The following is a 113,558-nucleotide window of genomic DNA, read 5'->3' on the forward strand; positions in this document are numbered from 1 at the left end:
AAGCGGCCATAGGCCAGGATCATGAAGATGATCACGGCAAGACCGGCAATGATCGAGGCGATCTCGCCGGCGGCGATGGAATCGGCGCCAAGCCCCGGTCCGATGGAGCGCTCCTCAATGACCGTCAACTGGGCCGGAAGCGCCCCGGCACGGAGCAGCACCGCCAGGTCATTGGCACTTTGAACCGTGAAACTGCCGGAAATCTGCCCAGAGCCGCCTGTGATCGGTTCCCGGATGACGGGCGCGGAAATCACTTCATCGTCGAGCACGATGGCAAAGGGCCGGTTGACATTCTGCTGGGTGACTTGCGCGAATGTGCGCGCACCGGACTGATTGAACCGGAAATTGACAACGGGCTCATTGTTTCTCTGGTCAAAGCTGACCTGGGCATCGACCAGATCCTTGCCTTCCAGAAGCGGCTTTTCCTCCAGAAGATACGGGATCGGCGGGTCGTCCACCGAGTAGACCACCACAGTGCCGACCGGCGGGCGGCTCTGCAACGCCTGCTGGCCCGACATGGACGTATCCACCAGATGGAATGTCAGCTGCGCGGTCGTGCCAATGACTTCCTTGAGGCGTTCCGGGTCATCTTCACCTGGGGCTTCCACAAGAATGCGGTCCGCCCCCTGGCGTTGAATGCTCGGCTCTGTCGTGCCGAGTTCGTCCACGCGGCGGCGGATCACCTCGATGGACTGCTGCACGATATTCGTCATGCGGTCCTCAAGCCCCCGTTCGCTGTAGGTGAAACGGATCAGACCGTCGTCGCCCACCGTCATTTCGAACTCGTTGACCTGCTGTCCGCCAAACAGGCTGGAAACCAGCGGATTGACGAGCGGCTGAAGGCGTTCGCGGGCTTCATCCAGACGGGTCAGGTCCCGGATACGGACCTGGGCCGATTCGCCGCTGTGTTCCCCAAGGCCGGTATATCCGATCCGCGGATCCTGACGCAGCGTGTCTCGGATGTCGCTGACCAGACCTTTCAGGCGCTTGGTCATGTAATCCTTCTTGTCCACCTCATAAAGAAGGTAGGCCCCCCCTCTGAGATCCAGGCCCAGAACCATCTGGTTCTTAGGCAGGAAATCGGGCCAGCTCTCCAGCTGTTTGGCGGTGAAGAAATTCGGCAGCGTCGTCAGGATGCCGGCGGCGATCACAAGAACGATCAGCGCGATTTTCCAACGGGCGAAATGAAGCATGATGAAGCCTTAAAAACAGCCAGGCCGACATTGAGCCGGCCCGGCACATAGATCACTGCGCAAATAGGCGCCTTCCCAAGGGATCAGGATGTCTCTTTGGCCGGTTCGGTCTTGGAGCGGACTTCCTGAACCATGGACCGGACAAGACGGACTTTCACGCCTTCCGACAATTCCACCTGCAATTCGCTGTCATCAACCACTTTGGAAACCTTACCGATGAGGCCGCCCGTGGTCACAACTGTATCCCCACGGCGCAAATTGGCCACCATTTGCTGATGCTGTTTCATGCGCTGGCGCTGTGGCCGGATGATCAGGAAATACATGATCGCAAAGATGGCGACGAAGGGCAGGATCTGAATCAGGAAATTCGGACCAGCGACTCCGGCCGTCTGCGCGTAGGCTGGGGTGATAAACATTCAACTCTCCTAAGGGGCGTTTTATCTCTCCCTCAGGAAATACACCCAAGGGTAAAACGCGCTGAATTCTAGTGGCGCGGACTATAACTGCGGCGCGCCTCATTTCAAGCTTTGGAAGCGATTTCCAGCGTACCGCTATGGGAATAATTGGCGTTTTCGAGTGACCTGCCCCATGTTAAAGCTCGCGCAACACGCTTTAGGGTCACACATGGGCCTTTTCGACAGGGGTTGCAAGAATGATGACCGCGCAAAACGACCTTGCAGCGTTGAACGCAAAACTCGATTCTCTGATCGAGTTGATCGGCCGGGCCGTGCCTCAGCGCCCAAACCTTCCAGACTGGTCCGCCGCGGATGCCTTTGTCTGGGTCCCTGACCCGGGAGACCTGCATCCGGTCGCTTCGGTGAACCGGGTCGACATCACTCTCTTGTGTGCGGTCTCCCATGTCCGCGATCTGCTGCTGGACAATACCAGACGCTTTGCGCAAGGCCTTCCGGCCAACAATGCTCTTTTGTGGGGCGCCAGAGGCATGGGCAAGTCGTCCCTCGTCAAGGCGGCCCATGCGGCGGTCAACCGGGAGCGCGGTACGGACAGCCTGAAGCTGATCGAGATCCACCGGGAAGATATTGAAAGCCTGCCAAAGCTGATGGCGCAGATCCGGCCTGCCCCCTTCCGCTTCCTTCTCTTTTGCGACGATCTCAGCTTTGATCATGACGATACGTCCTACAAATCGCTGAAAGCGGTTCTGGACGGCGGCATTGAAGGCCGGCCGGACAATGTCATCTTCTATGCCACCTCGAACCGGCGCCATCTCCTGCCCCGGGACATGATCGAGAACGAACGCTCCACCGCGATCAATCCGGCAGAGGCCGTTGAAGAGAAGGTCTCTCTCTCCGACCGGTTCGGACTGTGGCTCGGGTTCCACAAATGCAGTCAGGATGATTATCTCGATATGGTTCGCGGCTACGCCGCTCATTATGGCCTCACAATCGAAGATGCTGATCTCAAGGCCCGGGCCCTGGAATGGTCCACCACACGCGGCAGCCGCTCCGGTCGGGTGGCCTTTCAGTTTATTCAGGATCTGGCGGGGCGGCTGGGCGTCCCCATGTCCTGAAAGAGCTCAGCTGTTTGGCCCAGCCCCGAACCAAAGTGTGCACGTATAGAAAAGTCTAAACCTTACCCCTTGGTCCAACAGGTCTTTCTGGGTTTGGAGACGCATTAAAAGTTAGAATTGAATATGAAACTGCGACGTCCCCGGCCCTTCGGCGGCATGAACGTAATTCGCCCGCTTCGCGCCCGCAATTTGGTTATTCACCAGCGCTTATCCTGCAAACCGCCGTTCGTTGCACGGCAAGCGAAAACTTAAAAAGGGCGGGAAGTGTGAAGTCGCTGTGCCGACTATCAATGTCGGCAGTGCGGACAAAGCGAACATTTGAATTCTAGACTTTTCGCCAAACCGAAATGTGTTTGGTACTCATTCGATCATAAGGCGAGCGATCCCAGTTTGACCATCTCTTCTCAAGTTCCAATCCCGCCATCTTTGCCATCAGATCAAGCTCTGCTGGCCAAGCGTAACGGAAGGGAATAGACAAATAAATGTGTTGTCCATCTTTCATCCAAACATGGCTAGAAGTAAAGGACTGGGAAGCGACATCAAACTCGTCGATTCCGAAGTGTTCCTTGCTGTTTGCAAAAGCAAGTCTCGTCCCGCCGAACGGTATTTTCTGGATTGGCGGCACCAGAGTTTCGACAAGAAACCGGCCCTTTGGCTCGAGGTGGCGCGCGGCATTCTGAAAGCACGATACTTGGGATTCTTGTGAAGTCAGATTGTTGATAGTGTTGAAAACAAGGAAAACTAGCGCAAACTCACCGTTGACTTGAGCGGTGGCCATGTCCCCAATTGTAACCTCAATTGGTGCACCGTTTTCCTTTTCTCGGAGCTTCTTAAGCATGGCATTTGAGAGCTCGATGCCTTTTACTTTGGCACCTCTCTCGACTAACGGCAATGCGATCCGTCCTGTTCCGATGGCGAACTCAAGAATGCTGCCTCCATTGGATAAATCGACTAAGCAATCTACCGTTTGCTTGATAAGTAAAGGATCGGTTCCGCCGTGATCTTGATCGTATGTTTTTGCCACTTCTTCGTCGAAATATCCATCGCCAAGCATTATGCTGATTCCTAACAATATTCGCCGGACATCTCGACTGCCTGAATCTAAAGTAAGCTCATTGTGTGAAATTCATGCAACGGTCACGTGGGGCTCCAAGCTGGCATTAGTTCTTAGTCACCTTCTTGCTTTGGATGGCTGCGAGAACACCTCACAGATGCCCCATCCAATGAATCCAAAATCGTCTCGCAATCCTCCAGATCTTTGAAAAGACCATCCGCAAGGTTCTGACTTTCTCCCAGAAGGTCTGCCATTTTCCAAAAACTATAGTGTTTACAGCGCATCTATCTGCGCCAGATTCAAAGGATGCGTTTGTAAAGTCAGTTTTACAGCAACCAATTTTGTCATCGGGCGCATGTTGGGTAGCATCCATCATCATCCGCAAGCGGTCTCGTATGCGGACTTTTCTGCCAGCGACTGCGCCTGAACAAAGGTTCGTTTGTCTATCAGGCTGTTGAAAAAGGGCTCGTTTCGAAGGCCTTGCCGTGATTCATTGTTCCCGAAGATGATTTTTGGAAGGTGATGGATGCGTGGCGGAGACGAGCAGACGGGCGAGCTTTTCAGCTATGTCGATCTTGAGGCGAGGGTTCGGCGGGATCATCCGCTCCGTTCGATCCGAGAGATCGTGAGCGCGGCCCTGACTATTCTGGAGCCGGAGTTCTCTGCTCTGTATTCGCCGATTGGGCGCCCGTCGATCCCGCCGGAGAAGCTTTTGCGGGCGATGCTGCTGCAGGCGTTCTATTCGATCCGGTCGGAGCGGCTTCTGATGGAGCGGCTGGAGTACGATCTTCTGTTCCGCTGGTTCGTCGGCATTGGCGTTGATGATCCAGCGTGGGACCACTCGACCTTCTCAAAGAACCGCGACCGGCTTCTGGAAGGTGACATTGCCGCGAAATTCCTGGCGGCAGTGCTGGCCCAGCCCAGGGTGAAGAAGCTTCTGTCCACCGATCACTTCTCGGTCGACGGCACGCTGATCGAAGCCTGGGCGTCGATGAAGAGCGTCAGGCCGAAAGAGGCCCCCAAAGACGGTTCGGGTGAACCACCGGCTGCTGGCGGCGGGCGCAACACCGAGGCTGATTTCCACGGCCAGAAGCGGTCGAACGATACGCATGCCTCGACCACCGACCCGCAAGCAAGGCTCTACAAGAAGGGCAAAGGCAAGGAGGCGAAGCTCTGCTTCCTCGGGCATGGGCTGATGGAGAACCGCAACGGCCTTTTGGTCGATGCCTGCCTGACATTGGCCGACGGTCATGGCGAACGCGTGGCCGCCTTGCACATGATCGAACCCCGCGCCGACCGGCCGCGAGCAGTCACGCTGGGGGCTGACAAGGCCTACGACACACAGGACTTCGTCAATGAATTGCGCGCGATGAAGGTAACGCCGCACGTGGCGCAGAACATGAGTGGGCGCCGTTCGGCAATCGACGGGCGCACGACGCGCCATGACGGCTATGCTGTCAGCCAACGCATCCGCAAGCGCATTGAGGAGGTGTTCGGCTGGATCAAGACGGTCGCCGGGCAGGACAAGACGAAGTTCCGTGGCCGCGACCGTGTCGGATGGGCCTTCACCTTCGCCGCAGCCGCCTACAATCTGGTGCGGCTGCCGAAACTGCTGGCGGTGCCGGCATGAGCCTTTTGGGCAAATGGCGCATCGTAGCCATGCCGGACTATGTCGAGGACTATCCGGACATGCTGGAACGTGCCTACATCCTGTTTGAGGACAAGGGCGCTGGCGAATTCGTCTTTGGGTGTGTTACCGGCCAAATCTTTGCCGGCGGCGCAGGCCGAGCCGTGGAATTCTCCTGGCAGGGCAATGACGAAATGGACGAGGTGCAAGGCCAAGGTTGGGCCGAACTCCAGTCCGACGGCTCCCTCAACGGCGCAGTCTGCTTCCAAGGCGGAGATGAAGCCAAATTCTCCGCTCGCCGATGGACTTCTTCAACAGCCTGCTAGGGCCATCGCAAGGCCGCTTTCCTTTTGCTCGTGACCGTCATAGGCATGGCTATCAAATAGTGACGGGATCATTGCGACAAGGTGGAAGACTATGCGGAAGGTTTTGGTAACTGGTTCATCGGGTCGGATTGGGCAAGTATTTGTCGCCGAATATCAAGAGCGCTATGAGTTTGTGTTGACCGATTTGAGGGAACCTTCGGACCCCATCATCGGCCGACATCGCTTCGAGCAATCTGATTTATCTGATGCAAGTGCGGCAGACACTTTATGCAAAGGCGTAGACGCCGTTGTGCATCTGGCCGGTGTACCTGACCCAGATGCAGAATTTGATGACGTGCTGCCAGCTAACATATTGGCTACAACCTATCTGATTGAGGCTGCCCGTAAGGCCGGGTGTCGCCGTTTCGTTTTCGCCAGCAGTGCCCAAACCATCGAAGGATACCCTGTAGACCGGCAAGTCGTGCCGGGGATGGCCGTCGCACCGGCAAATATCTATGGCGTCTCTAAGTGCTATGGAGAAGCCTTGTGCTCGCTCTACGCGACACAGCATGGCATGTCCTGCGTCTCTTTGCGCATCGGGGCGTTCGAGCCTGCTGACGGCCCACCCCTTGAGACCTTACGCGACCTTAGCGCATGGCTTAGTCATCGCGATGCAACGCACCTAATTGATCGTGCGATCCAAGCTGAGATCAACGGGAGCTTTGTCGCGCACGGTATCTCCAACAATCGATTTAAGCGCTTTGACTTGACTGAAACATGCAGAGTTTTGGGATACGCACCTCAGGATGATGCGTTTTCAACTTTTCCGATACCCTCCTCATAAACCCGACATTCGTTCACATCGCAACATCGATCAAAATGGGTTCTCTCCGGCCAACTGTTGCACTCTGCGCCAACGGCAGCCTTGGGCTGGAAGCCACGTCGAGCCTGCCAGGCGCGAATGGCTGTTTCGCCAAATGCCGGAGCCTAAACCTGCATGGCAACAAATAGCTGCCCTGGATCAATGCTCTCGCTTTTTCAAAAGGCACGAGAGCCGATCTGCTTGTGAGCGCATTCAGGGTATGGGCCCGGCCGTTTGGCCGGGCTTTCTGTTTTTAAAAAGATGCTTCAGCGTTGCGGCAGATGCTGCAGCGGATCGACGGGCTTGTTGCCCTTGCGCAGCTCGAAATGCACTTGCGGCTGGCTCACGGATCCGGTCGCCCCAGCCAGACTGATCACATCCCCACGGCGGATCTTGTCGCCGCGCTTGACCTTCAGCTCGCTGTTATGGGCATAGGCGGACACCCAGCCATCGCTGTGGCGCAGCAGAACCAGATTGCCATAGCCCTTCAGCTCGTTGCCGGAATAGATAACCGTGCCATCTCCGGCCGCCTTCACCGGCGTCCCCTCTGGCACCGCCAGGTTTACGCCTTCGTTCTTGCCACCGCCCGGCTTCGTGCCGAAATCGGAAATGATGCGCCCGCGCACCGGCCAGCGGAACATCTCGGTCGACACATCCGCATCCCGTTGGATGCTGGCCACAACCGGTGTCTTGATCGGCTCGGTCGGTTTGGCTTCCTTGGTCACAGCAGGGGCCGGCAGGGCTGCCTTTTTCACCGGCTGAGACGGAGCTGCAACGGGCGCACTGGACTTAGCGGATGTCTTGGCCGGGGTCACAGTCGCGATCGACGCAGTGGTCACAGGCCGGGTATCATAGGCAGGTTTGCGCTTGGGAAGGGCACTCACCTTCAGAACCGCAGGCTCAGCGGCAACCGTCTTTGTTGTGCTGATCTGCGCAAAGGTTGGCTGACGTGCAGGTTTACGCTCCGGATAGGGAGCGATCCCGGTCGTTTTCGTGATGGTTCCCGTGACAACCTGCTCATTGCGGGCAACTGCAGGAAGTTTCACCTTGCCGGTTTCGCCTTCCGTCGTGCTGGCGAGCCCGTTCCGGTCCGAATAGACATAGGTCGGGACGACGAGCGATTGCCCTGCCCGAACCTGATTCGGATCGCTGATACCATTTACGGATGCGAGCGCCTGGACAGGAACACCATAGCGGCGGGCAATAGAATTCAGATTATCGCCCTGGCGGGCCTGGACCCGAGTCCCCCCAGTGGCCGTCCAGCCTTTCCAGTCTTTCCCAGGTGCGGTGGCAGCCACTTCAGGTGCAGGCTGTGCGGCAACGGGCGCTGCGGCAGGTGTTGACTTGGCGATCACAGGCGCTGGCAGAGGCGCTGACTGGATACTCGCGGAGGAGCTGGAGATGGAGCCCGTCGTTACCGGCCCCGACCCGGCCGGTGGCAACCCGGCACTGGTTCCACCGGGCCCGTTGGCAATATCCTGGTAACTCGGCTGATCGGGTGCCTTGCCGGCCAATATTTCGCGTTGATTGTCCGTATTGCCCGTATAGAAGGGCGGCTCACCGAACCGCTCAACGGAGCCGGAGCATCCTGCAAGAAAGGCCGCAACCAGAGAAACTGTTGCCGCTTTACCAAGTAGATCCCCGCGGAGGGTACGCATCCGCTTCATCATCGCCTTACTCATACCGCTAACAATGGCTGTTATGGTTAAGAGTAAACGCCAGTAAGGTTTATAAAGACTGAAGAGCGGACATGTTTGCCGCAAAAACCTGCCTGATTTCAGTCCTTTTCACCTCAAGCAACCGGAAAAAGGCTGGCTTCATAGTAAACAAGGCCGCAAATGGCCGGAGCGCGATTCATTTTTTTGGTCTCGATTCGCCCACCGGTAGTCTCTTGAAAAGAAGACCCGTCACAGGGTCTTGGCAAGTCCGCTCTGGAGCATGACCGTCCGCAACGGAAGCAGGGTTTCCGCTGTCATGACATTTTCGGATTTTGTGAACCGGATCAAGGATTGCAGCTGGTTTTTCTTGCCCACGGGCGCAACAAGCAAACCGCCGGGTTTGAGCTGCTGCACCCAGGTATCAGGAATGCTGTCTACCGCAGCCGTTACCACGATCCGGTCAAAAGGGCCTTTCTGTTTCAGGCCTTCGAACCCGTCCGCCTGAAGCGGCGTGACATTGCCCAGCTTCAAGGCAGCGAAACGGCGTTTTGCCAGGTCGCTCAAGGTGCCATAGCGGTCGATCGTGTACACCTGCCCGGCCAGATGCGCCATCACGGCAGCCTGATAGCCGGAGCCCGTCCCGATTTCGAGCACGGTTTGGCCGGGGTCAATCTTCAGCGCCTGCACGGTCTGGGCCACCATGGAGGGAGATGCCATGGTCTGACCGCATTCAATCGGCAACGCCGCATCCTCATAGGCAAGGCCGTGATGGCGGGCGGACAGGAACAGGCGTCTTGGCACCCGTTCAATGGCGGCAAGCACGTTGCGGGCCCCAATGCCCCGCCGCCGCAAGGCCAGAACCAGGGCGGCACGGGTCTCCGCCTCATCCGGCAAAGCGTTTGAGAGCGGTGTCCGGTGCGTGCCGGGCGGAAGGCCGGCCATATGGAACTCTCCTGTCCTAGGACTGGGTCAACGCATCCGTAAGGTTCGTGACCAGATCATGTGCCGTCAAATCTATGCGTAACGGCGAAACGGAGACATATCCATCCGCAATTGCCTGAAGGTCAGAATTATCAAACACAGATTTGCCGCGCTCCCGGAAGCGCAGCCAGTAGTAAGGATAGCCGCGTCCGTCCTGGCGCTCGTCCAGCAACAGGCCGCTTTGTTCGTAGTGGCCTTGAACGGTCACTTTCACACCTTTGACCGCCTTCGGCGCGCAGGCAGGAAAGTTGACATTGAGAAGGCTGTAAGGCGGCAAGTCAAACTCAACGAGCTTTCTGAACAGGTCCGGCGCATGGGTCTCGGCCACTGCGAAATTCGGTTCCGCCTTCACGTCCCAGTCATAGGACTGGGAGACGGCAATTGAGCGGATGCCGAGAATCGCCCCTTCCATCGCTCCGGCCACCGTGCCTGAGTAAGTTACGTCTTCAGCCAGGTTCTGCCCACGGTTGATGCCGGACAGAACCAGATCCGGGCGCCCAGGCAAAACCTTGTGCAGCCCCATGATCACACAGTCCGTCGGTGTGCCCTTGACTGCAAAATGCCGGTCATCAAGGGACCTGAGCCGAAGGGGATCACCAAGGGTCAGGGAATGGGCCACCCCGCTCTGGTCGGTTTCAGGCGCCACAACCCAAACATCGTCGGACAGGGTCCGGGCGATCCTTTCCAGCGCGTCGAGACCGGGGGAATGGATACCGTCATCATTCGTAATCAGAATACGCATGGCTGAGCTGTCCTGGAAGCTGAACATACTGCGCCCAACCGGCGCAGCAGAAAGAGTTCGAAAAGCGGCGGGTATCCCCCCGCCGCCTCGGAAGTCGCCCGGACGGGCTTAGCCGATCCTGTCCAGCCCGCTCATATAGGGCCGTAGAACGCCGGGAACCGTAACCGACCCGTCGCCATTCTGGTAATTCTCCAGAACCGCGATCAAGGCCCGGCCAACGGCAATCCCGGACCCGTTGAGCGTGTGCACATGCACCGTCTGCTTGCTGCCGGCGGGCCGGTAGCGGGCATTCATGCGACGGGCCTGGAAGTCCCCACAGACCGAACATGAGGAGATCTCCCGGTAGGTGTCCTGCCCCGGCAGCCAGACCTCAATGTCATAGGTCTTGCGCGCGCCAAAGCCCATGTCTCCGGTGCAAAGCGTCATAACCCGGTAATGCAGACCGAGTTTTTGAAGCACGGTCTCCGCACATCCGAGCATACGATCCAGTTCGCTCAAAGAGTCCTCCGGCCGTGTGACCGAGACCAGCTCGCATTTCTGGAACTGGTGCTGGCGCAGCATGCCCCGCGTGTCTCTGCCGGCAGACCCGGCTTCGGAGCGGAAACAATAGGTCAGCGCGCTCACGCGGAGCGGCAAGGCCTCTTCGGCAAGGATCTCTCCGGCCACCAGATTGGTCAGCGGCACTTCGGCGGTCGGAATCAGATAGTGATCCGTCGTAGCCTTGAAGAGGTCTTCCTCGAATTTCGGCAGCTGGCCGGTGCCAAAAAGCGGGTCGGCATGCACCAGCAGCGGCGGCGAAACTTCCGTATAGCCGTTTTCCTGGGTGTGCAGGTCGATCATGAACTGGCCAAGCGCCCGTTCCAGCCGGGCGATCTGCCCTTTCAGAACGACAAAGCGCGATCCGGAGAGTTTGGCCGCCGTCGCAAAATCCATGGCTCCAAGCGACTCGCCAAGCTCGAAATGCTCCTTCGGCTTTTCGTTGAACGTGAAGACGGGCTTTTCCCCATGGGTCTTCAAAAGCACGTTGCCCGCTTCATCCGCCCCCTCCGGCACATCGTCATGGGGAAGATTGGGGATCACGGCCATGGCCGCCTCCAAGGCGGCATTGAGCGCGCGCTCCTCCTCCTCGCCTTCCTGGATGAACGCCTTGATCTTGGCGACTTCGTCGATCAGTTCCTGGGCACGGGAATCGTCGCCAGTCCCTTTCGCCTTGCCGATTTCTTTCGAAGCGGCGTTGCGGCGCTCTTGCGCATCCTGGAGCTTGGTGATGTGTGACCGGCGGGAATCGTCCAGAGCAATCAGTTTGGCGGCAGAAGCTTCATAGCCCCGTTTTGCCAAGGCTTCGTCAAATGCGTCTGGGTTTTCCCGAATCCATCTAATATCAAACATCTTCGCTTTCCGAACGACGGTAGTTGTCAACACATCCGTCCGCCCGGCTGGCGTTCCCGCATGAGATGCAGCCTATTGGGATCAGGCGGCTGCGTCTTCCGCCTCACGCTCTGCTTCCCGCTGCGCGCGCTGGCGCTCCACAAACCTGACGGACAGGATGGAGACTTCGTAGAGAAGCAGTGTCGGGAGTGCAAGGCCGATCTGAGAGATCGGGTCCGGCGGTGTCAGAATTGCGGCGGCGGCAAAGGCGCCGACAATGGCATATTTGCGCTTCTTCTTCAGATCTTCTGACGACACCAGCCCCGCGCGTCCCAGAAGCGTGAGAACCACCGGCAGCTGAAATACAAGACCAAAAGCAAAGATCAGCAGCATGATCAGGCCAAGATATTCGCTGACCTTGGCCAGATGCTGAATGGCGACCTGTCCATCCGTTGCCAGCTGTTCCTGAGACAGAAAAAAGCCCATTGCCATGGGCATGACCAGAAAATAGACGAGGCTGGCACCAATCAGGAAGAGGATCGGCGTTGCGACCAGAAACGGCAGAAAAGCGCCTCTCTCATGCTTGTAGAGCCCGGGAGCCACAAACATGTAGATCTGGCTGGCGATCACTGGGAAAGCCAGAAACAGCGCGCCAAACAGCGCCAGTTTGAGCTGGGTGAAAAACCATTCTTGGGGGGCGGTGAAGATCATTTCCACCGGATGCCCTTCCCCGACAGCGCGCAGATAGGGAAGTGTCAGAATGTTGTAGATGTCTGTGGCGAAATAGAAGCAGATGACGAACATCACCAAAATCGCCGCAATGGACCAGATCAGCCGCTGGCGCAGTTCGATCAGATGTTCGATCAGGGGCGCCTTTGAGGCGTCGATGTCATCCTGGCTCATGCCTTAACGTCTTCCGTCACCGGCGGCTGGGCCGGACTGTCCATTGATGCAGGGGGCGGCGCTGGCTCCGGCGATGTTGCGGCCACCTGAACAGGGCCATCAGCTGCCGCATCTGAGCCGTCTGCTGCAGGAGAAGCGGCGCTCCCGCCGACAGTCGGATTGCCGGTTGCGGACGCCGGTTTGCTTGTCATTGGCCGGGAAGCCTTTTGCGCGGCGTCTCCCTCAATGGATTTCTTCAGATCTCCCAGAGGATTGAAATTCGCGGCATCCTCGACCTGTTTTTTCATGTCGGCAATGTCGGCCTGCTGCTCCGCCTCGCGCAAAGCATCATTGAACGTGGACTGGAACTCCCGCGACATGCGCCGCATCTTTCCAACCGTCTGTCCAAGAGTGCGCAACATGCGCGGCAGGTCTTTCGGACCTACGACGATGATCGCCACACAGGCAATCACCATGAGTTCGGTCCAGCCGATATCAAACATGAGAACCTTCGTCCCTTAGGGAGACGCGATGCAGATCAGGATCAGCTCGCTTTGGTCTGATCTTCGGCTTTCGCAGACGGAGCTGTGTCAGCGGCCTGATGATCGATTGTCTTCGGCGCTTCAGCAGTGTCGTCTTCGGCCATTCCTTTTTTGAAGCTTTTGATTCCCTTCGCGACATCGCCCATCAATTCGGAAATCTTGCCACGTCCAAACAGCAAAACCACCACAACCGCGATGATCAAGATCTGCCAGATACTAATGCCCATACGCCAAACTCCTGATAATTGGCTTTAAAGCCCTTCGGCCCTTGTACAAAAACGGATGAGACCGCGCAACATACACTCGAACAACATTTTTCGCCGTCAGACAAAGTGATGATGGTCCCGGCAATCCGTTTGCCAGCCTTGCGTGCAATCACCTTACCACACAACACTCAGTACCTGTTTCGACACCGGTCATCTGTCCGGGTTCTGGCCCGGGCCAGGCCGTGCCGCGTGGACTAGACTTGGGGCTCCTGACGGGAAAAAACAAGCACGTCCTTGGGGTCGGCCTCAACAGAAACATCCATTCCTGGCTCCCAGGGACAGCCTGCCTTGACCCGCGCCTTGAGGGATTGATCCAGCCCTTCAACAGCAACAGACAATAGGTCCACCTCACCAACGAAACGTTTTGAGGTGATGCGGCCTCTCGTTCCCGGCTGCGTGGCCCCGCTCAGGCACAGGCCCTGCGGCCGGATGCAAACGTCAACAGCCACTCCCGGGTCAAGATCCTTCGCAGGCATCACCCCCAGCACTGTTTCGACACCTTCTGAGGTTGCCCGGCCCTCAATCTGGTTCAATTCGGAAAAGAACCGCGCCGCGAAAAGATCCACCGGGTTGTTATAGAGTTCAGCGGCGGAGCCATGCTGCACAAGGCGCCCTCGGCGCATCAGGGCAATCCTGTCGCCCATACGCATTGCCTCTTCCGGATCATGTGTCACGATGATGCAGGTGGCCCGGGTTTCGCGGATCACGGTCAGAGTTTCTTCGCGCACACTGTCACGCAGGCGTTTGTCCAGACCGGAAAAAGGCTCGTCCATGAGCAGTATCCCGGGCCGGGGAGCCAACGCACGGGCAAGCGCCACACGCTGCTGTTCGCCACCAGACAACGCATGGGGATAATCGGGTGCATAGTCCACCAGCCCGACCCGGCCAAGGGCTGCCAGCGCCGCTGCGCGTGCCTCCTGTTTCGGCAGCTTCGAAAGCCCAAATGTGACATTGTCCAGGATGCTCATATGGGGAAACAGGGCATAATCCTGAAACATCAGGCCGACGCCGCGTCTTTCCGGCGGCAGAAACACCGTTTCCCCGGCGATCTCCCGGCCATTTATGATCACCTTGCCCCGGGTTTGACGCTCAACCCCAGCTGCAATCCGCATCAAGGTGGTCTTGCCGCAGCCTGAATGGCCTAATAGGCACAGAATCTCCCCCGGCGCGACCGACAGGCTTACGTCGTGGATCGAAGGAATGCCGTCATAATCATGAGAAATCGCGTCAAAGACCAGCCCTGCCGCGATGGTAGCGCCCGCGGTTCCAGGCGCCCCCCAACTCAGTGTATGTCCATTGCCATTGGAATATGGCGCCTTGTTTTCCTGTGGCATCAGGCCCCGGCAGTTTCATCAGCTGTCTCGTCAAACAGAGATCCGTCTTCTAATGGATCTTCGTCTTCCGTCAAAGTGACTTCGTCACTTGGCGAGGGCACGACGAAGGAGGCCGGCACGGCGCTGTCCAGCAGCCCCGCGCCTTTGAGTTCCTCCAGACCCGGCAGATCCTTGACAGTTTCCAGCCCGAAGTGGACCAGAAACTGCTCCGTCGTGCCATAGGTGACCGGACGGCCGGGTGTCCGCCGCCGTCCACGCATGCGGATCCAGGTGGTTTCCAGCAGCACGTCGAGCGTGCCTTTGGAGGTCGAGACGCCCCGGATTTCTTCGATTTCAGCGCGGGTGACCGGCTGGTGATAAGCGATAATGGCCAATGTCTCCAGCGCCGCGCGTGACAGTTTCCGCTGTTCTTCGACATTGCGGTGCATCAGATAGGCCAGATCTTCGGCCGTGCGGAAACACCATTTTCCGGCGACCTTGACCAGATTGACCCCGCGCGGAGCGTAAAGTTTCTGCAGCTTGCCAAGAAGGCCGAGTACATCCGTTCCTTCCGGAACGCGCAAAGTCAGTTCTTCAAGCGACAAAGGTTCATTGGAGGCAAAAAGCAGCGCCTCGATCATCCGCTGGCCGCTCAGGTCGGCTTTAGAGGAGACCTTGCTGCCTTTTTCCGAGGCCAGGTCGAGTTCCCGGTTGTCAGCCATCCGTGTCCGCCTCCCCGTTGATGGAGCGGATATAGACAGGTGAAAACGGCTCTCCCTGGCGGATTTCTACCTGCCCTTCCCTCACCATTTCCAGGCTGGCGGAAAAGGTGCTGGCAACAATCGTGGCCCAGTCCTTGTTGTCGTAAAGATAGTCGCGGAGATAGGCATTCAGGGGAGCCCATTCGCTGACCCGTCCGACCAGTTTGGTCAGAAGGTCCCGCGCTTCCTGAAGCGACCAGACGTTTCTTTTGAGCACCCGTACAGAGGTGACCGATTGTCTTTGCCTCTGGGTCGCATAGGCCGACAGAAGATCGTAGATCGACGCATCCCAGATGCTCTTGTGCTGAACGGACATGGTCTCCGGGGCGCCGCGGTGAAAAACATCCCGCCCCTGCCGGCTGCGGTTCATGAGCTTTTCCGACGTCTCGCGCATCGCTTCCAGGCGGCGCAGACGGAAGGCAAGGGCCGCGGCCAGTTCTTCGCCGGTTGGCTCGTCCTCATCCTTTTGCTCCGGAAGCAACAATTTCGATTTCAAAAACGCCAGCCAGGCGGCCATCACCAGGTAATCGGCGGCGAGTTCCAGACGCATCCGGCGGGCCTCGGTGACAAAGTCCAAATATTGTTCCACAAGCTGCAGGATCGAGATCCGGGCCAGATCCACCTTCTGGGTCCGGGCTAGCCCCAGCAAAAGATCAAGCGGACCTTCAAATCCGTCCACATCGACCACAAGCTGCGGATCGGACAGGGCCCGGTCCTCCGCCGCGCTGACATTGGTCAGCAAATCGAAGGAACCGTCTTCCGGCAAAGAGGTCTGGGTATCCGCGTCGGCCATTCAAGCTCCGGTTAAGCGCCCTGCCACCCGGTCAGGGCGGTAAACGCGTCCCGGGCTGCATTCCTGTCAAATCCGGCGGCCGGTTCCCTCCAGCCTGCCAGGGCTTCGCGGCAGCGCCGTTCGGAAGCCCCTTCAAGAGCCGGCACTGCATCGGCCACGGCGGCCATCTCGCTCATATCACCGTTGCAATGCAGCACAATGTCACAACCCGCCGCGATGATTTTTTGCGACCGGTCGAACAGATTTCCGCCCAGAGCTTTCATCGAAATATCATCGCTCATCAAACAGCCCTCAAAACCGATGTGGGAGCGGATGATCTCCTGAACAATCCTGCTGCTTTGCGTGCCCGCTATTCCCGGATCTATCTCTTCATAGACAATATGGGCTGTCATGCCCAAAGACACGCTGGAAAGTGCCTTGAACGGTACGAAATCCACGGCTTTCAGCGTATCAGAATCCGCTGACACCCTTGGCAGCTCCAGATGGCTGTCGACGGTGGCCCGCCCGTGCCCAGGAATGTGCTTGATCACCGGCAATACGCCTCCGGCAAGCGCCCCTTCCACCATGGCTGCTCCAAGGGTGGCCACGACGTCCGGGTCATCCGACAAGGACCGGTCGCCGATGGCATCAACGGTCTGCGGAAAACGCACATCCAAGCAGGGCAGGCAATCAACTGTGATGCCGATGTCATAAAGATCTCTGGCGATCAGCTGCGCTCCCAGGCGGGCGGCTTGCAGGCCCCGCGCCTGGTCCTGGGCATAAAGATCCCCATAAAGTTTGGGGGCCGGATATCTCATCCAGTGCGGCGCTTTGAGACGCTGCACCCTGCCGCCTTCCTGATCCACCAGAACCGGAGCGTCTTTGCGGCCCACGGCCTGCCTGAAGTCAGCGGTCAGTGCCGCCACCTGGGCAGGGGTCTCGATATTGCGGGCAAACAGAATCAGGCCCCACGGGTCGGCTTGCCGGAAGAAGGCGGTTTCAGTTTCGGAAAGCGACGTTCCGGCGCAGCCGGAAATAAAGGCTTTGGTCATGCTTCTTCGATTACCCGGCTGCCCCTGCCCCGTCAAGAAACCGGGCGGCAGCCCTTGCGCCGATGCGCTGATCTTGCAATCTAAAGCGCCGCCCGTGGTCAAGTTCAGTCCGTTTTCCTTTTGCGTTGACACTTCTCAGGTCAAACAGCGACAGGCCCCTCCGACGGAATGCGATTTGCGCGAAAGGCACACTCGCACCCCCCTATGAATGGAGCCTTCCATGCGCGCCCGCCTCGACATCCCCTCCGGAACGCTGCACCGCTTCTCCCACCGCTCGGAGATCCTTGGCCAAAACCGTCTGGGGGATACGGCCACAAGGGAAATCGTTGTCTATACGCCCCATGGCCATGACGGTAGCGGCCTGCCGCTTCTGGTGGATCTCGTCGGTTTCACCGCCGGTGGCCCGGCCCATGTGAATTGGAAGAATTTTGGCGAGAATGTTCCCGAGCGGCTCGATCGGCTGATTCATGACGGCGCGCTGCCGCCGGTCACGGTTGCCTTTCCAGATTGTTTCACCCGCCTGGGCGGCAACCAATATATCGACAGCCTGTCCATTGGCCCCTGGGCAACCTGGCTGACAACGGAAATGCTGGAAGATGTTGAAGGTCGCTTCAGATGCGGCGGCCCCGGAAGACGCGGGCTGTTCGGAAAGTCCTCTGGCGGCTACGGCTCCCTCCTTCATGCAATGAAACATGCAGACGTCTGGTCCGCTGCGGCCTGCCATTCCGGAGATATGGCGTTTGACCTGTGCTATCTGCCGGAAATGCCGAATGTGCTGCGCACCCTGGCCAAGGCAGGCTCGATTGAGGCGTTTGTCACCGAGTTTGAAAAAGGGCCCAAATATGCAGGCAGCGCCATGCATGATCTGATGACCTTGGCCATGGCAGCCACCTATGACCCTGATCCGGATCCGGAGGTTTTTTGCGGCATTCGCCTGCCTGTGGATCTGGAAACGTGTGAACTGATAAAGGACCGCTGGCAGGCTTGGCTGGCCTGGGATCCGGTCGAGATCGCCGGCCAGCATATCAACGCGCTCAAATCCCTAAAAGGGCTCTGGATCGATTGCGGCTCTGTCGATCAGTACAATCTCGTCTATGGCGCCCGCCGCTTGAACAGGAAGCTGGAGGCCGCCGGGGTTCGTCATGTCTATCAGGAGTTCGACGACAATCACTCCTCCATCGACTATCGGCTTGATGAAAGTCTGCCCTTTCTGACCAAGGCGCTTCTTGATGGCTGATGGCGGCATTTCTGCGCCAGACTGTCTGCCGCAGCCCGGTACCGGCCCTCAGGACGCTGTGGACTGCTTTTTCGCCGCAAAGGGCAAGGTCAGGACCAGTCCGCCAAGGATGATCAGACCGGCGCCTGCTGCGGCCAGCGGAGCCGGTATCTCACCCCAGACGGCAAATGCGAACAGGGCCGACAGGACCACAGTCCCGTAATAGACTGGAGCCAGCGTGGCAGCACCGGCCCTGCGGTAAGCGGAAACATTGAGCGACTGGCCTAAGATCGCGACAGGCCCGAGCCAAACAAAGGCCAGAAGACTTGTCGAGGATATCGGCTGCGTCACGATAAGCCACACGGCGGGGCCAGTCAGAAGGAGGCTTGCGAACACGTTCACATAGGCAAGGATCGTAACCGTGTCTTCCCGCTGGGCCAGATAGCGCATGATCAAGGCTTCACTAGCCATGAACACCGCCGCCATCAGCGCTGCAACCACCCCGTCAAAGGCAAAAGCGCTCATACCGTTCCCCTGACTGGTGGACCGGACTACAAGATAGGCGCCAAGCGCGCAAAGTCCGGCGGCGATCCAGTGGCGGCCCGTAATCACTTCCTTCAGGATGATCCCGGCAAGCACGATCGCAATGATGCCCTTGGTGAGACCGATCGCAGTCGCATCGGCCAGCGGCAGCACACTGGCCGCATAGATCGAGCACCCCAAGCCACCGACCCCGCAGACGGACCGCAGCAAATGCAGTTTCCAGAGCGGGCTGACCGACATGGCCAAAGGAACGCGCAGCACCGTCCCGACCGAAAGAATCGTGACAGCGCCTCCCAGAAACCGGAGCCAAACCAGAACAGCCACCGGCAAAAGCCCATCGGCAATCTTTCCGGCCGCAAAAACAGGTGTGAAGGCCGCCATGCCTGCGACCGCCAGCAGAACCGCAAGACCCGTATTTTCCTGTCGCAAATAGTCGCTATTGGGCGCCATGGCCGTCTCCATTGGGTGAGTCCGGCATCTCTACCGGGTCAAACGGTAGGTTGGAACTCCTCAATTGCCCATGCCAGCCATGCATATTCACATGCTATTGCCCGAATTTTTGCACTTCTGTATAGATGTCTTATGAATTGGGATGATCTGAAACTCATTGATGCAGCCGCCCGCATGCGCTCCCTGTCCGGCGCCGCAAAGGCGCTGGATCTCAGCCAGCCGCAGCTGAGCCGGCGCCTGAAAGCCTTCGAAGACCGTATCGGCGCCCGTCTCTTCGACAGGACCCCAACGGGCCTCAAGCCGACGGAAGCCGGAGTGCGCCTGATCCCCCTTGCCGCCCAGATGCGCAAGAGCGCAGAAGCTGCCTCCCGTGTGCTGCCGGACCTGTCCGGAGCCTCCTTGAAGGTTGTGCGCGTTGCGGTGGACGAAGTCCGTGCCAGGGTGCTCACGGATCGTTTCGCAGCATTGTCAGCCCTTCTTGACGGGATCGAACTTGAACTGATCTCCAGCCACCGGAATGTTGACCATCAGACCCGAAGCATCGAATTGCAAATCCGCCACTGCCTTCCCGAAACAGATACGCTGATTGCCCGGAAGGTCGGCGATCTGGCCTATGGCATTTTTGGCGCACGATCCTATGTGGCCTCACATCCTGAAGCCTTGACCGATGACAGGTTCGCCGCCTGCGACTGGCTTGGATTTGCGCCTGATGACCTTTGGTATCCAGCCCATATGCGCTGGATGGAAGACCACAAGGTCCTCCGCCCGCGTCTGCGAACGAACACGATCACCACACTCTTGAACATGACCGTATCCGGCGCTGGACTTTCCCTGCTACCCGTTTTCATGGGCAATGCCCATCCGGATCTCGTTCCGCTTTCTGGGCCCCTGGCGGAGCTGACCTATCCGGAACACATCATCGTTCATCGGGATGTGCGCCGGGAACCGGCCGTCCGCAAGGCCATGGATGCCATCGCGAAAGTCTACCGGGATCTGTCCGCCGATCTCACAGGAAGGCTGACCGAAACCCGAATAGAAGCTGCCGAATAGAAGCTGCCGAATAAAAATCCCGACGACCAGCCTTTTGATGGGAGCTGGCCGCGTTCAGCCAGAACCAGATTTATGTCCGCCAAGTCGCGTGGTTTTGGTTCAACCAGACCTGTCAGGGCTGACGGCGCACAAAACAGTCCCCGCCCGCCCCTTTCAGGCTTTCACACAGCGTAACCGCCTCTTCGCGGGAACTCTTCGGTATCCGGGCCCGGTAGAACACACCCCGATCGCCCAGATCAGCTGCAACAATGACAGCCTCCTGGTTTCCAAGAACGCCCGGGAAGCGCCGCTGAAGCGCTGTGTAGGCACCGCTGGCCGCATCTGCAGTGCGTTGTGAGGTCACCTGAACGATATAGGTGCCGGGCGGGATCGTCCCGACTTGCCCAGACGCACTCACCGCACCGGCAGCCGGGGCCTGGCTCGGCGCCGCATTTGCGAGGTTAAGCGGGCCGCTGCTCTGCGCCGTAGCAGCAGGTGCGGTTTGCCCACCGGAAAAGCCTTGCGGAACAGCCGGCTTTTTCCGGGGCAGAACGGAAGGAGCAGGTCCAGACGCCCCATTTTCTTCGCTCTCAACAGCAGCAGCTGGCGCAGCGGAGGCAACAATGGCAGGCGTACTGGGCACCGGAGACGGTGCTGAGACCGCAGGAACCTGCTCGCTTGGCAGACCTGTGCCAATTGCGGGCGCCTCACTCGTGACCCCGCGCACAGGCGCAGTCGGTGTGACCGGTGCAGAGGCAGCTGGCACTTGAGGGGGCGCGGTGGCAGCCGATGCTGAAGCGCCATCGTCACCGGAAATGATCGTCCCGTCCGGACGGAACGTCAAAGTCCGTACCTGTTTCGGGGCGCCGGGCGCGAGATCCGCCCCATTTTCAGAAGGCCCGGGGGCCGGAGGCAGGTTGGCCGGTTCGGTTGTTTCAGGAAGAACCAGCCGTGACGGTGCTGTTGCCTCAGCTTCGTTCACCCTGTCATAGATCAGCTTGGACGCCTGCCCGTTGGGTTCCGGCTGGCTTTGATCCGGCATGATTTTCAAGGGCTTTTCAAGCCCCGCAATCACCGGGGGCGGCCCATCGGGCACCTGGACGCTGTCGCCATCCATCATCATGAACGCACCGCCGCCAAGCGCAGCGATCCCGACTATGCCGAGAATGACATAAAGGCCTTTGCGCGACCTCTCCTCTACGCCGGGCACTGCGGCCGCTTCGGCCGCCGGGTGTGGTGGCAAGACACCGGCTCCGCTCAGGCTCGGGTCGCTTTCCTGCATGGCCCGGGCCACCGCATCGAGATCGTAGCCTCCCGGTGGCGGAGGGGTTTCGTCCTCCTCGGCCTGAGGCACAGCCTGAGCCGCAGCAGGCCAAGCCATATCGTCAATACTGTCGGCAGCATCGGCAGCATCTGCACTGGCCAAGGCCGCTTTCAAAGACGGTTCTGAGGCGGCCTCCGGCAAGCGTGCCTCCAAAGCAGGCTCTTTGGTCTTGCGGTCCACGGGATCTGGAAAATCAAGATCCGCAAACAGTGCATCAATCCCGGCCGGACTGTCATCCAGATCGGACTTCACAGGAGGCGAAACCGGTGCGGGCGGACGCTCTGCCGGGCTCAGGGCTGCCAGGAAGTCGCTCTCGTTAATCGCCGGACGGCGCGCTTCAGGAGCTCTTGCACCGGGCGTGACCGGTTCAGCGGAGTTTTTTTCAGGTTCAACGGACTTTTCAGGCTCCGTGGTCTGCTGCGGCGCTAGCATGGAAAGATCGGGCTCAAATTTCCGGGTCTGGGACGAGCCCGGTTCCGGACGGGCATGACCGGCGGTGACTTGGGATGCCAGATAGTCGGGCGTGGTGTTCGCCCCGCCAACACGCGGAGAGACCTCCCGCGCGGCCAGACCCGGATCAGCGGGCTGAAGAGATGTAATCCTGTCTCGTGCACCCGAGTCCGGGTGCGGAGCTACGGTCACCGGTTCCGTGAGGTCCTGAAACGGATCCGAATACCCGCCAGATGTGCTGGAAAGATGAGAAGCGCCGGGAAAGGCAGACGAGCCAGGCGTGACAGATTGTGCAGCCGGTTCGTCCCCAACCGATTGCCGCAAGGCGCCAATCAGTTCGTCTTCAAGCTCAGCGGACAAATTCTGCTCAAGATCGATGGACACTGTGGACGGACGCCCCGTTTCCTGCGCTTGCGTCTCGACCGGCGAAGAGCGTCTCTGGAACGGTGAAGCGGTCGCGCGTCCGATCTGATACCCCTGGGGCTGGGCGGGCTGAATGCTTGGCTCGGTCGCCGGCGGCACAGGATCTGGCTCGGCAGGCGGTGAAGAGAGCGGACTATAAAGGCGTGGCTCGTCTAAAGGTGGCTCCGGCGCCAAGACCGGTTCCTGAGAAGGAACCTCCGGCATTTCAACCTGCTCTTTTTCCCGCCCGTCTTCGGCAATCGGTGCTTGTGGCCAAAGCGGTGAAACCGGTCCACGGGATTCGGACGCAGGCGGCACCGGATCATGTGTGCCAGGCATCCGCACTGTTCCGCCCGGTGCAAGGGAGGCCGGGGGAATGGGGCTCGCAGTGTCATCGAGGTTCTGCCGGGCGAAGAACTGTTCCCGCAACTGTCCAACGAGAGGCGCCACGGGCTCCTGGGCGCCCGGAGTGTGCGGGGGCTGGGTTGTCTCCGGAGCTTTGGCGACCGGGGGCGGCGGTGCCGGGGATTCCGCAACGGGCTGCGACGGAACCGGGGAGACAGGCATATCTATCTGCGGCTGCGGGTCGGGCGCTTTGTCATCGGCATCAGATGTAAAGTCATCCAAACCTGCGAAATAGTCCGTATTGCCTACCCGGCCGCCACTCACATTTGCCCCCAATTGCGTATTCTTCTGGACGATCCGCGCCAATTCAAGAAGCGGGTCGTCGACGGCTGGCTTGTCCGTGCCAGCCTCACCGGCGGGGCGGTTCAGATCGTCTTTGTTATTTTCGTAATCATTTGCCATGAGCTATACGAAAACCGGTCCCGTTTCACCATTGCACCCAGATGTCGACGCGCTGGTTGATAGTCTACTCTTTAACGCATTTCTTCAGGTGCATTCACGCCGAGAATCGAAAGACCTGATGCCAGCACCAAAGATATAGCACGAACCAGAGCAAGACGTGCTAGGGTTAATTTCGGGTTACCAGCGTCAATAAAACGTAATTGCGGCATTTCCTTGCCTCTATTCCAGTGGCCATGGAGAGAACTCGCCAGTTCATGTAGATAAAAGGCGATTCTATGCGGCTCATGTGTTTCGGCCGCCGCATTCACCACTTTCGGCCATTCGGCCATCTTGGCGATCAACTCCAGCTCGCCCTTGTCATCGAGTTGTGAGAAGTCCGCCTGCCTCAGGTCAATGTCGCCCTTGGCCAGATGCGGCAGCTCTTCAGCCGCCTGCCGCAGGACCGAGCAGCACCGGGCGTGACCATACTGCACGTAAAAGACCGGATTGTCTTTCGATTGTTCCGTGACCTTCTTGAAGTCGAAATCGAGTGGTGCATCATTCTTGCGGAACAGCATCATGAAACGCACCGGATCAGGCCCAACCTCGTCGACGACCTCCCGTAGGGTGATGAAGTCGCCGGAGCGCTTCGACATTTTCACAGGCTCGCCGTCTCGCATCAGCTTGACCAGCTGGCAGAACCTGACAATCACATCCGTCTCACCACCCGAAACAGCCTTGCCGACCGCCTGAAGCCGTTTGGCATAACCACCGTGATCCGCCCCGAGAACGTAGATGGTTTGCGCAAAGCCGCGCTCGAACTTGTCCTGGAAATAGGCGACATCGGCCGCAAAATAAGTATATGAACCGTCTGATTTTTTCAGCGCCCGGTCCGTATCATCGCCAAAATCAGTCGCCCGGAACAGGGTCTGCTCCCGGTCTTCCCAATCCTCCGGAACCTTGCCTTTGGGCGGGGGAAGCGTGCCTTCATAAACAAGGCCCTTATCCCGTAACCCGTCCAGCATCCGGTCGATCAGGGAGCCGTTGGTGCCGCTGCGCATATGCAACGTCTTTTCTGAGTAAAAGACCTCATGCTCCACACCGAGCGCCGCCAGATCTTCGCGAATCAGCTCCAGCATTGCGGAAATGGAGGTTTCCTTGACCAGCGGGAGCCACTCCTCTTCTGCTTTGTCCAGCAGCCCGGCGCCATAGGCCTGCTTGAGTGCTTCTCCCACCGGCTTCAGATAGTCTCCCGGGTAAAGACCGGACGGGATCTCGCCGATCTCCTCTCCAAGGGCTTCGCGGTAACGCAGAAAAGCGCTTCGGCCCAGCGTTTCGATCTGGGAGCCTGCATCGTTGATATAATATTCCTTGACGACCGAATTGCCCGCAAAAGCCAGAAGATTGGCCAGAGCATCGCCAACCACCGCGCCGCGGATATGGCCCACATGCATTGGCCCTGTCGGATTGGCAGACACATATTCCACATTCACCTTCGGCGGATCGGCAAGTGTTATTGCCCCAAACCGCGCGCCCTCGTCGAGCACACTCGCCAGAACCCGCTGCCACACGGTGGAGGCAACGCGCAGATTGATGAAGCCGGGTCCGGCGATCGAGGTTTCCGTGATTTCAGGGTCGTCGGCCAGTTTAGCCACGAGTTTTTCGGCAAGGTCGCGCGGTTTCATGCCGAGCTGCTTTGCCAGCACCATGGCGGCATTTGTCGCCAGATCCCCATGATCGGGATCGCGCGGAGATTCAACAACGACGCGCGCAAGATCCGGAGGTGAGTCATTTACACCTTTTAAATCAAGATCTTGTAGCGCGTTTTTAACACGCAGCGTGAAGTCTTCAAAGATATTCATCGAACACCGGTCTTGTCTGGATCTTCCATACCTGGAACCCCGCACGCAACAACAATCCGTAATGCCGGTGCGACAGGGCCCAAAGAGTTGACCGAGCGCCTACCCCAATTCCGGAGTGTCGTCAAACAATCTGCGGTGTTCTTCAATAGCATACCGGTCTGTCATGCCGGCGATATAGTCACAGATGCGGCGCGCAATTTCTGTTTCGCTCAAACCTTCAAGATCCCGGTTCCAGGGAGACGGCATCAAGACAGGGTCCGACTGGAACTTCGAAAACAGGTCCTTCACAACCCGGGCCACCAGCTTGCGCACGGCGAGCACGTCCTTGTGCCGGTAAACCCGGGCAAAAAGAAAGCGTTTCACCTCTTTTTCCGCGCGCACCATTTCGGGGGAAAACCCGATCATCATTTTTCCGGCCAGACGGATATCTTCCGCGCTTTGCGGCTTGAGCGCTTCTATGTTGCGCAAGCCCTCTCCGATGACGTCTTCCACCATACGGGTGATGGATCTGCGCACGATCTCATGAATACGCCGCCCCTCTTCCAGGCCGGGATATTTTGCATCCACTTCACGCAGAATATCAGCGAGAAACGGAACATCGCGCATATCTTCGATCGCAAAGAGACCGGCCCGCAAGCCGTCATCCAGATCATGGGCGTCATAGGCGATGTCATCGGCGATGGCAGCGGCTTGCGCCTCTCCGCCCGGCCAGGTGTCCAGGCGAAGATCCTGTTTCAGCGCATATTCGCGGATCGCAAACGGGAGGTCGCTGTCCTTGAACTTGCCAAGGGGCAACCCGTCCGGGCCGACCAGCGGGCCGTTGTGTTTCACCAGCCCTTCCAGGGTTTCCCAGGCAAGGTTGAGTCCATCGAATTCCGCGTAACGCTGTTCCAAATGGGTTACAACGCGCAGGGACTGAGCATTGTGGTCGAATCCGCCAAACGGGGCCATACAGTCGTGCATGACATCCTCGCCTTCATGGCCGAATGGAGTGTGGCCAAGGTCATGGGACAGGGCCAGGCATTCCGCCAGATCCTCATCCAAACGCAAGGCCCGGGCCAGGGACCGGGCAATTTGCGACACTTCAATCGTATGGGTCAGCCGTGTGCGGAAGTGATCGCCCTCGTGATAGACAAAGACCTGTGTCTTGTGCTTCAGCCGCCGGAAGGCGGAGGAATGAATGATCCTGTCCCGGTCGCGCTGAAAGGGTGTTCTGGTCGGACTTTCCGGTTCCGGGCACAAACGGCCCTGGCTTTTCAGAGGATTTTCCGCAAAGGCCGCCCGGGATTGTGCGCCGAACCCAATATCCGTTTTCATATCTGGCCTGTCATCTTTCACAAAAACTTCCCGGGTCCTGCCGGACGGCGCCGATTGACGCGGGCGGCTTCAAACCATACTTATCTCTAAACATCTGGTTTCACACTCTTGCGGACAGCAAGAGCCTAGCGAGTCGGTAAACCATGACCGAAACACTTGAAAATCGAGTAACAGTCAGCGAGCGCGCTGCCAAGCGCATTGCCCGGATATTGTCGAAAGAACCGGCCGGCAGCATGCTGCGGGTCAGTGTGGAAGGCGGCGGCTGCTCCGGGCTGCAGTATAAATATGACGTTGTTGCCACCACGGAAGACGACGATCTCGTGATCGAAAACCCCGGCGCCACCGTGCTGATCGATGCCGTCTCCCTGCAATATATGGGCGGATCCGAGATCGATTTTGTTGACGATCTGATCGGACAATCGTTTCAGATCAATAATCCCAACGCGACCGCCGGCTGCGGCTGCGGGACCAGTTTCACGATTTGACGCCCCAAAACACGGACCTGGCCGGAGCTCCGGCTCTCGCGGTCAAGGAGCTCCCCGGCCAATGAAGATTGCCACCTGGAACATCAATGGCGTGAAGGCACGCATCGACACTGTTCTGGAATGGCTGAAAGAAGCCACCCCAGAGATCGCCTGCCTGCAGGAGATCAAATCGGTTGATGAAAATTTTCCACGCCAGCCCTTTGAGGATCTGGGATATCACGTTGAAACCGTCGGCCAGAAAGGGTTCAACGGTGTGGCCCTCTTCTCCAGACGCCCGCTGGAAAACGTGATGCGCCGTCTTCCCGGGGATGACAGTGACGAGCAGGCCCGCTTCATTGAAGGTTCAGTATCAACCGACAAGGGGCCTGTGCGGCTCGGATGCCTCTATCTGCCCAATGGCAATCCGCTCGGAACCGAGAAATTTCCCTATAAACTTGCCTGGATGGACCGGCTGATATCCCATGCGGAAAAGCGCCTTCAGGAAGAAGGCGCCTATCTGCTTCTCGGCGACTATAATGTGATTCCGGACCCGATTGACGCCAGGACCCCGGAAAACTGGCTGGGAGATGCGCTGTTTCAGCCTGAAAGCCGCCAGAGGTTCCGGGAACTTGTCAATCTTGGCTTCACAGAGGCGGTCCGCGCCTGCACGGATGCAAGCGAAACTTATACATTCTGGGATTATCAGGCAGGCGCCTGGCAGAAGAACAACGGTATCCGGATTGATCACATCCTGATGTCGCCCCAGGCCTGCGACCGTATGACGGGCTGCGGGATCGACAAACATGTCCGGGGCTGGGAAAAGCCCTCTGACCATGTTCCGGTCTGGGTCGACTTGGCGGCTTGACCTTTCGGAGACATCGCGTTTTACATATGGTCCTTTCGCCGTCTGAAGTCTGAGACTTTCAGGCAAAAGACAAAGCGGTTTCAATCCAAATGACCGCAGCGCGCGAAAGAGAGCTTCCCCGCCCTCTCCCGGGGCCGTGCCCCGTTAGGAGAGGCCTGACTAAGGCAAAACTTGCAGCGTTCCGCCTTTCTGGTACTCTTTTGCCATGATGGGATGACCGAACGCCGCTTTCCGTCCGCTCCGGCACCACGCGGACAAACTTTTTTCCCGGTTACAGGCACCGGCGCCGGTCTTTTTGGCCATTGTCTCAGATCCAATCCACTCAAAGGTTTGAGACCAGGCCTTTGTCTCTTACTGTTTCTTGTCGGAAGCGTGGCCAGTGCGCAGTCTGTGTCCTGCACGTGCCGCTACAATGGCGAGGACTACGGTCTCGGAGAGTCAATCTGCCTGAAAAGTCCCGATGGCATGCGTATGGCGACCTGCTCCATGGTGCTCAACAACACATCCTGGACAATGAGCAATGCCCCCTGCCCGTTCTCAGCCCTTGCCCCCGGCCTGCGCCCGGAGCTGACTGCGCCGCCCGGGACGGCCCCCCTCCTTGACCAGCAAGAGGCTCTTCCCAGCAAGCCAGGCTGACACATTGAGCCAGCAGGACGGCAGTGCTTGAGGAGCGGCAGGCGATGACTTGACTTGAAGCGCTAGCGAATCCGCGTCCGGCTGGAAGTCTGCCGGACGGAAGGACGTATGCGGTGCTTTACTGAGCGCCAATCTGCTGAGCGGCAACCATGTCCGGGCGGTTCTGGGCGATCCAGGCATCTGCAAGTTTCCGGGCCCGCTGGCGCACAGCTTCGGACGAGACAGCGAAATACTGCTCATGCAGGGCGTTGATCCAGCCGGCATCCGTGCCACTGGCCTGTTCGCGGGCAACAGTCATCCACATCAGGCCGCGGACCTTTTTCTTGTCCGAAGACCCCGTAGCATAAAGTGTTTCGCCAAGCCGCGCCTGTGCACCCACATGCCCCTTCAGGGCGGCCAGATTGTACCAGCGCACGGCCATGCGGGCATTGCTGTCCTGATAGATCCGGCCCAGCTCATACTGCGCTTCCGCATCTCCGAAATAGGAGGCCGCGTGGGTAAAAATCTGACGGGCCTGATTTTCGCTTTTGGGAACGCTGCCCTCAATCCCGTTCAGATAATAGGTCCCAAGGGCCACAAGGGCGCTGGCTACAAACGGAGCATCGGGCGAGTTCGGACCGTCATCCCCGTGATCGCGGATGATCTGGCTGTAATACTGAAAGGCCTTGAGATCGTCTTCTACAACACCGTCGCCCTTGGCATACATTTCGCCAAGCTTCCACGCCGCCATGGATTGCCCGTTTTCAGCAGCATATTGCAGTGAATTGAGTGCCCCGGCCTTGTCTCCGGAATAATACTGCCGGGCACCAGCACGCAGCGCTTCGCGCGGCGACAGGTCTTCCGGTCCGATCGTATCCAGCTGGGTCGGCTGACCGTCAAAGGCGGCCGTCTGGCTGCCAAGCGTCAGGAATGTCAGGGCGACGAGCACAGCAAACCGGCGCCCCCTGCCGGGCTGCAGCGCCTCAGCATTCAATTGGCCTGTCACAAGATGAGCCAGCGACCGCGCAATATCGCTGAGCCGACCATCTCTAACGGCCCTTATTTTTGTTCGCGCCTCGCGCATTTTTTTTCTCTTCTGACCGCCTGTCTGCCATCCGGCGGTTCTTTTTCCTGCAAGGGCCAAGCTGGCCTATCAATTCGGCTTAAGTTGGACCATTCTGCGTCCAACCACGGCCTTTTGCGGGATTTACGTCCCTGTCTTCAGCAGACTGCACAGTTTGTCCAAGCCGCTTAGCAACCCGAACTTAGCGCAAGGGTTGTCTGCTAAACATGGCTGAACAGCGGCAATTCACCCAATCCTGCGCCTCAGGACCAACTCTGTTGCCGAGTGTTGCCGAATTGGCACATTTCGGCCACCTGCCCTGCCCATTCCCTTTGCATGCCCATTAGATCACAGTCTGGTTGATGATCTGTTTCCCACCGGGAATGAAGGGTCTGCCTGTTGAAAACGGGCGCATTCCGGCAATTTCCTTTGCCGTTCTTCATTTGTCCTTCAAACTTGTCCGTGATTCGGTGTAGGTAACGGCGCTGGACCCTGGCAACCACAGCTTCGAACCTTTCAGGCAATATGGAATGAGCGCAAAAAACGATCTCTTTGCTGGCAATGCGGCGGTCTCGTCTTCTGAACGAGACGAGGCTGTAAAGCCTGCTCCAAAAAAAGCTCCCCCGCCGCCACACGTGCCTGTGCCGGACGACTACTCGGCGGCAGATATTGAGGTTCTTGAAGGGCTCGAGCCGGTCCGGCGGCGTCCGGGCATGTATATTGGCGGCACCGATGAAAAGGCGCTGCATCACCTGTTTGCCGAAGTGATCGACAACTCCATGGACGAGGCGGTCGCCGGACACGCAACATGGATTGATGTGTCGCTTGCCGAGGACGGCTCCCTGGCCATTGTCGACAATGGCCGAGGCATTCCCGTCGATCCGCACCCCAAATTCAAGGACAAGTCCGCGCTGGAAGTGATCATGACCACCCTGCATGCGGGCGGCAAATTCGACAGCAAGGTTTATGAAACCTCCGGAGGCTTGCACGGGGTCGGGGTCTCTGTGGTCAATGCCCTGTCGTCTGAACTTGTTGTTGAAGTGGCGCGCAGCCGCAAACTGTACCGCCAGACCTTCCACAGGGGACACCCGCAAGGCCCGCTTGAGATGGTTGGCGATACCCAGAACCGGCGGGGTACTCTGGTCCGTTTCACGCCGGATGAGCAGATTTTCGGCAAAGGGGCCAAATTTCAGCCCGCCCGGCTACTCAAAATGGCGCGGTCCAAGGCCTATCTGTTCGGCGGCGTCGAGATTAGGTGGCATTGTGCACCGGACCTTCTGTCCGAGAAGGACCCGACCCCGGCGGAGGCTGTGTTCCATTTCCCCGGCGGGCTGAAGGACTTTCTCAGCGAACGGCTTGAAAAGGAACGCCGGGTCGTTGACGAGATTTTCGCAGGCCGCACCGACAAAACCGGCAAGCATGGCTCTGTCGAATGGGCCGTGAACTGGTTTGCCGGCGACGGCTTCGTCAATTCCTACTGCAACACGGTGCCCACCCCGGAGGGCGGCACACACGAGGCCGGGTTCCGCTACGCTCTGATGCGTGGTCTGAAAGCCTATGGGGAACTGACAAACAACAAGAAAGCCAGCATCATCAGCGGTGACGACGTGATGACTTCGGCCGGGGGCATGCTGTCTGTGTTCATCCGGGAGCCGGAATTTGTCGGCCAGACCAAAGACAAGCTCGCCACCAACGAAGCCACCCGGATTACGGAAATGGCCGTGCGCGATGCGTTCGACCATTGGCTCACCGCCTCTCCGAATCAGGCCAACAAGCTGCTGGAATGGGTCATCGACCGGGCTGAGGAGCGTTTGCGCCGTCGGCAAGAAAAGGATGTAGCCCGCAAGACAGCTGTCCGCAAACTGCGCCTGCCCGGCAAGCTAGCCGACTGTTCTGCCAATCAGGCCGACGGCACCGAGCTTTTCATCGTGGAGGGAGATTCCGCTGGCGGCTCCGCCAAACAGGCCCGTAACCGGTCCAACCAGGCCGTACTGCCTCTGCGCGGCAAGATCCTTAACGTTGCCAATGCGGGGCGCGACAAGCTTGTTGCGAACCAGCAACTGGCCGATCTTATTCAGGCTCTAGGCTGCGGCACACGCTCCCAGTACCGGGACAGCGACCTGCGCTACGAAAAAATCGTGATCATGACCGATGCGGACGTGGATGGTGCCCATATTGCCTCCCTCCTGATCACTTTCTTCTACCGGGAGATGCCGGAGCTTATCCGCAGCGGCCATCTCTATCTGGCCGTCCCCCCGCTTTACCGCCTCAGTCAGGGCGGCAAGACCCTCTATGCCCGCGACGATGCCCACAAGGATGAGTTGCTCGAAACGGCCTTCAAGGGAAAATCAAAAGTCGAAATCGGCCGGTTTAAGGGACTCGGTGAGATGCTGCCGGCCCAGCTCAAGGAAACCACCATGGATCCTGCCAAACGATCCATGTTGAAGGTGGATGTGGTGGAAGCCGATATCGGCACGACCAATGACACGGTTGAACGCCTGATGGGCAACAAGCCCGAAGCACGGTTCCGCTTTATTCAGGAAAATGCCGAATTTGCCGACGATCTCGACATCTGAGTCCGGCCAAGGTCGGGGCACAGGGCAATTGTTGCGCCCCTCAAGCGCAGCAGGGTGTCCGGTAAGACAAACGGAATACCTTTTGTTTGCTTGGCGCTGCCAGCAGCAACTTTACGGGATCTGTTTCGGTCAGCATGCCAGGCACCGGGACGCAGTATTCGTGCGCTGGATATGTTTCATTTGGCCGACTGTTTCCGGACTGACACGGTTTCACGGTCCTGAAGCCACGCTTCCATAAGCGATAACCCTGAACCTTTGCGGCAAAATGACCTGTTCTTTAGAGTCGATACTGCTGCGCGCATCGACTTGAAAAGAAAATTTTAGATGGCAATTGAGCGACACTATTAACTGAGTTGGCAAATCATGCCCGCAAATGCTCGATTTTCTTGGTGTTTCGCCACCCAGGCGCATTGACACTGCAGCGCATGACTGTAGTGTGTGCGCACGATGGCACAAACGGTCTCCTAAGTGCCATTTTCCTACAATCACAACATCCGGGCAAAACGCTCCATGTCATTTGATACTCTCGGTCTTAGCGAGAAGGTGCTCGCTGCAGTCGATGCAGCCGGTTATAAGGACCCTACCGCCATTCAGGCTGGCGCGATCCCTCAAGTCCTTGAGCGGCGCGACATTCTCGGCATCGCCCAGACCGGGACAGGAAAGACGGCAAGTTTCACCTTGCCCATGCTGACGCTTCTGGAAAAGGGCCGCGCCCGCGCAAGAATGCCGCGCACGCTTATTCTGGAACCGACACGCGAACTTGCCGCCCAGGTTGAAGAGAACTTCGAAAAATACGGCACCAATCACAAGCTCAATGTTGCGCTTTTGATCGGCGGCGTTTCTTTTGCCGAGCAGGACCGCAAACTGGACCGTGGCACCGACGTTCTGATCGCAACCCCGGGCCGCCTGCTGGATCATTTCGAGCGCGGCAAACTTCTGTTGCAAGGCGTTGAAATCCTTGTGATTGACGAGGCCGACCGGATGCTCGACATGGGCTTCATTCCCGATATTGAACGTATCTGCAAACTGATCCCGTTCACCCGGCAGACCCTGTTCTTCTCGGCCACCATGCCACCGGAAATCCAGCGACTGACCGACTCCTTTCTTCAGAACCCGGCCAAGATTGAGGTGGCTCCCACCTCATCTACATCTGACAATGTTACGCAGCGCCTGAAATCCTCGCCGTCGAAGGAATATGAGAAGCGCGCCGCTTTGAGGGAACTGCTCGAAGAGGCTGAAGACCTGAAAAACGCGATCGTGTTCTGCAACCGCAAGCGCGACGTGTCGACCCTGTTCCGGTCACTGGAACGTCATGAATATAATGTTGGCGCGCTCCACGGTGACATGGACCAGCGCACGCGTATGATGATGCTGGACAATTTCCGTAAAGGAAACATCAAGTTGCTGGTGGCCAGTGATGTCGCCGCCCGGGGCCTCGATATTCCCGAAGTCAGCCACGTGTTTAACTATGATGTGCCGAGCAACGCGGAAGACTATGTTCACCGCATCGGACGCACGGGCCGGGCCGGCCGCAGCGGAGCCGCCTTTACACTGGTGACGGGCGAAGACAAGAAATATCTCGACGCCATTGAAAGCCTGATCAAACAGTCCATTGAATGGCTTGGAGATCCGATGGACTTTGAAGCTGCTGCCAAGGAACGCAAAGCCCGGCGCAAAGGTGGCAAGGCCAGTAGCAAGGCCGCCGCTGAATCCAGCAATGACAACGAGGCTCAAGCAAAGCCCACAGGCCGCCGCCGCAAGCAGCGGGAGCCGGAAGTGGTGACTGAAGCCGAGGCACCTGAAGCGGGTCAGAGTGCGACCGTGTCTCCCCTGCCCCGCAAACCTGCCGGAAAGAAACCTAAGTCCGGCAAGCAGGAACCGGCCTTCAGCGCAGGTGTGCATATCCCTGCTTTCCTTTTGCGGGAGCCACGGCCCAAAAAAGCATCCTAACGTCACTTTTAATGTTGGTTCGGCCTTAAGCTTAACCGGTCCTTAAACCTTCCGGCAGAATTTGGACATAGCTCTTGCGCCCGTGTGGGGCGGATGCGCAGGACTAAGTCGAGAGAACCTTTATGTCGGAAGAAGACGACCACAAGCGGACGATCACTTATGGTGAGTCTGCAATAGATTATATCAAGAAAAACACGCTGCCTGCCTATCCGCGTTCTTATGAGCTCTGGTACACGTATTCTGCCGGATACAATCAGGGCCTGAACAGGGCTGTCAACGAGACAATTCAAAAAGAAGGCCGTATCAACTCGGACGAGATGCTTGATCTCTATGCGCGGTTTCTGTCGCCAACGCGCCTTGGCGACCGGCTTGACGAAGTTGGCACAAAAGTTTCCAGAGAAGTTGAAGATCTGATCGATTCGCTGAAACTCAGCGCGGACGTGACCTCTGATTATGGCGCGGCTCTTGAACAGGCCGGGCGCAAGATCCAGGAGCTCACCGACCCGGAAAAGCTGCAGATCTATGTCACCCATCTGGTCAAGTCGACCCAGAATGCGGTGGTCTCCAACCGGAAGCTGGAAAGCCAGCTGCTTGAATCCAAAAAACATATCGAGACCCTTCAGTCATCCCTCGAAGCGATCCGCTACGAGTCGCTGACAGATGAGCTGACGACCCTCAACAACAGAAAACACTTCGAAGTCTCCATCGAGAAGATCATCGAACACGCCAAAGAAAGCGGACGAAGCTTTGCGCTTCTGATGACGGATATCGATCACTTCAAGCAGTTCAACGATACCTATGGCCACCAGACCGGTGATCAGGTGCTGCGTCTTGTGGCGCTGGCCGTGAAGCAGAATGTCAAAAGCCAGGACGTTGCCTGCCGCTATGGCGGCGAGGAATTCGCGATCCTTCTTCCGCAGTCCGAACTGGACCATGCTGCGGAGATTGGCGAGAGCATCCGGGCCGCCGTTCAATCCAAGGAGCTCGTCAAACGTTCCACTGGCGAGAACCTGGGCCGGGTGACCATTTCGGTCGGCATCGCCATCTTTGATGCGATGGATACAGCGCATTCGATTGTGGCCCGGGCCGATGAAGCCCTCTATGCGGCCAAAAATGCGGGCCGGAACATGGTGAAGACAGAACACGATCTGAGCGCGCACAAATTCGCTGGTTTTGGTGCCTGAGCCTGAAGATGCCGACAGGCTCGAGAGATCGAGCGCACATCACGTTTCATCGGAGGGTGCCAAATCCAAATGAACGTGACACGCATGAAACTGGCGGTCAGATCAGGGCCTTCCCTGATCTGACGCTGATCAAGATGATGTGTTGAGCCCCATCTGCCAGAAGTCACTTTCCAGACGGCACGCTTTTTCGAAAGTCGACAGGGTCCGGGGATAACGGCCTTCGGTCAAACTCGTTTGGGCGGTCGCCTCAAACCAGTCTTCGAATCCCTTGGCCAGAGCCTGATAGTCGGCGCCAGCATATTCTGCGATCCAACGGTGATAGGGATTGTCGGGGTGGCTGCAGCCGCTCTCGTGAAGACGTTTCCCAATCTCCGCATACCCCATCACACAGGGGGCCAGGGCTGCCTGCAGGTCCAGCAGATCGCCGGCCATGCCTGCATCCAGAACAAAGCGCGTATACGCCATTGTGGGCGTGTCTTCAGGCGCTTTTTCAATGTCGTCCCGTTGCATGCCCCAACCGGCGCAAAGCTCCAGATGCAGCTCCAGCTCTACATCCAAAATCGCCTTCACCCCTTCCAGGGACTGGCGCATATCGTCCACGCTATGGCTTTTATAGACCCCAAGCGCATAAGCGCGCGCAAACTGGATCAGGAAGAGATAGTCCTGTACCATATAGTGTCTGAAGCACTCCAGAGGCAGGGTTCCGTTGCCAAGCTGCTGCACAAAGGCATGATCGGTGTAATCCGCCCATTGCCGGACGGCGTCGGTCTTCAGACGCTCAAACAGTCTCATGAAAGTCTCTTATCAGAAAAGCCAGGCCGGTCCGGCCCTGTTTCCCCGGCTCAACGGGCCAGAGTGGTCATGTCGGCGGCCTGTAGCGACACCGATTCGCCGCACCCGCAGGCCGACACTTCATTCGGGTTCTTGAACACAAAGCCTGCGCGGAACTTGGTCACTTCGAAGTCCATTTCCGTACCGAGCAGAAACAGAACGGCAGACGGATCGACAAACAGACGGGCGCCCTTGTCTTCGATCTGATCATCCCCGGGCTTGGCCTCTTCCACCAGTTCCATGGTGTATTCCATACCGGCACAGCCGCCCTTCTTGATCCCGACCCGCAGGCCGACAACCTCCTTGTCGGAGGTTTCGACAAGTTCCTTCACCCGGTCAGCGGCGGCGTCAGTCAGGCTCATGACCTTGAATTTTCCGGCGGCAGCCATTGTGTCCTCATTCTTCCTTGAAAGGAGCAGGTCTTCATATGGGAAGCCAGCTTAGCGAAAAAAAGGGCCTGACTTCAATACCAGTTGAGCGCGACCTTGGCTTCGTCCGACATCCGGTCGGGTGTCCAGGGGGGATCGAAGACCATGTCCACATTCACGGGACCTACCCCTGGCACTGAAGACACCGCATTTTCCACCCAGCCAGGCATTTCCCCAGCGACCGGACAGCCCGGAGCCGTGAGGGTCATATCGATATTGATCGACCGGTCATCTTCGATATCAACCTTGTAGATCAGGCCCAGCTCGTAAATATCGCAAGGAATTTCCGGGTCGTAGACCGTCTTCAAGGCCCCGACAATGTCCGTGGTCAAGCGGTCAAGCTCTTCCATCGGAATGGCGCTGTTGCTTGTCACGTCCGCCTGAAGTTCTTCGCCATTTGCGGCTGTGTCTAGGGTCGTTGCATCTTCCATACTGGCTCGTCCTTACCCGAAAAAGCTCTGAGCCTTGAGCAGGGATTCATACAAGGCATCCACTTCGGCCCGCGTGTTATAGAGGCCAAAGCTTGCCCGACATGTAGAGGTTACACCATATCTTGCCAAGAGCGGCTGGGCACAATGGGTCCCGGCTCTGACCGCCACCCCAGCCCGGTCAATGATGGTTGCCACATCGTGGGCATGGGCACCGGCCATTTCAAAGGAAATGATCGCACCTTTGCCCGGCGCCTCGCCAAAAATGCGCAAAGAATTGATTTCCTTGAGCCGCTGATGGGCATAGTCCTTCAGATCAGCTTCGTGGCGGGCGATGTTTTCCCGGCCAAGCGTGTCCATATAGTCCAGTGCTGCGCCCAGACCGATGGCCTGAACAATCGGCGGCGTCCCGGCTTCAAACCGGTGCGGCGGATCGTTATAGGTCACCTTGTCCTCGGTGACGTCGAGGATCATTTCTCCGCCGCCGTTGAACGGACGCAACGCCTTCAGGCGCTCAGATTTGCCCCACAAAACACCAATGCCGGACGGTCCGTAAACCTTGTGGCCGGTAAAGACATAATAATCGCAGTCAATGTCCTGAACGTCGACCGGCATATGAACCGCAGCCTGGCTGCCATCCACAAGCACGGGAATACCCCGTTCATGGGCAATCCGGCAGATGTCCTTGACCGGCACCACCGTGCCCAGAACATTGGACATCTGGGTCACCGCAACCAGTTTGGTGCGCTCACTCAACGCATCGCAAAAGGCGTCCAGGTCAAAAGAACCGTCTTCGCGGACATAGACCCATTTCAGGGCCGCCCCATGGCGCTCCCGGTGGAAGTGCCAAGGAACGATATTGGAATGGTGCTCCATGATCGACAGAACGATCTCATCGCCCGGCCCGAAATACTCCGGTCCCAGGCCATAGGAAACCAGATTGATTGCTTCGGTCGTGGAGCGGGTGAACACCACCTCCTCCACGGAGCCGGCATTCAGGAACGCGCGCACCTTGTCCCGCGCCGCCTCGTAATTGTCCGTGGCCGTGTTGGAGAGGAAATGCAGGCCGCGGTGCACATTGGCATATTCTTCCGAATAGGCCTTGGACACAGCATCTATTACCGCTGCCGGTTTCTGGGCCGACGCGCCATTGTCGAGATAGACCAATGGTTTGCCATAAACCTCGCGGGAGAGGATCGGGAAGTCCCTGCGGACGGCCTCAACATCATATCCCGTGGCCTCATCGGCCCTGTGTGCGGTCGCGACCGTCATGCGGCGCTGCTCCTTGTTCTCACAATGCCAGACGCGGTCTGGAGCTGAAAAAGCAGCCCAGCCATTCCGGTTGAAGTTCGGTCCCTCCAGAGCATTTCCCTGTCACAAGGGACAATGAAATGCTCCGAAGTGTCTTGGTACACGCCCAAGCTCAAAAGTCGGCGGCTCCTTGCCGGACTTGCTTTAGTGGCTGGCAAGCCAGTTACGCACCCGGTTTTCCAGAACGCCGGTCACGTCGTCTTCCTCATATTCTTCAATAGCTTCGGACAGAAATGCAAGCACCAGCAGCGTTCTGGCTTCGGCTTCCGGAATACCCCTGGCCTGCAAATAGAACAGAAGATCCTCATCAATCTGACCGCTGGTTGCCCCATGGGCGCAAATGACGTCGTCCGCGAAGATTTCCAGTTCCGGCTTGTTCGCCATTTCCGCGTCTTCAGACAGCAGCAAGGCCTGGGTCATCATCTCGCCATCGGTCTTCTGAGCATGCTGGGCCACGTTGATGCGGCCTTGATAAACACCCTTGGCCCTGCCGTCGAGAACAGACTTGAAGAACTCGCGGCTGTTGCAATGAGGAACCGCATGATCAACGATCAAGGTCTGGTCCGCCAGATCGTCTCCGCCAGCCATGGTGACCCCATAGATTTTGGCTTCCGAATGCTCGCCGGTAAACTCCACGAACTGCTGATTGCGCACAAAACGCGGCCCGGCCAGGAAGCCAAGGGTCTTCAGCTCCGCTTCCGCGCCCAGCGATGCGATCGTCGTGATGAGGTGTGCGGCCTCGCAGACACCAACGACCAGACGTGTGCTGGCCAGGAACGCCTTGTCGGCGACCTCATATTCAAAGACCGCGTTGCGTTCGCCAGAACCAGTTTGCCCAATGAATGTTTCCAGAAGACGCAGCTTGGCCCCCTGTGCCACGCTCACCTTGATGCGAGTGACCTGCGCGCCTTCAGACGTCGCCACATGCACCAGTTCCACAGGTTTGGAAATATCGGCCCCGTCTGCAACTGAAATGACCACCCCACCTTGAACAAAGGCGGTGTTCAGCGTCAGAACGCCATCGCCTGCGGCCGATTTCGGCTCGCTCAGGAGCTGCGCGCCCTCCTCTCCGGCAAGGGCGTCTGCAAGGCATGTCACAGTAACCTTTTCAGCGGCAAGGCCCACGTGATCGGAAAGCTCCGGCTGATACGTGCCATTGGCAATCACAATCCGGTACCGCTCCAGATCACCGTAAGCGTCTTCACCGGCCAGCAGCTTTTCCGCGGAGGCCTTGTCCGCAGGACCTGCCAGCGGCGATGCCGTTTTCAGAAAGGCGCGCAGGTCGGAATATTTATATTCCTCGACCCGGCGGTGCGGCAGCCCCTTGTCCCGGATCCGGCTGATCGCCCCTTCCCTCAAGGCGCTGACGGCAACAGACCCGGCCAGGGCGGTCCTGGCAGTCTCAAACCGGTCAAACAGCTCGCTTTCGGCCTGGGTATGTTTGATGGGCAGAGTTGCGTTCATGTCGCGTTGCTCCCTCAGGCGGCCGTTTCGATGTAGTCGGCATATCCGTTTTTCTCCAGCTCAAGCGCCAGATCCTTGTCACCGGTCTTGACGATCCGGCCCTTGGACAGGACATGCACCACATCCGGCACGATGTGATCAAGAAGACGCTGATAGTGAGTGATCACTACCATTGCGCGCTCCGGAGACCGCAGCTTGTTAACCCCGTCGGAGACGATCCGCAGCGCGTCGATATCAAGTCCGGAATCGGTTTCATCGAGCACACAGAGCGTCGGCTCCAGCAAAGACATCTGCAGGATTTCGGCGCGCTTTTTTTCACCGCCGGAAAAGCCCACATTGAGCGGCCGTTTCAGCATGTCCATGGACACGTTTAAGTGGCTGGCGGCTTCCTTGACCCGCTTCATGAAATCCGGGATCGACAGCGTGTCTTCCCCGCGCGCCTTGCGCTGCGCATTCATGGCGGTTTTCAGGAATTCCATGGTGGCAACACCCGGAATTTCAATCGGATACTGGAAGGCCAGGAACATGCCGGCGGCGGCACGTTCATCCGGTTCCATCTCCAGCATATTCTCGCCGTTGAACAGAATTTCGCCCTCGGTCACCTCGTAGTCGTCCTTGCCGGCGAGAATGTAGGACAGGGTCGATTTTCCGGAACCGTTCGGGCCCATGATCGCATGGACCTCACCCGGTTTCACGGTCAGATCGATGCCGCGCAGGATTTCGGTTTCGTCTTCCGCGATGCGGGCGTGAAGGTTTTTGATCTCAAGCATGAGACTATCCTTGCTTCTGTAGCGGGCGTGTCGCCCAAGTCATTTTCGTCTAGCAGGCCGGCAATCAGCCCACGGATCCTTCCAGGCTGATCGAGATCAGCTTTTGTGCCTCAACCGCAAATTCCATCGGCAGCTGCTGAATTACGTCCTTCACGAAGCCGTTGACGATCAGCGCAACCGCTTCTTCCTCAGAAAGACCCCGCGCCAGGCAATAGAACATCTGATCGTCCGAGATCTTCGAGGTGGTCGCCTCGTGCTCGAACTGCGCCGATGCATTCTTGCTTTCGATATAGGGCACCGTATGGGCGCCGCAGTCCTGACCGATCAGGAGCGAGTCGCACTGGGTGAAATTGCGCGCATTCGAGGCCTTGCGATGGGCGGAGACCAGTCCGCGATAGGTGTTCTGGGATTTACCTGCGGAAATGCCCTTGGAAATGATCCGGCTGGAGGAGTTTTTGCCCAGATGGATCATCTTGGTGCCGCTGTCGATCTGCTGATAGCCGTTCGACACCGCGATGGAGTAGAACTCGCCCCGGGAATTTTCACCGCGCAGGATGCAGGACGGGTATTTCCAGGTGATTGCTGACCCGGTCTCAACCTGAGTCCAGGAAATTTTGGAATTCTTGCCGCGGCAGTCGCCGCGCTTGGTGACGAAATTATAGATCCCGCCTTTGCCGTCCTTGTCGCCCGGGAACCAGTTCTGGACCGTGGAATATTTGATTTCCGCGTCATCCAGAGCCACCAATTCCACGACGGCCGCATGCAGCTGGTTTTCATCGCGCTGAGGTGCCGTGCACCCCTCCAGATAGGACACATATGCGCCCTTGTCAGCAATGATCAGAGTGCGCTCAAACTGGCCTGTGTTCTGCTCATTGATGCGGAAATAGGTCGACAGTTCCATCGGGCAGCGCACACCTTCCGGCACATAGACGAAGGAGCCGTCGGAGAAGACCGCCGAATTCAGGGTGGCGTAGTAATTGTCCGTCACCGGAACAACCGAACCGAGATATTTTTTCACCAGATCCGGATACTCGCGCAGAGCTTCGGAAATGGAGCAAAAAATTACGCCGGCTTTTTTCAATTCTTCCTTGAAGGTGGTGACGACGGACACTGAATCGAACACCGCATCCACGGCCACCCGGTTTTTGGGCTCTACGCCCGCCAGGATTTCCTGTTCGGCAAGCGGAATGCCGAGCTTTTCATAGGTCGCCAGAAGCTCCGGATCGACCTCGTCCAAGCTCTTCGGCCCTTCAACGGATTTCGGCGCCGCCCAGTAATATAAGTCGTCAAAATCGATCTTCGGATAGGAGACACGCGCCCAATCCGGCTCATCCATCTGCTGGAACCGGCGCAAGGCGTCGAGGCGCCATTCGGTCATCCATTCCGGCTCGTTCTTCTTGGCCGACAGAAAACGAATGGTCTCTTCAGAGAGACCCTTGGCCCCTTTTTCCGACTCAATGTCGGTGACGAAGCCGTATTTATACTGGTCGACATCGATAGCTTTCACCTGATCGATGGTTTCCTGTACAGCTGGCATCCCTTGCCTCCATTAGACGGGCCTGCGGCCCGCTCCTTGACGATTGCTGCACAGGACAGTTCCTGTCCTGTGCGATTTTCTGGCGGTTTCCCGCCGGTTTTCTTCCCTTAAGCAGCCCTGTGCCGGGCGCCCGGGTTGAGCCGGTCCACAATGGCCGGCCAGAGTTCAAGCACCGCGCTGATATCCGCCTGGGTAGTGTTCCAGCCCATGCTCACCCGCAATGCACAGCGCGCCACGTCTTCATCCACTCCCATGGCGGTCAGCACGTGGGAGACGGACACTTTGCCGGACGAGCAGGCGGATCCGGACGAAACGGATACGCGCTCGAGATCAAAAGCGATCAATGCGGTTTCTGCGGAAATACCGGGCACGGCGAAACAGCTTGTATTTGCAAGGCGGTCAGTGCCCTCGCCGAAGATGACGGTCGAGGGGCAAATGGTCCGAAGGCCTGTTTCGAGCTGGGTCTTCAATGCACTCACATGGCCCATGCCGCGCGTTTCTTCAAGGGCCTCCAGGGCCGCGACACCGAAGCCGCTGATCGCAGCCACATTTTCCGTCCCGCCCCGGCGCCAGTTTTCCTGACCTCCGCCAACCATCAGCGGCGACGGCACCCGAGCGGTGGAGCGGAAAACCACAGCGCCGATCCCCTGAGGCCCGCCGAACTTGTGCGCGGACAAGGTCACCGCATCGGCTTGCCAGCTGTCCAGATCTACCGGTATCCGCCCGGCTGCCTGCACCGCATCCACATGAAAAAAATGGCCATGGGCCTGCGCGATCCGGCCAATGTCGCCAAGCGGCTGGATGACGCCGGTCTCATTGTTCGCGGCCATGACCGAAACAAGGCTCGGTCCGGCCTGAGACACAGCTTCTTCGAACCGGTCCAGCTTGAGACGGCCGTTCGAATCAACCTCCAGCACCACCTGATCCGAGACAGCGAACCGGCCGCCGGCCGCAACAGAGGGATGTTCGACCGCGCTGCGGAACAGCTTGTCAAGATAGACCGGAGCGCCCTGGTCCTGCCAGGACGCAGACAAGGCCGTCTGATTTGCCTCCGTTCCGCCGGAGGTAAAAGTCACCGCTCGGGTCTTCGCGCCACACAGACGCGCTACGTCTTCGCGCGCCGTCTCGATCCTGCCCCGGGCGCGGCGGCCATCCGCATGGACCGAAGACGCATTGCCCGTGTCGTTCAACACTTCGATCATACGCTCACGCGCACCGGCCCGCAGAGGCGCTCCGGCATTGTGATCGAGATAGATCGGGTCAGAACGTCGTGGCATGACACTCCAGTCGATGATTTCACAGGTTAAACGCCATCGAAAATTTGCTTAATCGCCAAGCACATGTTCGAAAAACTTGAAATTTTTCTCTGTGATGACGATAACAGCCCCAACCGGTCGAACCGAGTGTTGCCGCCGCAAGGGGGTTATGCAAACTTTCGAACAATTCTAAACAGGGTTCTAGAAACTTGGAGGCTAAGAGTCAAGTTTAGACTTACGGGAAACCACGTAGTTCAGAACCCCACTTCCCGCGCCTTGCCTTTTTCCGGCGCAACAAGACGACAAGGACATAGCGCTTCATGCCTGAGGTGATCTTCAACGGTCCCGCGGGCCGGCTCGAGGGCCGGTTCCATCCCGCCAAAAAACGCAACGCACCGATCGCACTGGTTCTGCATCTGCACCCGCAATTTGGCGGCACGATGAACAATCAGATCGTCTATCAGATGTATTACATGTTCGCCCGGCGCGGTTTTGCGGTTCTTCGGTTCAATTTCCGTGGTGTCGGCCGCTCGCAGGGTGCCTTTGACCACGGTCAGGGTGAATTGTCCGACGCGGCTGCAGCGCTTGACTGGGTCCAGACCGTGCACCCGGACGCGCGGGCATGCTGGATTGGCGGCTTCTCCTTCGGCGCCTGGATCGGCATGCAGCTTCTGATGCGCCGTCCGGAAGTGGAAGGTTTCATCTCAGTCGCCCCTCCTGCAAACCTGCACGACTTCTCTTTCCTGGCGCCCTGCCCCTCTTCCGGCCTGATTATCCACGGCGATCAGGACAAGGTGGTGCCCCAGAAAGACGTTCAGACCCTTGTGGACAAGCTGAAGACCCAAAAGGGCATCGTGATCGATCACGAAACCATTCCGGGCGCCAACCACTTCTTTGAAAACGATATGGATGAACTTCTGGAGCGCTGCGGCACCTATGTGGACGGCCGCCTCGGCCTGACCCCGGAAGACTATGTCGAAATCGACTGATAATTAAGGAAAAAAGCCCGCCGCTCAGGCGGGCTTTTTGTTGCCATGTGTGACACGGTTTTCATCCGCCCTGCCGAAGCAGCCGACCTTGCAGGCGTTCTCCTGCTTTATGACGACCTCAATCCGCAAGACCTGACTGCGTCACCGCAGGCCCGCGAAAACGTTTTCCTGCAAATGCTCCAACACCCAGGACTTACACTGCTGCTTGGGGTGGAGGACAGCAGGCCTGTCGCGTGTCTCACCCTCGTCATTATCCCAAATCTGACGAGAGGCTGCTCTCCTTATGCGCTGATTGAAAATGTCGTCACAGCAGCGGAGAATCGCAACAAGGGCATCGGCAAACGCCTGATGACTGAAGCGATTGAAAGATGCTGGTCCGCAGGCTGTTTCAAGATCATGCTCATGTCCGGCGCCGCAAATACCAAAGCCCATGGCTTTTACGAAAGCCTCGGCTTTACCCGTGGCAAAACAGCCTTTGAATTGCGGCGGCCAGGTTTTCCCGCCCGCAAGATCAATTGAGGTCTTGCGTCGGCTTGCGCAAAGGAATACCCGGACCTTTGGCAACACCGTCATCCGGGCCTGCGAGCGGGTCTTCGTCCTCCGGAACGACCCCTGTTATCGGCGGGCCGGAATAATCCTCCGGCGGCGGAACCTTGGAAGCCAGCTTGCAGCCGGTCAGCCAGATATCGTAGACGGGATGCTCGACAGCATGCAGGCCGGGACTGGCGGCATACATCCAACCGGAAAAAATCCGTCTGACTTCGTTGTTCAAGGTAATTTCATCCACCTGGACAAAGCCTGTTGTCAGCGGCGATTCCGTCTGGGGCCGCGTATGGCAAACCCTCGGCGTGACTTGCAGCGCACCAAATTGAACGGTTTCTCCGATATAAACATCAAACGAAATGATACGGCCGGTGATCTTGTCGAGACCCGAAAAGACGGCCACCGGATTGTCGATCTTTTCCGCCCTGACCGCATCCGTCTGGGCAACAACGGAGACAAGAACCGCACAGGCAGAGAATGCCGCGCTCTTGAGGATCCGCCTTGCTGTCTGCTTTGTCTTCAACACGTGTGCCATTGGAGTTGTGAGTCGCTGATGCTTAAGGTAGTGGCTTTCGTCTGTGTGGCGCTAGCACCGAATTGCGGCCCGGAAAAGACACGGTGCTTTTCCGGGCTGGCCACGTCATCAGCCGATTTCCGCAAGCCGGTTCAAGGCCACCTGAACCTTGTCCAGTTTTTCCTTGGCCTCGGCCACCTTCTCCCGCTCGCCAGCGACCACGTCATCGGGCGCCTTTTCGACAAATTTTGGGTTGGCGAGTTTCTTCTCGACCTTGGAGATCTCGCCCTCCAGTTTGCCTGCCTCTTTTTCCAGGCGGGCCTTTTCAGCAGCCAGATCGATGATCCCGGCCAGCGGCATGCACACCGTTGCCTCTCCAACAATGATCTGGGCCGCGCCAGCGGGGGCAACTTCAGCCAGAGCAATGCTCTCTGCCCGCGCGAGACGGAAAAGTGCCGCTTCATGGGTCTTGAGACGCTCCCGGGTCGCTGCAGAGGCGCCGGTGACGACCAGAGCCACCTTGGCCCCGGCCGGAACATTCATTTCCGCCCGAACCGAGCGGATCTCCGAAATCACGGACACCAGCCAGTTGATTTCCTCTGCGACTTGTTCGTCGGCCAGTTGAACCTTTGGCCAGTCGCTCAGCATCAAGAGCGCGCCGGCCTTTGCCCCTTCATGCCCCAAACGCTCCCACAATTCCTCGGTCAGGAACGGCATGAACGGGTGCAGAACCTTGAGGATCTCGTCAATCGCCCAGGCCGTGGTTGCCCGAGTTTCCGCCTTAGCGGCCTCATCGTCCCCGTTGAAGATGGGTTTTGCCAGTTCCAGGAACCAGTCGCAGAAGGTGTTCCAGGTAAAGCGGTAAACCGCTCCGGCCGCATCGTTGAACCGGTACTCCTCAAGAGCCGCCGTCACATCGGAAATGCATCGGCCCATTTCCGTTGCAATCCAGCGGTTCAGGCTTTGCTGAGCGGTGGCCGGATCAAAGCCCGCCACCCGTGCGCAACCGTTCATTTCCGCAAAACGTGCCGCATTCCAGAGCTTTGTGGCAAAGCGCTGGCCGCCTTCGGCGGCCTGATCCGACATGCGCAGCATTCTGCGCGCCTGAACTTCCTGGCTGGCCAGGGCAAAGCGGGTTGCATCAGCTCCAAACCGGTCAATCAGATCCAGCGGATCAATGACATTCCCAGTCGACTTGGACATTTTCTTGCCCTTGCCATCGACCACAATCGAATTGAAATAGACCGTGTGGAACGGCACTTCGTCCATGAAGTGAAGCCCCTGCATCATCATCCGGGCCACCCAGAAGAAGATGATGTCGAGGCCGGTGATCAGAACGTCGGTCTTGTAATAGCGTTCAAGTTCCGGGGTCTTGTTCGGCCACCCAAGCGTGGAAAACGGCCAGAGCGCGGACGAAAACCAGGTGTCGAGCACGTCTTCATCCCGCGTCAGGGCCTTGCCCCCAGCCATCTCAACGGCTTCTTCTTCGGAATGGGCGCAGTATTCGGTTCCGTCTTCATCATACCAGACCGGTATCTGGTGCCCCCACCAGAGCTGGCGGGAGATACACCAGGGCTGAATGTCGTCCAGCCAGTTGTAGTAGATCTTGTCCGCATTGCCCGGAATCAGCTTTGTGGTGCCATTCCTGACTGCCTCCAACGCCGGGGCAGCCAATGTCTTTGCATCGACAAACCACTGATCCGTCAGCATCGGTTCGATGACCACTTTGGAGCGGTCCCCAAACGGCTGCATGATCTTTTTGGCTTCGATCATTGGCAGCTGGACAGGCGCTTCCGCCCCCTCATCAAGCGGACGCAAAACCGCCCGGCCTTGAGGATGCCAGTCCGGGGCCTGGCCCTTCATCCAGGCCACCTCCGGATGGTCGGCCGGAACCATGACCGCCAGACCTTCGGCCGTGATTTGTTCAATGACTTTCTTGCGGGCCTCATAACGGTCGAGACCGCGCAGCTCGTCCGGAACGATGTTGATGAGATCGACTTCGTTGACGGTCATTTGCGCGCCGTCAATGATCGCCTGCGCCTTGGCCGCTTCTTCCGCGTAGGGCGCGCCGTCGGCCCGCATGGCGCCGGTCGTGTCCATCAGCCGGTACATGGGAATCTTGTTGCGCTGCGCAACGCCATAATCGTTGAAGTCATGCGCACCGGTTATCTTCACCGCACCGGAGCCGAAATCCGGGTCCGGATAATCATCCGTGATGATCGGGATCAGGCGGCGGTGTTCCTTGGGTCCAACCGGAATTTCACAGAGTTTTCCGACAATCGGCGCATAACGCTCATCGGACGGATGAACGGCAACAGCGCCGTCCCCAAGCATGGTTTCCGGTCGGGTCGTGGCAATCGAGATATAGTCGCGGGTCTCGCGCAGCGTGACGTTGCCGTCCTCATCCTTCTCGACATACTCATAGGTTTCACCGTCGGCCAGCGGGTATTTGAAATGCCACATATGGCCGTCGGTCTCGACATTCTCGACCTCAAGATCAGAGATCGCAGTCTCGAATTTCGGGTCCCAGTTCACCAGCCGTTTGGACTTGTAGATCAGGCCTTCCCTGTAAAGGGAGACAAACACCTTCAGAACCGCATCCGACAGGTTCGGCGACATGGTGAATTCTGTCCGGCTCCAATCGCAGGACGCACCGAGACGCTTGAGCTGCCCGAGGATCGTGCCCTCAGACTTGCGCTTCTGCTCCCAGACCCGCTCGACAAAGGCCTCGCGGCCCATTTCACGGCGGCCAGGCTGCTGACTCTCCATCAATTCCCGTTCCACGACCATCTGCGTCGCGATGCCCGCATGGTCCGTGCCCGGCTGCCAGAGAACATCAAACCCTTGCATCCGCTTCCATCGGATCAAAATGTCCTGAAGCGTGTTGTTGAGCGCGTGGCCCATATGCAGGGACCCGGTCACATTGGGCGGCGGAATTACGATGGAAAAGGCCGGGGCGCCATCCTTGGCACCTGCCCCGGCCTTGAAGGCCTCAGCCTTTTCCCAGGTTTCGTAAATCCGCGGCTCAACGCTGGCCGCATCGTAGGTCTTATCCAGCATCAGGGTCACTCAATGGGAGAGTTTGATCAAAATCGTGAGTCCCCGTGTAAATCGGAAGCGCAGGTGCAAGTCAACCTGTTAAACCGCACTGTTCCGCCCGCCACACGGCCATGCCCTGCGAAATGCCCGGCAATCCGCCTGGCCTCTTGGGATGAGGACATTTTGCTGGCATAAGGACTTGATGATTGTTTCACTCCGCCCCCATCATCTCCTGTGCATGCTCACCTATCTTGGCAAAGGCTATACGCCGGATTTTGTGCGCACCTATGATCGGGTGATGGCCCGGCTGAATGCCGGGGCGAGCGTCGAGATTGTCTCAGGACCTGACGACATATGCCAGGGCTGGCTGTTGGATGACGGCTGCCACTGCCACAATGACAGCGTTTTGAACCGGGACGCTGCCGCAGCCGAGGACATCGGCAGGCTTTTGCAAACCGATATAGCCCCCGGCCAGACCCTGCGTCTCGGGCCGGAGCATATTGCCACATTAAGAGGTGCTTTCGCCAAGGGGCAGATCCGAACAGCCTGTAGAGGCTGTGAATGGCAAGCCATGTGCTCTGCCATTGCAACCCGGGGCTTTAAAGGCTGTCACCTGTCCCCAGGCGCCTGAACCGCCGCACCGGATACGCCGTGGGGGCTAAGTCAGCGCCGGCGGGTGACCCTTTGAATTTCCTTTTGAACCATTTGCTCCACCATTCCGGGCAAATTCTGGTCCAGCCATGCTTTCAGCATGGGACGGAGCATTTCCTTGACCAATTCTTCCACCGTCTGGGCCTGGGTGCCGACAAACATATTGGCCAGATTGTCGAAAGCCGCATGGACGGCTTCGCCGGTGTTGTTGGAGGTCAGCGGGTCATCGTCGGCAACATTTGGAAGGTTGTCGGGAACCGGCAAGGTATCCATGGTCGAGGCCGGAATTGGTTCGGGCGCCGCTTCCGGCATCATCTCCGGGCTGTCGTCTTCGGCGAAGGACAAGTCGCCAGCCGGACTGTCGAAATCCTCCGCGAGGCCTTCAACCATTTCCATATCGTCTTCGGGAACGGCGAGCTCTTCCGTCAGTTCCAGAATATCGTCTTCTGGCTCCTCGGCGACGACTTCATCTTCTGCAGCATCAGCCTCCATGGCAGCTGCCATTTCATCGACCTCTTCGGCAGGAGCTGCATCGTCTCCTCCGCTGTCCTCCATGTCGAACAGCTTGTCGAGGTCGTCCTGGGACATTTCAGAGGCGTCGCCCATATCATCAACCGATTCTTCTACTGGAGTTTCAGCTTCACCCGTTTCGGCCTCGGCACCCTGGGCGTCTTCGTCGGATATGATCCGGCGTATCGATGCGAGGATCTCCTCCATCGACGGCTCTTCAGCCTTTTTCGCCTCTGCCATGACTTCCCCCGTAACTGTGGGCCACGCTGCGAACCGCCCAGCCCTTTCCGGGTGATTCGTTAACGGAAATTATGCGGATCAACACCATAGCAGCAAAGCGACCGGGCCCCGTGCCATGGTCTTATCCCCTCTTAAGTCCCGAATGAGACCATTCATGTGGACCCGGACACGGCCCATATCCTGATCCTGGACCAGCGTGACGGCTCTGAACCGGGTCCAGACCAGCAGGCACATTTCCGAATAAAGCCAAAAAAAACCGGCCGAAACAACCGTTTCAGCCGGTTTCTTTTCCTGGATCATCCAGATCGCTCTAGCGTCCGTCTGGCGTTGTCCAGCCGTACCACTTGTTGCGGACAGCGTTGTAGTGCTGCTTCGGATCGTAGTGGCGCACTTTCAGGCCGATATTGCTTGCATCCAGCCGCCCCACAGCAGAAACGAGCTGATACCCGCTCACGATCCGGTTGCGCTGAGCCGTCACAAGGCTTGATTGCTGGCTGACCAGTTCCCGCTGCGCGTCCAGAACATCCAATGTGGTGCGCTGACCAACGCGCTGCTCTTCAATCACACCTTCCAGGGCAAGTTTTTGAGCTTCCACAGCGGCCTGAGCCGCGACGATTGACGCTTCTGCAGCCTGAAAATTGCCCCAGGCTGAAATCACGTTGGCGCGAACCTGATCCCGCGTCACATCCAGCTGAAGACGGGTCTGGCCAAGCGACTCCTTGGCCGCACGGATGCTGGATGAGACGCTGCCAGCCTGATAGATCGGAATGCTGACCGTACCGGAAACAGAAGCGGCATCTGTCGCAAATGAATCGCTCGACCAGCTGCGAGACACGCTTCCGGACAAGGAGACCGTCGGCAGCAGCTGTCCTTCGACCGCCTTCACATTAAATATCGCGGAATCGACCAGATGCTGCGCCTGCAAAATGAGCGGCTGACTGCTCTCACTTGTCTTTAGCGCATCATCCAGAGAGGTCGGTACGTATTTGCTAATCCTTGTGTCAGCGGACAGGTTGCGGGCCTCGATGCCGATCTGCTGCCGGTAAACGGCGCGGCTGGCATTCAGGTTGGCCAAGGCGGAGTTCAGGCTCGCCTGGGCTTCGGCAGCACGGGCTTCCGCCTGGCTGACATCGGTCCGGGTGCCCTCGCCTACATCAAACCGGTCCCGCGCTGCCCTGACCTGCTCCTGAAGGAATTCAAGATCGCTGCGCTGCAATGACACGAGCGCGGTATCACGAATCACATCCACATACGCAGTCGCCGCAGAAAGAAGCGTGTCCTGCTCGGTGGACGAAACGCTTTCGCGCTGCGCGCGCACAATCGCCTCGGCCTGACGGACGGAATTGATCGTTTGAAAGCCCTTGAACAAGGTCTGGCTGATCGACAAGGAGATCGAAGCGTTGTTGCGGACAGACCCGGTGCTGCCCGTTTCGGAAAAATTCCGCCCCGCATTCGCGCTTGCGGAGACCGACGGGCGCCAGCCCGACAAAGCCTGCGGCACACCTTCATCGGTGCTGCGCAACCCCGCCCTGGCGGCATTGAGGCTCGGGTTGTTTTCATAAGCGAGAGCAAGCGCTTGCCAAATCGTTTCAGCGTTCGCTGGTGAAACCGCAGCACCAGCCAACGCAGCGGCTGTTACACCCGCCATCAGCGCGAGCCTGACAGACACCGCCTTTTTTGTTGAACGACAAAACACTCAACGCTCCTTCCGGATCACAACACATCAGTGTGTTGAGTAAACTGAAGGATTTTATACTTCAACCGTTTACGGTCCATAAAATCGGAATTTCTACGAGTGCGGCTTTCGGGCAACAAGCCAGAAGAATCATTAAAATATTGCTCAATTTAAGGAAATCCGCCGCCCCCGGCAAAATTTCAGCCTCTTGCGTCTGCCTGTGTCTTAAAAGACAAACTCTTCAGCCTTGGAAAACCCGGGCAGCACACCGACAGAAGCGTTGAAGCCGAATCGGGCACTGACCGCATCTCCAGATTTCTGATACAGGCGGGCTTCCCCAGCGCCTCCAAGCCCTTCCACGACGGCAAGGCAGCCTTCCGGCTTCAACTGCTCCGTCAACGCGTTGGGCAGAACTTCCACGGCACCATCAACAAAGATCGCATCATATGGCCCTTCCGACGGATATCCCTCCGCCAGCGGGCCTTCTACGACAACGGCATTTTCAATGCCCAGATCGACAAGAAGGTCAGAGGCCGTTTTTGCAAGATCCGCGTCTTCCTCAAGGGCCACAACCGAGGCGGCCAGCTTGGACAGAACAGCCGCGCTGTAGCCGGTTGCGGTGCCCACAATCAGGACCACCTGGTCTGCGCGAATATTGGCCAGTTGCACCAGTTTTCCGAAAATATGCGGCTTCATCAGAACGCGGCCACTGTCGCCGGACCCGACTGGCAGGTCTTCATCAATATAGGCGATCGCTTTTTTCGAGGCAGGCACGAACCGCTCACGCGGAATGGCTTCCATGGCATCCAGAATCCGGTGATCGGTCACGTCATTTGTGCGCAACTGGTTGTCCACCATCTTGCGCCGGGACTGAACAAAGTCCGTCATTTCGGCCCTCACCTGGTTCTGCCGGTTTCCCAGCGCCTCGTGCCGTTGATCCTTACCGCTGCGGACGCGGCCTGACAAGCCTTCCGACCTCCGACGCCTCGTTCTCTGTGGCACATCGCCGCCGTTCTTGTGCCCCTTGGCCTTTCGGTCCCACTATGAGATCCGGTGGAAATATCAAAGCACGCAATTTCAGCACTTGACCGGAGCGCCCAACTGATTGATAAGGCGCGGCACACCACCCGGCGGCCCTGTGGCGGAGTGGTGACGCAGCGGATTGCAAATCCGTGTACACCGGTTCGATTCCGGTCGGGGCCTCCACCTTTTCCTGTAAAATTTGTTTCACTCCCTCTTTCCGGGGACTGCCGGTGGCGTTCCATGGGCGTTTGCGTGAAATGTCTCGCGGTCACCCGTCACAACAAAGGCGAATTCGTCGATCTCCGAAATCACTGCGTCAGCAGAACGGGACAGGCCTGACTTTGGCCGCATGGCCCGTTGCGCGGCCACCAGTTCCCGGCGCGCCTCGGCCAGAACGGTCAACAAGCGCACCCGGTCAAATGACTTCGGCACCGGGCTCCGCCGTTCGGTGGACATGGAGCTTCCTTTCAATTTGTTCTTTCTTTGTTCTTATTTCCTGAATACAGATCCCGTCAATTTGCATTTCTGACAAGGGGCGGGTGTTTCCGGCACTGACCAAACGCTCCAAATCGGCTAAGTCATTGGCAACGCGCCTGCCCCTCTCACGCAAGACAGGGCGGACACAGCACGACAGGAAGGACTTGATTTTGGAACATGGCGGCGATCTGTCTCAGGCGGCAGAGCGGTTCGGAGGCGCGGCCAGTGACTGGCTGGATCTATCGACCGGCATCAATCCGCACAGTTACCCCCTGCCAGACCTCTCCCCTGAAGCCTGGACCGGGCTCCCCAGACGCGCGGAAACGGAACAACTGACAGCCGCCGCGCGCAAGGCCTATCGGGTGCGCGGCCATTTGGGGCTTGCGGCCGCGCCTGGCACCCAGATCCTTCTCTCCCTGCTGCCCTCCCTTCTCCCGGACGGGCCTGTTGCCCTGGCCGCCCCCACCTATTCCAGCCACAAGACCGTCTGGCAGCGGGAAGGACGGTGCCCTGTTGAACTGTCCAGCGTCTATGCCCTGCCCTCTGATGCGAAGATCGTGCTGCTGGTCAATCCGAACAATCCGGACGGCCGTCTGGTGGACGTGAAAAGTCTGCTTGACATCGCCCGGACCCTGACGGCCCGGGGCGGGTTTCTGGTGCTTGATGAAGCCTTCGCCGATGCGGTGCCCGGTGCCAGCGTGCTGCCCCATCTGGGCGAAGAAAATGTGGCCGTGCTGCGCTCTTTCGGGAAGTTCTTTGGTCTGGCCGGGCTCAGGCTTGGCTTTCTGGCAGGACCGCATTCACTGATCAACGCACTGAACGCGCGTCTGGAAAGCTGGAGCGTCAGCGGCCCGGCCCTGGAAATCGGCGTCAAAGCCCTGCGCGACCTGGACTGGCAGGAAGCCACCTTGCGGCGTCTGGCGGATGACATGGCGGATCTGACCCTCGCCCTGTCCGAGCAGCATTTGAGCGTCTTCGGTGGCACTCCGCTTTATGCACTCGCCGGACACCGGCAGGCCGCAGCCTTGCATGCAGCCCTGGCCCGACGGCATATCTGGACACGCATTTTCGATTATGCCCCAACCTGGATCCGCTTCGGCCTGCCGGGCAGCGCGGAAAATCTTGCACGGCTCAAGACTGCCCTTGCAGAGGCCCAACAGGAGATCTAACGAGAGCTCATGTTGATGGATTGTTCCGCGCTCTGGCTGCTTCTGGCGGCGCTTTGCCTGGACGCTCTTTTGGGCGATCCGGACTGGCTGTGGCGCCGCCTGCCCCATCCAGTTGTCTGGATCGGCAAAGGCATTTCCGTGTTGGACACAGCCCTCAACCGTCCGGAGTTCAGCGCCCAACAACGCCGGTTGGGCGGATCTGTCACGCTGATTGGACTGGTGGCCGGGGCCTTTGTCCTGGGCTGGGCCATTCAAACGGCCGCGCGCGACATCCCCTTTGGAGATGGTCTGATCATTCTCATCGCCGCAGTGTTTCTGGCCCAGAACAGCCTTTATCAGCATGTGGCCGCCGTCCGCGACGGGCTCCAGCAAAGCGGCCTTTCCGGCGGCCGCAAGGCGGTCGCCATGATTGTCGGACGTGATCCGGACGCCCTTGATGAAGCCGGCGTTTCCCGTGCCGCAATTGAATCCTGCGCCGAGAATTTTTCCGACGGGGTCGTGGCCCCGGCTCTTTGGTTCGCCATACTCGGGCTACCTGGGCTGCTGGCCTACAAGGCGGTCAACACGGCCGACAGCATGATCGGCCACAAAAATAAGACCTATCTCGACTTCGGCTGGGCCTGCGCCCGGTTCGATGACCTGATCAATCTGCCCGCCTCCCGGCTTTCCGGGCTGTTTATCGCCCTTGCGGCACCGCTTGCCGGAGGCACCTTTCAAAAGAGCCTGCGCTCTGTCTTTGAGGACGCGCCCAAGCACCGCTCCCCCAATGCGGGCTGGCCGGAGGCGGCCATGGCGGGCGCGCTTGATGTCGCGCTTGCCGGGCCGAGGATCTATCCGGGCTACCGGGTGGAGGACCCTTATCTCAACGGCACCGGCCGCCGGAATACGGATGCAGAAGATATTGACCGGTCCTTGCGGATTTTGATTGCCGCTTGTGGCTGTCAGGCCTTGCTGGTTGCGCTTCTGGCGCTGGTCGTGAGTTTCCCCGCAGCCTGACAAGAGCCGGAGGGCACCAGATCAGCGTGCCCGCGCCACCTTGAGCACCTCCTCGGTGTGCATAGAGAGCCGCAAATGCTCTGCCAGCTCATCCAGAACCTCATCAATGCGCTGGTCGTAGGCGATGTCCGAGGCGGCCCCGAAACGATGCAGCCAGGCGGACCGGAACGCATCCTGGGTAAAAAGGCCGTGCACATAGGTGCCGTGAACCTGTCCATCCGGAGACTTGGCCCCATCGGGACGCCCGCCGTCCAGATGAACCGTGGGCCGAGCGCAGTCAGGTCCTGACGTCCTGCCGATGTGAATTTCATAACCGGATATCTCCGCGCCGGTGTCCACATGAACGCCCCTAGCCGGGTCGGTGGACTTGTGCGGAGTGAGTTCGGTGGCCACGTCCAGAAAGCCAAGCCCTTCCACCGTTCCCGGGGGCCCTTCGATACCTTGCGGATCAGAGATGGTTTTGCCCAGCATCTGATAGCCACCGCAGATCCCTAAAATATGCCCGCCCCGGCGGTGATGGGCGGCAAGGTCGATGTCCCAGCCCTGTTTGCGGAAAAAGGCCAGGTCGCCAATGGTGGATTTGGACCCCGGCAAGAGCACGAGATCCACATCCCCCGGAAGTGCCTTGCCAGGCGGAACAAGCTCAAGCGTGACGCCCGGCTCCAGCCGCAAGGGATCGAGATCATCAAAATTGGCGATCCGGGAGATCACAGGCACCGCGATTTTGAGATCTCCCTGGCCGAAGCCGCTTTCCAGGCCAAGCGCATCTTCAGCCGGAAGCTTTCCTGCGTCCTGAAACCAGGGCACAACGCCCAGCCCGTGCCAGCCGGTCCGTGCTTCAATCTCACGCAAGCCATCGTCAAAAAGGCTCGGATCGCCCCGAAACCGGTTGATGAAAAAGCCCTGGACGCGCCTTTGCTCCTCCGCGGTCAGCACCTGACAGGTGCCAACCACGGAGGCGATCACCCCGCCCCGGTCAATATCCGCGCACAGGAGCACCGGCAGATCCGCCGCCTCTGCAAAGCCCATATTGGCGATATCCCCGGCGCGCAGATTAATTTCTGCCGGGCTGCCCGCCCCTTCCACGATCACGAGATCCGCATGCGCGGCCGTCTTTGCAAAACTTTCCAGAACCTTTGGCAGAAGCGCTGCTTTGTGCTGGCCATAGTCACGCGCACGCATGGTGCCAAAGCGCTTGCCCTGAACAATCACCTGCGCGCCGGTCTCGGTCTCCGGTTTTAGAAGAACCGGGTTCATGTGCACGGACAAGGGCACTCGGCAGGCCATGGCCTGAAGCGCCTGGGCGCGGCCAATTTCGCCGCCATCTGCAGTCACCGCCGCATTGTTGGACATGTTTTGGGGCTTGAACGGACGGACCGAGAGGCCTTGATTGGCATAGAGTCGGCAGAGACCGGCAACGATCAGGCTCTTGCCCACGTTGGACCCGGTGCCCTGGACCATGACCGCCGGGGGTCCTGGCTTTGGTGGTGTGACCGTCATGCGCCCGGTTCTTGGTCAACAGGCGCGGCCCCATAGGGCCGGAATTCGGCCGGCACCGGCAGATTGGCGAGCTTCAGTTCCAGCAACAGACGGATGGATGGGCGCACGCCAAACAGCACAGACCCGATAAGGAACAGCCACGTTCCGGCATAGATCAGACCGGGATAGAAAAAGAAGACGCTGCCAACCACAAAGGTCAGCGCCGCCAGAAATTCTACCAGGGTTCTATACAGCTCGTATTTGCGGACCAGCTCGGCGTGCTCAAAAGTGGCATCCCGGCTTGTTGTGTCGAAAAGTCTGGTCATGGCTGAAGCTCTTTCTCAAAAAACAGGGGGCCCGGCGCATCCGTCCCGGCGACCGGACGATAGCCCATCGACCGGTAAAAGCGCTCTGCCGTGCGCGTGCTCTGAAGATGCACCTTCATCTGCCCCCTGGCAGAAAAATAGTCTTCAAGCGCAGTGACAATCGCCTTGCTGACGCCTTTGAACCGGGCGTCCGGATACACATAGTTCAGAACAATTTCAGCGTCAGGCAGCCCCATTCCAACTCCTTGCAGAGTGTCTTCGTTCCATGGACTGCCAGCAACCAGCAACACTCCGGGCCCCGCCATCCAGGCCAGCGCGGTGTCTGCGGTCTTGTTGGCAAGCCAGCCATCCAGCCTGCCCGGCGCCCCTTCATAATCCGCTCGGCACAGCTCGGTGATGGACCGGCGCTGCAAAGACGCGATCTGAGGTGCATCCGGCCTTTCAGCGGACCTGATTATGAAAGCCGGCTCTGTCACGGCCCCCCTTAAAACTCGATCCCTTCCTGGGGTTTCACCCCGGAGCGGAACGGATGTTTGACCTGGGTCATGTCGGTGACAAGGTCGGCAATGTCAATCAGCTCGTCCTTGGCGTTGCGGCCTGTGATGACCACATGCACATCATCCGGTTTTTGGGTCTTCAGAAAATTGACCACATCGGCGATGTCCAGATAATCGTAACGCAGCACGATGTTGAGTTCGTCGCATAGAACCAGACGGTACTCGCCGGACAGGATCATCTCCTTCGCCGCGTCCCACGCCTGGTTTGCCGCCTCAATGTCCCGCTGCCGGTCCTGGGTTTCCCAGGTAAAGCCCTCACCCATGCGCTTGATGGTCACGAGGTCGGAAAACCGGTCCAGAGCCATGCGCTCCCCGGTTTCGATCCGGCCCTTGACGAACTGCACCACGCCGACCTTGTGTCCATGGCCGAGGGAGCGGAACACCATGCCGAAACCGGCGGTCGACTTGCCCTTGCCCTTGCCGGTGTGAACGATCAAAAGCCCCTTTTCGATGGTCTTGGTCGCCATGATCTTGTCGCGCGCTGCCTTTTTCTTGCGCATCTTTTCCGCATGGCGGGCGTTGAGGTCCTCTTCACTAAGGTCTGGCTTGTCACTTTCAGCAGTCACGGGGTGGCAGGTCCTTCCAGCCTGGATTTCAAATCAGTCAGCACAGAATGGGTCGAATTGCGCCTTGGCGTCCAGAGGCTTCGCTCAAGCGCTTCCAAAAACCGCGCCAGCATCTCGCCATAACCGGACGGATTGGCCTCTTCCAGAAACCGGCGGACTGTGTTGTCCGCGATATAAGCGTCAAAGAGCTGATCGAAATGATGGTTCTGCACCGCCCGGGTGGTCGCTGCAAAAGCAAACAGGTAATCCAGCGTTGCCACCATTTCAAACGCGCCCTTGTAACCATGGCGCATGACCCCTGCGATCCATTTCGGATTGGCCGCCCGGCCGCGCACAACCCGGCCGATTTCCTCAGACAGGGACCGGACGACCGGACGCTCGGGCCGGGAATGGTCATTGTGAAAGACCTTCGGTGCCGAGCCTTTGAGCTGTTCGACCGTTGCCGCAAGCCCTCCCTCGAACTGGTAATAGTCGTCACTGTCGAGAAGGTCATGCTCGCGGTTGTCCTGGTTGTGCAGAACCGCATCGACGGAGCGGAGCCGGGTTTCCAGTTCAGCGCGCGCGCCCTGGCCCGCCGTCCCGCCGCCATAGGCATACCCGCCCCAGCTGAGGAACGCATCGGCGAAGTCGCCGCGCTCGTCCCAGATCCCTTCGTCAATCAGGGCCTGCAGCCCGGCGCCATAGGCACCGGGCTTGGAGCCGAACACCCGGAACCCGGCCCGGTGAGCCGCCTCTTCAGCACTGAGACCACCAGCCCGCAGCCGCCCCGCCTCGTTGTTCATGCGGGCGGCCACAGGATTGGCCTCTTCTGGTTCCTCAAGCACGCCCACAGCACGCACCGCGCTGTCAAATAGATCCATCTGATGGGGAAAGGCGTCGCGGAAAAAGCCGGACACTCTCAGGGTCACGTCGATCCGGGGCCGCCCCAGCTCAGACAGTTTCAGAAGCTCAAAACCGGTCACCCGGCCTGATCCCCTCTCCCAGACGGGCCTGGCGCCGATCAACGCCAAAGCCTGGGCAATGTCATCGCCGCCCGTGCGCATATTCGCTGTGCCCCAGCAGGTCAGCACCAGCGATTTGGGCCATTCGCCTTCTTCTTGAAAATACCGTTCCGCGACCAGCCCGGCCGATTGCCAGCCAAGGCGCCAGGCGGTTTCAGTTGGCACGGCGCGCACATCAACCGAATAGAAATTCTTGCCCGTTGGCAGAACATCCGGCCGCCCCCGGGAGGGCGCGCCAGAAGGGCCCGGCGCGACAAACCCGCCCCCCAGAGCCGTCAGAACGGCAGCGCGTTCCGCCTGCCCGGAGCCAGTCACGGCCGGGCGCAGGCGGGTCTCGATGCTCTCCAGCACCGCTTTCGTGCGTGCCCAGGCCTCGCGCGGCTTTTGATCGCCTGCGACAAGATCGCGGCTCAGCAGCTCGATCCGCTCAACCGTATCCCCCGCAGAGCGCCACGGCGCGTCTGAAAGATCCGCAAGATCACTCGGTTTTTTACCTGTCCAGGTTTGAGAAAAGTCACAGTCGAGCGGGTCAAAATCGCCCAGCAGAAGATCGTGTGCGATGGCTCGTTGCAGGCTTTCCTCATCCGCAGCTTCACCTCTTGGCACCCGGACCAGAGCACATAGCAGGTCCGTCAGCTGCTCCCCATCCGGGCTTTCTCCCAGAATATGCAGGCCATCCCGGATCTGCAGCTCTTTCAGATCGCATAAGTGGGCATCGAGCCGGGCAAGGCGGGTCTCCTGATCCTGGTGCTCGTCCAGACCGATATCCTTGTCGAGCCCGTGGCGCGTGGCCACGTCCAGAATGTCCCGTGTCAGGGCCTTCAAACGGCGCGGATCAACCCCGGCGGCGAGGTAATATTCATCCAGCAAGGTTTCCAGCTCTTCTCCAACCCCATAGCTTTCCGCCCGCGTTAAGGGCGGTGTCAGATGGTCGACAATAACGGCCGAGGTCCTGCGCTTGGCCTGTGCCCCCTCGCCCGGATCATTGACGATAAAGGGATAGATATTCGGCACCGGACCCAGCACGGTTTCGGGAAAACAGTTTTCCGACAACGCCAGCGCCTTGCCGGGCAGCCATTCCAGATTGCCGTGTTTGCCAAGATGAACCACGGCATCGGCGCCAAAGACCTCCCGCAGCCAGATGTAAAATGCGAAATAGTGGTGCGGTGGCACCAGATCCGGATCGTGATAGGTCTCTTTCGGATCAATATTGTAGCCCCGTGCGGGCTGAATGCCGACAATCTGGTTGCCAAACCGGTGCAATGCCAGACGGAACGCGCCCTCCACCACATGAGGATCGTCGTCCGGCGCGCCCCAGCGCGCAACAACGGCGGACCTGACCGGATCGGTCAGTTTGGCGAACGCCCGGTGATAGTCCGCCAGCGGCAACGCCTCATGCGCCTTTCGGTCAGAGCGTCCATCAAGCGCATTGGTCACGCCGGACGTCAGCACGGCCATCAGATCTGTGGCTGTTTCCGGTGCGTCTCCAACCTCGTAGCCTGCCGCCTTCATGGCCTTCAAAAGACCTGTGCAGGAGGCGGGCGTATCCAGCCCCACCCCGTTGGCCAGCCGTCCATCCCTATTCGGATAATTGGCCAGGATCAAAGCGGTTTTTTTGGCGCCCGCAGGCGTCTTGCCGAGCCGGGCCCAGTTGGCGGCCAGCGCAGCCACGAACCGTATCCTGTCCGGCACCGGCGTGAAACGGACCGGGACCGACTGGGTTTCGGGGTCGAATATGCCTTCTTCCTTGAACGAGACGGCGCGGGTCAGAAGCCTGCCATCGACCTCCGGCAGGACCACATGCATGGCAAGATCGCGGATCGACAAGCCCTGATCGCTGTCCTGCCAGCCCTCTTTTGATGAGGAGGAGAACACCAACTGCAGCACAGGCTTGCCGGTCCGGTCCAGCGGCGTCGGCGTGTGGGCAAGGCCCGCCTTGGAAACGGCAAAGGCGGTCGCGTTCAGCACCACATCGGGGGCGGCCTGATCAAACAGGTGCTCCAGCACGGCAACGGCTTCCGCATCCTTCAAGCTGGAGACAAAAACCGGCAACACATTGAGGCCTTCCGCCTCGAGCGCTGTGACAAGCGCATCAACCGGCGCGGTCTGCGCACCTTGCACCAGCGCCCGGTAGAAGGTGATGGCCGCCACCTGGCTCCCCGGATCACGCCAGAGCGCCTTGATAGCAGCCAGATCCGGAGCAGACTGGCCTTTGAGATAGAGACCGGCCCGGGGCAGCGGCACGGGCTGGGGCGGCTCCTCCCCAGCCCCGATAAGGTGGGCCGCATAGGCCAGCGCATTGGCGTAGTTGGCAGCGCCCCCTTCCACACAATAGCGCCAGATCCGGCGGGCCTCTTCCACAGGCCGGGTGGAGCGGGCCGCCAGATCCGCATCCCACTTGTCGTCCCCCGGCAGGACAATGAGATCCAGCGCGGCGGCCCGGGCTTCTTCCTCAAACCGTTCCAGTCCGTAGCGCCAGTATTCAATGCCGCCCAGAAGCCTCAAAATCACCAGTTTGGAGCCGCGCACCGTCTGTTCGGCATAAAGATCTGCCGAATAGGGGTGGGTCAACGCCATCAGATTGGCCAGGCGCAAACTGGCGCGGTCTCTTCCAAGTCCCGCATGGGCCGCGGCAAGGCCGCCAAGTTCCGTATCTGCAGCCGACAGGAACAGAATATCGGCCGGCGCCTGCCCCAGATCGACAGCATCGCCGCCGTCATCGATCCGGCGTGTCTGGCTGGCAAGAATATGCATGGGCGGGTGGAGCTTTCTTCAGGGTCAACCGGGGCGCCCGCTTCAAGCAGAGCGCCCCAAAACGGGGCCATGTGGCAAGGCTTTTAAGAGCGCCGCTCAAGCGGCTTCGCGGACGCGGCCCAAAAGGCCGCGCACGGCGTCAAGGTCAAAGCCTTTCAGGCCGATGACCACCAGACGGCCTGCGCTTTCCGCCCCCGCTGCAAACCAGGTCTCCACCCGGGGGCCCACCGCCTGCACCATAGCGGGCGCTGCCTTGCCATGGATCCGGACCGCACCCTTGATCCTGAAGACACCTTTCAAGGCCATGGCCTCCAGCACCCTGGCTTCAAGAGAGGCGAGACTGTCAAATTCCGGGCAGTCGAACACATGGCTTTCAAAATCATCATGGTGGTGATGGTCATGTTGGTGATCATGGTGATGATCATCCCCGCCATGGGACGGCGCATCGTCATGGTGATGATGGTGATGCTCATGGCGGGCGCCCATATCGTCTTCGGCAGCGGACTGACGCCCGAGCAGGACCTCGATCGGCAAGGTGCCCTTTTCCGAGGCAATCACCTGAACCGCCGGGCGGATATCTGCCCCAATCCGGCTTTCAACCGCTTTCAGCGCCGCGTCCGCAACAAGATCCGCCTTGTTCAGAACCACCAGATCGGCGCAGCGCAGCTGGTCGTGAAACAGTTCTTCCACCGGGCTGTCATGGTCCAGCGCCTCATCCGCCGCGCGCTGCGCCTCAAGCGCGGCTTCATCCAGCGCAATCCGGCCCTCGGCCAGCGCAGCGGCGTCCAGCACCGTCACGACGCCGTCGACCGTCACTCTTGTTTTGACACTTGGCCAGGAAAAGGCGCGCACAAGCGGCTGTGGCAGCGCCAGCCCGGACGTTTCAATGACAATATGCTCCGGCGGAGTATCCCGGCCGAGCAGCATTTCCATGGTCGGCAGGAAGTCATCGGCCACCGTGCAGCAAATGCAACCATTGGTCAGCTCGACCACCTCTTCCGCCGCGCAGTCCGGATCAGCGCAGCCATTCACAAGCGACCCGTCAAAGCCCATATCCCCGAACTCATTGACAATCAGCGCGATTTTCTTGCCGTTGGCATTTTGCAGGAGATTGCGGATCAAGGTGGTTTTGCCCGCCCCCAGAAAGCCCGTCACAATTGTCGCCGGGATCTTCTGCCCCGGTGTTTGAAGGGTCTGTGTCATATTGCTCTGTGTCATAGGGTAATGTCCGGTTGGTTGGCGGGTTTCAGCAAAAGGGGCAGTCCGGCCGCCACCAGCACGACCTGGGCACAGACCCTGGCCATGTCCTGATTGAGCCGTCCTTGCGCATCCCGGAACGCTCTGGACAGTTGATTGTCCGGCACGATGCCCTGGCCGACTTCATTGGAAACAAAGACGACCGGGCCCGGCAGTCCCTCAACCGTCCTGCACAGCGCGTCCGTCTCGGCAGCGGCATCCTTGTCCGCAAAGGTCAGGTTGGAGAGCCAGAGGGTCAGGCAATCGACCAGCACCACCCGGCCCGGTTGGCAGGTGTCTTCAAGCACACGTTTGAGGTCGGTCTGTTCTTCAATCGTGTGCCAGCCCGCGCCGCGCTGTTGCCGGTGAGCGGCAATACGGTCCGCCATTTCGGCGTCAAAGGCCGCGCCGGTGGCCACATAGATTTTTTCAAGGCCGGAGGTGACCGCAAGCTGTTCGGCAAAGCGGCTTTTCCCGGAGCGGGCACCGCCAAAAACAAGCGTGGACCTTGGTCCGGTAGCTGCACTCACATCTGTCTCCCGGCCGTCCACCCGACAGCGTTCTGGGTTGCTGGATCAACGGCCGGTCTCCTGGCTCACGGTGTCTGGCCTCCCGCACCCCTTCCCGGCCCTCTCCGGCCAGTGGTTCTTGTGCGCTCGTTCACCGTTTACAGTTGCGGGGGCAGCTCCGGAATGGCGCCAGAGGCGATGCACCGGATTCCCGTTTCATCCGGATCAGCAAGCCCGATCCGGAACCGTTTCAACCTTTCGTACCTGCATTCCCGGTATGTGACAAGCAGATAACCAGGCAGCGCCCCTTGCCCAATTGAGCTATGGCTCCCGCATCGCCTGGCCGGGGCTCCGCGCAAGGGGAGCAGCTCCAGCCGGTCTTGAGGCTAAATCCGCCCGGGTTTTCACCAGGACCGTCCCTTTCTACCTTTCTGGAATCCTTACGGTTTTCCACATGCTGGATAAAAAAATGACAGCGGGATGAAAAAAACGCGATCGAGGGCTTGGCAAACGGATCATGCCTTTGTTATACGCATCTCCATCGACGGGGCAGCGACGCAGCGGCCCCGAGCGTGGTGATCCCCAGTAGCTCAGTTGGTAGAGCAAGCGACTGTTAATCGCTGGGTCGCTGGTTCGAGTCCGGCCTGGGGAGCCATCACCACTTTTGTCTCTCTTAAAAATTCAGTCATCCTGAACGGGGCTGCGGCCGGCCCGGCGCGAACCTTATGTGCTACGCCGATGACGGCGCCACACATGTGCCCTGCCCTTACGGCCTGACGCCGATTTATTTTCAGGCATCCCGCCCCAAGCAATTGCGCGGCCAGTGTTTGGGTGTCATGAAGGCGCCATCAGGCGGGAGGTATCATCTGAGCCCCTCCCTCCGGCCTTCCTCCTTTCCCGAACCGGCAATGGTGACACATGGACATTCAGAAAGTTGGCGTGATTGGCGCTGGAACGATGGGCAATGGCATTGCGCAGACCTTTGCGATGGCCGGGCTCCAAGTGATCATGCAGGATATTTCCGAGGCGTCGCTGGAGCACGGCAAGGGCACCATCGGCCACAGCCTGTCCCGGCTGCAGGCGAAAGAGAAAATCTCGGCGGACGAGGCCGCAAACTCTCTGGCACGCGTGACCACAACGACTGATGTGACTGCCCTTTCGAGCTGTCAGCTGGTGGTCGAGGCAATTGTGGAGAATATCGGCATCAAATCCAAGGTAATTTCCCAGCTCGACGAAATTTGCGGGCCGGAGACGATCATTGCCTCCAACACCTCCTCCATCTCCCTGACCCGGCTCGCGGCGGCCTCCAAACATCCCGAACGGGTCATCGGCATGCATTTCTTCAACCCGGTTCCGGTGATGAAGCTGGTGGAGATCATCCGCGCCCTTCAGACCAGCGACGAGACCTGTGAACGGATCACCGCTCTCACCAAGACCATCGGCAAGGCGCCCCGGGTGTCCAAGGACAGCTATGGTTTTGTGGTCAACCGGGTGCTGGTTCCCATGATCAACGAGGGCATCAACTGCGTCTACGAAGGCCTGGCGTCACCGGAAGATGTGGATGGCATGATGACGCTTGGCGCCAACCACCCCATGGGTCCGCTGTCCCTTGGCGATCTGATCGGCCTCGACGTGGTTCTCGACATCATGGAAACCCTTTATGACGGGTTTGACGATCCGAAATACCGCCCGAGCCCGCTTTTGAAACAGATGGTGGATGCGGGCTATCTCGGCCGCAAGACCGGACGGGGCTTTTTCCATTACGAAAAACGCTGAGGAGATCCTCATGTATGTCAGTGTCAGGCGTTACAAGAATGTGCCGGATCTTGCCCGGTTCGTGCGCGATGTGAAGATCGATTTTGTGCCGAAACTGAAAGCCCTGCCCGGCTTTGTCGCCTATTATGCGGTGGAAGAGGACCACGAAGCGGCACTGACCACCATCAGCGTCTTTTCAACCGCCGCCATGGCCGAAGACAGCAATGCGGTTGCCGCCGACTGGGTCAAGGCCCACAATCCGGAGATCACCCTCACCCCCAGCGAGATTGTCGCTGGCGGGCTGTCTGTGGTCGAGCCGCCCATCCGGGGCTGAAACAGAGCTGGGTGTCAGGCAGAAAGGCTCTGCGGCGCGCCGTGGAGCCAGACGGTTTTGACACTCAGATCCGGGCCGAGATGAACGGCATCGGCGGCCCGGCCCTTCACCAGCCGGCCAAGAGGCCGCCCGATCACATCCGCCGGGATGCTGGTTGCCATTTTCAGGGCCGCTTCCAAATCGATTCCGACCGCCCCGGTGAGAAACCGGATCGAGGCGGGCAAATCGATATCGGCCCCTGCGAGCGTGCCGTCTTCCAGCGTGAGGCGGCCATCTTTACGGAAAATCTCCCGGCCGCCCAGTTCAAAACATTCCACATCCGTGCCTGTTTGCGACATGGCATCGGTCACCAGAAAAATCTGCCCCGGTCCGGTTTTAGCCCTCAGCGCAATTTTCAGGGCCACCGGATCCACATGCACCCCATCTGCGATCAGACCGGCATTCAGGGCACCAAGCTCCAGTGCGGCCCCCACCAGTCCCGGATCGCGGTGCTGCAAAGGGCTCATGGCGTTGAAGAGATGGGTGACGCAGCGCGCGCCAGCCTCAACGGCCTTACCTCCCGCTTCAAAGCTCGCATTGCTGTGGCCTAGGCTGACATGAATGCCGGCCGCTGACAGCTGCGCGATCTGCTCCACCGGGACCGTTTCCGGGGCCAGCGTGATCATCAGGCTGGGCAGCTTCGCCGCCGCCTCCAGATACAGCGCCATATCCGCCTGGGTGAGCGGCCGGATCAGGCTGGCATCATGGGCGCCCTTCCTGCCCGCAAAAAGATGCGGTCCCTCCAGATGCAGCCCGTGAAATCCCGGCACGCCCTGCTCCCAGGCCGCAACGGCCAGAGCCACGATCTTGCGGGTCACTTCAGGTGTATCGGTGATCAAGGTGGGCGTGAGCGCCGTTGTGCCCAGAGCCAGATGGGCGGCACAAATGCGGGCAATATCCGCAACGCTGGCCGCCTCGCCCAGCATCAGGCCACCACCGCCATTGACCTGAAGATCGACAAATCCGGGCGACAGAATGCCATCCCCATGGGCATCGATCTGATAGCCCGCCGGGACCTTCTTGTGCGGACAAATGCCTTCAACCACCCCGTCCCGCGTCAGCAGCGCCGCATCCCGGTGGAGCGTGCGGCCGTCAAACACAAGGGCGCAGCCATGGGCAATAAGATCCGTCATACTGTCTGCGTGACCTTGTTGAGATGCCTTGGAACGTCGGGATCGAAACCGCGCTGACGGGCGAACCATTCAATGAAGCTGTAAAACGACACGATCTGAACCAGCGCATCGGTGAGCGGATGCCCGGCCGCTTCATAGGCAAGGCGCGTTGCGGCCTGAACCTTGTCCGTCGAGGCAAAGACCTGCCCGCCTTGCCGGGCCATGCGGTCAGCGGCCTCCGCCAGCCCGTCTTCGGCCGCATCACGCACCCCGAGCGCCAGAACCGGGTAGCCGTTTTCGACAATGGAAACAGGCCCATGCATCACTTCGGCCGACGAATAAGCCTCCGCGTGGATCTGGCAGGTTTCCTTGAATTTGAGCGCCGCTTCATGGGCGATGGCAAATCCGGGACCCCGGCCGATCACATAAAGGGAGCCCCGCTCGGCCACCGGAGCCGCAACCGCACTCCAGTCCTTGTCCGCCGCTCTTTCCAGATGTCCGGGCAACGCCTCCAGCGCCGATAGCAGCGCCTGATTGCGCCCCAACTCGCCAAGAAGCAACAGCCCCGCCAAGATTGAATTCACAAAAGTCTTGGTCGCGGCAACACTGAGCTCCTGCCCGGCCCGGATGTCGATGGCCGCACGGGCCAGCCCCGCCAGCGGGCTTTCGGGCGTGTTGGTCAGCCCCACCGTCATCGCTCCCTGGCGGTTTGCACTCTCCACAACGGAGAGGATGTCGGGGCTTGCGCCGGATTGGGACACGCCGATCACCAGAGCCTGATCAAGACGCACCGCGCTGCCATAAACGGATGAGACCGAAGGCCCGAGCGATGCCATGGCAAGACCGAGATAGGTTTCAGAGGCATATTTCAGAAAAGAGGCTGCATGATCGGAGGAGCCCCGGGCAACGCTTGCCAAAAAGACCGGTGCGCCAGCACGCGCCGCAATGTCTTTGATCTGCGGGCGGCCCTCTGCGAGAAGCCGCCGCGCAGCCTCTGGGATTTCCAGAACCTCCCGGCGCATATGGGTCATCTGGGTGTCAGTCAAGGCATCTGCCATAGTGTCAGTCGTCCGATATCTGAAGTTCGGCGATGAAGTCATAGGCATCACCGCGATAGACAGACCGGGTGAATTCCACCACATGCCCGGACGCATGGTAGGAAACCCGCTCAATCTTGAGCCCGGCAGACCCGGCCGGAACGCCCAAGATCTCGGCATCCACCGGCTCAAGATTGCGGGCGGAAATGCGCTGAATGGCGCGTACCGGTTGCATGCCCTTGTGCTTCAACACGTCATAAAGGGAACTGGTCACCTCTTCGGGCCGTGGCAGCACCTTTTCCGACAGGGACGCCCGTTCGATCGCCATCGCGGTGCCATCGGCCTTACGCAGCCGGTCGACGCGCGCAACCCGCTCTCCGGAGGACAAGCCCAACGTGAACATTTCTTCCGGCGACGCGTTAAACACCCCCCGTTGCAGCCATTCGCTGCTGGCTTCCAGTCCCCGCCGGGCCATATCCTCGGTGAAAGACGTCAAGCTGCTGAGGCGCTGCTCCACCTTTTGCACCTTGGGTGCCACAAACGACCCGCTGCCGCGCTTTTGCACGACAACCTGGTCCTCCACCAGCCCAGCCACCGCCTTGCGCACGGTGACGCGGGACAGCTCCGTCAGAGCGGCAATGTCCCGCTCAGACGGCAAGGGCTCGTTCTCTTTCAGAACCCCGTCATCAATGGCTTGCAGAATGCGCCGCCGAAGCAGCAGATATCGCGGCCCGCTGGCGCCCGTCAGCCAATCACGCTGTTCCAACATGGAAATGAAGTCAGTCACAGTTGGCAGCGCCCTGGCTAAAATAATACCTTTCAAATACCAATTTAAACTCTATCGAAACCGAAAATCAAGTGATAAAAGGGATCTACCCTGTCCACGCTCCGGGCGGGACCGGCCTTTTCAGATGACCACTCCACTATAGCTCTGCCGGTGTCCGGCACGGCCTTCGAGCGTTTAAGTAACCGGACCATGCCCCTTCCGACGACCGAAGATCGCGATCCGCAATCGATTGGCCTGTCCCGCAAAAGCGATGAAGAGGTGCTGGCCATTCTGCTGGACCGGCAATTTGACGCCTTGAAGGCGGCAGCAGACGCCATCCCCCAGATCACGGCAGCAGCCGGTGCCTTGCAGCAGGTCGCCCAAACCCAGGGCGGAATCGGCTATGCGGGCGCGGGCAGCGCCGGACTGACTGCCCTTGCCGATTGCCTGGAACTGCCCGGCACCTTCGGGTTTCCACCCGAGAAAATGTCGATCCTTTTTGCCGGTGGGGCCGCAAACCTTCTGCACCTGCAAGGGACCCACGAGGACAATCAGCAGGCAGGTATAGAGGATTTTGAAAGGTCCGGCCTCGGGTCCGGCGACATTCTGATCGGCGTCTCCGCCAGTGGCTCCACTCCTTATACGCTCGGAACATTTCAGGCCGCGCACTCCGCCGGAACCCTCACCATCGGCATTGCCAACAATCCCGGCACGCCGCTGCTCACCCTGGCCGACCACCCGATCCTGTTGAAAACGCCACCGGAAATCATAGCCGGGTCCACCCGGCTTGGGGCTGCCAGCGCGCAAAAGGCGGCGCTTAACATGCTTTCAACCCTGGTCGCCTTGCGGCTCGGCCACGCGGTGCGCGGGCATATGGTTAATCTGGTTGCCGACAATGAAAAGCTCCGCCAGCGGGCCCGCCGAATCCTGCAGGATCTGACCGGATGCCCGCCGGAAGCTGCCGTAAACGCACTGGAAGCCGCAGGCGGGCGCGTGAAAATCGCCGTTCTCATCCTGCGCGAAGGCCTGGATGTGGAGGCCGCAGAACAGGCGCTGATCTTGAATAACGGCAATCTCAGGCCCTTTCTTTAAAAGCCCCCTGCGCAGTGCGGGCCAATCCCCTCCCCCGAGCCCCACCAAAGCAGACTGGAGGATGGGTTTACTCTTCGCTTCATTGGTTGCATATTGGTATTAAATCGTGTCGCGTTCTTCCGATTTCAAACTGCGTTGTCTTTTGCGTTGAAATCTTTGATTTCAGGCAGCGAAAGACAAATCCGATCCAACACGACTTACTCTAAATGTGTCCGGCTTGCCGCCGGGCTCCGTTGAAATAGGCAGGCTATGATCACCTGTTTCGATATTGGCGGGTCCTTCATCCGCCACGGGACACTTCATCCGGATGGGCTGGTGCGCGAAGAGGGCCGCCGGGCAACACCGCGCGACAGTTGGCCCGATTTTGCAACGGCTCTTGAGGAGGCGGCGGGCCTGGGTGCGTCCCCCATCGCCATTTCCCTAGCAGGTGCCTATGATACACGCACCGGAATAGCCGATGTTGCCAACATTCCGTGTCTGCACAAGCGGACCGTTGAGCAGGATCTGCGCACGGCGCTCAAGCGGCCCGTCGCCATCATCAATGACGCCAACGCCTTTGCGCTGGCCGAAGCGGTTGACGGGACCGGCTACGGCAAACCAGTCGTCTTTGGCATTATTCTGGGCTCCGGTGTCGGCGGCGGGCTCGTGGTCAACGGCCACTTGGTGACCGGATACGGGGGGATTGCCGGGGAATGGGGCCACGGCCCCGTCATTGACCCGGCCGCCGGAGGTCGTTTCGCCGGCCTGACCGCCTATGCCTGTGGCTGCGGTCTCACCGGCTGCGTTGATGCCACCTGCTCAGCCAGGGGCATGGAACGCCTTCACGGGGACTTGTGCGGCCAGTCCTGTTCCAGCCGCGCCATCACCGCCGCCTGGCATGAATGCGATGCCGCCGCCACCCGGACGGTGGACACATACACGACCCTATTGTCCCGGGCCCTGTCAATTCTGGTCAACACGCTCGGCCCGGATATCATTCCGGTCAGCGGGGGACTGTCCAATGACGGCAAGCTAATAGACCTGATCGACCGCAAGACCCGGGATCTGGTGCTTGCCAGCTACGACCGGCCGCTTGTTGTCAAAGGGCGGTTTGCTGAAAACGGCGGCCTTCAGGGGGCCGGACTTTTTGCACGGCAGCGCTTTGACGGGACCTCATCCTGATGCCGGTGCCGCTGGAAATCTGTGTTGACACCCTTGAAAGCGCCGAGATCGCAGCGGCTCTGGGCGCCGACCGCATTGAGCTGTGCTCAGCGCTTTCAGAGGGCGGACTGACCCCGAGCGCCGGCCTCATGCAAGAGGCTGCCCTGCTGCCCGTCCCGGTCTATGCGATGATCCGGCCAAGGTCCGGTGGATTTGTTTATTCTGACGCGGACAAGTCGGTGATGATCCGGGATGTTGCCACAGCCGAAGCAGCCGGACTGGACGGGATCGTGACCGGCGCCGTTGATCCCTCAGGGCGGCTTGACCACGGGTTTTTGTCAAAGATCCTGTCCGGCACCCGCCTGCCCGCAACCTTGCACCGGGCGTTTGACACCTTGCCGGATCTTCAAACTGGTGTCGAAGACGCCGTCCGCCTCGGATTCGAGCGGATCTTGACATCAGGCCAGGCCCTAAAGGCGCAAAACGGCCTGGAAGCGCTTGCAGAGACAGTGCGCTTGGCGCAGGGGCGCCTCGCCATCATGGCCGGGTCCGGCATCACCTCGAAGACTGCGCAAAAAATCCTTCAGGCAACTGGCGTCGATGAGCTTCACGCTTCCTGCGCTGGCCCAGCCGAGCCAGAGCCTGATAGTGCCGCCGCCCGGCGTCTTGGGTTTGTGTCCTCAGAAGGCCGCAAGACGCTCTCCGCAGATGCACTTTGCGCCTTACGTGCCATCCTGAATGCGCAAGACATGACAGGCTGATTGTCTTTGCCCAGGTCATCTGAATAGCGCGCTTGCTGGAAGGGATTGCGGCAGAGCCTTTCGCGCCCGACCCTGCGATTTACGTTAAGATTCCATTTAGATTGTTTGAGAGTTAAAAAAGGCGTAGAGTTGACCTTGTTTTAAAGGAAAGCTTTCCAATTTTCGGAACTGGCCATTATTTAGGTACTTTTGACACCACATTTTCAGTCACGTCGCGGTGATTGATCTTGAATCAACGGCACCTCGCCACATTTATTAATAAAAAGTAACTGATATCACCCAAAAATGTGATGTTGATTACACCCAAAACCCAGAATGTGGTGCGACAATGGCGAAATCGTGACCGCGCCCTTGGGGCACAAAAAGCGTAACTGCATAAAATCATTTGGAAAAAGAGCTCAAAGAGCCGTTTTCAAAAAGTGCCCCAAACGCGGTTGAATGACAAAGTTGTATTAGCCTTGGGAGGCGTACATGCAACGGAATAGCAGAGCAGGACTTTTCGCACTTGGCCTCATCCTCGCCCTGACCACGGGCGCAGCCGCCGACAAGCTGCCTCAGGAAACCATTACGTTGCCTGAGGACAGCCTCGCCGTGACCGTCGCTTCGGCCACCGTGGATCAGCCGGATCCGCTGGAAAGCGAATTAACGATCTGGGTCGGCGAGATCGAGCTCAACGGACGCAACGCTGTTTGGGTTGAGCTTATCGACAGCTACGGCGAAGTGATCTACGATTCTGAAGTCAATACCAACGAGACCCATCTTTTGCCCGATGGCCGAGCCGTTGTGGTCCGGTCGATCGACCAGGAAACCGTTGTTGCGGGGAAAGATGAATCCCGGCTGATCACAGAAGGCGCTCTCATGGTGACCCGGCGGGTGGTCAATGACGGCAGCGAGGCAACCACCGTTGAGTTGATCGAAACCGAAAACGAACCTGCCAAACGGGGCACCATGCTTCATGTGGCCGATTTTGGTCAAGCCGTCTGGAACAGCATTGTCGCCTTTTTCGATGCCGCCCGCAGCCAGGTCGCCGTGGCCTGGAACTGGCTTGTGGATACGCTGCAAGCCTGACTGGGGCCGATCTCTTCAAAGTGTCTATCCGCTTGAACCCGGGCGCGCGTTTCCACGCGACCGGGTTATTTTTAGCCAGCTCATTTTTACCTGTCTGCTTTTTGATCCTGACTTTGAAACGCTCTCTTTCCACAACAGGGCGCCTAATAGAAACCACACGACCGCGTGACAGGTTCATCAAGGCTGTCCCTGGCGTTCCGACACCGGCCAGCCCTAGGTCTGCTTCAGCCAACTCTCTCCAGACGCGTTAAAATTATTGATAAAATTCATCGCCCTGCGTGATCCGCTCTGTTTTTGAAGCCGTATCTGCTTCAGATACCAAGACGTTTCCTCTGGCTGCAGTGTCCGCAGCCCGACCAGACTGACAAAAGGATTGATCATGCGGATTGCCGTCATCGGCTCCGGTATTTCCGGAAACAGTGCAGCTTGGGCGCTTAGCCAAGACCATGATGTGGTACTTTACGAAAAACGGGATCGTCCAGGTGGACACAGTGCGACCGCCGACATCGATTATGACGGCACGCCAATCAGCGTCGACACCGGTTTTATTGTCTATAATGAACGCAACTACCCCAACTTCACTGCGCTGTTAGGCCATCTTGACGTCGCCACCGAAGTCAGCGACATGAGCTTTTCCCTGTCCGCAGACAATGGAAGGCTGGAATGGAGCGGCGACTCCTTGAGATCTGTCTTTGCGCAGAAATCAAATCTGCTGTCGCCGCGCTTTTTGAAAATGCTGCGCGATATTTTCCGCTTCAACAAACACTCCGTCGCCGACCTCCATTCCGGACGGCTGACCGGCGAGACCCTTGGTGGTTATCTGGATAAGAACCAGTATTCCCAGGGCTTTATCAATGATTATCTGCTGGCCATGGGGGCAGCCATCTGGTCTACCCCGATCAACGAGATGCGCGCCTATCCGGCAGAGAGCTTTGTGGCTTTCTTCGAAAATCACCAGCTTCTGTCCTTTGACCGCACGCCATGGCGCACCGTATCAAGGGGCAGCCGGTCCTATGTCACCCAGCTGATCGCGCCGTTCAAGGACAAAATGCGGCTTGGCAAGGCTGTGGTAGAGGTTCTGCGCAAGGACGGGCATGTCGAAATCCGCGACGAGAGCGGCGCAATCGACCGTTTCGATCAGGTCATTATGGCGAGCCATACGGATCAGAGCCTGAAGATGCTTGGCGATCCGTCTGCAGACGAACGCGCGATCCTGGCAGCGATCCGCTACCGTCCCAACGAAGTCTTCCTGCACCGGGATCACGCTCTGATGCCAAAGCGCAAAATTGCCTGGGCGTCCTGGAACTACATGTCCGACCGGGACGCTGGCGAAACGCGCGACGTGACTGTCAGCTATTGGATGAACCGGCTGCAGAATTTCGACCGCAGCAAACCTGTCTTTGTCACGCTTAACCCCTTTGAAGCCCCTCGGCCCGGAAAGACATTTGCCAAATTCGTCTATGACCACCCGCAATTCGATGCCGCGGCGCTCGCCGCAAAGACCCGGCTCGAAACCATCCAGGGCGTAAACAACACCTGGTATTGCGGTGCCTGGACCGGACATGGCTTCCACGAAGATGGCCTTTCGTCCGGCCTGGCCGTTGCCAAACGCCTGGGGGCCCGCCTGCCCTGGGAAACGTCCGCTGAGACCACCTCCTTTCTGGATGCTGCCGAATGAGGCGAAGGACGGCCAGTACCAGAGCGGAAAACGGACCACCGCCCGGGCGGCCCGCGACGCTCTTTTCCGGCAAGGTCATGCACCACCGCATGAAACCGAAGGAACACCGGTTCAGCTATTCGGTATTTTCCCTGCTTCTGGACCTGGATCAACTGCAGGCGGCTGCGGCTACGAGCCCGTTGTTTTCGCTCAACCGCTTCAACCTTCTGTCCTTTCACCTCAAGGACCACGGTCCATGCGACGGCACCAGTCTGCGCGGCCATGTGGAGGCGCTGCTGGAGGACAAGGCTGTTGCCAGGCCCGCCCGGATCCTGCTGCTTGCCTATCCGAGGTTGCTCGGCTACGGCTTCAACCCCTTAAGCGTCTATTACACGTTCGATGCGCAGGATCAGTTGACGGCGATCGTCTATGAAGTGCGCAACACGTTTGGCGGACTTCACACCTATGCCCTGCCCATTCTGCCCGGCCAGCACAGCGCGGCCGGGGTGCGCCAGACCCAGGCAAAGGCCTTCTATGTCTCCCCCTTCATCAGCATGGAGCAGCGCTATCATTTCCGCATGCTCCCCCCTGGCCAAGAGGTCCGGGTGCGCATTCTGGAAACGGATCAGGACGGCCCGCTTCTATCGGCCACCTTTTCGGGAACCGGCGCCCCGTTGACCACAGCCAGCTTACTAAGAGCCTGCCTGCGCGTGCCCTTCCTCTCCATGAAGGTGATCACGGCGATCCATTGGGAAGCCTTTAAAATCTGGCTGAAGCGTGTACCCTTTCATCCGCGTCCGGCCGAAACCCCACCCAGCGGCCGGTTGCGTGACCGGCCTTTGCCCATTTCGACCGATCGTTAAGTTTCAGGGGTTTATATGATGAGTGAACCTGTCGTTCTCACCCGCGATAACATGAATAGGGAGCTGAGAGGCACGCCGCGGCTTGCCCGCATGGCGGCAAGCCTGGCACTCCAGATCCGCTACGGCACTCTGGAGATTTCTTTTCCGGACGGCCGGGCCTTCGAAATTCACGGCCGGGAGCCCGGCCCCTGCGGTGTCCTCAACATTCACGACTGGCGTTTTTTTGCCATGGTCGTGAAGGCCGGCGATGTCGGTGTCGGTGAAGCCTTCATGGCCGGCTACTGGTCATCTCCTGACGTGACCACGTTCCTGGAAGTGTTCTGCATCAATCAGGAATCCACCCTTGAGGCCATTCAGGGCCGTCCGCTGACACGGCTGCTTCTGTCCTTGCGCCACTGGCTGAATTCCAACACACGCCGGGGGTCCAAGCGCAACATTTCCGCCCATTACGACCTTGGAAACGCTTTTTACAAGGAATGGCTTGACCCCTCCATGACCTATTCCTCAGCCATCTACAGCAACGGGACCAACAATCTGGAACAGGCTCAGGCAGAAAAATATGCCTCCCTGGTGCGGCAGGCAGATATTGGACCGGACCACTCGGTGCTGGAGATCGGCTGCGGCTGGGGCGGCTTTGCCGAACATGTTGCCAAGACCGTCGGAGCGAAGGTGCGGGCCCTGACCATCTCGCGCGAACAGTTCGACTATGCCAGAGAGCGCATCTTCAAGGCCGGGCTGAGCGAGAAGGTCGATGTTGTGTTTCAGGACTACCGGGACGAGCGCGGTGTCTACGACAGGATCGCTTCCATCGAAATGTTCGAGGCGGTCGGCGAAAAATACTGGGCGACCTATTTTGGCCAGTTGTCCCGCTGCCTGAAACCGGGCGGCAAAGCCGGGCTGCAGATCATCACGATCCAGGACAAGATGTTCGAAGACTACCGCAGCGGCACCGATTTCATCCAGCGCTATATCTTTCCAGGCGGCATGCTGCCGCCTCCGGGGCGCCTTGCGGATATCGGCAAATCACTCGGTCTTGATCTGACCGAACAGAAGATTTTCGGTCAGGACTATGCACGGACCCTCGCCGAATGGCGGCAACGCTTCCGGGACGCATGGCCGCAAATCAGCCCCCTTGGGTTCGATGACCGGTTCAAACGCCTTTGGGAATTTTATTTGCACTATTGCGAGGCCGGGTTCCGGGCCGGGAACATCGATGTGCGCCAGATGGTCTATGTGAAGGCGTCCTGACCCCTTCAGAAACACCTTGAAAGCGGCAGGGACCAGTGGTTTTGAGCCACTGGTCCTTTGCGCATGTCGCCTTCACTTGGAACCAGACCGTTTGTCTTTTTCTGTGATATCGCAGATGGCAGGCCATGAAAGCCAAATCCGATGAAACACGGTTTGCGCTAAAGGTCCCGGCCGGACCTGGTCTTCTGCTCCCAACCGGTCGAACGGGCCACAAGCGCAAAATAGGCCGAATAGGGCAACAGGCTCAGGGCTTTGAGCTTCCTGACGAAGCTCTTGGGAAAGCTAATCTCAAACTGCGCTGGATGGCTCAGCCCCCTGACGATCTCCCGGGCCGCTTCGTCTGCCGACAGAATGTCGGGCATCGGGAACGGGTTGGACCGGGTCGCAGGCGTATCCACAAACCCTGGATTGATTAGTTGAATCCGGATGCCCGCCCGATCCAGATCGAATTTCAGCGACTCCACCATGTTGATCAATCCGGCTTTCGAGGCGCCATAGGCTGCAGATGTGGGCAGTCCGCGATACCCGGCGACGGAAGAGACGACCCCAATCTGCCCCCTGCCCGCCTGCCTCATCTGCTCAATGGCCGGCAGCAGCACGTTCACGGTGCCCATGAGGTTCACATCAAAACTTGTCCGGAACGCTTCAGGGTCCGCTTTCAGGCCGTCCTGGGGCAAATAAACGCCTGCATTGGCAACAAGCAGGGCAATGGGCCCCAGATCCTCAGCAATCTGCCGGCACTGACGCGCCATCGTGTCCGTTTCCCGCACATCTCCCGGATAGGCCCAAATTGTGCCCGCCAGCGGATCACTTTGCGCGGCCAGATCCTGCAAGGCCTCTTCGGAACGGGCGGTTGCGGCCACGGTCCAACCGTTTTCAGCCAGTTTGAGTGCCAGTGCGCGGCCAATGCCGGAGCTTGCCCCTGTAATCCAGGCCGGACCATCGCCGGGGCGGGCAACATCTTTTTTTGGGGGCAAAATCGTCTCCTGAGGGCTTTGCTACAGTCTACGCAAAGCGCCCCGAGACCGGATTTGTTGTCAGCGCATAAAAGGCGCGAACCAGCGGCCAACGGGGCCGGTCAACTCAAGACGGCCGGCGGTCACCGCAAAACAGATGCAGTCCTCGCCATCATCGGCAATCGGTTTGTGGTCTACGTCGCCATCAGCGAAGGCGACATCTCCGGCCACAAAATGACCGTCTTCATCCTGAAAGCCTCCCTTGAGTACAAGGGTCAGTTCGGTACCGTGGTGGGTGTGAGAAGGCATGGCCCGTCCGGCACGCACCCACAGAAGGCTGCTGGTGCAGCCGTCCAGTTCCCCGAACTTACATTCCTTCACTCCCGGAAGAAGCGTCTTCCAGGGAAGCCCCTCCAGAGAGGAGCCGACAATGGTCTGCAAGGACAAGGGAAGATCAGCCTCGTTGACTGGTGTCGGCGTGTTGTCGTTGGTAACGACAGCGGTTCCGGAAAAGATTGCGTCCAGCACGTCATCCCGGTTTTGGAACGCGACCGGAGCAGCATCGTTCAACCCGATGCCTGCCAGGCTCTCAAGCGACGACACATAGCCCCGGTTCCGGTCGCTCAATTCCAGATGAGCACCGACCAGCGCCTGTGCAGGATAGGAGAGCGTTCCGGCCGCATAACCGGCCAGCAACTCGTCCATTCCCGTCACGTTTTTTTCCATTACCGCGCTCATCGACCTTATAAACCCACGTTGTCCTATGGCCGGTACGCCATGCAACGTTCACCGGATCATGTCATACACCAAAATATTGATGTTTGAAATTTCATCTAGAGGGTTTCAAGAACAACTCCATGCTCACTTTCAATGGATTGGCGGAAAATCCGACTGAAATTGAAGACGGTCTCTGGCTTTCCCCGTACGAACGCTTAAATTGCGTCCTTGATCCGAATGTTCATGCCCCTTAGCGTTTGGAGCCAAATGACAAAATCCGGCTGAGTGAAGGCTCCAGCCGGAACAGCCGGGATGGAAAAATGACTGTGTCCGCTTCCGTTGTCGATGCCATCGGCAACACGCCCTTGATCCGCCTGAATGCCCTTTCCGAAGAAACCGGATGCGAGATTTTGGGCAAGGCCGAGTTCATGAACCCGGGCCAATCGGTCAAGGACCGCCCGGCCCGGCAGATGATTCTCGAGGCCGAGGCACGGGGCGACCTGAAACCGGGCGGGGTGATCGTTGAAGGCACCGCCGGCAATACCGGAATCGGCCTTGCCCTGGTAGCAAGCGCCCGAGGCTACCGTACGATCATCGTCATTCCGGAAACCCAGACCCAGGAGAAAAAGGACATGCTGCGCCTGTGCGGTGCAGAGCTTCTGGAAGTTCCGGCCAAGCCATTCAAGGACCCCAACAACTATCAGCATGTGGCCCGGCGTCTGGCGGAAAGCCTCGCGGAGACCGAGCCAAGCGGGGTTCTGTTTGCGGACCAGTGGAACAATCTGGACAACCGCAAGGCCCATTATGTCACGACCGGGCCTGAAATCTTCCACCAGACCGGCGGCAAGGTGGATGCATTCATCTGCGCCGTTGGCTCCGGAGGAACGCTCGCGGGTGTCTCAACCTATCTGCGGGAGCAGAAGCCTGGTGTGATCATCGGCTGTGCAGACCCGCGCGGCGCCGCCATGCAGTCGCTGTTCACCACCGGGGAAGCCGTCGCCTCCGAAGGCGGCTCCATTGCAGAGGGCATTGGCCTCGGCCGCAGCACGCCGATTGTCCAGGATGTGACGGCCGACTACGCCTACACAATTGCCGATGAAGACGCCCTGCCGCTTGTGTTCGACCTTGCACAAAAGGAAGGCCTGCTGCTGGGAGGCTCTTCGGCGATCAACCTTGCCGGGGCCCGGCAGCTTGCCAGGGAGATCGGGCCGGGCAAGACCATTGTCACCATCCTGTGCGACCACGGCACCCGCTCCCAGTCCAAGCTCTACAATCCGGCTTTCCTGAAATCGAAGGGGCTTCCAGTCCCGGCTTGGCTGGAAAAGACGGTTTCGCTTCAGGCGCCCCTCCTCTGACGCGCAAATGAGCAGGGTTTAGCCCATGGCACAGGCAGTCCCCTCCGCAGTTCTGGACGGCGCAGACGCAAAGGCAGTGATTCAGGACGCGGTGACGGATGCCGGAATGCTGGACGTGATGGCCAACAATCTGGGTCTTGTGGCCGCCTTCGTTGCGGTCATGTACCTGACCGCGTCGCTGTGCGCCGTGCGCGAGGTGATGAATTCACGCACCTCCCAGGGATCGGTCGCCTGGCTGCTGTCGCTCTTCTTTCTGCCCTATCTGACCGTCCCGCTCTACTTCATCTTCGGCTGGAAGTCCTTTGCCGACTATGCCCGGATCCAGGCAACGCTCGGCCGGGCAGAACGGGCCCGACGGGCGGACGAGCTGGGACTGACCGACCACGACGAAACGAGAGACTGGCCCGTCCTGACCCGCGTCGCTGGTGTGCCCTTTCTGGCGGGGAACCGCGCGGAGCTTCTGATTGATGGTCAAGCCACCTTCAGTGCCATCAAGACGGCGATCGCCGAGGCCCAAAACAATATTTTCTTTCAGTTTTTTGCGATAAACGATGACAGGCTCGGCCGGGAAATGGCGGAGGCCCTGATCACCCGTGCCCAAGATGGAGTGCAGGTTTATTTCCTCTATGATGATGTCGGCTGCCATTCCCTGTCCAACGCATTCCTTATCCGGCTCAAGGAAGCGGGTGTACGTGTGTGCGGGTTCAACGAGAACCACAAATTTCTGAGGCTACTTGGCCCGATGCGGCTCAACTACCGCAATCACCGCAAACTTGTTGTCACCGATTTTAGCCAGGCCTTTGTCGGCGGGCACAATGTCGCCGATCAGTATATCGGCCGCGACAAATGGTTCGGCCATTGGCGCGACACCCATGTGCGGGTCGCAGGACCCGCAGCGGTTGCCTGTGCGCTGTCCTTCGTTGAGGACTGGCTGTGGGCGAGCGGCGAGCAGATCACCCTGCCAGCTGTCAGCCAGGTGCCGATGCCTGGCGACGAATCCGTTCTGGTGATGCCAACCGGCCCTGCGGATGAACTGGAAGAATGTGCGCTCGCCTTTGTGGAAGCGGCTGCGCGGGCCAGAAAACGCCTCTGGATCACCACGCCCTATCTGGTTCCCTCGCTTGATGTGCAGACCGCTCTGGCAACAGCTGCCATGCGCGGGGTCGATGTGCGCATCCTGCTTCCGGAGAAGCGCGACCACTGGACCGTCTGGCTGGCCAGCCATGCCTATGAGGACACGCTGGTACAACGCGGCGTCAAGGTCTACCGCTATACCGATGGCTTTCTGCATCAGAAGGTCACGCTGATGGATGACGACCTTGTCTCGGTGGGTACAGTGAATTTCGATAACCGCTCCTTCCAGATCAATTTCGAGTTGACCCTCTGGTTCACCCACGAGCGTATGATCCGCAACGTTGAAACCATGCTGACAGAAGATTTTGAACGTGCCCGCCTCACCTGGCCGGATGCGTTCCGTTCCCGCAGCTATGGGTTCCGGGTTTTCGCGCAAGGGGCGCGGCTGCTTTCCCCAATTCTGTAAACCGGGCTCAGGCGCGTGCACATTACCATGCTGCCGGGTGTGCCCCCTGTCCCAACGGCCTAAAAATGTCCTATGCATAGGCCCTCAGATTCTTTTCAGGAGCCCTTCATGACCACTCCTCTTTTTCGAGACGATGCCTATCTTCGCACCAGCGAGGCCAAGGTTGTTGGGGTGAACGAATGCGGCGGCATCCTGCTCGACAGGACCGTGTTCTACCCGGCCGGCGGCGGGCAGCCGGGGGATTGCGGCTTTCTGGAAGGTGCGGACGGCGAACATATCGGAATTGCGGCAACCGTTTATGACGAAGATAGAACCAGGATTGTGCATGTCCCGGCAGAGGGCCAGCCCCTTCCGGACAGCGGCAGCACCGTCACCGCCCATATTGACTGGGCCCGGCGCTATCGCCTGATGCGCGTCCACACCGCCCTGCATCTTCTATCGGTCGCGCTCCCTTTTCCGGTCACAGGCGGGCAGATTGGGGAGCTGGAAGGCCGTCTAGATTTTGATATGGGTGATACGCCAGTCGACAAGGAGGCGCTTCTGGAAAAGCTCACGGCGCTGAGCAGCGGCGACCACGAGGTCACCACCGAGTGGATTACCGACGCAGAGCTGGATGCCAATCCCGGTCTCGTCAAGACCATGTCGGTCAAACCGCCACGCGGCTCCGGCCGGGTCCGGCTGGTCCGGATCGGTGCCGATATTGACCTTCAGCCTTGCGGCGGCACCCACGTGGCCAGAACATCGGAGATCGGAACCCTGTCCCTCGGCAAGATCGAGAAAAAGGGCAAACAGAACCGGCGCGTCCGGATCAAACTGGCGGAGTGAAAGAACCAGGGAGGCTCTCATGAGGCTTGAAGGCAGCTGCCATTGCAAATCTGTCGTCTTTGAAGTGAACAGCAGGACCCCATACCCTTTTATGCGCTGCTACTGTTCCATCTGCCGCAAGGTTGGTGGCAGCGGAGGCTTTGCAATCAATCTCATGGGTGAAGCCGGAAGCCTGAACGTCCGGGGCGCAGGCGCCAAAGCGGTCTATCATGCTGTTATTGACGGCACACCCAGCCCGGCGGAGCGGCATTTTTGCAGGACCTGTGGCGCACATTTGTGGCTCTGGGACCCGCGCTGGCCGGAGCTCGTTCATCCCCATGCGGGCACCATGGACACAGCGCTTCCCACGCCACCCGAAACGGTCCATATCATGCTGGACTTCAAACCGGACTGGGTCCCTGTTCCACAGGGCCCCGGACACGTCCATTTCCCGCGCTATCCTGACCGGAGCATTGAGGACTGGCACAAGTCCAAGGGCCTTTTCGACGAAAGCTGACAGAAGACGCGCTCGGGCCTCCAGCTCAATTCTCCCAATCGCAATTTTACGGGTCGCAGCCGTCCATAGAGGCTCTTATAATGGGGCTGAACAACAGGAGCAAGAATGCCGGACAATCCTCTCGTCAGCACCCAGTGGCTCGCAGACCATCTGGAGTCACCAGATGTTGTGGTCGTGAATGCATGGATGCCGCCGGTCCACCAGCCGGACGCGCTGCCCGTCTATCCCCGGGCCCATATTCCCGGAGCTGTCCATTTCGACATCAATGACATATGCGACACAACCTCGGACCTGCCGCATATGCTGCCTGCGCCGCATGTGTTCTCCTCCGCAATGCGCAAACTTGGCATCGGCAACAGCCAGACAATTGTTGTCTATGACGATTTCGGGTTCTATTCCGCCCCCCGGGTTTGGTGGACCTTGCGCACAATGGGCGCAGACCATGTCCATGTGCTGGATGGCGGCTTTCCAAAATGGCAGGCAGAGGACCAGCCTGTCGAGGACGACGCGCCGCGCCGGACCCCGACCCATTTCGCCTCCCGGCTCAACCATGCGGCCGTCGCCGATCTGGCGCAGATGACAGCCGACATCCGCTCCGGCGTGCGGCAGGTTCTGGACGCAAGATCCGCAGACCGGTTTGCAGGTATCGCCCCGGAGCCCCGGGAGGGTCTGCGCGGCGGCCATATGCCGTCAGCCTTCAACCTTCCATTTACGCAGCTGATTTCCGAAGACGGCACGTTCAAGACCGGTTCATGTCTTGAGGCCGCTTTCCAGGGAGCCGGGATCGACCTCAGCAAACCAATCACCACAACATGCGGCTCAGGCGTTACAGCGGCCATCCTCACGCTGGGGCTGACACTGCTCGGGGTTCGCGACCTTGCGCTTTATGACGGCTCCTGGTCCGAATGGGGCAGCCGCGAGGACACAGACATCGAACAGGGGCGTCCCTAAGGACCGCGCGTCCAAAGGCGAAAGAACCCCGTCAGGCCGTTTTCTGCAGGATGTCAAAGAAGGTCCTGATTTCCTCGGAGATCGTCTTGGCGCTGGCATTCAATTGGCGCGCAGCGGCCGAAAAATTGCCGGCCGCTGTATCCGTTGCCTCAATGGCCTGGCCAACGCCGGTGATGTTCTCGTCCAGCGTATGGGCCCCGTCTGCAACTTTCTGCACGCTTTCTGAAATCTCCTGGGTCGCAGCGCCCTGCTCTTCAACCGCAGCAGCAATCGACCCGGTCATTTCATCGAGTTGTTTCACCACTTCGGCGATCGTACGGATGGAGCCGACTGCAGCGCCGGTGGAATCCTGAATTTCCGAGACCTGCTCACTGATTTCCTCTGTCGCTTTTGCGGTCTGTTCGGCAAGTGTCTTGACCTCACTCGCAACCACCGCAAAGCCCCGTCCCGCGTCACCAGCGCGGGCTGCCTCGATGGTTGCGTTAAGTGCCAGAAGATTGGTTTGTTCCGCAATTGCCTGAATGAGCCCGACCACATCGCCGATCTTCTGGGCGGACCCCGAAAGACTTGCCACCTGAGCAGTCGAATCTTCTGCACTGCCTGCGGCCTGACTTGCAATTTGGGACGCTCCGGCGATCTGTTTGGAGATTTCCTGAATGGAACTGAACAATTCCTCCGTGGCCGACGCCACGGTCTGAACATTCAGGCTCGATTCCTTGGAAATGCCACCGGCCACATCCACTTCCGACTTGGCCGTTCGCGAGACATCGGACAATTGTGCCGCTTCCCGGTTGACCGCACTGGCGCCTTCATCCGCATCCTGAAGCGGTGTCTGAACCTTGCTTTGAAAGTCTTCGATTGCAAGGTTTAGCTGCCGGGTCTGTTCTTCCCGCTCTTCCAGAAGCCGTTCTTCATAGGTGGAGATGGCCAGGTCCATGTCAAAGAAGACAGCGGCGGTCAGGTGAGAGAGCAACCCGCTCAAATCCTTGAAGGAATGCCGGTATTTGGAAACAATATGAGCATGGAGCCGCGCCAGCACAAATTGGTACCCGGCAATATACCACCGGGGCTCAAGACCGATCCGGCAATGCACATGCCCAATCCGGTTGATGCTCTCGCGGTAGTCAGCATCAAAGCCGCTATTGAACAGTTTTTCCCAATGGGCCCTTTGCGCAAACACGAGCCTTGGCTGCATGTCGCCTACCATGTGCGACAGACTGTCGACGCTCTTCAAGTGGGTGTAAAATGCCTCCAGAACATGATCCAGCGCAGGCAGCACCACCGGCCAAAGCTGGCGCAGCCCCTCAATCGTCTCTGTGTCTATCTCGGCGAATCTCAGCCGTGTAACGAAGTCATGGTCCGGTTCGCGCATGACAATTCCCCCATAAGAACTGCCAATACGTCACCTGATGCCAATAAACAAATTCTAAACCGCTAGCTGTATTGATAATATCGACACACCTTTTGAGGGCATCGTCCCGTTGGCCACCGGCAATATTCGCAATCAGTTTAAATTCATGCGTTCAAACTATGTGTTTGACGGCTTTTCTGGCGATTCCACACGCTTTCGCCCCCCCTTTTTCAACATTGGGACGCCTGCACACGCTTCAAATGACAGCCCTTACGGCCGGCTAGGACACGGGCCGGCCAAGACGGTTGTGCAGATGGAGCGACCAGTCCAACGACCAGGGCAAAGGGGTCCATATCCCGGTTTGCAGACCCGCGCGCCTCAACATGCGCGCTGTCCAGGTATTGCATCCCATCAGGGCATTGAACCCGCCCTGCGCCGGAAAGAAGAGGTCGTGATCATCATAGCTGGCACCGGCAATCGCCGCCGGCAGCTGACGGTCCTCCCTCTGAAAGCTTTCGGTAATGCCCAAAAGCAACGAGTCGAATTCGGCCCTTGAAAGATCAAGTACCAGAACGTCCTCATGGTCCGTTGAAATCGGTCCGGCCCGGCGCACATGCATCACGGAGGCATCCCAAGTGAGAGCCCGCAGTACCGGTCCCGGCTTCAGGTCCGCCCAGGACGGTGTCCCGATATAAAAGGAGCGGCTTCCCCAGCCGACAATGACCCATTGCACACCCGGAAATTCCAGGTCAAGTCCCGCTTCGGATACAAAAGACAACGCCCCAAGAACATCAGGCTCTGCAGGCAGCGCAATATCGGTATGAATCGGGTTGGCGAGCACCAGGACCTGCCGTTTCGCCTCTTGGTCCATCTTACCGGAAGGTGCGGATGGCAAAAAGGGCCACGGGATCACCACCCCAAGGCCCAGAGCCGTGATGACCGCCAGCCCCATAAAGAAGAGCCCGCCAGCAAGGCGGCGGGCTATCCGTCCAAAACGCATGGGACTCAGCCGTTCAGTGGTGTAGAATCTGACTCAGGAACAGTTTGGTGCGTTCGTGCTGCGGGTTGACGAAGAACTCTTCCGGTTCATTCTGCTCAACAATCTGCCCTGCATCCATGAAGATCACCCGGTTCGCCACCTTGCGGGCGAAACCCATTTCGTGCGTCACGCAGAGCATGGTCATACCTTCTTCCGCAAGACCGACCATCACGTCCAGCACTTCCTTGATCATTTCCGGATCGAGCGCCGATGTCGGCTCATCGAACAGCATGATTTTCGGGCTCATGCACAGTGATCGGGCGATCGCCACACGCTGCTGCTGGCCACCGGAAAGCTGCCCCGGATATTTCATGGCCTGCTCGGGGATCTTGACGCGCTCCAGATAGTGCATCGCGATCTCTTCGGCTTCCTTCTTGGGCATCTTCCGCACCCAGATTGGTGCCAGGGTGCAGTTTTCCAGAATGGTCAGATGCGGAAACAGGTTGAAGTGCTGGAAGCACATTCCGACTTCCCGGCGGATCTCGTCAATCTTTTTAAGGTCGTTGGTCAGTTCGATCCCGTCCACGATGATCTGACCGGCCTGGTGCTCTTCCAGACGGTTGATGCAGCGGATCATGGTCGATTTGCCGGAGCCGGAGGGTCCACAGATCACGATCCGCTCCCCGCGCATGACCTTCAGATTGATGTCACGCAGCACATGAAAATCGCCGTACCACTTGTTCATGCTCTTGATTTCAATAGCGACATCCGTTTCGGAAATCTGCATTTTCGACCGGTCGGCGGAGAGACTTTCCGCGTTGACTGCATTCTCGCTCATGAGTGTTACTCCAAAATTTCTTGAGCCGGCGCGCCGCGTTCCCCCGCGCGCTCCGGACGACATCGCTAGCGTTTGTGTCCTGTGTGCAGCTTCTTCTCCATAAAGATGGAGTATCGCGACATGCCAAAGCAGAAGACAAAGAATACCATCGCGGCGAAAAGATAGCCGGTATGCCCCTGACTGGGCGTCGACCAAGTTGGATCCGTGAAGGAAGACTGGATCTGCCCAAGGAGATCGAACATACCGACAATCAGCACCAGGGTTGTATCCTTGAAGAGGCCGATAAACGTGTTCACGATTCCGGGGATCACAAGTTTCAGAGCTTGAGGCAGAATGATGAGATACATCATCGGCCAGAAGCGCAGCCCCAACGCCATGGCGCCCTCATACTGCCCTTTCGGAATGGCCTGAAGCCCACCGCGCACCACTTCCGCCATATAGGCAGCAGAGAACAGGGTTACACCGATCAGAACCCGGAGCAGCTTGTCGAACGTTACACCTTCTGGAAGGAACAGCGGCAACATGACCGACGCCATGAACAACACTGTGATCAGCGGCACGCCGCGCCAGAATTCGATGAAGATCACCGAAACCAGCTTGATGATCGGCATCTGCGACCTGCGGCCGAGCGCCAGTGCAATTCCCAGCGGCAGCGACGCAACAATCCCTGTCACCGCAATCACCAGCGTCACCAGCAGCCCGCCCCAGACGGCAGTTTCAACATCCGTCAGGCCAAAATCGACCGAGCAGGCCAACAGCACGGCTCCAATGACAGCAGCGGTCCCGACAAACCCGGCCAGCGTCGGAGTTGCCTCTGAAAAGCTGTTGCCAAAAACAAGCATTTGCAGGAGCGCAAAGCCAATCCCGGCAATTGCAATCATCGCGACCAGGAACCATGTCCAGAACCCGATATCGAAATGACCGCCCGTTAACAGGATCAAAGCCACGAAGGGAAACACGCCCAGGAACAGGACCGCGTTTGTGCGCTTGAACGGTGCACTCGGAATTGCCAGCGGAATCAGTAGGGCCGCAAATAATGCAAACACAATGTCAACGCGCCAGATCTGGTCAGACGGATACCGGCCATAAATAAACTGCTTGAAATAAGCCTCCACATAAGCCCAACAAGCACCACTATGACCGCCATCCTGGGGAAGGCAAGCTTCACGGTTATCGCCCGTCCAGACCGCGTCGATCAATGCGAACTGCACAAATGGCTGGATGATTGAATAGGCAAGCAGCAGCCCAAACATGGTAAGAATAGTGTTCCCGATGGACGAGAACAGGTTTTGCCGCATCCAGCCGATCGGACCGGTGGTGGAGACCGGCGCCGGTAAACGTGGCGCCTCCTCCGTGCGGATCTGAAACATTTCAGAATTGGTCATATTAGGCGCCCCTTATCTTTCCACGAGCGCCATGCGCTGGTTGTACCAGTTCATAAAGGCGGAGGTGATCAGGCTGAGCGACAGATAGACCGCCATCCAGATTGCGATGATCTCAATAGCTTGACCTGTTTGGTTCAGCACCGTTCCGCCCACAGACACCAGATCAGGGAAAGCGATGCCAACTGCCAGAGATGAGTTCTTGGTTAAGTTCAGATACTGACTCGTGAGAGGAGGAATAATGACGCGCATTGCCTGGGGGATGATCACAAGACGAAGTGTCGGTCCCTGACGCAGTCCGAGCGCATGGGCCGCCTCGGTTTGCCCGTGGCTGACAGCCTGAATCCCAGCCCTAACAATCTCCGCAATAAACGCCGCCGTGTAAATCGACAACGCGGCCGTTAGCGCCAGGAATTCCGGAATGAGATTGAAACCAACGCCCAATTCGAAACCACGCCGTAAAATCGGACCGGTTTCAATGAAGTTAGGATACTCAAGATACATTGGCATTCCGGTCACGAAATACGTGATCACAGGCAGGCCCAAAATCAGCCCGAGGCCGGCCCAGAAGACCGGGAATTGCTGGCCGGTTGTTTCCTGACGTTTGCGGGCCCAACTGGAGACCACAAACGAAGCAATGATCCCCACTATCAGAGCATATCCGATGAACTCTGAGCCCGTCTCCCAAATCGGTTTGGGTCCGCGCAGACCGGCAATATTCAGGTGGAAACTGTCAAAGAAGAAGGACCATTTGTCACGTTTTCCTGGAACAGCACGCAAAACTGCAAAGTACCAGAAAAAGATCTGAAGCAGCAGCGGTACGTTTCTAACAAGCTCAACGTAACAGTAGGCTATCCTGCTGATGACCCAATTGTTTGATAGTCTGGCGATTCCAACGACAAATCCAATGATCGTCGCAAGGAAAATACCTACTGCGGCCACTAGTATTGTGTTCAGCACCCCAACAAGAAGGGCCTGACCATAAGTCGACGTTTCCGAATACGGTATAAGCGACTGAATGATGCCAAAACCAGCTGTGATGTCCAAGAAACCCCAGCCTGAGGAAATATTCTGCCTTTCCAGATTGGCGATTGTGTTCGTTACGATAAACCACCCAAAGCCAATCAGCGCAGCGATCAGGAGAGCCTGATAAAAAAAGCCGCGCACTTTGGGATCATTCACCAACGAAGCACGCGCCGGCGCCTCCGCCGATTCCTGCTCCATTACTGCCATAGAACCTCGCCCAAGTTCACGGAAAGAGCCCGGCCCGAAGCCTCTCCTCTTTCGCGTCACAACTGCTTCATCCCTACGCGCTTTTGCGCAATTCCCCTATCGGTCGCGAAGCAGCTTGGTCCCCACGTGTGTCCGGCTTTGCGCCAGTCTTATTACGTGGACTTGTTTTGTTGAGGGTTCCGGCGGAAGGCCGCCGGAACCCCGGAACCTCAAAAGAGAGGTGTTAGCGGATCGGCGGAGCGTAGAGGAAACCACCATTGCTCCACAGTGAGTTCACACCGCGGGAAATGCCGAGCGGAGTGTCCGGACCGACATTGGCATTGAAGGATTCTTCGTAGTTGCCGACGCTCTTGATGATGTTGTACGCCCAGTCGTTGGACAGACCAATGCCTTCACCGTAAGCACCTTCAACGCCGAGCAGACGCTTGACGGCCGGATTGTCGGAAGACTTCATGTTGTCAACGTTTTCGGATGTAACGCCGAGCTCTTCAGCGTTGATCATCGCATTGAGGGTCCATTTCGCAATGTTGAACCACTCATCGTCGCCCTGACGAACAACCGGTCCAAGCGGCTCTTTGGAAATAATTTCCGGCAGAACCATGTGGTCTCCCGGGTTGGTCAGCTTCAGGCGCTGGGCATAAAGACCGGAAGCGTCCGTGGTGTAGACGTCGCAACGGCCAGCGTCATATGCAGCCACAACCTCATCGGCCTTTTCGAAGGCCACGATTTCGTAGGGCATGTTGTTGGCGCGGAAATAGTCGGCAACGTTCAGCTCGGTGGTGGTGCCGGTGTTGGTGCAGACAGAAGCGCCGGACAGTTCAAGTGCAGAGGTCACACCCAGGTCCTTACGGACCATGAAACCCTGACCGTCATAATAGTTGACGCCAGCGAAGTTCAAGCCCAGCTGGGTGTCCCGGGACATGGTCCAGGTGGTATTACGGGACAGGACGTCCACTTCACCGGACTGCAGCGCGGTGAAACGCTCCTTGGCAGACAGCGGCGTGAACTTTACGGCAGTCGCATCACCGAATACGGCAGCGGCCATGGCGCGGCAGACGTCAACGTCAAGACCGGTCCAGTTCCCCTGTGCGTCCGGATTGGAGAAGCCCGGCAGACCCTGGCTCACACCACACTGGATGAAGCCCTTTGCCTTGACATCTTCCAGGGTTGTCGCACTCGCAGCCGAAGAGGCGGCGACGCCCATTGCAGCGCCGAGTACGAGTGGAAGGATTTTTTTAGTCATGGATATGCAGCCTTTATTTGTTACCCATACTTTATTTTTTTGCTGTGGCTGAACGAGTGAAATCCTCAACGTCCGTTCCCGAACGAGCGCCAGCTGTTGCAGCGGCGTCCTCCAGAAATCTCCCGCTCTACCCAACATGTTCATACGATGGCATTTGGCTGTGCGGGTCAAGTACTTGCTGTCACTATCTCGTCAAATTTCGGAGCCTCTGGCAGGTTTTAGCCACGGCCCTATGCACAAATAGCGAACATGGCTAAATCGAAATCATTCAATGCCTAAAATGAGTTCATCCTAATCCAGCCGTCCGGTTCGAGGTATTAACCTTAAAAAAAACTTGCCCGCGAAAATAACACCACCGCACCGGTGAATTGCGCTTGTTGCGGCCGCATGCCTATGCCTAGGATGATGGCATCCAACAGGGCTTTTGCGGCCCTCTTTTCACCACCAGCCCATTAAGATCTGCCATGCCGAATTCAGATTCGAAGCCCCCCCTGAAACCTGACACCAGATTGACCCATTCAGGGCGTGACCCAAGCGCCTTCCACGGTTTTGTCAACCCACCCGTCGTGCACGCATCGACCGTACTGTTTCCGGATGTGGAGACCATGGCAAGCGGCGGCCAGACCTACACCTATGCGCGCAGGGGCAACCCGACGACCGATTCCCTGGAAGGGGCGCTGGCGGAGATTGAAGGCGCAAAAGGGGTAAAGCTCGCCAATTCGGGACTGAATGCGGTGGCGCTGGCGATCCTGACCTGCGTCAAATCCGGCGACCACATCCTGATCAATGATACGGCGTATCATCCAACACGGCATTTTGCCGACACAGTTCTGAGCCGCTGTGGTGTGTCAGTTGACTATTATGATCCGGCGCTCGCCGGTGAGATCAAATCCCTGTTCCGCCCGGAAACAAAGGCTGTCTTTACCGAGGCTCCAGGCTCCCTCACCTTTGAGATGCAGGACATTCCGGCCATATCTGATGCGGCCCATGCAGCCGGTGCGCTTGTTTTGATGGACAACACCTGGGCAAGCCCCCTGCACTGCCAGCCAATTGCCCTCGGCGTGGATCTCTCCATCCAGGCCGGCACAAAATATATTGTCGGTCATTCCGACGTGATGCTGGGTACAATTGCTGCCAGTGAGCGGGCCTGGGCAAGCCTTGACGCCGTGCACGGGGCTATGGGCAGCCATGTTGGGCCCGATGACGTATATCTTGGACTGCGTGGGTTGCGCACCCTGTCGGTCCGGCTGGAGCGGCACCAGAAAAACACCCTCGCCGTACTCAACTGGCTCAAAGACCAGCCACAAATCAGCCGCCTCAGATATCCAGCCCTTGAATCCGATCCCGGTCACGCGATCTGGAAACGGGACTTTTCCGGCGCCTCTGGCCTGTGCGGGTTTGATTTTACCGATGGCACATCGGCGGCTCAGGCGTCCAAATTTCTGAACAGCCTGTGTTTGTTTGGCCTTGGCTATTCATGGGGCGGATTCGAAAGCCTTGCGATCCCGGTCAAGCTCAAGGGCGCACGCTCCGTGTTGCGCCCTGATGATAACCTTCAGTCCGTGCGCCTTCATATCGGCCTGGAAGATCCGCAGGACCTGATCACCGACATGCGTCAGGCGCTGGAGAAAGCCTTCGGCTGACACAGGACCTCCCGGCCAGGCGAAGCATAGCAAGGTTCAACAGCGGCAGGATCAGATAGTTGGATCTTGCCGCTTTTCCTTGAAGATAAGCCACAAGTTCCGGAAATAGATCACCAGCCCGAGCCCCTGCCCGGCGATAAAGACCGGGTCCTGACGCTGGATCGCATAGATCAAAAGCAGAGATCCGCCGGCGATGGAAAAGAACCAGAACGCCACCGGCACAATCGACCGGCCAACCCGTTCCGACGCGATCCACTGGATCACAAAGCGCATCATGAACATGCCTTGCGCGAAAAATCCCAGGATGATCCAGAAGTCGAACTGTTCAACAAAGACGGTATGCAGCCAGTCGTAAAGAGCACTCATTTGGCAGGTCCATTCGGTCCAGTCGGGTTAACACCCGTTGTTCTTATCAAGGCGGGTCCAGCGCCAGTCAGGTAAGCGGCCGCACGGACGGTCTCTTTTTTCTGCGGCGCCGCAGCCACCAGACCCCCACCAGATCCAGTATGCCAACGAGGGCCCGGTCAAAAATGCCGTATTTCGAGGTTCCATGACGGCGTTGGCGATCCTGAACATCGATATGGACCACATCAAAGCCTTCGCGGATCACGAGGGCAGGCAGGAAGCGGTGCCAGCTGTCGAAATAGGGCAACTGCAGAAAGACTTCCCGGCGCAGAGCCTTCAGACCACAGCCGCTGTCACGGGTCTTGTCCTTCAAGATCGCGCCTCGGATCTTGTTCGCAAATTTCGACGCATACCGCTTGGCCAGGCTCGCCTTGCGCCCCAGCCGCTGCCCGGCCGCAAGCGCGATGTCAGGCCCCGCTGCCTGCAGCGCATCGAGCAGCTGCGGGATATAAGCCGGATTGTTTTCGCCATCGCCGTCAATGGTGGCAACCACGTCCCCGCGCGCATGCTGCACGCCGGTCCGCACGGCACAGCTTTGCCCGCAGGAGCTTTCGTGGCGCACCGGGCGCAGCCAGTCATGGGTGGCCGCGTAATCCTGAAGCACGATATCGGTCCCGTCGGAAGAACCGTCATCCACAACGATCACCTCAAACGTCCGGCCCGAGAGGGCCGTTTCGATCTCGTCCAGCAAAATGGGCAGGTTCTGTGCCTCATCCTTTGCCGGAACGACAACCGTCACGGCCAGGGTTCCCTTGCTGGCCGCAAGACCTTCAAGATAGCTTTGTGTCATGAAACTGTCCGTTCCGTTTCATCCGCAGGCGCGGTTTCGTTCGAGACCCGCGTCAAGCCGCGCTGGCCACGCAGCACCTGCCACGCTCTGCGGCCACATGCCTTGGCAGAGCGCGCATTCATGTTCGGCTCGATCTTGCCAGAGGCATTGAGATGAAATCCGATCCGGCGGCTGGCCATGGCGCGGACTGTGAAGAAAGTGAAGGTCATCCCGAGCAGGGTTCCGGCAATCACATCACTGGGGTAATGGGCGCCGACCATGACACGGCTGAACGCGAGCCAGAACCCGGCCACAATGATCAGCCAGCGATAGGCGGGAAAGATAAAGGCCAGCGCAGTGGCAAGGGCTGCAACCGTGGTCGAATGTCCCGACGGAAAGCTGGTATAGGTGCCATCAAAAGCCAGAAAGTCGAAGCGGACCGGACCGACTTGCTCATAGAGCTTCGGCCGGGCCCGGCCAAGGGACCATTTGAAGGCGATCGCCAACAATCCGGTTGCAGCGACTGAATAGAAGATAAAGGCCGCATAGGTGAAGACAGAGCCGACCGCCATGCGCAGACGGAACGCGAACCGGCTTGCATCCTGCGCCAAAAGAAACAGGCACACGAGGCCAGTCGAGATCAGAATCCAGTCTGCCTTGCCAAAATCGGTGAAAGCGCGGAAGGCGTTGCGATATTCATTGGGCAAGGACCGGAGCCAGGGATAGGTCGGCACATCAAACACAACAACGGCCACCCCTACCGTCAGGAGCAGGATGGCCAGGATGTCCTGCGGTCTTTGCCCCGGAGGCAGCGGATCCAGATTGTGTCGGACCCGGTCCCTGCGGCCGGAAAAAAGCATCCCGGCCCGGCGGACATTCCCGCGCATCCGCGCCAGAATCCGGCCTGTACCGCTATTGCTGCTTGTCATTTCCGTTTTGTGCACCCGTGGTTCCCGCTGCGGCCGTTTGGTAAAGCGCGATGTCGAGGTCATCTCCACCATTAATATTCAGGCCGTCTACCCTTTTTCGGACCACGGGCACAAGACCATTCTCCTTTGCAGCAGCCAAAAACGCCGCTTCATCCCGGCTTTCTATGACGGCAACCCGGCAGGAATGCGTCTGCCCCGCCTCCGGCTCCGCCAGGAAGTCTGCCGCCCCTTTCGGTGAAATAATCTTCGTTCCGGTCCCTTCCAGGAAAATAAAACTCGGTTCGTGGAACCCGGCGGTCACGACCTGCCGCGCGGATTTTTCGCCGCATCCAGGGATCTCATCAAGAGCGGCCACAAGTCTGGGGCTGACCCAGATCGGGGTCAGGGCCGGGCCAACAAATCCCCAGACACCGATGGCCACGCTGATCCCGCACAGGGCCGCCGACGGCAGCGCCTTGAGCGCGGGCCCACGCAGGAGACGGGACGCGGCAGCCAGCGCGAATCCGGCCCCAATACCCACCAGCACCACGCCCGGAGGCGATGGCCAGGTCTTCAACACAAACGGTCCGGCAAAGGCCGCAGCCGCAAGGCCAACAGGGGGCAGTGCCAGGAGGACCGCAGCCAGGATCCGCGCCCATCTTTTGGCGCTCTCCCCAGCTCCCTCCAGCAGGGCGGCGGCCACCGGCAGCGCCAGCGCAGGCAGGAGCGGCATGGTATAGTGCGGCAATTTTGTTGCCACCAGCTCGAAGACAACCCAACTGGGCACGAACCAGCAAAGGGAAAAGACAACCAGAGGGCTGGCCCGCTCTTTCCAGACCAGCGGCAGCGACAGGACGAAAAAGGCAGGGAGCGGCCAGAACACACCGAGCATGGCCACCAGATGTGTCAGCGGTGGCGCGCCATGTCCTTCCTGGCCTTGGCCCACCTTGCCAAGAAGATCCTTGCCGATGGCCTCGGTAAAGAAGGTCCCGTCCGTCGCAATCCAGATGGCGACGAACCAGGGGGAGACAAGAAGCAGGAACCAAACCAGTCCGAGCAGCGGTGAGGCGGCCTTGAACCATTTCGCTTTCCGCGTCAGGGCGATCAGGGCCACCACCGTCAGACCGACGACCATCGGGCCAACCGGCCCCTTGATGAGAACGCTGCCGGCAAGCGCTGTCCAAAAGACAAGGCTGAGACCCCATAATCGTTTTCCCGGGTCCTTCAACCAGATCCGAGCCAGGGCCCCTTGCGCGATCAGAACCGTCGCAAGCAGAACCGCATCTGTTTTTGCAAGGCGCGCCTCCACCCCGACAATAATCGCCAGCGCAACGAACATGCCCACGATAAGCGCCCCAGCAGGCCCCAAAAACGCCCGCGCCATCCAGAAGGCTGCAAGCACACTGAGCACAGCCCCGAGCAAAGACGGCAAACGGTACGTCCAGAGCGGAGCGTCGGGCCCAAGGCCGGTCAGCTTCACGGCGCCCGCCTGAAGCCAATAGATGCCAACCGGCTTCTTGTGGCGGGGCTGGTCCTGGAACCTTATGTCAATGTAGTCCCCGCGTTCCAGCATCTGCTTGGTCGCCTGGGTAAAACGGGGTTCATCCCGGTCCAGAGGCGGCACAGTCCATTGCCCCGGAACGAACAGGACCAGCGCAAGAAAGAGCAGTATGAACGGGGCCGTGATGTCATGCCCGGTCAATTTCAACCAGAAAGGTTTCGGGAATGGATGTTTTTCAGAGCCTGTCTCTATGCCATTCGAGCGGTCTGGAGACACCGGCACAGCCTCCTCAGCCAGATCAACATCGGCGGGCCCGCTTGTCCCGCCGGCCCCTGTCCGGTTCAGTCCCTGCCCATCCGGGCTGCCGCTCTCATTTGCCATAAACACCGTTTCCAATGTCAAAACCGCCTGGTGCCTTCTCAAAAGCCCCCACCGTTGCAGCTTCTCCTACATGAGCTTTCCAAAAAGGGAAACAAGAGCTTGCCCTCTTGAAGCACTTGGCTATCGTTCGCTCACCTTGTCTACACACCGAGTCACCAGGTTTCCACATGACTTTGATCGCGCAGATTACGGACTTGCATCTTCGCCCGCGGGGGCTGGCCTGCTACCGGGTTTCCGACACCAACATGATGGCCGAGCGGGCGGTCCGTTCCCTGAAAGCCCTGACCCCGGCCGCAGACGCGGTTGTTGTGACCGGGGACCTGACGGACCGGGACGACCCGCGCGAATATGCCCTGGCCCGGCAAATTCTGGCGCAGCTGGAGCTGCCGGTCTATCTGCTCCCGGGCAACCACGACAGCAGCGACACCATGCGCCGGGAGATGCGGGACTTTCCCGGTCTCTGCGAGACCACTGGCGGAAAAATTCACTATGCAGCCACCATTGGTGGTCTGCGCTTGATTGCGCTCGATTCGCATTTGCCCGGCAAACCGTCCGGAGAACTTGGCACGGCGCAGCTCAGTTGGCTTGACAGGGAACTCAACGCCAGTTCCGAGCCAACGTTGATTGCCCTGCACCATCCACCAGCCCTGTCCGGGATTGCCCATATGGATGCCATGGGGCTGCAGGATGCGGCGGCTCTGGCTGAGGTTCTTACCCCTTACAGTCACGTGGAGCGGATTTTGTGCGGCCACCTGCACCGGCCGATCATCAGCAGCTTTGCCGGAACCGTTATGACGCTGGCGCCGAGCACCGGGCATCAGGTGGACCTGGATCTGACCGGTAAGGGCGATGCCCTGTTCACCTTTGAACCGCCTGCCTATTTTCTGCACTACCATACGGACAAAGCTGGCGTGGTCACCCACATGGCCTATGTGGAACGCTATCCGGGACCGTTTCATTTTTTTGCCGATGACGGGGTAGTCTGGCCTGGAGACGAACCCTCATGAACCCCATAGGTCACAGTATAAGCTTGAAAGCGGCGCTGGTGGTGCTCGCCCTTCTGGGCCTTGCTGCCTGCGGCGCCCTGCCCGGATCCGGTGAGCTGGAAAACAGGACCATCTTGACGGATCAGAATGTTGACACAGCTCAGATGCTGTCCATGATTAACGCTTACCGGGCACAAAACGGCCAGCCGCCGCTGCAACACGATGCCTCTCTTGACGCCGTTTCCCAGAAGATGGCCCGGCACATTGCCGGCCGGGATAGCATGGACACCTGGGCGCATAGCGCGTTCGGCCTTTCCCAAAGGCTCGACAAGGCCGGATATGCCAATTACGCGGCAGCGGAGAATCTGGGCGCTGGCTATGCCGACCTGCCGGCCGCCTTCCGGGGCTGGCAAGGCTCGCAAGGGCACAACAAAAATCTGCTCAATCCCTATGTCACCCGGGTCGGCATCGCAAGAACCAATCGCAACACAGGCAAATGGCGCAATTTTTGGGTTATGACCCTGTCCCGGCCAGTCGCAGACGGGCGCCCGGATCTCAGGCAAAAGGACAGATAAAAAAGGGCGGGAAATCCCCGCCCAGTTTCTTCCAGAGATCGGACGACCCAATCGCCATCCGGACACCCGCCCTCAATTGTTGAGTGCAAGAGTCATGTTTTAATATCTCCCGCGCAGGCCCCTGTCAATCTCAGGACATGTCATTCCAGAGCTGCCGCAAGTGTCACCAATGCTCGCCCACTCCCGGTTTCAAATGGGTCCCAAAGGGAAGCAGCTCAAAAGGGAAACGGCCGCGCGGCGAATTCCGCTTCGGTTCCAGGTGTCTTACGAAGCCCCCTGTCGACAACCCCCTGGTAGAGCCGCTCCTTGCCGAAGCGGGGCTCCCAGCTGCAAAGATCCTTCGACAGAAGCTTAATGCACGGAATGTTCAGATCGGACCGGGTGGCCTCGAATTCCCAGATTTCCATGCCCTTTTCCTGGCAGGCCTGTAAAAGCTGGTTGTAGCAAAATTCATCTGCCAGCCCCTTCGGGTCCGCTTGCGGGACCCGTTTCAGGGGTAAATCCTCCAAAATCGAGGATGTACGGGCATAGGCAAGATGCGTTGGCAGTGGACCGGACCGGCCAGTTTCAGCCTCCTGTCTGCGATAGGCCTGTTCCATCAATGACAGGGAATTTTCAGATTGGAGCAGCTCAGACACTGCCGAAAAACACGCAGATTCAAGGTTCCAGCCCGCTGATGCTCCAAAAGCTGCCTGATATCCACCGTCGCCGTAAGAGACCGCAAACACCACATGAACCGGTAAATCCGTATCGACATGATAGACACCCCAGGACCGTGGTTGTTCATCGAGAAATTCGACAAGCATTTTGGGCAAAACCGGTCGAATTTGAGTAAAATGCAACCTAGTTATCCCCAGGCGGTTGTACCACGCCTGAGCCACGGCATCCCGCTCCACAAGTTCCAGAAGAGCGCGCTCCTGAGCGCCCTGCACATCCTGCCAAACCGCACACCCGACAGATGAGGCAAGTCCCTGCCCCACCGCCCCATCGGAAGTCGCTTCACCGAACAAAAACGCGATAGCTGGAAGCAGCTTTCGCTCACCCCCTCCAAGACGAACGACCTCTACTTGCCTTAAGGTCATTACAGCATCGTCGGACACCCCAGCGGTCGCATTCTCAGCAGCCTCGCCCTCCACCGCCAGACGCGCTTTCCACTGCTGCTTGCTAAAGCCAAGCAAACGTCCAATTTCTACCAGTGATTGTTTTTGAGATGTGATCTTTACCCTGGTATCTCCAGCCCCTTGAGAACAAAGACTCACTCTCTCAGCAAGTTCTCCTATACAACTTAAAGATGCTTTCTTTAGTGTGGTCCCCTGGCCTCCGGCTGGGATAGGACGGTACAAGCCGCCCGGACTGGCTGCGCCGTCTGCAGGAGGCTGGATCAAACCGGTGCAAAACTGAATAGGACACCCGCGCCGCTCGAGCGGAACAAGGCGGAACTCAAATTTGGATATAAACGGCAGAAAGAGGCGCAAATCTTCGCACAAAAGTGTGAGTTCACCTGGGTCGTTCTCCTGACTTTGGGACAGAAGTCCGAGAGCACAGAGATCGCCTACAATCTTGTCTTGTAAAGACCCGTTTATACGCACCCTGCCCCACTTCGCGCTTGGCCTTGAGTCACCCTAAAAACGCCGGCAAATCAGTTCGAAATTACTAGTTTTCGCGCAACAATTGCAACAGTTGACTTTCTAGTTTTCCTCTATTGAGCAATTTTTTTTGCTAGTTCACTATTTAACACGAAAAGGTTCAAATCAAAGTAAACGCTTACCCACAGAAAGTTTTTACTTTACCAAGAACACTTTTCTTTTTGGCCTAGTGACCATCCAACCACGCGCCAATCAACTGTACAACTTTCACTACACGAGGCTTGTTATGCACGCTAAAACGAACTCTAAGACCGAAATGGAAATCGGTGCTAAACTTGGTGACATTATCCAGAACGCCTCTGCCCGTCAGGATCTCATCGACAACCCTTCGCAGGTTCTGACCTCCGTTGGTGCAAAAGCCGATGTCGACATCCTTGCTGACACAGCTGATCTCGTTCACCTGGTTGTACCGGCACAGGTTGATGCCGACCGCGTCCAGGCTGGCGACGAAAGCTATTTTGAAGAACTCGGCCTGGCTGCTCTGGGCAGCTGCTTCTACGAAGACCTGCCGGAGTAAGCCGCTCCCGCCCGTCATTCCGCCTGGACCCTTGGGTCCAGGCGGCCTAACCTTCTGCAGGACGGAACCAAATGGCCCGCTTTCCCTATCACAAAAGCAATATCAAAGCTCTGGGCCGGTTGCTTGCGCAAGCGGCTGTCGACGAGACGGTGCGCACGGAGCTGGAAAAGGACCCCAAGCGGGTTCTGGAACAGCTCGGACTGCCAAAGGTGACAACAGACCTGCTCACTTTCCAGGTGGTGTCAGAGAGCAAGGACCGGAAGACGGTTGCTCTGCCCTTCAAGCTGAACAAAGACAAACTGACACGCAAAGACCCGAACTATCTGGCTGAGCTGTCAGACCTGTTTCCAAAAGCCTGCTTAAACTGAGCTGTCGCCGGTCAAAAGAAACTTTTGGACCATCTCCGCGCCCTTATCGAAATTGGCACGAATTCGCTTGTCCTGAAAGAAGTTCACCCGCTGGCGCCAGTCATTCGGGTCATGCAGGTCTCCAGGCGACTGTCTCAGCAAAGAAATCCGATGCTCACCAAATCGCTGCAGCGTTTGGATGGCCTCTTCATGGCGCCCGGCGCATAACAGGGCGGCTATCCGGGTGGTCAATCCGCCGATGCTGACGCCAGCCCCGCGTTCGATATGCGTGATCGCCCCTTCATAGTCTTCCGACGCAAAGTAGATATTGGCCAGATATTCATAAAAGACGCGAGGAACAAACGCGAACAGGTTGAAGGCCTTGTCCGCAGTCAACCGGGCCTCGTCCACATCCCCCGAAAAGGCCAGCCCTTCGGCAACCGACATGAGATTGGACGGATCAGACGAGCTTAACCGGCCCGCATTTTGAAAGGCACGCCGCGCTTCCTGGGGCATATTGGATAGGATCAGGGCCCAGCCGTAGACCCGCTGGTTCACCGCTTGCCAGGGATCCAGAACGATGGCCTGTTCGGCAAGATCCAAAAGATCGCTCATCCCGTCCGCGGTTGTGCGATCATGCAGCGGAAAATGCAGGGCCTGCTTCATGATGATCGAAGCCTTGCCCGCATAGGTGCGGGAAAAATTCCGGTTGGTCCGCTCCAGCTCATTCAAAAGGCGCATCGCCTTTTCATCGGACTGGGGGGTAAAATCCCATAACAGCGCCTCTGCTTGGCACCAGCGGGCGAACACGGATGTGTTGGCCGGATTACGGAGTTTGTCGGTCGCATGGGTATGGACCCGGCTGACGATATGGCTCGCAGCTGGAAGAATGCCGTTCCAGAAAGCAAGGTCGACAATTTCGTTGAAGACGATCTGGCCCGTGGCCCGGTCCTCAAACTGTACGACAACCTTGCCCGAGCGCTCATCATGGCGGAACCGCAGCAGATAACTGCCCAGTTCATGCCCTTCCACAAGCGTTGGATCAGGCGCGTTTTCCTCGCCGAAATATTCTGAATGATAAAGGTCAAAGGAACGGAAGGATGACAGGCCGGACACAATCTCCTCGCGCAGATAGATCGCATCGTTCAGATTGGACTTTGCCAGCGAAGCAGAGACCACGTAGACTTCCGGGAGGGTGACCACCGTGTCCGAATTCGGCAAGGCCGTCAGCATGGTCTGCACCTCGCCCGGACGCCGGAATTCCTTTTCCTGCCAGCTTCCATCCTCCGGCTCGGCCAGCAGCGCCCGGGTCTCCCTGTCGGGCGCTGCATCCAGATGCAGTTTCATCTCCCGTTCGCAGGTCTTGAGCTGCTGCTCCGCCCGGTCCCGCTGTCCAAGTTTCAGATACAATCTGATGAGCACCCTGTGGGCCGATTCAAGCGCAGGGTCCAGCTTGAGCAAAAACCGGCCACCCGCTTCCACCTGAACACCGCCATCCGTCGTGGAGATCTGATTGAGGTGCTTGAAGGCCGCCGTCATGACTTCCGAGCGCACCCGTTCACGCTCGATATGCAGCCAGTCTGAAAACTCCGGATCAATTTCCTCAAATCCGGTGAGGAACTCCCCCCGCCACAGATCTTCGGCCTTCCGGAAGTCTTCAGCCCGCCCCCGCTCAAGCAGTTTGAGGAGCTGCGTTAAATCTGAGGAAAACTCTTCGGCATTCAGTTTGACGTGCCCTGCGGAGGTTTGAATCACATCGAAACCGGCCTGCTCTTCGGCACTTTTCAACTGGCGCAGCGCCTGCCGCAGCGACTGCATTGCCTTAGTCCGTTCAGCATTGCTCCACAGAAGGTCTGCAAGGACCTCCCGGTGCGCGGTCATGCCGCTAATCCGGCTCAGATACCCCATAATAGCCAAGGCCTTACGAGTTTTTACCGGAACGGGCTCTCCTCGCTTATCAAGAAGCAAAGGACGCCCAAGACATGCAAGGCAGGACGCGTTTGCCATTGACTCCCCGTTTTTGGCCGCATGTGCAAGGGTGCTTGACAGCGCTGCTTCCAATGCCACACAACTACTATGTACAACAGCACCTTATCACGCTCTTGTCACGCTGCAACAGCATGCTACTTTTGGATGGTTACAGCAGCCGCGCTGCAAACAGCAAATCGAATATTGGTGGGTAGTGTCATGTCAAAGACAGTCAACAAAGCGGATCGTTCGGCCGCCGAACAGGAACCAGCGGTCGAAGCAATCAAACGCATGATTCGGTATACGAAGAAGGAAGCCGACAAAGATGGCCGCACCTTCTGTTCTTACTGCCTCGATATGGCGCTTCAGTCTCTTGAAGACGGTTCGGAAGAACTGGACATGATCCTGAAGACCAAGATCACACCGCTCATGGTTGGCCAGGCAGGCGCGGAACAGCGCAAGTCCTGATACCGGCGCACTGACCGGCACAGACAAGACGCACCGCATCGGCGCATATTTCGTGCCCATGCGGGAACGGGCAGCGTCTTGATCTGCAGGTCCGCCCAAAGGTGTGCGCGCATATTGCAGTGCGCGCTCACGCTCTAATTTACCGAACGTTTTACGCCCCTCAATCACATTAACGGAGCTGACCACCGCACTCACTCCGCGTGCGAGAACCATGCTGCCGAAAACGTCCCAGACACAGACCTGCGTTGCCTAACGCCGCCGCCGGACGTCCATTCGGGGCAGACGAGGCGCGCCCCCCGTGCGGCACGAGGTTGTAACCCATGTCTCCGGTATCAAATGTAAACCATGTGACGAGAATGGACCATTAAGAGAGTGGCGACCCCGGCAGGATTCGAACCTGCGACCATTCGCTTAGAAGGCGAGTGCTCTATCCAGCTGAGCTACGGGGCCTGATCTCTAAGTACTCTGCCTTCAGGCCGACTGTGACCCTTAAAATCGGTTTTACCCGGCCTGTCGATCCGTTTGCGCCAGTTTCAACAGACAAATCCGGATTTTTGCTTCATGACACGCTATCGGGTCAATTCTTAGTGGGTCCAGGGAGCGACCCGGTTGAACTTGAAATTATCCGCATAGGCCGTACCCTTGACCTTGCGCTCATGGGCTTTTTCCACCCGGTGGGCAATGCCATGGCGTTTGGCATAGGCCACAGCCTCTTCCTGCGTGTCGAAAGACAGCCTGACCTGCTGTTTCATATCCGAAGAGGACGTATAGCCCATCAACGGTTCAACGGATTTGGCCGTTTCCGGCTCATAATCCAGAACCCAGCGCTGGGTCTTGGCCTTGCCGGATTGCATGGCGGTCTTCGCCGGTCGGTAAATGCGCGCAACCATTTCGCTGCCTTTCAACAGAGCATTGGGCCTCTCGGCCCATCCTTTGCTTTTTCCCGCCTTTGCATGCGAAGTCAACTCCGTTCTTGGAGGCAAGAGGTTCCCGCATGCCCAGGGTCGTAGAAACCGGTAGCCCCAGGTCTGCGCCTTTCCCGTTGAATCAGATGGCAAATCAAGGTGTGATAGTTTTCTGACAGAAAAGTATGAAACCCAATTCAAATCTTACGTCCTAAAACCGCCTGATTAATATTTAGAGTTGCAACAATAGATAAACTATCGAGATGGCATTTAACTGTGCAGTGTGCTAGTTAGCCACTTTAGCGAGAGCGCGGCTCGATTGGGCGGGACCTTTCCGGTTCGTGCAATTGCTTCGTTTTGATGCCGGCATTTGGCGCCGACACATTATTTTATAACCAGACTTTACTGAGCAGGACGCATGCATCACAACATTCATAAGAAGTTCGGGCCCTACCTGCCCGAACATGCCAGTCCGGGCTCCGGCACCATGGCGGCAACACCTGATACGCTGTCTCCGCGCAAGCTGAAATCGGCCGTCGATGCGGCCAATCTCACCGAAATGTGGGACATGATTCTGACTCTCGACTATGGCGTCGCCAAAGTGGACGACCTGCCCCATGGTCGGCAGGACGAATTTCTCAATGTCATGTCGCTTCTCCTCCAGGCTTTTGACCGGTAGTCCCTCCGGTCTTTGATCCTTTTGGCACGCGTCAATTTCAAGCGGTGCGCCTGACTGATTTGAACCGGCCCATTTGACGAGCCGCTGCCTGGTGCGCAAGTCACCGAAGCCGGACGGGACCGGCAGCAGGCGACATGAGGCTGCTGCTGTCCCTGCGCAGGTCGTAGCTCAAAAGCTGACTAAGATCGCTCGGACCGCCCACCTCAGAAACAAGATCCTCCTCAAAAAGGGCCTCGCAGAAAGGTCCGGCAAAGCCCTCAGCCGCCCGGCGGGTCAAATAGGCAATCACCCGCGTGCGCCCATGCCTGTCCTTGATCCGGTCCCGGAGAGCCGCCGTTGAAAACGCCTCTGCCATGATTAGAAAACTGGTCCGCGTGTCCTGGCAAATGCGGTGATCCGGGAAATTGGCTTCCAGCTCCCCAATGATGACCGGAAGCTCCAGCTCCTTCTCCTCCCAGTCCGCATAGGCTTTCAAGGCACTCAAGGGTGCCCGGGTTCCAGCCAGGCAGATCCGCAAAGTAGCGGGCCCGTTTTCAATCATGGGGGCCAGTTTCGCTTGATAACGGCTGTTGCGCAGCGTCTTGACCAGATACTCATAAAGGTCGTCTGAAAAGGTGTGCTTCCGGCACTCGAGCAAGTCGTCTCCGGCCCAAAGTTCCGCGCCGCAAGAGGCAAAAATACCCTGAAAAGCCCGCCTGACACTGGACGGGACCCGGCTCATCAGGTCGTTGTAATTCACGCTGGTGAGCAAATAGCTCGGACGGCTGGTGGCAAAGTCCCGCAAATAGGCTGCAAATTCATTGTCCACCGGGCCACATGTACCCTTCGCGACCGCATCAAGATCAAACAGAAAAACGTCCTGAACTGTGCTGACCGAAGGGGCTTCCGAAATCGATCCGGCCGGAAAAAGCTTTGCACTGAAAAACATATGCACACTCCTCAAATTTTGGCTCTGGAGCCGGTATGTGCAAAGATATGGCCAGTTTATGCTTAATGGCGCTCAGCATATTTTCCGTTTGTTTTCCAGCTATTTACATGGCGCGCTGGGCTATGGGACGCAGCAACCTGACCAGGCCAGCGCCGCTCAACAGGGAAGCCCGTGCCAGAATAGGGCACAGGCCTTCTGCATAAAATCCCGTAACGGCACCCCTTTTAACCATGGCCACCGCTCCAGCCTGCCCCGTGCAGCCCCCCGCTTTGTCTTTCCGGAAGCAGAATCCTAAGCAGCGAAGACGCCGTCAAAATCCCTGAAGCCTTTGACCTCGATCGGGTTGCCACTTGGATCAAAGAAAAACATGGTGCGCTGCTCGCCCGTCTCTCCTTCAAAGCGGACCACCGGGGGAATGTCGAACTGAATACCGGCATGTGCCAGCCGGTCCGCCAGGGTGACCCAGTCTTCCAGCGGCAGGACCACTCCCAGATGCGGCATCATTACCTTGTGATCGCCGACCTTGCCCGTGCGGGTAACCTCGAATGGCTTGCCGATATGAAGCGAGATCTGGTGGCCGAAAAAGTCAAAATCGACCCAAGTGTCCGTGCTGCGCCCTTCCTGGCACCCCAGCACATTTCCATAGAACTGTCGTGCCTCGTCAAGATCGGTAACATGATAGGCCAGATGGAACAGTGATCGCATGGGCGGTTCTCCTCGTCCTGCATGACAAGCGCAGCGCGTGTGCGGCCAGTTGTCAGCCAAACCGGTCAAATTTTGAGGAAAATGGTCGGGGCAGCAAGATTCGAACTTGCGACCCTCTGGTCCCAAACCAGATGCGCTACCAGGCTGCGCTATACCCCGAACGTTTGATTTTGCGGATGTAACTGCGTTCGTCTTTGAGGTCAAGAGGCCACAGACTGGAATTCAGAAGAAGAGCCCGGTCTCCCCGCCCCGTTTCGCTTTTTGCCCTATTCTCCGCCCATGGACGGGCTGGACACAAGGTCGCCCGGGCCAAAGCCCAGTTTTGCCGCCGTGCCCGCATTCAGTTCCAGCACATAGCGGGCCGGTCCATTGGAGGGAATGGTGTCTTCCGAATAAGGGCTCGTATCGGCAGCAATACTGACAATCTCGCCATTGGTGGCGATAAAGATGATATCGAGAGGAAGCGGTGTGTTCTTCATCCAGAAATACCGTTCGCCCTCAGTGTCGAATACGAACAACATCCCATGATCTGCGGCCATTTGATTGCGGAACATCAGTCCCCGGGCCCGCTCCTGGGCTGTTGCGGCTACCTCCACCCTGAAGCGGTGATCCGCGCCTTGCGCCCGCACAACGAGACTTTCCTGCACCAGCGAAGTTTGCGTGGTTTCAGCGCCAGCCCCAACCGCAGCCCCTGCCCCAAGACAGGCAGCGGCAATCATAAGCACTTTGGCAAATGTCGTAAGAAAACGCACGCTCATGGCACCTGAACCCGTTTTTGGCCCTGCTCTGACCTGCTGCATGGCCGTTGAAGACTGAAGCCTGCTGCCTTTGCCCCCCGCTCTGTCCCTGGACAGGCGGTTTTTGTTCAAAAGTGTGCGGAGCGGCTCAACCCTCACTTAAGAAAAAGGCCGGAAAAATCCGGCCTGCAAAAGAAAACATCTGTCTGTGGCGTCAATGCGACGCCGGAATATGCGTGCCGCTGCCCACGGGCCGAATTTCGGCGGCCATGCGGCCCTTCGGGCCGTCTCCGAAGCGGACCATCACATCCTGCCCCGGCCGCAATTCAGTGATCCCGAATCGGCGCAGGGTTTCCATGTGAATGAAGATATCTTCAGTGCCTTCGCCCTGGGTCAGGAAACCAAAGCCCTTGACACGGTTGAACCATTTGACGGTCGCTTTTTCAAACCCGCCTTCCGGCACCACCTGCACATGGGTGCGCGAGGGCGGCAGCTGCGAGGGATGCGTCGCCGTGGTTTCGTCCATCGACAGAATCCGGAAGGCCTGGAGGCCGCGCGGCCGGTCCAGCACTTCGCAAACAACGCGGGCGCCTTCATAAGCTGTCTGATATCCGTCGCGCCGCAAACAGGTCACGTGCAACAATATGTCGCCGTCTCCGCTGTCCGGCACGATGAAGCCATAGCCCTTGCCCACATCGAACCATTTAATTGTTCCGGCAATCTCGAATACGTCGACAGCAACGTCTTCTGCCACCGTATCGAGCGCGCGGGGTTCCCGAGCGGTCTTAACCCCCATAGCGATTGTGTCCCGTCTTTGGTCCGCATCATAAGGCCGAAGACGAGCTGCGACTCACCTGACGGCCGATTCCTAATAAAAGGATAACATTGCGCATAATGACGAGAAGCGAAATTGTGGAACTAACCACAGGCCATTTACGAAGTTTGAGGCATTTTTCTACCGAAACCCGCAAATGTTTGTGCCAGAGGGGTGCGCAGGACAGTAGAAGCCAATGAATCAGGCGGTGTTTCTTGTCCGTTGAGAATCACCAGTTCGGCGCCCGACTGAACCGCCAGCACCGGCAAATGGGCGGCCGGATGCACAAGAAGGGACGAGCCCAGAACCAGAAAAAGGTCACAGCGGCGCACCGCGTCAACTGCGCGCCCCAGCGCAGCTTCCGGCATCTGCTGGCCAAAACTGATCACCGCCGCCTTCAGCATCCCGCCACAGGCCTCACACCGGGGGCTGTCTCCCGCGCTGACCGCCTCGCGTTGTGCCTCAAGCTCCGCGTAGCGGCCGCAGTCCAGACAGGTTGCATAGGTCGAATTGCCATGAATTTCGATCAGCCGGTCCTGCGGAAACCCGGCGGCCTGATGGAGACCATCCACATTCTGGGTCACCAGACAGCTCATCTGCCCCGCTAGGGCCATCTCCGTCAGCGCCAGATGGGCCGCATTGGGCTGTGCCGCCTGAAAGAATTCCAGCATCTCGAACCGGCGGCCCCAGTCTTCCAGGCGGCTTTCTTCCGACACCAGAAAGTCCTGATATTGAACCGGATTGCGTTTGGACCATATGCCACCCGGGGAGCGGAAATCAGGAACTCCGGACTCTGTCGAGATCCCGGACCCGGTCAGGGCCGCAATGCATCGGTCCGGCTCCTCCTGAAATCGTGCCACATAGTCTCGAGCTTCTGAAAGCTTGGTGATAAGTGTCATGAGCCGCTCCGGCACCTTCCGACCGATCCCTCGTTCGAGGACAAAGGACATAACATGCGATATTTGCACACGATGGTTCGTGTAACCGATATTGAAGAATCGCTCGACTTCTATTGCAACAAGATGGGTATGACGGAGATCCGCCGCACCGAAAGCGAAAAGGGGCGTTTCACCCTGATCTTTCTGGCAGGCGCCGACGACATTGAGTCCGGCAAGGCTCAGGCCGCCCCGCTTCTGGAGCTGACTTACAACTGGGATCCGGAAAGCTATTCCGGCGGCCGCAACTTCGGCCACCTCGCTTTTGAGGTCGATGACATCTATCAAGTCTGTGCGGATCTTCAGTCGAAGGGCGTGACGATCAACCGTCCCCCGCGCGACGGCCGCATGGCGTTTGTTCGTTCGCCGGACAATATTTCCATTGAACTGCTTCAAAAAGGCGAAGCTCTTGAAATCAAAGAGCCCTGGGCGTCCATGGGCAATACCGGCGAGTGGTAAGTCTGACCGGATTTCAATATATGCGGGCCCGGAACACCGGGCCTGCAAAAAATTGTTTCAAAGGCTCTTGCGGGCCAGACCATTCCCGCCTATAAGCCTCCCCACGACGCAGCCGCGTCGACCGCGCGCCCATCGTCTAGCGGTCTAGGACGCCGCCCTTTCACGGCGGAAACACGGGTTCGAGTCCCGTTGGGCGTGCCAATTTCTCCTTGAAAAATGGCATTCCGTGAAGCACTTCAAGGCAGCTTGTCTTGACGGTGGGAATAGGTCTTTTATGGCAATTCTGCCCGCTCGCATACAATTGCACCTTGCGGGTTCAGCCGCAGACACTGACCTGAACGGTTGACTGCAAGCTGTTCCCATCTCACGCGCGCTGCAGTCCTCAGCTTTCAGACCAGCTTGTCTTTTGCGCTATCTTCCCTGATGTCAGATAGCGGCGGGCAAAGCCTATCAAACGCGAAGTGCCCCAACAGAACCGGTCGGCACGTTCCGTCAAAACAACGTCACCTCTTTCAAAAAGCCGTGCACTCCAAGGCTTTTCTCGCTATAATTCAGGGCTGGAACCGTTTAGCAACAGGTTTCATCAAGGTGGGTCTGGGCATTTGAATTTAAGATCACTTTCACCAAAACGAATTGTTGTGACACGAATTACATATCATTTAATGCCGCTAGGGTAGCGTTCTCTCATACAGGACCCAAACCCACAGCGAGATCGGGTCAACCCGACAGGCAAAATTGATCGACGAGAGGACAGGGCATGTTCAAACGAATGATCGCCGTGCTGGCAATACTTTTAACAGGGACAGCACCGGCCCTTGCCAAGCGTATTGCGCTTGTCATCGGCAACGGAGCCTATGAGCACACCGTCCCCCTTCCCAATCCGGCCAATGACGCAGAGCTGATGGCAACCAAGCTGCGCAGCCTCGGCTTCGAGGTAGTCGCCGGTCAGGATCAGACCTACACGGACATGCGCCGGTCTGTGATGGAATTTGCGAAAAAGGCCTATGGGGCAGAGATTGCTCTGCTCTTCTATGCGGGACATGGCATGCAGGTGGCAGGCCAGAACCTGCTGGTGCCGATTGACGCGAAAATCGAAGACGAAACCTCTCTCGATTTTGAAACCATTTCCGTGGACTTCATCATGCGCCAGATGTCGAAAGACGTGAAAGTGCAGATGGTGTTCCTGGATGCCTGCCGGGACAACCCGCTGGCACGGACCCTGGCCCGCCGCATGGGACCGAGCCGGTCCGGTAGCCTCGGCGCAGGTCTGGCGGAAATCAAGGTCCAGGAAACCGGCGGGGAAGGCTCCGTGATTGCTTTCGCCACTTCCCCCGGCGATGTCGCGCTTGACGGGGAAGGCCAGAATTCGCCTTTCACCTCCGCCCTTATCCGGCACATCGACACCCCCAATGCATCGATCCAGACAGTCATGACCCGTGTCACCGGCGATGTCTATGATGCAACGGAAAAGCGGCAGCGCCCCTGGGTGAATGCCTCGCTGATCGGGGAAGTCTTTCTCAACAAGAAAGCTGAGACCCAGGCCAGCACCGAAGTGGCCTCACTGGGAACAACCGCGACCACCGTTCCGGATCAGGCCGTTCAGAACGCGGTAACCGCTGCTGCAGCCAGCTCTTCTGCCCAGCCCAATCTTGACTGGGAACGGGAAAAGCTGATCTGGGAAGCTGCCAAATCCAGCGATACGGCTGCCGATTATGAATCCTATCTGTCGGCCTATCCGAATGGCACCTTTGCCGACTTCGCCCGCAATGCGATCAAGCGCAAAACGGAAACACCCCAGGTCGCGGCGGTGAACCCGGCTGGCACGGCGGGCCAGTCCACTGGTCAGACGGCTGCATCCGCCGGAGTTGTGGCGACCCTGCCGGATCCCCAAAAGGCGATCCCCGGCACGCCCCAGACCGAAGCCTCCATGGGCTGGAACCGCACGGCACGCCGGGAAGTCCAGACCCGCCTTAACCTGTCAGGTCATGATGTCGGCCGTCCGGACGGCGCCTTCGGCCCCAGAACCAGGGCTGGTGTCACCGCCTGGCAGACAGCCAATGGCATCGTGCCGACCGGGTATTTCACCGCCGCCCAATATGCGCTCTTAACCACGCAGACTGCGGTGCAATACACAGCCTATCAGGCCGAGGTCAAACGCAAGCAACAGGCTGCAGCAGCATCTCGCAGCACCACACGGCGCACGAACACCAATAGTCCGCAGCGCACGACCAACAACCGCCGTGCCCCCGCTAACAATGGCGGCAGCATGAACCCGGCAGGTGCCGCGTTTATCGGCGGCGTTGTCGGCGGCATCATTGGCGGCGCCATCGGCCGCTGATCCGCAGCTATTGCCAAGACATCAGCGGCCCGGACTTCGTCCGGGCCGTTTTTATGTTCACTCATTGGAACAACGATCAATCGAGTGTAAGGCTGACCTTGTGGATGTCCGAGGCCCGGGCCGCGTCCAGAACATCGACCACCTGCTGGAATTCCACATCGGCAGAAGGGACCAGCACCGCAGACCCCGCGCCAAGACCCGCCAGACGGTTCAGTTCCGCCTGCAAACCGTTCAAGGAAACAGGCTGGCCATTGACAGTCATCCGGACAGAGCCCGTGTCCCCCTGCCCCTTGAGGCTGATCAGAACCGCCGGGACCTGGACCCCACCGAATTCCTGGCGCGGCTCCTGAGCCGGGTCTTGGCCTGCGTTCACGCCCAATGCCACTTCCAGCGGCCTCCAGATACCGAAGGAAGAAGACAGCAGAAAGAACATGATCAGAATGAAGATGACGTCGATCAGTGGCGTCACCGGAATGCGTTTGCGCCTTGCAAGCGGGGGGCCGATCCGGATCATGTTCTTGGCACTTCTCCTCGTCCATCCCCTGTAACTTCACCGAGAACAGCCAAAAGCACAATGGTGAATGCCAAATTGACGTGCCCGTTCTTCTTCCTTAGCGTAAGTCACACAAGAACTTCCAGGGAGCCCCATGGCAAAAGCCAGTCACGACCGCGGCATTTTTTCCGTCAAAGGACTTTTGTACAAATGGCCGGCTCGGGCTGCCATTGCCGGGGGCTGGTGCTTTTTCGCCTTCATGGCCTCTGCCGAAGCCGGGCTCAGGGTCTGCAACGGCTCTGTCGATCTGGTAAACATTGCCATCGGCTATGAGACCGACGAAGGCCTGAGAACCGAGGGCTGGTGGACCATCACGGCCAATGCCTGCAGCCAGGTACTTCAGGAGCCGCTCAACGCGGCCAGCTACTATCTGCATGTGGCCGACGGGTTCGGGGAAAGCCGCCTCGGCGGCGATGTGACCCTCTGCATCCGCGAGGAAAAATTCGTCCTGTTCGACGGAGACCAATGCTGGCAACGAGGTCTGATCGAGGCTGATTTTTTCAAGATTGAAACAGAAGGAGCCCCGGATTGGACAGTCTTGTTGTCTTATGACTGAAATTTGTGTCTGATGGTCCGGCAGTCCGCATGGGCAGGTTTTCTTGAGGGATTTTTGAATGCGTTTTTCAAGCTTGTTTGCCGTATTGGCGGCACTTAGCACCGTTCTGACCGCTCAGGCCGCAGCGCAGGACCTGTCCGGCGAGATCAGCCTTGAACTCAATCAGGCGGAACCGATTGAGACCGGCGGCTGCCGGCTGGCCGTTGTAGCAACCAACGGACTGGAGCGTCCGATGAATGCCCTGGAACTTGAAGTCGTCATCTTCGACAAGAACGGGCTGGTCAACCGGTTCCTGAGCCTTGAATTTTCGCGCATTTCCGCCGGCAAGACAAAAGTCCTGCAATTCGATCTCGATGAGGCCTGCAACGACCTCTCTAGGCTGCATGTCAATGATGTGCAGAATTGCGTGCCGCCTTCGGTGGAGGATGTCTATTGCCCGGATCTTTTGAAGCTGAGCAACCGTTCCGGCGTAGCCTTTAGCGACTGACGGGGGCGTTCTGCCGTGGACTTCAACAGGATCATGGGCTGATTGATGGAAAGTTCCTCGTCCTTGCTGGAGCTTGGAGGGCCGGTTGTTCTGGTCCTTCTTGCCCTTTCGGTTGCTGCCCTGGCCGTCATTCTGGCCAAAATGGTCCAGTTCTCCACCTCCCGGGTCGGCCGTCACAATCTGGTGCGCCAGGCTGTTTCCCAATGGCGCAGCGGCGAACGCACCAAGGCAACCCAGCTTCTGCTCAAGGACACATCTCTGTCGGCCGCCCTTCTGCGCAGCGCAATGGAGTCTCTCCAGTTTCTGGATCAGCAGCCCCTGGGACCGCAGGAGCGCGATATCCGGGAGGAACGCCTCAGGGAGGAGATCTCCGCCCGGGCCGCAGACAGGCTGTTTGCGCTGGCCAGTTGGCTGAAAGCCCTTGATCTGGTCGCTCAGATTGCGCCTCTTCTGGGCCTGTTCGGCACGGTTCTCGGTATGATCGAAACCTTTCAGACCCTTCAGGATGCTGGCGCATCCGCCAGTCCAGGCGCCCTTGCAGGCGGAATCTGGGTTGCGCTTTTGACCACGGCCTGTGGCCTTGCTGTTGCCATTCCAGTCTCCGTGGCGGTCACCTGGTTCGAGACCCGGCTGGAAAAGGAACGGGCTGCCCTTGAAGTGATGCTGACCGGCGTCTTTACGGCATCGGCGACGGGACGACCCACGTCAGCGTAACACCTTGAAAGCAGTCAGCGTATAGACACCCGGCTGTTCCAGAACATCGGCGATGCGCGCGGCAGGCAAGGTGCCGAAAGCAGCCGGTTGCTTGCCGGAGGGCCTGTTCCAGACCGCAAGCACCAGCGCCGTTTCCTCTGACCGCTCCGAGACCAGTGTCACCGGGATGGAAAACCGCCAGCCGCCAATTGGACCGGTGCTGGTTTCTGCACGGACGAAGCTCCGCCCGTCATGGATCTGACAGGCATCATCAATCAGATAGAGTTCAGGCGCGCCCCGGCCGCTCAAGTCAGCGCCATGGACCTCCGCCTGTGCAATGCGTGCCAGCGGCAAATCCCGCTGGATGACGCCGCCAAGCCTGGTCCCGCTGACCACTTCCGTGCGGTCCAGCTCCAGGAGACCGGGTGCCTCGATCCCCGCCGCCGCAGCCATCGCGGCCAGCAAAGAACATTGGTTCTGCGTAATCAGGCGCAGCTCGATATCCGCTTCATAGCCGTGGTCGGCCGCAAATTTTCGGTCAAAGGCCAGAAACGGATCAATCGCCGTGCCAAAAGCGGTGACCCGTGCGCTCTTTGCACCTGCAGACATGACAGACAGATGCGTGCACTCTCCCGC

General features: G+C 58.5%; 107 protein-coding genes, 5 tRNA genes and 1 riboswitch (2 of these 113 cut by a window edge). Of the genes, 45 read left to right on the plus strand and 67 right to left on the minus strand.

Annotated elements, in window-relative coordinates; translation table 11 throughout:
- Both secD and yajC read right to left on the minus strand, forming a co-directional pair.
- On the minus strand, window positions 1-1,193 hold the 5' portion of the coding sequence (secD, locus tag ACXAIC_RS02040; RefSeq protein WP_475173090.1) for a protein translocase subunit SecD. It extends 421 nt beyond the left edge of the window; the window shows 1,193 of its 1,614 coding nt (coding positions 1-1,193); the start codon lies at window positions 1,191-1,193; the stop codon falls past the left edge of the window.
- Between the two features lie 83 nt (window positions 1,194-1,276).
- The gene (gene yajC, locus ACXAIC_RS02045) at window positions 1,277-1,609 is read right to left on the minus strand and encodes a preprotein translocase subunit YajC (protein WP_475173092.1); all 333 of its coding nucleotides are present in this window, start codon (window positions 1,607-1,609) and stop codon (window positions 1,277-1,279) included.
- 239 nt (window positions 1,610-1,848) lie between these two features.
- On the opposite strand from yajC, the gene ACXAIC_RS02050 reads away from it, so the two are divergent.
- Window positions 1,849-2,721 carry an ATP-binding protein gene (locus ACXAIC_RS02050; protein ID WP_475173421.1) on the plus strand — a complete coding sequence of 291 codons (873 nt, stop codon included), beginning with the start codon at window positions 1,849-1,851 and terminating at the stop codon, window positions 2,719-2,721.
- A 325-nt stretch (window positions 2,722-3,046) separates the two neighbouring features.
- On the opposite strand, the gene ACXAIC_RS02055 is transcribed toward ACXAIC_RS02050, so the two are convergent.
- Window positions 3,047-3,775, minus strand: coding sequence for a class I SAM-dependent DNA methyltransferase (locus ACXAIC_RS02055; RefSeq protein ID WP_475173094.1), 729 nt, complete (start codon window positions 3,773-3,775; stop codon window positions 3,047-3,049).
- A gap of 526 nt (window positions 3,776-4,301) precedes the next feature.
- Between ACXAIC_RS02055 and ACXAIC_RS02060 the strand changes: the two genes are divergently transcribed.
- The 3 genes from ACXAIC_RS02060 (at window position 4,302) to ACXAIC_RS02070 (ending at window position 6,551) form a co-directional block, all read left to right on the plus strand.
- Complete coding sequence (locus ACXAIC_RS02060; protein WP_475173096.1) at window positions 4,302-5,405, plus strand: IS5 family transposase; 1,104 nt, start codon at window positions 4,302-4,304, stop codon at window positions 5,403-5,405.
- Window positions 5,402-5,728, plus strand: a complete 327-nt coding sequence (locus ACXAIC_RS02065) for a hypothetical protein (protein ID WP_475173098.1) — start codon at window positions 5,402-5,404, stop codon at window positions 5,726-5,728. Before ACXAIC_RS02060 ends, ACXAIC_RS02065 begins: the two co-directional genes overlap by 4 nt.
- A 91-nt stretch (window positions 5,729-5,819) precedes the next feature.
- Window positions 5,820-6,551 carry an NAD-dependent epimerase/dehydratase family protein gene (locus ACXAIC_RS02070; RefSeq protein WP_475173100.1) on the plus strand — a complete coding sequence of 244 codons (732 nt, stop codon included), beginning with the start codon at window positions 5,820-5,822 and terminating at the stop codon, window positions 6,549-6,551.
- A gap of 284 nt (window positions 6,552-6,835) precedes the next feature.
- On the opposite strand, the gene ACXAIC_RS02075 is transcribed toward ACXAIC_RS02070, so the two are convergent.
- The 11 genes from ACXAIC_RS02075 to nagZ all read right to left on the minus strand — a co-directional run bounded on the left by ACXAIC_RS02075 (window position 6,836) and on the right by nagZ (window position 16,906).
- A complete protein-coding gene (locus tag ACXAIC_RS02075) occupies window positions 6,836-8,227 on the minus strand; it encodes a peptidoglycan DD-metalloendopeptidase family protein (RefSeq protein WP_475173102.1) in 1,392 nt (463 codons plus the stop codon).
- A 249-nt stretch (window positions 8,228-8,476) separates the two neighbouring features.
- Window positions 8,477-9,169, minus strand: a complete 693-nt coding sequence (locus ACXAIC_RS02080) for a protein-L-isoaspartate(D-aspartate) O-methyltransferase (RefSeq protein ID WP_475173103.1) — start codon at window positions 9,167-9,169, stop codon at window positions 8,477-8,479.
- Between the two features lie 16 nt (window positions 9,170-9,185).
- Window positions 9,186-9,950, minus strand: coding sequence for a 5'/3'-nucleotidase SurE (gene surE / locus ACXAIC_RS02085; RefSeq protein WP_475173105.1), 765 nt, complete (start codon window positions 9,948-9,950; stop codon window positions 9,186-9,188).
- Between the two features lie 108 nt (window positions 9,951-10,058).
- Window positions 10,059-11,339 carry a serine--tRNA ligase gene (serS, locus tag ACXAIC_RS02090; protein WP_475173107.1) on the minus strand — a complete coding sequence of 427 codons (1,281 nt, stop codon included), beginning with the start codon at window positions 11,337-11,339 and terminating at the stop codon, window positions 10,059-10,061.
- An 81-nt stretch (window positions 11,340-11,420) separates the two neighbouring features.
- A complete protein-coding gene (tatC, locus tag ACXAIC_RS02095; RefSeq protein ID WP_475173109.1) occupies window positions 11,421-12,221 on the minus strand; it encodes a twin-arginine translocase subunit TatC in 801 nt (266 codons plus the stop codon).
- Window positions 12,218-12,703 (minus strand): Sec-independent protein translocase protein TatB, encoded by a 486-nt coding sequence (tatB, locus tag ACXAIC_RS02100; protein WP_475173111.1) that lies wholly within the window; start codon window positions 12,701-12,703, stop codon window positions 12,218-12,220. The genes tatC and tatB overlap by 4 nt, the downstream gene beginning before the upstream one ends.
- Window positions 12,704-12,744: 41 nt before the next feature.
- A complete protein-coding gene (locus ACXAIC_RS02105) occupies window positions 12,745-12,969 on the minus strand; it encodes a twin-arginine translocase TatA/TatE family subunit (protein WP_475173114.1) in 225 nt (74 codons plus the stop codon).
- Between the two features lie 233 nt (window positions 12,970-13,202).
- Entirely contained in the window at window positions 13,203-14,342 is a 1,140-nt protein-coding gene (locus tag ACXAIC_RS02110; protein ID WP_475173116.1) for an ABC transporter ATP-binding protein, read from the minus strand.
- Complete coding sequence (scpB, locus tag ACXAIC_RS02115; protein WP_475173119.1) at window positions 14,342-15,043, minus strand: SMC-Scp complex subunit ScpB; 702 nt, start codon at window positions 15,041-15,043, stop codon at window positions 14,342-14,344. The genes ACXAIC_RS02110 and scpB overlap by 1 nt, the downstream gene beginning before the upstream one ends.
- The gene (locus ACXAIC_RS02120) at window positions 15,036-15,875 is read right to left on the minus strand and encodes a segregation and condensation protein A (protein ID WP_475173121.1); all 840 of its coding nucleotides are present in this window, start codon (window positions 15,873-15,875) and stop codon (window positions 15,036-15,038) included. The genes scpB and ACXAIC_RS02120 overlap by 8 nt, the downstream gene beginning before the upstream one ends.
- Before the next feature lie 11 nt (window positions 15,876-15,886).
- Window positions 15,887-16,906 carry a beta-N-acetylhexosaminidase gene (nagZ, locus tag ACXAIC_RS02125; protein WP_475173123.1) on the minus strand — a complete coding sequence of 340 codons (1,020 nt, stop codon included), beginning with the start codon at window positions 16,904-16,906 and terminating at the stop codon, window positions 15,887-15,889.
- Window positions 16,907-17,126: 220 nt separating this feature from the next.
- Between nagZ and ACXAIC_RS02130 the strand changes: the two genes are divergently transcribed.
- Complete coding sequence (locus ACXAIC_RS02130) at window positions 17,127-18,143, plus strand: alpha/beta hydrolase (RefSeq protein ID WP_475173125.1); 1,017 nt, start codon at window positions 17,127-17,129, stop codon at window positions 18,141-18,143.
- Between the two features lie 48 nt (window positions 18,144-18,191).
- Here ACXAIC_RS02130 and ACXAIC_RS02135 read toward each other — a convergent pair whose 3' ends face one another.
- Window positions 18,192-19,115 (minus strand): DMT family transporter, encoded by a 924-nt coding sequence (locus ACXAIC_RS02135; RefSeq protein ID WP_475173126.1) that lies wholly within the window; start codon window positions 19,113-19,115, stop codon window positions 18,192-18,194.
- A gap of 132 nt (window positions 19,116-19,247) precedes the next feature.
- Here ACXAIC_RS02135 and ACXAIC_RS02140 point away from each other — a divergent pair, with 132 nt between their 5' ends.
- Complete coding sequence (locus ACXAIC_RS02140; RefSeq protein ID WP_475173128.1) at window positions 19,248-20,165, plus strand: LysR family transcriptional regulator; 918 nt, start codon at window positions 19,248-19,250, stop codon at window positions 20,163-20,165.
- Window positions 20,166-20,277: 112 nt separating this feature from the next.
- Here ACXAIC_RS02140 and ACXAIC_RS02145 read toward each other — a convergent pair whose 3' ends face one another.
- From ACXAIC_RS02145 to ACXAIC_RS02155, 3 genes are all read right to left on the minus strand, one after another.
- Complete coding sequence (locus ACXAIC_RS02145) at window positions 20,278-23,127, minus strand: SPOR domain-containing protein (protein WP_475173131.1); 2,850 nt, start codon at window positions 23,125-23,127, stop codon at window positions 20,278-20,280.
- 71 nt (window positions 23,128-23,198) lie between these two features.
- On the minus strand, window positions 23,199-24,968 hold the full coding sequence (gene argS, locus ACXAIC_RS02150; protein ID WP_475173132.1) for an arginine--tRNA ligase: 1,770 nt from the start codon (window positions 24,966-24,968) through the stop codon (window positions 23,199-23,201).
- 99 nt (window positions 24,969-25,067) lie between these two features.
- A complete protein-coding gene (locus ACXAIC_RS02155) occupies window positions 25,068-26,285 on the minus strand; it encodes a deoxyguanosinetriphosphate triphosphohydrolase (protein ID WP_475173133.1) in 1,218 nt (405 codons plus the stop codon).
- A 143-nt stretch (window positions 26,286-26,428) separates the two neighbouring features.
- Here ACXAIC_RS02155 and erpA point away from each other — a divergent pair, with 143 nt between their 5' ends.
- Entirely contained in the window at window positions 26,429-26,770 is a 342-nt protein-coding gene (gene erpA, locus ACXAIC_RS02160; protein WP_475173135.1) for an iron-sulfur cluster insertion protein ErpA, read from the plus strand.
- A 61-nt stretch (window positions 26,771-26,831) separates the two neighbouring features.
- Complete coding sequence (gene xth / locus ACXAIC_RS02165; protein ID WP_475173137.1) at window positions 26,832-27,614, plus strand: exodeoxyribonuclease III; 783 nt, start codon at window positions 26,832-26,834, stop codon at window positions 27,612-27,614.
- A 754-nt stretch (window positions 27,615-28,368) separates the two neighbouring features.
- Here xth and ACXAIC_RS02170 read toward each other — a convergent pair.
- On the minus strand, window positions 28,369-29,235 hold the full coding sequence (locus ACXAIC_RS02170; RefSeq protein ID WP_475173138.1) for a tetratricopeptide repeat protein: 867 nt from the start codon (window positions 29,233-29,235) through the stop codon (window positions 28,369-28,371).
- 587 nt (window positions 29,236-29,822) lie between these two features.
- Here ACXAIC_RS02170 and parE point away from each other — a divergent pair.
- From parE to ACXAIC_RS02185, 3 genes are all read left to right on the plus strand, one after another.
- The gene (gene parE / locus ACXAIC_RS02175) at window positions 29,823-31,868 is read left to right on the plus strand and encodes a DNA topoisomerase IV subunit B (RefSeq protein ID WP_475173139.1); all 2,046 of its coding nucleotides are present in this window, start codon (window positions 29,823-29,825) and stop codon (window positions 31,866-31,868) included.
- 510 nt (window positions 31,869-32,378) lie between these two features.
- A complete protein-coding gene (locus ACXAIC_RS02180; RefSeq protein WP_475173141.1) occupies window positions 32,379-33,818 on the plus strand; it encodes a DEAD/DEAH box helicase in 1,440 nt (479 codons plus the stop codon).
- Between the two features lie 122 nt (window positions 33,819-33,940).
- Window positions 33,941-35,002 carry a GGDEF domain-containing protein gene (locus ACXAIC_RS02185; RefSeq protein WP_475173143.1) on the plus strand — a complete coding sequence of 354 codons (1,062 nt, stop codon included), beginning with the start codon at window positions 33,941-33,943 and terminating at the stop codon, window positions 35,000-35,002.
- A 129-nt stretch (window positions 35,003-35,131) separates the two neighbouring features.
- Here the strand turns inward: ACXAIC_RS02185 and tenA are convergent, their stop codons facing one another.
- The 8 genes from tenA to ACXAIC_RS02225 form a co-directional block, all read right to left on the minus strand.
- Window positions 35,132-35,794 (minus strand): thiaminase II, encoded by a 663-nt coding sequence (gene tenA / locus ACXAIC_RS02190; RefSeq protein WP_475173145.1) that lies wholly within the window; start codon window positions 35,792-35,794, stop codon window positions 35,132-35,134.
- A gap of 50 nt (window positions 35,795-35,844) precedes the next feature.
- Window positions 35,845-36,195 (minus strand): Fe-S cluster assembly scaffold SufA, encoded by a 351-nt coding sequence (gene sufA / locus ACXAIC_RS02195; RefSeq protein ID WP_475173147.1) that lies wholly within the window; start codon window positions 36,193-36,195, stop codon window positions 35,845-35,847.
- A 101-nt stretch (window positions 36,196-36,296) separates the two neighbouring features.
- A complete protein-coding gene (locus ACXAIC_RS02200) occupies window positions 36,297-36,692 on the minus strand; it encodes an SUF system Fe-S cluster assembly protein (RefSeq protein WP_475173150.1) in 396 nt (131 codons plus the stop codon).
- A 12-nt stretch (window positions 36,693-36,704) separates the two neighbouring features.
- Complete coding sequence (locus ACXAIC_RS02205) at window positions 36,705-37,961, minus strand: cysteine desulfurase (RefSeq protein WP_475173151.1); 1,257 nt, start codon at window positions 37,959-37,961, stop codon at window positions 36,705-36,707.
- Between the two features lie 183 nt (window positions 37,962-38,144).
- On the minus strand, window positions 38,145-39,464 hold the full coding sequence (sufD, locus tag ACXAIC_RS02210; protein ID WP_475173153.1) for a Fe-S cluster assembly protein SufD: 1,320 nt from the start codon (window positions 39,462-39,464) through the stop codon (window positions 38,145-38,147).
- A gap of 14 nt (window positions 39,465-39,478) precedes the next feature.
- Window positions 39,479-40,234, minus strand: coding sequence for a Fe-S cluster assembly ATPase SufC (sufC, locus tag ACXAIC_RS02215; protein WP_475173155.1), 756 nt, complete (start codon window positions 40,232-40,234; stop codon window positions 39,479-39,481).
- Window positions 40,235-40,298: 64 nt separating this feature from the next.
- Window positions 40,299-41,771, minus strand: a complete 1,473-nt coding sequence (gene sufB / locus ACXAIC_RS02220; RefSeq protein WP_475173156.1) for a Fe-S cluster assembly protein SufB — start codon at window positions 41,769-41,771, stop codon at window positions 40,299-40,301.
- Between the two features lie 107 nt (window positions 41,772-41,878).
- A complete protein-coding gene (locus tag ACXAIC_RS02225; RefSeq protein ID WP_475173157.1) occupies window positions 41,879-43,048 on the minus strand; it encodes a cysteine desulfurase family protein in 1,170 nt (389 codons plus the stop codon).
- A 299-nt stretch (window positions 43,049-43,347) separates the two neighbouring features.
- Here ACXAIC_RS02225 and ACXAIC_RS02230 point away from each other — a divergent pair, with 299 nt between their 5' ends.
- Window positions 43,348-44,016, plus strand: a complete 669-nt coding sequence (locus ACXAIC_RS02230) for an alpha/beta hydrolase (protein WP_475173160.1) — start codon at window positions 43,348-43,350, stop codon at window positions 44,014-44,016.
- Window positions 44,017-44,061: 45 nt separating this feature from the next.
- Window positions 44,062-44,535, plus strand: coding sequence for an N-acetyltransferase family protein (locus ACXAIC_RS02235; protein WP_475173161.1), 474 nt, complete (start codon window positions 44,062-44,064; stop codon window positions 44,533-44,535).
- Here ACXAIC_RS02235 and ACXAIC_RS02240 read toward each other — a convergent pair.
- The gene (locus tag ACXAIC_RS02240; RefSeq protein WP_475173162.1) at window positions 44,528-45,094 is read right to left on the minus strand and encodes a DUF2155 domain-containing protein; all 567 of its coding nucleotides are present in this window, start codon (window positions 45,092-45,094) and stop codon (window positions 44,528-44,530) included. The genes ACXAIC_RS02235 and ACXAIC_RS02240 overlap by 8 nt on opposite strands.
- A 108-nt stretch (window positions 45,095-45,202) precedes the next feature.
- Window positions 45,203-48,133: a valine--tRNA ligase gene (locus ACXAIC_RS02245; RefSeq protein ID WP_475173163.1), complete on the minus strand. Its 2,931-nt coding sequence runs from the start codon at window positions 48,131-48,133 to the stop codon at window positions 45,203-45,205.
- 181 nt (window positions 48,134-48,314) lie between these two features.
- Here ACXAIC_RS02245 and ACXAIC_RS02250 point away from each other — a divergent pair, with 181 nt between their 5' ends.
- Entirely contained in the window at window positions 48,315-48,743 is a 429-nt protein-coding gene (locus ACXAIC_RS02250; RefSeq protein WP_475173166.1) for a DUF1284 domain-containing protein, read from the plus strand.
- Between the two features lie 32 nt (window positions 48,744-48,775).
- On the opposite strand, the gene ACXAIC_RS02255 is transcribed toward ACXAIC_RS02250, so the two are convergent.
- The 3 genes from ACXAIC_RS02255 to ACXAIC_RS02265 form a co-directional block, all read right to left on the minus strand.
- A complete protein-coding gene (locus ACXAIC_RS02255) occupies window positions 48,776-49,513 on the minus strand; it encodes a PopZ family protein (protein WP_475173168.1) in 738 nt (245 codons plus the stop codon).
- A 310-nt stretch (window positions 49,514-49,823) separates the two neighbouring features.
- Window positions 49,824-51,161 (minus strand): TolC family outer membrane protein, encoded by a 1,338-nt coding sequence (locus tag ACXAIC_RS02260; protein ID WP_475173170.1) that lies wholly within the window; start codon window positions 51,159-51,161, stop codon window positions 49,824-49,826.
- A gap of 252 nt (window positions 51,162-51,413) precedes the next feature.
- On the minus strand, window positions 51,414-52,076 hold the full coding sequence (locus ACXAIC_RS02265) for a protein-L-isoaspartate O-methyltransferase family protein (protein ID WP_475173172.1): 663 nt from the start codon (window positions 52,074-52,076) through the stop codon (window positions 51,414-51,416).
- 244 nt (window positions 52,077-52,320) lie between these two features.
- Between ACXAIC_RS02265 and ACXAIC_RS02270 the strand changes: the two genes are divergently transcribed.
- Window positions 52,321-52,394: transfer RNA gene (locus ACXAIC_RS02270), tRNA-Cys, on the plus strand.
- 21 nt (window positions 52,395-52,415) lie between these two features.
- Here the strand turns inward: ACXAIC_RS02270 and ACXAIC_RS02275 are convergent.
- Window positions 52,416-52,667, minus strand: a complete 252-nt coding sequence (locus tag ACXAIC_RS02275) for a hypothetical protein (RefSeq protein WP_475173174.1) — start codon at window positions 52,665-52,667, stop codon at window positions 52,416-52,418.
- Between the two features lie 185 nt (window positions 52,668-52,852).
- Between ACXAIC_RS02275 and cobD the strand changes: the two genes are divergently transcribed.
- Entirely contained in the window at window positions 52,853-53,857 is a 1,005-nt protein-coding gene (cobD, locus tag ACXAIC_RS02280; RefSeq protein ID WP_475173176.1) for a threonine-phosphate decarboxylase CobD, read from the plus strand.
- Window positions 53,858-53,866: 9 nt separating this feature from the next.
- Window positions 53,867-54,853, plus strand: coding sequence for an adenosylcobinamide-phosphate synthase CbiB (cbiB, locus tag ACXAIC_RS02285; protein WP_475173178.1), 987 nt, complete (start codon window positions 53,867-53,869; stop codon window positions 54,851-54,853).
- A gap of 21 nt (window positions 54,854-54,874) precedes the next feature.
- Here cbiB and ACXAIC_RS02290 read toward each other — a convergent pair whose 3' ends face one another.
- The 7 genes from ACXAIC_RS02290 to cobU form a co-directional block, all read right to left on the minus strand.
- Window positions 54,875-56,314 (minus strand): cobyric acid synthase, encoded by a 1,440-nt coding sequence (locus ACXAIC_RS02290; RefSeq protein ID WP_475173180.1) that lies wholly within the window; start codon window positions 56,312-56,314, stop codon window positions 54,875-54,877.
- A 35-nt stretch (window positions 56,315-56,349) separates the two neighbouring features.
- Entirely contained in the window at window positions 56,350-56,658 is a 309-nt protein-coding gene (locus tag ACXAIC_RS02295) for a YrhK family protein (protein WP_475173182.1), read from the minus strand.
- Window positions 56,655-57,071, minus strand: coding sequence for a GNAT family N-acetyltransferase (locus tag ACXAIC_RS02300; RefSeq protein ID WP_475173184.1), 417 nt, complete (start codon window positions 57,069-57,071; stop codon window positions 56,655-56,657). Before ACXAIC_RS02300 ends, ACXAIC_RS02295 begins: the two co-directional genes overlap by 4 nt.
- A 71-nt stretch (window positions 57,072-57,142) precedes the next feature.
- Window positions 57,143-57,781 (minus strand): cob(I)yrinic acid a,c-diamide adenosyltransferase, encoded by a 639-nt coding sequence (gene cobO / locus ACXAIC_RS02305; protein ID WP_475173186.1) that lies wholly within the window; start codon window positions 57,779-57,781, stop codon window positions 57,143-57,145.
- Entirely contained in the window at window positions 57,778-61,536 is a 3,759-nt protein-coding gene (gene cobN, locus ACXAIC_RS02310) for a cobaltochelatase subunit CobN (RefSeq protein ID WP_475173189.1), read from the minus strand. Before cobN ends, cobO begins: the two co-directional genes overlap by 4 nt.
- 96 nt (window positions 61,537-61,632) lie before the next feature.
- Window positions 61,633-62,754 carry a cobalamin biosynthesis protein CobW gene (gene cobW / locus ACXAIC_RS02315; protein ID WP_475173190.1) on the minus strand — a complete coding sequence of 374 codons (1,122 nt, stop codon included), beginning with the start codon at window positions 62,752-62,754 and terminating at the stop codon, window positions 61,633-61,635.
- Window positions 62,751-63,302: a bifunctional adenosylcobinamide kinase/adenosylcobinamide-phosphate guanylyltransferase gene (gene cobU, locus ACXAIC_RS02320; protein ID WP_475173192.1), complete on the minus strand. Its 552-nt coding sequence runs from the start codon at window positions 63,300-63,302 to the stop codon at window positions 62,751-62,753. The genes cobW and cobU overlap by 4 nt, the downstream gene beginning before the upstream one ends.
- A gap of 33 nt (window positions 63,303-63,335) precedes the next feature.
- A riboswitch (cobalamin riboswitch) is annotated at window positions 63,336-63,546 on the minus strand.
- Window positions 63,547-63,860: 314 nt separating this feature from the next.
- Between cobU and ACXAIC_RS02325 the strand changes: the two genes are divergently transcribed.
- The 3 genes from ACXAIC_RS02325 to ACXAIC_RS02335 all read left to right on the plus strand — a co-directional run bounded on the left by ACXAIC_RS02325 (window position 63,861) and on the right by ACXAIC_RS02335 (window position 65,370).
- Window positions 63,861-63,936 (plus strand) — tRNA-Asn (locus tag ACXAIC_RS02325).
- A gap of 263 nt (window positions 63,937-64,199) precedes the next feature.
- A complete protein-coding gene (locus ACXAIC_RS02330; RefSeq protein ID WP_475173195.1) occupies window positions 64,200-65,057 on the plus strand; it encodes a 3-hydroxybutyryl-CoA dehydrogenase in 858 nt (285 codons plus the stop codon).
- Window positions 65,058-65,067: 10 nt separating this feature from the next.
- Entirely contained in the window at window positions 65,068-65,370 is a 303-nt protein-coding gene (locus ACXAIC_RS02335) for a hypothetical protein (protein WP_475173197.1), read from the plus strand.
- Between the two features lie 14 nt (window positions 65,371-65,384).
- Here the strand turns inward: ACXAIC_RS02335 and nagA are convergent, their stop codons facing one another.
- From nagA to ACXAIC_RS02350, 3 genes are read right to left on the minus strand one after another with little or no spacing between them, the layout of a single operon-like run.
- The gene (gene nagA, locus ACXAIC_RS02340; RefSeq protein ID WP_475173198.1) at window positions 65,385-66,542 is read right to left on the minus strand and encodes an N-acetylglucosamine-6-phosphate deacetylase; all 1,158 of its coding nucleotides are present in this window, start codon (window positions 66,540-66,542) and stop codon (window positions 65,385-65,387) included.
- Window positions 66,539-67,579 (minus strand): SIS domain-containing protein, encoded by a 1,041-nt coding sequence (locus ACXAIC_RS02345; protein WP_475173200.1) that lies wholly within the window; start codon window positions 67,577-67,579, stop codon window positions 66,539-66,541. Before ACXAIC_RS02345 ends, nagA begins: the two co-directional genes overlap by 4 nt.
- Before the next feature lie 4 nt (window positions 67,580-67,583).
- Window positions 67,584-68,345: a GntR family transcriptional regulator gene (locus ACXAIC_RS02350; protein WP_475173202.1), complete on the minus strand. Its 762-nt coding sequence runs from the start codon at window positions 68,343-68,345 to the stop codon at window positions 67,584-67,586.
- A 189-nt stretch (window positions 68,346-68,534) separates the two neighbouring features.
- Between ACXAIC_RS02350 and ACXAIC_RS02355 the strand changes: the two genes are divergently transcribed.
- From ACXAIC_RS02355 to ACXAIC_RS02385, 7 genes are all read left to right on the plus strand, one after another.
- A complete protein-coding gene (locus ACXAIC_RS02355) occupies window positions 68,535-69,416 on the plus strand; it encodes an N-acetylmuramic acid 6-phosphate etherase (protein WP_475173203.1) in 882 nt (293 codons plus the stop codon).
- A 249-nt stretch (window positions 69,417-69,665) separates the two neighbouring features.
- Window positions 69,666-70,577, plus strand: a complete 912-nt coding sequence (locus tag ACXAIC_RS02360; RefSeq protein ID WP_475173204.1) for an ROK family protein — start codon at window positions 69,666-69,668, stop codon at window positions 70,575-70,577.
- On the plus strand, window positions 70,574-71,317 hold the full coding sequence (locus ACXAIC_RS02365) for a copper homeostasis protein CutC (RefSeq protein ID WP_475173422.1): 744 nt from the start codon (window positions 70,574-70,576) through the stop codon (window positions 71,315-71,317). Before ACXAIC_RS02360 ends, ACXAIC_RS02365 begins: the two co-directional genes overlap by 4 nt.
- A gap of 471 nt (window positions 71,318-71,788) precedes the next feature.
- A complete protein-coding gene (locus tag ACXAIC_RS02370) occupies window positions 71,789-72,385 on the plus strand; it encodes a hypothetical protein (protein ID WP_475173207.1) in 597 nt (198 codons plus the stop codon).
- 379 nt (window positions 72,386-72,764) lie between these two features.
- Complete coding sequence (locus tag ACXAIC_RS02375) at window positions 72,765-74,063, plus strand: NAD(P)/FAD-dependent oxidoreductase (protein WP_475173208.1); 1,299 nt, start codon at window positions 72,765-72,767, stop codon at window positions 74,061-74,063.
- On the plus strand, window positions 74,060-74,905 hold the full coding sequence (locus ACXAIC_RS02380; protein ID WP_475173209.1) for a DUF1365 domain-containing protein: 846 nt from the start codon (window positions 74,060-74,062) through the stop codon (window positions 74,903-74,905). Before ACXAIC_RS02375 ends, ACXAIC_RS02380 begins: the two co-directional genes overlap by 4 nt.
- 18 nt (window positions 74,906-74,923) lie before the next feature.
- Entirely contained in the window at window positions 74,924-76,153 is a 1,230-nt protein-coding gene (locus ACXAIC_RS02385) for a class I SAM-dependent methyltransferase (RefSeq protein ID WP_475173211.1), read from the plus strand.
- A gap of 158 nt (window positions 76,154-76,311) precedes the next feature.
- On the opposite strand, the gene ACXAIC_RS02390 is transcribed toward ACXAIC_RS02385, so the two are convergent.
- Together ACXAIC_RS02390 and ACXAIC_RS02395 are read right to left on the minus strand one after the other, a co-directional pair.
- Entirely contained in the window at window positions 76,312-77,130 is an 819-nt protein-coding gene (locus ACXAIC_RS02390; RefSeq protein ID WP_475173213.1) for an SDR family NAD(P)-dependent oxidoreductase, read from the minus strand.
- A gap of 60 nt (window positions 77,131-77,190) precedes the next feature.
- Complete coding sequence (locus tag ACXAIC_RS02395; protein ID WP_475173214.1) at window positions 77,191-77,835, minus strand: ChrR family anti-sigma-E factor; 645 nt, start codon at window positions 77,833-77,835, stop codon at window positions 77,191-77,193.
- Between the two features lie 311 nt (window positions 77,836-78,146).
- Here ACXAIC_RS02395 and ACXAIC_RS02400 point away from each other — a divergent pair, with 311 nt between their 5' ends.
- From ACXAIC_RS02400 to sseA, 5 genes are all read left to right on the plus strand, one after another.
- The gene (locus ACXAIC_RS02400; protein ID WP_475173216.1) at window positions 78,147-79,181 is read left to right on the plus strand and encodes a cysteine synthase A; all 1,035 of its coding nucleotides are present in this window, start codon (window positions 78,147-78,149) and stop codon (window positions 79,179-79,181) included.
- A 25-nt stretch (window positions 79,182-79,206) separates the two neighbouring features.
- Window positions 79,207-80,721 carry a cardiolipin synthase gene (cls, locus tag ACXAIC_RS02405; RefSeq protein ID WP_475173217.1) on the plus strand — a complete coding sequence of 505 codons (1,515 nt, stop codon included), beginning with the start codon at window positions 79,207-79,209 and terminating at the stop codon, window positions 80,719-80,721.
- A gap of 108 nt (window positions 80,722-80,829) precedes the next feature.
- Complete coding sequence (locus ACXAIC_RS02410) at window positions 80,830-81,546, plus strand: alanyl-tRNA editing protein (protein WP_475173219.1); 717 nt, start codon at window positions 80,830-80,832, stop codon at window positions 81,544-81,546.
- A gap of 19 nt (window positions 81,547-81,565) precedes the next feature.
- On the plus strand, window positions 81,566-82,042 hold the full coding sequence (locus ACXAIC_RS02415; RefSeq protein WP_475173222.1) for a GFA family protein: 477 nt from the start codon (window positions 81,566-81,568) through the stop codon (window positions 82,040-82,042).
- A gap of 105 nt (window positions 82,043-82,147) precedes the next feature.
- A complete protein-coding gene (sseA, locus tag ACXAIC_RS02420; RefSeq protein ID WP_475173225.1) occupies window positions 82,148-82,993 on the plus strand; it encodes a 3-mercaptopyruvate sulfurtransferase in 846 nt (281 codons plus the stop codon).
- 31 nt (window positions 82,994-83,024) lie between these two features.
- On the opposite strand, the gene ACXAIC_RS02425 is transcribed toward sseA, so the two are convergent.
- From ACXAIC_RS02425 to ACXAIC_RS02450, 6 genes are all read right to left on the minus strand, one after another.
- Entirely contained in the window at window positions 83,025-84,365 is a 1,341-nt protein-coding gene (locus ACXAIC_RS02425) for a protoglobin domain-containing protein (protein ID WP_475173227.1), read from the minus strand.
- 259 nt (window positions 84,366-84,624) lie between these two features.
- Window positions 84,625-85,344 carry a TIGR02117 family protein gene (locus ACXAIC_RS02430; protein WP_475173230.1) on the minus strand — a complete coding sequence of 240 codons (720 nt, stop codon included), beginning with the start codon at window positions 85,342-85,344 and terminating at the stop codon, window positions 84,625-84,627.
- 13 nt (window positions 85,345-85,357) lie between these two features.
- Window positions 85,358-86,161, minus strand: a complete 804-nt coding sequence (locus ACXAIC_RS02435) for an amino acid ABC transporter ATP-binding protein (protein ID WP_475173231.1) — start codon at window positions 86,159-86,161, stop codon at window positions 85,358-85,360.
- Between the two features lie 65 nt (window positions 86,162-86,226).
- Window positions 86,227-87,546, minus strand: coding sequence for an amino acid ABC transporter permease (locus tag ACXAIC_RS02440; RefSeq protein ID WP_475173234.1), 1,320 nt, complete (start codon window positions 87,544-87,546; stop codon window positions 86,227-86,229).
- Window positions 87,547-87,558: 12 nt separating this feature from the next.
- On the minus strand, window positions 87,559-88,776 hold the full coding sequence (locus ACXAIC_RS02445; RefSeq protein ID WP_475173236.1) for an amino acid ABC transporter permease: 1,218 nt from the start codon (window positions 88,774-88,776) through the stop codon (window positions 87,559-87,561).
- Window positions 88,777-88,999: 223 nt separating this feature from the next.
- The gene (locus ACXAIC_RS02450; protein WP_475173238.1) at window positions 89,000-90,019 is read right to left on the minus strand and encodes an amino acid ABC transporter substrate-binding protein; all 1,020 of its coding nucleotides are present in this window, start codon (window positions 90,017-90,019) and stop codon (window positions 89,000-89,002) included.
- Between the two features lie 464 nt (window positions 90,020-90,483).
- Between ACXAIC_RS02450 and metC the strand changes: the two genes are divergently transcribed.
- Complete coding sequence (metC, locus tag ACXAIC_RS02455) at window positions 90,484-91,662, plus strand: cystathionine beta-lyase (protein WP_475173240.1); 1,179 nt, start codon at window positions 90,484-90,486, stop codon at window positions 91,660-91,662.
- 51 nt (window positions 91,663-91,713) lie between these two features.
- On the opposite strand, the gene ACXAIC_RS02460 is transcribed toward metC, so the two are convergent.
- From ACXAIC_RS02460 to ACXAIC_RS02475, 4 genes are all read right to left on the minus strand, one after another.
- Window positions 91,714-92,028, minus strand: coding sequence for a lipid-A-disaccharide synthase N-terminal domain-containing protein (locus ACXAIC_RS02460; protein ID WP_475173243.1), 315 nt, complete (start codon window positions 92,026-92,028; stop codon window positions 91,714-91,716).
- Window positions 92,029-92,095: 67 nt separating this feature from the next.
- Window positions 92,096-92,857: a glycosyltransferase family 2 protein gene (locus ACXAIC_RS02465; protein ID WP_475173245.1), complete on the minus strand. Its 762-nt coding sequence runs from the start codon at window positions 92,855-92,857 to the stop codon at window positions 92,096-92,098.
- Window positions 92,854-93,765 carry a phosphatase PAP2 family protein gene (locus ACXAIC_RS02470; protein ID WP_475173247.1) on the minus strand — a complete coding sequence of 304 codons (912 nt, stop codon included), beginning with the start codon at window positions 93,763-93,765 and terminating at the stop codon, window positions 92,854-92,856. The genes ACXAIC_RS02465 and ACXAIC_RS02470 overlap by 4 nt, the downstream gene beginning before the upstream one ends.
- Window positions 93,749-95,626: a glycosyltransferase family 39 protein gene (locus tag ACXAIC_RS02475; protein ID WP_475173250.1), complete on the minus strand. Its 1,878-nt coding sequence runs from the start codon at window positions 95,624-95,626 to the stop codon at window positions 93,749-93,751. The genes ACXAIC_RS02470 and ACXAIC_RS02475 overlap by 17 nt, the downstream gene beginning before the upstream one ends.
- A 167-nt stretch (window positions 95,627-95,793) precedes the next feature.
- On the opposite strand from ACXAIC_RS02475, the gene ACXAIC_RS02480 reads away from it, so the two are divergent.
- Together ACXAIC_RS02480 and ACXAIC_RS02485 are read left to right on the plus strand one after the other, a co-directional pair.
- Entirely contained in the window at window positions 95,794-96,633 is an 840-nt protein-coding gene (locus ACXAIC_RS02480) for a phosphodiesterase (protein WP_475173251.1), read from the plus strand.
- Window positions 96,630-97,187, plus strand: a complete 558-nt coding sequence (locus tag ACXAIC_RS02485) for a CAP domain-containing protein (RefSeq protein WP_475173253.1) — start codon at window positions 96,630-96,632, stop codon at window positions 97,185-97,187. The genes ACXAIC_RS02480 and ACXAIC_RS02485 overlap by 4 nt, the downstream gene beginning before the upstream one ends.
- Window positions 97,188-97,402: 215 nt before the next feature.
- Here ACXAIC_RS02485 and ACXAIC_RS02490 read toward each other — a convergent pair whose 3' ends face one another.
- Window positions 97,403-98,674, minus strand: coding sequence for a YcaO-like family protein (locus ACXAIC_RS02490; protein ID WP_475173256.1), 1,272 nt, complete (start codon window positions 98,672-98,674; stop codon window positions 97,403-97,405).
- Window positions 98,675-99,059: 385 nt separating this feature from the next.
- Between ACXAIC_RS02490 and ACXAIC_RS02495 the strand changes: the two genes are divergently transcribed.
- Entirely contained in the window at window positions 99,060-99,350 is a 291-nt protein-coding gene (locus ACXAIC_RS02495) for a hypothetical protein (RefSeq protein ID WP_475173258.1), read from the plus strand.
- A gap of 71 nt (window positions 99,351-99,421) precedes the next feature.
- Complete coding sequence (locus ACXAIC_RS02500; RefSeq protein ID WP_475173260.1) at window positions 99,422-99,718, plus strand: hypothetical protein; 297 nt, start codon at window positions 99,422-99,424, stop codon at window positions 99,716-99,718.
- Here the strand turns inward: ACXAIC_RS02500 and ACXAIC_RS02505 are convergent.
- The gene (locus tag ACXAIC_RS02505; protein WP_475173262.1) at window positions 99,710-101,515 is read right to left on the minus strand and encodes a BTAD domain-containing putative transcriptional regulator; all 1,806 of its coding nucleotides are present in this window, start codon (window positions 101,513-101,515) and stop codon (window positions 99,710-99,712) included. The two genes, ACXAIC_RS02500 and ACXAIC_RS02505, sit on opposite strands and share 9 nt — an antisense overlap.
- Window positions 101,516-101,956: 441 nt before the next feature.
- On the opposite strand from ACXAIC_RS02505, the gene ACXAIC_RS02510 reads away from it, so the two are divergent.
- Complete coding sequence (locus tag ACXAIC_RS02510; RefSeq protein ID WP_475173264.1) at window positions 101,957-102,133, plus strand: hypothetical protein; 177 nt, start codon at window positions 101,957-101,959, stop codon at window positions 102,131-102,133.
- Window positions 102,134-102,506: 373 nt separating this feature from the next.
- Here ACXAIC_RS02510 and ACXAIC_RS02515 read toward each other — a convergent pair.
- A tRNA-Arg gene (locus ACXAIC_RS02515) sits at window positions 102,507-102,583 on the minus strand.
- Window positions 102,584-102,717: 134 nt separating this feature from the next.
- Window positions 102,718-103,023, minus strand: a complete 306-nt coding sequence (locus tag ACXAIC_RS02520) for an ETC complex I subunit (RefSeq protein ID WP_475173266.1) — start codon at window positions 103,021-103,023, stop codon at window positions 102,718-102,720.
- Between the two features lie 433 nt (window positions 103,024-103,456).
- On the opposite strand from ACXAIC_RS02520, the gene ACXAIC_RS02525 reads away from it, so the two are divergent.
- Window positions 103,457-103,717 carry a hypothetical protein gene (locus tag ACXAIC_RS02525; RefSeq protein WP_475173268.1) on the plus strand — a complete coding sequence of 87 codons (261 nt, stop codon included), beginning with the start codon at window positions 103,457-103,459 and terminating at the stop codon, window positions 103,715-103,717.
- Between the two features lie 100 nt (window positions 103,718-103,817).
- Here ACXAIC_RS02525 and ACXAIC_RS02530 read toward each other — a convergent pair whose 3' ends face one another.
- From ACXAIC_RS02530 to ACXAIC_RS02555, 6 genes are all read right to left on the minus strand, one after another.
- Window positions 103,818-104,645 carry a hypothetical protein gene (locus tag ACXAIC_RS02530; RefSeq protein WP_475173269.1) on the minus strand — a complete coding sequence of 276 codons (828 nt, stop codon included), beginning with the start codon at window positions 104,643-104,645 and terminating at the stop codon, window positions 103,818-103,820.
- 291 nt (window positions 104,646-104,936) lie between these two features.
- On the minus strand, window positions 104,937-105,350 hold the full coding sequence (locus ACXAIC_RS02535) for a VOC family protein (RefSeq protein WP_475173272.1): 414 nt from the start codon (window positions 105,348-105,350) through the stop codon (window positions 104,937-104,939).
- An 82-nt stretch (window positions 105,351-105,432) separates the two neighbouring features.
- A tRNA-Pro gene (locus tag ACXAIC_RS02540) sits at window positions 105,433-105,509 on the minus strand.
- Between the two features lie 107 nt (window positions 105,510-105,616).
- Window positions 105,617-106,108: a DUF192 domain-containing protein gene (locus ACXAIC_RS02545; RefSeq protein ID WP_475173273.1), complete on the minus strand. Its 492-nt coding sequence runs from the start codon at window positions 106,106-106,108 to the stop codon at window positions 105,617-105,619.
- A gap of 193 nt (window positions 106,109-106,301) precedes the next feature.
- Window positions 106,302-106,883 carry a cold-shock protein gene (locus ACXAIC_RS02550; protein ID WP_475173275.1) on the minus strand — a complete coding sequence of 194 codons (582 nt, stop codon included), beginning with the start codon at window positions 106,881-106,883 and terminating at the stop codon, window positions 106,302-106,304.
- A 137-nt stretch (window positions 106,884-107,020) separates the two neighbouring features.
- A complete protein-coding gene (locus ACXAIC_RS02555; protein ID WP_475173277.1) occupies window positions 107,021-107,800 on the minus strand; it encodes an SIR2 family NAD-dependent protein deacylase in 780 nt (259 codons plus the stop codon).
- Between the two features lie 54 nt (window positions 107,801-107,854).
- Between ACXAIC_RS02555 and gloA the strand changes: the two genes are divergently transcribed.
- From gloA to ACXAIC_RS02570, 3 genes are all read left to right on the plus strand, one after another.
- Window positions 107,855-108,295 carry a lactoylglutathione lyase gene (gene gloA / locus ACXAIC_RS02560; protein WP_475173279.1) on the plus strand — a complete coding sequence of 147 codons (441 nt, stop codon included), beginning with the start codon at window positions 107,855-107,857 and terminating at the stop codon, window positions 108,293-108,295.
- 125 nt (window positions 108,296-108,420) lie between these two features.
- Window positions 108,421-108,496 (plus strand) — tRNA-Glu (locus ACXAIC_RS02565).
- A gap of 556 nt (window positions 108,497-109,052) precedes the next feature.
- A complete protein-coding gene (locus ACXAIC_RS02570; protein ID WP_475173280.1) occupies window positions 109,053-110,633 on the plus strand; it encodes a caspase family protein in 1,581 nt (526 codons plus the stop codon).
- 76 nt (window positions 110,634-110,709) lie between these two features.
- Here the strand turns inward: ACXAIC_RS02570 and ACXAIC_RS02575 are convergent, their stop codons facing one another.
- Window positions 110,710-111,147: an ExbD/TolR family protein gene (locus tag ACXAIC_RS02575; protein WP_475173281.1), complete on the minus strand. Its 438-nt coding sequence runs from the start codon at window positions 111,145-111,147 to the stop codon at window positions 110,710-110,712.
- Window positions 111,148-111,280: 133 nt separating this feature from the next.
- Here ACXAIC_RS02575 and ACXAIC_RS02580 point away from each other — a divergent pair, with 133 nt between their 5' ends.
- From ACXAIC_RS02580 to ACXAIC_RS02590, 3 genes are read left to right on the plus strand one after another with little or no spacing between them, the layout of a single operon-like run.
- Window positions 111,281-111,742 (plus strand): DUF1036 domain-containing protein, encoded by a 462-nt coding sequence (locus ACXAIC_RS02580; RefSeq protein WP_475173283.1) that lies wholly within the window; start codon window positions 111,281-111,283, stop codon window positions 111,740-111,742.
- A 58-nt stretch (window positions 111,743-111,800) separates the two neighbouring features.
- Complete coding sequence (locus ACXAIC_RS02585; RefSeq protein WP_475173285.1) at window positions 111,801-112,229, plus strand: hypothetical protein; 429 nt, start codon at window positions 111,801-111,803, stop codon at window positions 112,227-112,229.
- Between the two features lie 45 nt (window positions 112,230-112,274).
- Complete coding sequence (locus ACXAIC_RS02590) at window positions 112,275-112,943, plus strand: MotA/TolQ/ExbB proton channel family protein (RefSeq protein ID WP_475173287.1); 669 nt, start codon at window positions 112,275-112,277, stop codon at window positions 112,941-112,943.
- Here ACXAIC_RS02590 and ACXAIC_RS02595 read toward each other — a convergent pair.
- Window positions 112,935-113,558 carry the 3' portion of a hypothetical protein gene (locus tag ACXAIC_RS02595; RefSeq protein ID WP_475173288.1) on the minus strand. It continues 273 nt past the right edge of the window, so the window shows 624 of its 897 coding nt (coding positions 274-897); its start codon lies beyond the right edge, outside the window — the gene reads right to left on this strand; the stop codon is at window positions 112,935-112,937. The two genes, ACXAIC_RS02590 and ACXAIC_RS02595, sit on opposite strands and share 9 nt — an antisense overlap.

This window comes from Roseibium sp. AWQ4_254 (genome assembly GCF_056161025.1).

Coding starts and splice junctions, on each gene's coding strand:
- tenA (WP_475173145.1), bottom strand. CDS start 35,794: ATGAGACTGTTTGAGCGTCTGAAGACCGACGCCGTCCGGCAATGGGCG.
- ACXAIC_RS02415 (WP_475173222.1), top strand. CDS start 81,566: ATGAGGCTTGAAGGCAGCTGCCATTGCAAATCTGTCGTCTTTGAAGTG.
- ACXAIC_RS02440 (WP_475173234.1), bottom strand. CDS start 87,546: ATGACCAATTCTGAAATGTTTCAGATCCGCACGGAGGAGGCGCCACGT.
- ACXAIC_RS02230 (WP_475173160.1), top strand. CDS start 43,348: ATGCCTGAGGTGATCTTCAACGGTCCCGCGGGCCGGCTCGAGGGCCGG.
- metC (WP_475173240.1), top strand. CDS start 90,484: ATGCCGAATTCAGATTCGAAGCCCCCCCTGAAACCTGACACCAGATTG.
- ACXAIC_RS02120 (WP_475173121.1), bottom strand. CDS start 15,875: ATGGCCGACGCGGATACCCAGACCTCTTTGCCGGAAGACGGTTCCTTC.
- ACXAIC_RS02570 (WP_475173280.1), top strand. CDS start 109,053: ATGTTCAAACGAATGATCGCCGTGCTGGCAATACTTTTAACAGGGACA.
- ACXAIC_RS02385 (WP_475173211.1), top strand. CDS start 74,924: ATGAGTGAACCTGTCGTTCTCACCCGCGATAACATGAATAGGGAGCTG.
- ACXAIC_RS02060 (WP_475173096.1), top strand. CDS start 4,302: ATGCGTGGCGGAGACGAGCAGACGGGCGAGCTTTTCAGCTATGTCGAT.
- ACXAIC_RS02080 (WP_475173103.1), bottom strand. CDS start 9,169: ATGGCCGGCCTTCCGCCCGGCACGCACCGGACACCGCTCTCAAACGCT.
- gloA (WP_475173279.1), top strand. CDS start 107,855: ATGCGATATTTGCACACGATGGTTCGTGTAACCGATATTGAAGAATCG.
- ACXAIC_RS02535 (WP_475173272.1), bottom strand. CDS start 105,350: ATGCGATCACTGTTCCATCTGGCCTATCATGTTACCGATCTTGACGAG.
- ACXAIC_RS02500 (WP_475173260.1), top strand. CDS start 99,422: ATGGCCCGCTTTCCCTATCACAAAAGCAATATCAAAGCTCTGGGCCGG.
- ACXAIC_RS02495 (WP_475173258.1), top strand. CDS start 99,060: ATGCACGCTAAAACGAACTCTAAGACCGAAATGGAAATCGGTGCTAAA.
- ACXAIC_RS02585 (WP_475173285.1), top strand. CDS start 111,801: ATGCGTTTTTCAAGCTTGTTTGCCGTATTGGCGGCACTTAGCACCGTT.
- ACXAIC_RS02265 (WP_475173172.1), bottom strand. CDS start 52,076: ATGACGGACTTTGTTCAGTCCCGGCGCAAGATGGTGGACAACCAGTTG.
- sufB (WP_475173156.1), bottom strand. CDS start 41,771: ATGCCAGCTGTACAGGAAACCATCGATCAGGTGAAAGCTATCGATGTC.
- ACXAIC_RS02345 (WP_475173200.1), bottom strand. CDS start 67,579: ATGGCAGATGCCTTGACTGACACCCAGATGACCCATATGCGCCGGGAG.
- ACXAIC_RS02260 (WP_475173170.1), bottom strand. CDS start 51,161: ATGGCGGGTGTAACAGCCGCTGCGTTGGCTGGTGCTGCGGTTTCACCA.
- ACXAIC_RS02460 (WP_475173243.1), bottom strand. CDS start 92,028: ATGAGTGCTCTTTACGACTGGCTGCATACCGTCTTTGTTGAACAGTTC.
- ACXAIC_RS02425 (WP_475173227.1), bottom strand. CDS start 84,365: ATGCGCGAACCGGACCATGACTTCGTTACACGGCTGAGATTCGCCGAG.
- ACXAIC_RS02135 (WP_475173126.1), bottom strand. CDS start 19,115: ATGGCGCCCAATAGCGACTATTTGCGACAGGAAAATACGGGTCTTGCG.
- ACXAIC_RS02105 (WP_475173114.1), bottom strand. CDS start 12,969: ATGGGCATTAGTATCTGGCAGATCTTGATCATCGCGGTTGTGGTGGTT.
- ACXAIC_RS02430 (WP_475173230.1), bottom strand. CDS start 85,344: ATGCGTTTTGGACGGATAGCCCGCCGCCTTGCTGGCGGGCTCTTCTTT.
- ACXAIC_RS02070 (WP_475173100.1), top strand. CDS start 5,820: ATGCGGAAGGTTTTGGTAACTGGTTCATCGGGTCGGATTGGGCAAGTA.
- erpA (WP_475173135.1), top strand. CDS start 26,429: ATGACCGAAACACTTGAAAATCGAGTAACAGTCAGCGAGCGCGCTGCC.
- ACXAIC_RS02075 (WP_475173102.1), bottom strand. CDS start 8,227: ATGCGTACCCTCCGCGGGGATCTACTTGGTAAAGCGGCAACAGTTTCT.
- scpB (WP_475173119.1), bottom strand. CDS start 15,043: ATGGCTGACAACCGGGAACTCGACCTGGCCTCGGAAAAAGGCAGCAAG.
- ACXAIC_RS02525 (WP_475173268.1), top strand. CDS start 103,457: ATGCATCACAACATTCATAAGAAGTTCGGGCCCTACCTGCCCGAACAT.
- ACXAIC_RS02445 (WP_475173236.1), bottom strand. CDS start 88,776: ATGGCAGTAATGGAGCAGGAATCGGCGGAGGCGCCGGCGCGTGCTTCG.
- ACXAIC_RS02290 (WP_475173180.1), bottom strand. CDS start 56,314: ATGGTCCAGGGCACCGGGTCCAACGTGGGCAAGAGCCTGATCGTTGCC.
- ACXAIC_RS02480 (WP_475173251.1), top strand. CDS start 95,794: ATGACTTTGATCGCGCAGATTACGGACTTGCATCTTCGCCCGCGGGGG.
- cobW (WP_475173190.1), bottom strand. CDS start 62,754: ATGACACAGAGCAATATGACACAGACCCTTCAAACACCGGGGCAGAAG.
- ACXAIC_RS02065 (WP_475173098.1), top strand. CDS start 5,402: ATGAGCCTTTTGGGCAAATGGCGCATCGTAGCCATGCCGGACTATGTC.
- ACXAIC_RS02335 (WP_475173197.1), top strand. CDS start 65,068: ATGTATGTCAGTGTCAGGCGTTACAAGAATGTGCCGGATCTTGCCCGG.
- ACXAIC_RS02250 (WP_475173166.1), top strand. CDS start 48,315: ATGATTGTTTCACTCCGCCCCCATCATCTCCTGTGCATGCTCACCTAT.
- serS (WP_475173107.1), bottom strand. CDS start 11,339: ATGTTTGATATTAGATGGATTCGGGAAAACCCAGACGCATTTGACGAA.
- ACXAIC_RS02450 (WP_475173238.1), bottom strand. CDS start 90,019: ATGACTAAAAAAATCCTTCCACTCGTACTCGGCGCTGCAATGGGCGTC.
- sufA (WP_475173147.1), bottom strand. CDS start 36,195: ATGAGCCTGACTGACGCCGCCGCTGACCGGGTGAAGGAACTTGTCGAA.
- sufD (WP_475173153.1), bottom strand. CDS start 39,464: ATGAACGCAACTCTGCCCATCAAACATACCCAGGCCGAAAGCGAGCTG.
- ACXAIC_RS02240 (WP_475173162.1), bottom strand. CDS start 45,094: ATGGCACACGTGTTGAAGACAAAGCAGACAGCAAGGCGGATCCTCAAG.
- ACXAIC_RS02520 (WP_475173266.1), bottom strand. CDS start 103,023: ATGGTTGCGCGCATTTACCGACCGGCGAAGACCGCCATGCAATCCGGC.
- ACXAIC_RS02465 (WP_475173245.1), bottom strand. CDS start 92,857: ATGACACAAAGCTATCTTGAAGGTCTTGCGGCCAGCAAGGGAACCCTG.
- ACXAIC_RS02110 (WP_475173116.1), bottom strand. CDS start 14,342: ATGCCACAGGAAAACAAGGCGCCATATTCCAATGGCAATGGACATACA.
- cobN (WP_475173189.1), bottom strand. CDS start 61,536: ATGCATATTCTTGCCAGCCAGACACGCCGGATCGATGACGGCGGCGAT.
- ACXAIC_RS02180 (WP_475173141.1), top strand. CDS start 32,379: ATGTCATTTGATACTCTCGGTCTTAGCGAGAAGGTGCTCGCTGCAGTC.
- ACXAIC_RS02550 (WP_475173275.1), bottom strand. CDS start 106,883: ATGGGGGTTAAGACCGCTCGGGAACCCCGCGCGCTCGATACGGTGGCA.
- ACXAIC_RS02130 (WP_475173125.1), top strand. CDS start 17,127: ATGCGCGCCCGCCTCGACATCCCCTCCGGAACGCTGCACCGCTTCTCC.
- tatB (WP_475173111.1), bottom strand. CDS start 12,703: ATGTTTGATATCGGCTGGACCGAACTCATGGTGATTGCCTGTGTGGCG.
- ACXAIC_RS02225 (WP_475173157.1), bottom strand. CDS start 43,048: ATGCCACGACGTTCTGACCCGATCTATCTCGATCACAATGCCGGAGCG.
- sufC (WP_475173155.1), bottom strand. CDS start 40,234: ATGCTTGAGATCAAAAACCTTCACGCCCGCATCGCGGAAGACGAAACC.
- ACXAIC_RS02145 (WP_475173131.1), bottom strand. CDS start 23,127: ATGGCAAATGATTACGAAAATAACAAAGACGATCTGAACCGCCCCGCC.
- ACXAIC_RS02375 (WP_475173208.1), top strand. CDS start 72,765: ATGCGGATTGCCGTCATCGGCTCCGGTATTTCCGGAAACAGTGCAGCT.
- ACXAIC_RS02580 (WP_475173283.1), top strand. CDS start 111,281: ATGGCAAAAGCCAGTCACGACCGCGGCATTTTTTCCGTCAAAGGACTT.
- surE (WP_475173105.1), bottom strand. CDS start 9,950: ATGCGTATTCTGATTACGAATGATGACGGTATCCATTCCCCCGGTCTC.
- ACXAIC_RS02245 (WP_475173163.1), bottom strand. CDS start 48,133: ATGCTGGATAAGACCTACGATGCGGCCAGCGTTGAGCCGCGGATTTAC.
- ACXAIC_RS02185 (WP_475173143.1), top strand. CDS start 33,941: ATGTCGGAAGAAGACGACCACAAGCGGACGATCACTTATGGTGAGTCT.
- ACXAIC_RS02050 (WP_475173421.1), top strand. CDS start 1,849: ATGACCGCGCAAAACGACCTTGCAGCGTTGAACGCAAAACTCGATTCT.
- tatC (WP_475173109.1), bottom strand. CDS start 12,221: ATGAGCCAGGATGACATCGACGCCTCAAAGGCGCCCCTGATCGAACAT.
- ACXAIC_RS02275 (WP_475173174.1), bottom strand. CDS start 52,667: ATGTCCACCGAACGGCGGAGCCCGGTGCCGAAGTCATTTGACCGGGTG.
- xth (WP_475173137.1), top strand. CDS start 26,832: ATGAAGATTGCCACCTGGAACATCAATGGCGTGAAGGCACGCATCGAC.
- ACXAIC_RS02575 (WP_475173281.1), bottom strand. CDS start 111,147: ATGATCCGGATCGGCCCCCCGCTTGCAAGGCGCAAACGCATTCCGGTG.
- cbiB (WP_475173178.1), top strand. CDS start 53,867: ATGTTGATGGATTGTTCCGCGCTCTGGCTGCTTCTGGCGGCGCTTTGC.
- ACXAIC_RS02330 (WP_475173195.1), top strand. CDS start 64,200: ATGGACATTCAGAAAGTTGGCGTGATTGGCGCTGGAACGATGGGCAAT.
- ACXAIC_RS02505 (WP_475173262.1), bottom strand. CDS start 101,515: ATGCAGTCGCTGCGGCAGGCGCTGCGCCAGTTGAAAAGTGCCGAAGAG.
- ACXAIC_RS02155 (WP_475173133.1), bottom strand. CDS start 26,285: ATGAAAACGGATATTGGGTTCGGCGCACAATCCCGGGCGGCCTTTGCG.
- ACXAIC_RS02485 (WP_475173253.1), top strand. CDS start 96,630: ATGAACCCCATAGGTCACAGTATAAGCTTGAAAGCGGCGCTGGTGGTG.
- ACXAIC_RS02200 (WP_475173150.1), bottom strand. CDS start 36,692: ATGGAAGATGCAACGACCCTAGACACAGCCGCAAATGGCGAAGAACTT.
- ACXAIC_RS02410 (WP_475173219.1), top strand. CDS start 80,830: ATGACCACTCCTCTTTTTCGAGACGATGCCTATCTTCGCACCAGCGAG.
- ACXAIC_RS02370 (WP_475173207.1), top strand. CDS start 71,789: ATGCAACGGAATAGCAGAGCAGGACTTTTCGCACTTGGCCTCATCCTC.
- ACXAIC_RS02380 (WP_475173209.1), top strand. CDS start 74,060: ATGAGGCGAAGGACGGCCAGTACCAGAGCGGAAAACGGACCACCGCCC.
- ACXAIC_RS02530 (WP_475173269.1), bottom strand. CDS start 104,645: ATGTTTTTCAGTGCAAAGCTTTTTCCGGCCGGATCGATTTCGGAAGCC.
- ACXAIC_RS02435 (WP_475173231.1), bottom strand. CDS start 86,161: ATGAGCGAGAATGCAGTCAACGCGGAAAGTCTCTCCGCCGACCGGTCG.
- ACXAIC_RS02555 (WP_475173277.1), bottom strand. CDS start 107,800: ATGACACTTATCACCAAGCTTTCAGAAGCTCGAGACTATGTGGCACGA.
- ACXAIC_RS02400 (WP_475173216.1), top strand. CDS start 78,147: ATGACTGTGTCCGCTTCCGTTGTCGATGCCATCGGCAACACGCCCTTG.
- ACXAIC_RS02395 (WP_475173214.1), bottom strand. CDS start 77,835: ATGGAAAAAAACGTGACGGGAATGGACGAGTTGCTGGCCGGTTATGCG.
- ACXAIC_RS02510 (WP_475173264.1), top strand. CDS start 101,957: ATGATTCGGTATACGAAGAAGGAAGCCGACAAAGATGGCCGCACCTTC.
- ACXAIC_RS02055 (WP_475173094.1), bottom strand. CDS start 3,775: ATGCTTGGCGATGGATATTTCGACGAAGAAGTGGCAAAAACATACGAT.
- ACXAIC_RS02360 (WP_475173204.1), top strand. CDS start 69,666: ATGATCACCTGTTTCGATATTGGCGGGTCCTTCATCCGCCACGGGACA.
- nagA (WP_475173198.1), bottom strand. CDS start 66,542: ATGACGGATCTTATTGCCCATGGCTGCGCCCTTGTGTTTGACGGCCGC.
- ACXAIC_RS02470 (WP_475173247.1), bottom strand. CDS start 93,765: ATGACAAGCAGCAATAGCGGTACAGGCCGGATTCTGGCGCGGATGCGC.
- ACXAIC_RS02545 (WP_475173273.1), bottom strand. CDS start 106,108: ATGAGCGTGCGTTTTCTTACGACATTTGCCAAAGTGCTTATGATTGCC.
- nagZ (WP_475173123.1), bottom strand. CDS start 16,906: ATGACCAAAGCCTTTATTTCCGGCTGCGCCGGAACGTCGCTTTCCGAA.
- ACXAIC_RS02590 (WP_475173287.1), top strand. CDS start 112,275: ATGGAAAGTTCCTCGTCCTTGCTGGAGCTTGGAGGGCCGGTTGTTCTG.
- parE (WP_475173139.1), top strand. CDS start 29,823: ATGAGCGCAAAAAACGATCTCTTTGCTGGCAATGCGGCGGTCTCGTCT.
- sseA (WP_475173225.1), top strand. CDS start 82,148: ATGCCGGACAATCCTCTCGTCAGCACCCAGTGGCTCGCAGACCATCTG.
- ACXAIC_RS02205 (WP_475173151.1), bottom strand. CDS start 37,961: ATGACGGTCGCGACCGCACACAGGGCCGATGAGGCCACGGGATATGAT.
- argS (WP_475173132.1), bottom strand. CDS start 24,968: ATGAATATCTTTGAAGACTTCACGCTGCGTGTTAAAAACGCGCTACAA.
- ACXAIC_RS02235 (WP_475173161.1), top strand. CDS start 44,062: ATGTGTGACACGGTTTTCATCCGCCCTGCCGAAGCAGCCGACCTTGCA.
- cls (WP_475173217.1), top strand. CDS start 79,207: ATGGCACAGGCAGTCCCCTCCGCAGTTCTGGACGGCGCAGACGCAAAG.
- ACXAIC_RS02255 (WP_475173168.1), bottom strand. CDS start 49,513: ATGGCAGAGGCGAAAAAGGCTGAAGAGCCGTCGATGGAGGAGATCCTC.
- ACXAIC_RS02355 (WP_475173203.1), top strand. CDS start 68,535: ATGCCCCTTCCGACGACCGAAGATCGCGATCCGCAATCGATTGGCCTG.
- ACXAIC_RS02475 (WP_475173250.1), bottom strand. CDS start 95,626: ATGGCAAATGAGAGCGGCAGCCCGGATGGGCAGGGACTGAACCGGACA.
- ACXAIC_RS02140 (WP_475173128.1), top strand. CDS start 19,248: ATGAATTGGGATGATCTGAAACTCATTGATGCAGCCGCCCGCATGCGC.
- yajC (WP_475173092.1), bottom strand. CDS start 1,609: ATGTTTATCACCCCAGCCTACGCGCAGACGGCCGGAGTCGCTGGTCCG.
- ACXAIC_RS02295 (WP_475173182.1), bottom strand. CDS start 56,658: ATGACCAGACTTTTCGACACAACAAGCCGGGATGCCACTTTTGAGCAC.